The sequence below is a fragment of the Rothia sp. 88186D007BW genome (assembly GCF_053544215.1).
In genome coordinates this window covers 114398-227389 of the sequence record NZ_JBPPTR010000001.1, presented here as the reverse complement: position 1 = coordinate 227389, position 112992 = coordinate 114398, and the positions used below count along the sequence as shown (strand labels likewise).

Annotated in this window: 107 protein-coding genes, 5 tRNA genes and 1 pseudogene (2 of these 113 only partly in view); 74 read left to right on the top strand and 39 right to left on the bottom strand. The window is 57.2% G+C overall.

Features of this window, described 5'->3' with window-relative positions:
* Together ACEE09_RS01120 and ACEE09_RS01115 are read right to left on the bottom strand one after the other, a co-directional pair.
* Nucleotides 1–642, bottom strand: partial view of a metallophosphoesterase gene (locus tag ACEE09_RS01120; protein WP_449081344.1) — the 5' portion only. Its footprint begins 288 nt before the window's first position; 642 of the gene's 930 nt are visible here — the first part of the coding sequence; its start codon is at nucleotides 640–642; the stop codon falls past the left edge of the window.
* A gap of 33 nt (nucleotides 643–675) precedes the next feature.
* On the bottom strand, nucleotides 676–2805 hold the full coding sequence (locus ACEE09_RS01115; RefSeq protein WP_449081288.1) for a transglycosylase domain-containing protein: 2130 nt from the start codon (nucleotides 2803–2805) through the stop codon (nucleotides 676–678).
* Nucleotides 2806–2926: 121 nt separating this feature from the next.
* On the opposite strand from ACEE09_RS01115, the gene ACEE09_RS01110 reads away from it, so the two are divergent.
* The 3 genes from ACEE09_RS01110 (at nucleotide 2927) to ACEE09_RS01100 (ending at nucleotide 4626) form a co-directional block, all read left to right on the top strand.
* On the top strand, nucleotides 2927–3133 hold the full coding sequence (locus ACEE09_RS01110) for a hypothetical protein (RefSeq protein WP_449081287.1): 207 nt from the start codon (nucleotides 2927–2929) through the stop codon (nucleotides 3131–3133).
* An 82-nt stretch (nucleotides 3134–3215) separates the two neighbouring features.
* Nucleotides 3216–3692 carry a RidA family protein gene (locus tag ACEE09_RS01105; protein WP_449081285.1) on the top strand — a complete coding sequence of 159 codons (477 nt, stop codon included), beginning with the start codon at nucleotides 3216–3218 and terminating at the stop codon, nucleotides 3690–3692.
* Nucleotides 3685–4626, top strand: coding sequence for an NUDIX hydrolase (locus ACEE09_RS01100; RefSeq protein WP_449081283.1), 942 nt, complete (start codon nucleotides 3685–3687; stop codon nucleotides 4624–4626). Before ACEE09_RS01105 ends, ACEE09_RS01100 begins: the two co-directional genes overlap by 8 nt.
* A gap of 89 nt (nucleotides 4627–4715) precedes the next feature.
* Here the strand turns inward: ACEE09_RS01100 and ACEE09_RS01095 are convergent, their stop codons facing one another.
* Nucleotides 4716–5393, bottom strand: coding sequence for a Crp/Fnr family transcriptional regulator (locus tag ACEE09_RS01095; RefSeq protein WP_083091991.1), 678 nt, complete (start codon nucleotides 5391–5393; stop codon nucleotides 4716–4718).
* A gap of 250 nt (nucleotides 5394–5643) precedes the next feature.
* Between ACEE09_RS01095 and ACEE09_RS01090 the strand changes: the two genes are divergently transcribed.
* On the top strand, nucleotides 5644–6816 hold the full coding sequence (locus tag ACEE09_RS01090; protein WP_449081281.1) for a MarP family serine protease: 1173 nt from the start codon (nucleotides 5644–5646) through the stop codon (nucleotides 6814–6816).
* Between the two features lie 218 nt (nucleotides 6817–7034).
* Here ACEE09_RS01090 and aroQ read toward each other — a convergent pair whose 3' ends face one another.
* Both aroQ and acs read right to left on the bottom strand, forming a co-directional pair.
* A complete protein-coding gene (aroQ, locus tag ACEE09_RS01085; protein ID WP_449081279.1) occupies nucleotides 7035–7487 on the bottom strand; it encodes a type II 3-dehydroquinate dehydratase in 453 nt (150 codons plus the stop codon).
* Between the two features lie 101 nt (nucleotides 7488–7588).
* The gene (gene acs / locus ACEE09_RS01080; RefSeq protein WP_449081277.1) at nucleotides 7589–9526 is read right to left on the bottom strand and encodes an acetate--CoA ligase; all 1938 of its coding nucleotides are present in this window, start codon (nucleotides 9524–9526) and stop codon (nucleotides 7589–7591) included.
* Nucleotides 9527–9703: 177 nt separating this feature from the next.
* On the opposite strand from acs, the gene nth reads away from it, so the two are divergent.
* Together nth and ACEE09_RS01070 are read left to right on the top strand one after the other, a co-directional pair.
* Nucleotides 9704–10606, top strand: coding sequence for an endonuclease III (gene nth / locus ACEE09_RS01075; RefSeq protein WP_449081275.1), 903 nt, complete (start codon nucleotides 9704–9706; stop codon nucleotides 10604–10606).
* 265 nt (nucleotides 10607–10871) lie between these two features.
* Nucleotides 10872–11435: an NUDIX hydrolase gene (locus ACEE09_RS01070; RefSeq protein ID WP_449081343.1), complete on the top strand. Its 564-nt coding sequence runs from the start codon at nucleotides 10872–10874 to the stop codon at nucleotides 11433–11435.
* A 21-nt stretch (nucleotides 11436–11456) separates the two neighbouring features.
* Here the strand turns inward: ACEE09_RS01070 and ACEE09_RS01065 are convergent, their stop codons facing one another.
* Complete coding sequence (locus ACEE09_RS01065; protein ID WP_449081273.1) at nucleotides 11457–13226, bottom strand: bifunctional 3'-5' exonuclease/DNA polymerase; 1770 nt, start codon at nucleotides 13224–13226, stop codon at nucleotides 11457–11459.
* Between the two features lie 113 nt (nucleotides 13227–13339).
* Between ACEE09_RS01065 and ACEE09_RS01060 the strand changes: the two genes are divergently transcribed.
* The 6 genes from ACEE09_RS01060 (at nucleotide 13340) to ACEE09_RS01035 (ending at nucleotide 17183) form a co-directional block, all read left to right on the top strand.
* Nucleotides 13340–14509 carry a TadA family conjugal transfer-associated ATPase gene (locus tag ACEE09_RS01060; RefSeq protein WP_449081271.1) on the top strand — a complete coding sequence of 390 codons (1170 nt, stop codon included), beginning with the start codon at nucleotides 13340–13342 and terminating at the stop codon, nucleotides 14507–14509.
* Nucleotides 14506–15222, top strand: coding sequence for a type II secretion system F family protein (locus tag ACEE09_RS01055; protein WP_449081269.1), 717 nt, complete (start codon nucleotides 14506–14508; stop codon nucleotides 15220–15222). The genes ACEE09_RS01060 and ACEE09_RS01055 overlap by 4 nt, the downstream gene beginning before the upstream one ends.
* Entirely contained in the window at nucleotides 15222–15788 is a 567-nt protein-coding gene (locus ACEE09_RS01050) for a type II secretion system F family protein (RefSeq protein WP_449081267.1), read from the top strand. The genes ACEE09_RS01055 and ACEE09_RS01050 overlap by 1 nt, the downstream gene beginning before the upstream one ends.
* A 348-nt stretch (nucleotides 15789–16136) precedes the next feature.
* Nucleotides 16137–16391, top strand: a complete 255-nt coding sequence (locus tag ACEE09_RS01045) for a DUF4244 domain-containing protein (protein WP_449081265.1) — start codon at nucleotides 16137–16139, stop codon at nucleotides 16389–16391.
* A 40-nt stretch (nucleotides 16392–16431) separates the two neighbouring features.
* Nucleotides 16432–16812: a TadE family type IV pilus minor pilin gene (locus tag ACEE09_RS01040; protein ID WP_449081264.1), complete on the top strand. Its 381-nt coding sequence runs from the start codon at nucleotides 16432–16434 to the stop codon at nucleotides 16810–16812.
* Nucleotides 16809–17183: an Rv3654c family TadE-like protein gene (locus tag ACEE09_RS01035; RefSeq protein ID WP_449081262.1), complete on the top strand. Its 375-nt coding sequence runs from the start codon at nucleotides 16809–16811 to the stop codon at nucleotides 17181–17183. Before ACEE09_RS01040 ends, ACEE09_RS01035 begins: the two co-directional genes overlap by 4 nt.
* A 38-nt stretch (nucleotides 17184–17221) precedes the next feature.
* Here the strand turns inward: ACEE09_RS01035 and ACEE09_RS01030 are convergent, their stop codons facing one another.
* Nucleotides 17222–19846 (bottom strand): DEAD/DEAH box helicase, encoded by a 2625-nt coding sequence (locus ACEE09_RS01030; protein ID WP_449081260.1) that lies wholly within the window; start codon nucleotides 19844–19846, stop codon nucleotides 17222–17224.
* Between the two features lie 81 nt (nucleotides 19847–19927).
* Here ACEE09_RS01030 and trhO point away from each other — a divergent pair, with 81 nt between their 5' ends.
* Complete coding sequence (gene trhO / locus ACEE09_RS01025; RefSeq protein WP_449081258.1) at nucleotides 19928–20806, top strand: oxygen-dependent tRNA uridine(34) hydroxylase TrhO; 879 nt, start codon at nucleotides 19928–19930, stop codon at nucleotides 20804–20806.
* A gap of 2 nt (nucleotides 20807–20808) precedes the next feature.
* Complete coding sequence (locus tag ACEE09_RS01020) at nucleotides 20809–21342, top strand: GyrI-like domain-containing protein (protein WP_449081256.1); 534 nt, start codon at nucleotides 20809–20811, stop codon at nucleotides 21340–21342.
* A 137-nt stretch (nucleotides 21343–21479) separates the two neighbouring features.
* Here the strand turns inward: ACEE09_RS01020 and ACEE09_RS01015 are convergent, their stop codons facing one another.
* From ACEE09_RS01015 to ACEE09_RS01005, 3 genes are read right to left on the bottom strand one after another with little or no spacing between them, the layout of a single operon-like run.
* Nucleotides 21480–21620 carry a hypothetical protein gene (locus ACEE09_RS01015; RefSeq protein ID WP_449081255.1) on the bottom strand — a complete coding sequence of 47 codons (141 nt, stop codon included), beginning with the start codon at nucleotides 21618–21620 and terminating at the stop codon, nucleotides 21480–21482.
* 41 nt (nucleotides 21621–21661) lie between these two features.
* Nucleotides 21662–22105: a pyrimidine dimer DNA glycosylase/endonuclease V gene (locus ACEE09_RS01010; protein WP_449081253.1), complete on the bottom strand. Its 444-nt coding sequence runs from the start codon at nucleotides 22103–22105 to the stop codon at nucleotides 21662–21664.
* Complete coding sequence (locus tag ACEE09_RS01005; RefSeq protein ID WP_449081252.1) at nucleotides 22105–22422, bottom strand: thiamine-binding protein; 318 nt, start codon at nucleotides 22420–22422, stop codon at nucleotides 22105–22107. The genes ACEE09_RS01010 and ACEE09_RS01005 overlap by 1 nt, the downstream gene beginning before the upstream one ends.
* Nucleotides 22423–22481: 59 nt before the next feature.
* Here ACEE09_RS01005 and ACEE09_RS01000 point away from each other — a divergent pair, with 59 nt between their 5' ends.
* From ACEE09_RS01000 to proC, 6 genes are all read left to right on the top strand, one after another.
* Nucleotides 22482–24122, top strand: coding sequence for a DUF7059 domain-containing protein (locus ACEE09_RS01000; RefSeq protein ID WP_449081250.1), 1641 nt, complete (start codon nucleotides 22482–22484; stop codon nucleotides 24120–24122).
* Between the two features lie 9 nt (nucleotides 24123–24131).
* Entirely contained in the window at nucleotides 24132–24551 is a 420-nt protein-coding gene (locus ACEE09_RS00995; RefSeq protein WP_449081248.1) for a pyridoxamine 5'-phosphate oxidase family protein, read from the top strand.
* Nucleotides 24552–24684: 133 nt separating this feature from the next.
* Complete coding sequence (gene topA / locus ACEE09_RS00990) at nucleotides 24685–27510, top strand: type I DNA topoisomerase (RefSeq protein ID WP_449081246.1); 2826 nt, start codon at nucleotides 24685–24687, stop codon at nucleotides 27508–27510.
* 73 nt (nucleotides 27511–27583) lie between these two features.
* On the top strand, nucleotides 27584–28570 hold the full coding sequence (locus ACEE09_RS00985) for a Ppx/GppA phosphatase family protein (protein ID WP_449081244.1): 987 nt from the start codon (nucleotides 27584–27586) through the stop codon (nucleotides 28568–28570).
* A gap of 2 nt (nucleotides 28571–28572) precedes the next feature.
* A complete protein-coding gene (locus tag ACEE09_RS00980) occupies nucleotides 28573–29388 on the top strand; it encodes a sugar phosphate isomerase/epimerase family protein (protein ID WP_449081242.1) in 816 nt (271 codons plus the stop codon).
* 36 nt (nucleotides 29389–29424) lie between these two features.
* Nucleotides 29425–30273, top strand: coding sequence for a pyrroline-5-carboxylate reductase (gene proC, locus ACEE09_RS00975; protein WP_449081240.1), 849 nt, complete (start codon nucleotides 29425–29427; stop codon nucleotides 30271–30273).
* A 449-nt stretch (nucleotides 30274–30722) separates the two neighbouring features.
* Here proC and ACEE09_RS00970 read toward each other — a convergent pair whose 3' ends face one another.
* Both ACEE09_RS00970 and ACEE09_RS00965 read right to left on the bottom strand, forming a co-directional pair.
* Nucleotides 30723–31400: a potassium channel family protein gene (locus tag ACEE09_RS00970; protein WP_449081238.1), complete on the bottom strand. Its 678-nt coding sequence runs from the start codon at nucleotides 31398–31400 to the stop codon at nucleotides 30723–30725.
* Nucleotides 31393–32865, bottom strand: coding sequence for a TrkH family potassium uptake protein (locus ACEE09_RS00965; RefSeq protein ID WP_449081236.1), 1473 nt, complete (start codon nucleotides 32863–32865; stop codon nucleotides 31393–31395). Before ACEE09_RS00965 ends, ACEE09_RS00970 begins: the two co-directional genes overlap by 8 nt.
* A gap of 186 nt (nucleotides 32866–33051) precedes the next feature.
* Here ACEE09_RS00965 and ACEE09_RS00960 point away from each other — a divergent pair, with 186 nt between their 5' ends.
* The 11 genes from ACEE09_RS00960 (at nucleotide 33052) to ACEE09_RS00910 (ending at nucleotide 42638) form a co-directional block, all read left to right on the top strand.
* Nucleotides 33052–34203 (top strand): acetoin utilization protein AcuC, encoded by a 1152-nt coding sequence (locus tag ACEE09_RS00960; protein ID WP_449081341.1) that lies wholly within the window; start codon nucleotides 33052–33054, stop codon nucleotides 34201–34203.
* Between the two features lie 135 nt (nucleotides 34204–34338).
* Nucleotides 34339–35148, top strand: a complete 810-nt coding sequence (locus ACEE09_RS00955; protein WP_449081234.1) for an ArsR/SmtB family transcription factor — start codon at nucleotides 34339–34341, stop codon at nucleotides 35146–35148.
* A 58-nt stretch (nucleotides 35149–35206) separates the two neighbouring features.
* A complete protein-coding gene (locus tag ACEE09_RS00950; RefSeq protein ID WP_449081233.1) occupies nucleotides 35207–36364 on the top strand; it encodes a FadR/GntR family transcriptional regulator in 1158 nt (385 codons plus the stop codon).
* Nucleotides 36365–36708: 344 nt separating this feature from the next.
* Nucleotides 36709–36807: a 30S ribosomal protein bS22 gene (locus tag ACEE09_RS00945; RefSeq protein ID WP_005504750.1), complete on the top strand. Its 99-nt coding sequence runs from the start codon at nucleotides 36709–36711 to the stop codon at nucleotides 36805–36807.
* Nucleotides 36808–36966: 159 nt separating this feature from the next.
* Nucleotides 36967–37221 carry a glutaredoxin family protein gene (locus ACEE09_RS00940; protein ID WP_449081229.1) on the top strand — a complete coding sequence of 85 codons (255 nt, stop codon included), beginning with the start codon at nucleotides 36967–36969 and terminating at the stop codon, nucleotides 37219–37221.
* A gap of 57 nt (nucleotides 37222–37278) precedes the next feature.
* Nucleotides 37279–37965: a histidine phosphatase family protein gene (locus tag ACEE09_RS00935; protein ID WP_449081227.1), complete on the top strand. Its 687-nt coding sequence runs from the start codon at nucleotides 37279–37281 to the stop codon at nucleotides 37963–37965.
* 47 nt (nucleotides 37966–38012) lie between these two features.
* Nucleotides 38013–38621, top strand: coding sequence for a TlpA family protein disulfide reductase (locus ACEE09_RS00930; protein ID WP_449081225.1), 609 nt, complete (start codon nucleotides 38013–38015; stop codon nucleotides 38619–38621).
* Nucleotides 38614–39366, top strand: coding sequence for a cytochrome c biogenesis CcdA family protein (locus tag ACEE09_RS00925; protein WP_449081223.1), 753 nt, complete (start codon nucleotides 38614–38616; stop codon nucleotides 39364–39366). The genes ACEE09_RS00930 and ACEE09_RS00925 overlap by 8 nt, the downstream gene beginning before the upstream one ends.
* Before the next feature lie 63 nt (nucleotides 39367–39429).
* Nucleotides 39430–41034, top strand: a complete 1605-nt coding sequence (gene resB, locus ACEE09_RS00920) for a cytochrome c biogenesis protein ResB (RefSeq protein ID WP_449081221.1) — start codon at nucleotides 39430–39432, stop codon at nucleotides 41032–41034.
* A 76-nt stretch (nucleotides 41035–41110) separates the two neighbouring features.
* Nucleotides 41111–42196, top strand: a complete 1086-nt coding sequence (ccsB, locus tag ACEE09_RS00915) for a c-type cytochrome biogenesis protein CcsB (protein WP_449081219.1) — start codon at nucleotides 41111–41113, stop codon at nucleotides 42194–42196.
* Between the two features lie 124 nt (nucleotides 42197–42320).
* Nucleotides 42321–42638, top strand: a complete 318-nt coding sequence (locus ACEE09_RS00910; RefSeq protein WP_449081217.1) for a PadR family transcriptional regulator — start codon at nucleotides 42321–42323, stop codon at nucleotides 42636–42638.
* Between the two features lie 242 nt (nucleotides 42639–42880).
* Here ACEE09_RS00910 and ACEE09_RS00905 read toward each other — a convergent pair whose 3' ends face one another.
* The gene (locus ACEE09_RS00905) at nucleotides 42881–43282 is read right to left on the bottom strand and encodes a PLD nuclease N-terminal domain-containing protein (protein WP_449081215.1); all 402 of its coding nucleotides are present in this window, start codon (nucleotides 43280–43282) and stop codon (nucleotides 42881–42883) included.
* Nucleotides 43283–43399: 117 nt separating this feature from the next.
* On the opposite strand from ACEE09_RS00905, the gene ACEE09_RS00900 reads away from it, so the two are divergent.
* A complete protein-coding gene (locus tag ACEE09_RS00900) occupies nucleotides 43400–43681 on the top strand; it encodes a DUF4229 domain-containing protein (RefSeq protein ID WP_449081214.1) in 282 nt (93 codons plus the stop codon).
* Here ACEE09_RS00900 and ACEE09_RS00895 read toward each other — a convergent pair.
* Nucleotides 43678–44595 carry a 1,4-dihydroxy-2-naphthoate polyprenyltransferase gene (locus ACEE09_RS00895; protein WP_449081212.1) on the bottom strand — a complete coding sequence of 306 codons (918 nt, stop codon included), beginning with the start codon at nucleotides 44593–44595 and terminating at the stop codon, nucleotides 43678–43680. The genes ACEE09_RS00900 and ACEE09_RS00895 overlap by 4 nt on opposite strands.
* Before the next feature lie 90 nt (nucleotides 44596–44685).
* Complete coding sequence (locus ACEE09_RS00890) at nucleotides 44686–45951, bottom strand: AMP-binding protein (RefSeq protein WP_449081339.1); 1266 nt, start codon at nucleotides 45949–45951, stop codon at nucleotides 44686–44688.
* Between the two features lie 254 nt (nucleotides 45952–46205).
* Between ACEE09_RS00890 and ACEE09_RS00885 the strand changes: the two genes are divergently transcribed.
* The 4 genes from ACEE09_RS00885 to ACEE09_RS00870 all read left to right on the top strand — a co-directional run bounded on the left by ACEE09_RS00885 (nucleotide 46206) and on the right by ACEE09_RS00870 (nucleotide 49154).
* Nucleotides 46206–47213: a hypothetical protein gene (locus ACEE09_RS00885; RefSeq protein ID WP_449081210.1), complete on the top strand. Its 1008-nt coding sequence runs from the start codon at nucleotides 46206–46208 to the stop codon at nucleotides 47211–47213.
* Between the two features lie 8 nt (nucleotides 47214–47221).
* Nucleotides 47222–48520, top strand: coding sequence for a hypothetical protein (locus ACEE09_RS00880; protein ID WP_449081208.1), 1299 nt, complete (start codon nucleotides 47222–47224; stop codon nucleotides 48518–48520).
* A 226-nt stretch (nucleotides 48521–48746) separates the two neighbouring features.
* Nucleotides 48747–48923, top strand: a complete 177-nt coding sequence (locus ACEE09_RS00875) for a hypothetical protein (protein WP_449081206.1) — start codon at nucleotides 48747–48749, stop codon at nucleotides 48921–48923.
* A gap of 3 nt (nucleotides 48924–48926) precedes the next feature.
* Nucleotides 48927–49154, top strand: a complete 228-nt coding sequence (locus ACEE09_RS00870; RefSeq protein ID WP_449081204.1) for a hypothetical protein — start codon at nucleotides 48927–48929, stop codon at nucleotides 49152–49154.
* 75 nt (nucleotides 49155–49229) lie between these two features.
* Here ACEE09_RS00870 and ACEE09_RS00865 read toward each other — a convergent pair whose 3' ends face one another.
* Together ACEE09_RS00865 and ACEE09_RS00860 are read right to left on the bottom strand one after the other, a co-directional pair.
* Complete coding sequence (locus ACEE09_RS00865; protein WP_185174195.1) at nucleotides 49230–49487, bottom strand: Txe/YoeB family addiction module toxin; 258 nt, start codon at nucleotides 49485–49487, stop codon at nucleotides 49230–49232.
* Nucleotides 49488–49495: 8 nt separating this feature from the next.
* Nucleotides 49496–49741, bottom strand: coding sequence for a type II toxin-antitoxin system Phd/YefM family antitoxin (locus ACEE09_RS00860; protein ID WP_449081202.1), 246 nt, complete (start codon nucleotides 49739–49741; stop codon nucleotides 49496–49498).
* 226 nt (nucleotides 49742–49967) lie between these two features.
* On the opposite strand from ACEE09_RS00860, the pseudogene ACEE09_RS00855 reads away from it, so the two are divergent.
* The 3 genes and pseudogenes from ACEE09_RS00855 to ACEE09_RS00845 form a co-directional block, all read left to right on the top strand.
* Nucleotides 49968–51599 (top strand): annotated as a pseudogene (locus tag ACEE09_RS00855) (DNA methyltransferase); the annotation flags it as partial.
* Between the two features lie 64 nt (nucleotides 51600–51663).
* Nucleotides 51664–52866, top strand: coding sequence for a type IIL restriction-modification enzyme MmeI (locus ACEE09_RS00850; RefSeq protein WP_449081200.1), 1203 nt, complete (start codon nucleotides 51664–51666; stop codon nucleotides 52864–52866).
* Between the two features lies 1 nt (nucleotide 52867).
* Nucleotides 52868–53836, top strand: coding sequence for a HEPN domain-containing protein (locus tag ACEE09_RS00845; protein ID WP_449081198.1), 969 nt, complete (start codon nucleotides 52868–52870; stop codon nucleotides 53834–53836).
* A gap of 228 nt (nucleotides 53837–54064) precedes the next feature.
* On the opposite strand, the gene ACEE09_RS00840 is transcribed toward ACEE09_RS00845, so the two are convergent.
* The 3 genes from ACEE09_RS00840 to gluQRS all read right to left on the bottom strand — a co-directional run bounded on the left by ACEE09_RS00840 (nucleotide 54065) and on the right by gluQRS (nucleotide 57688).
* Entirely contained in the window at nucleotides 54065–55018 is a 954-nt protein-coding gene (locus ACEE09_RS00840; protein ID WP_449081196.1) for a 1,4-dihydroxy-2-naphthoyl-CoA synthase, read from the bottom strand.
* 130 nt (nucleotides 55019–55148) lie between these two features.
* Nucleotides 55149–56648, bottom strand: coding sequence for a sodium/proline symporter PutP (putP, locus tag ACEE09_RS00835; protein ID WP_449081195.1), 1500 nt, complete (start codon nucleotides 56646–56648; stop codon nucleotides 55149–55151).
* A 74-nt stretch (nucleotides 56649–56722) separates the two neighbouring features.
* A complete protein-coding gene (gene gluQRS / locus ACEE09_RS00830) occupies nucleotides 56723–57688 on the bottom strand; it encodes a tRNA glutamyl-Q(34) synthetase GluQRS (protein WP_449081193.1) in 966 nt (321 codons plus the stop codon).
* 203 nt (nucleotides 57689–57891) lie between these two features.
* Here gluQRS and ACEE09_RS00825 point away from each other — a divergent pair, with 203 nt between their 5' ends.
* On the top strand, nucleotides 57892–58806 hold the full coding sequence (locus ACEE09_RS00825) for an MBL fold metallo-hydrolase (protein ID WP_449081191.1): 915 nt from the start codon (nucleotides 57892–57894) through the stop codon (nucleotides 58804–58806).
* 92 nt (nucleotides 58807–58898) lie between these two features.
* Here the strand turns inward: ACEE09_RS00825 and ACEE09_RS00820 are convergent, their stop codons facing one another.
* The gene (locus ACEE09_RS00820; protein ID WP_449081189.1) at nucleotides 58899–60119 is read right to left on the bottom strand and encodes a phosphatase PAP2 family protein; all 1221 of its coding nucleotides are present in this window, start codon (nucleotides 60117–60119) and stop codon (nucleotides 58899–58901) included.
* Between the two features lie 245 nt (nucleotides 60120–60364).
* On the opposite strand from ACEE09_RS00820, the gene ACEE09_RS00815 reads away from it, so the two are divergent.
* Nucleotides 60365–61414: an o-succinylbenzoate synthase gene (locus ACEE09_RS00815; RefSeq protein WP_449081187.1), complete on the top strand. Its 1050-nt coding sequence runs from the start codon at nucleotides 60365–60367 to the stop codon at nucleotides 61412–61414.
* Nucleotides 61415–61468: 54 nt separating this feature from the next.
* On the top strand, nucleotides 61469–63199 hold the full coding sequence (menD, locus tag ACEE09_RS00810; protein ID WP_449081186.1) for a 2-succinyl-5-enolpyruvyl-6-hydroxy-3-cyclohexene-1-carboxylic-acid synthase: 1731 nt from the start codon (nucleotides 61469–61471) through the stop codon (nucleotides 63197–63199).
* A gap of 56 nt (nucleotides 63200–63255) precedes the next feature.
* On the opposite strand, the gene ACEE09_RS00805 is transcribed toward menD, so the two are convergent.
* Together ACEE09_RS00805 and ACEE09_RS00800 are read right to left on the bottom strand one after the other, a co-directional pair.
* Nucleotides 63256–64278, bottom strand: a complete 1023-nt coding sequence (locus ACEE09_RS00805; RefSeq protein ID WP_449081338.1) for a polyprenyl synthetase family protein — start codon at nucleotides 64276–64278, stop codon at nucleotides 63256–63258.
* Nucleotides 64279–64394: 116 nt separating this feature from the next.
* Nucleotides 64395–65093 carry a demethylmenaquinone methyltransferase gene (locus tag ACEE09_RS00800; RefSeq protein ID WP_449081185.1) on the bottom strand — a complete coding sequence of 233 codons (699 nt, stop codon included), beginning with the start codon at nucleotides 65091–65093 and terminating at the stop codon, nucleotides 64395–64397.
* 158 nt (nucleotides 65094–65251) lie between these two features.
* On the opposite strand from ACEE09_RS00800, the gene ACEE09_RS00795 reads away from it, so the two are divergent.
* From ACEE09_RS00795 to ACEE09_RS00785, 3 genes are all read left to right on the top strand, one after another.
* Complete coding sequence (locus ACEE09_RS00795; RefSeq protein WP_449081183.1) at nucleotides 65252–66022, top strand: ABC transporter substrate-binding protein; 771 nt, start codon at nucleotides 65252–65254, stop codon at nucleotides 66020–66022.
* A 140-nt stretch (nucleotides 66023–66162) separates the two neighbouring features.
* Nucleotides 66163–66957: an amino acid ABC transporter permease gene (locus ACEE09_RS00790; protein ID WP_449081181.1), complete on the top strand. Its 795-nt coding sequence runs from the start codon at nucleotides 66163–66165 to the stop codon at nucleotides 66955–66957.
* A 30-nt stretch (nucleotides 66958–66987) separates the two neighbouring features.
* A complete protein-coding gene (locus ACEE09_RS00785) occupies nucleotides 66988–67749 on the top strand; it encodes an amino acid ABC transporter ATP-binding protein (protein WP_449081180.1) in 762 nt (253 codons plus the stop codon).
* A gap of 84 nt (nucleotides 67750–67833) precedes the next feature.
* On the opposite strand, the gene rarD is transcribed toward ACEE09_RS00785, so the two are convergent.
* A complete protein-coding gene (gene rarD / locus ACEE09_RS00780; RefSeq protein WP_449081178.1) occupies nucleotides 67834–68802 on the bottom strand; it encodes an EamA family transporter RarD in 969 nt (322 codons plus the stop codon).
* 168 nt (nucleotides 68803–68970) lie between these two features.
* Complete coding sequence (locus tag ACEE09_RS00775) at nucleotides 68971–70365, bottom strand: DUF6882 domain-containing protein (RefSeq protein ID WP_449081176.1); 1395 nt, start codon at nucleotides 70363–70365, stop codon at nucleotides 68971–68973.
* A gap of 242 nt (nucleotides 70366–70607) precedes the next feature.
* Here ACEE09_RS00775 and ACEE09_RS00770 point away from each other — a divergent pair, with 242 nt between their 5' ends.
* Nucleotides 70608–71912, top strand: a complete 1305-nt coding sequence (locus ACEE09_RS00770; RefSeq protein WP_449081174.1) for an SseB family protein — start codon at nucleotides 70608–70610, stop codon at nucleotides 71910–71912.
* Between the two features lie 28 nt (nucleotides 71913–71940).
* Nucleotides 71941–74397, top strand: coding sequence for an MMPL family transporter (locus ACEE09_RS00765; RefSeq protein ID WP_449081172.1), 2457 nt, complete (start codon nucleotides 71941–71943; stop codon nucleotides 74395–74397).
* 125 nt (nucleotides 74398–74522) lie between these two features.
* Here ACEE09_RS00765 and ACEE09_RS00760 read toward each other — a convergent pair whose 3' ends face one another.
* Together ACEE09_RS00760 and ACEE09_RS00755 are read right to left on the bottom strand one after the other, a co-directional pair.
* Complete coding sequence (locus ACEE09_RS00760) at nucleotides 74523–76025, bottom strand: catalase (RefSeq protein ID WP_449081171.1); 1503 nt, start codon at nucleotides 76023–76025, stop codon at nucleotides 74523–74525.
* An 86-nt stretch (nucleotides 76026–76111) separates the two neighbouring features.
* A complete protein-coding gene (locus tag ACEE09_RS00755; protein ID WP_449081336.1) occupies nucleotides 76112–76660 on the bottom strand; it encodes a Fur family transcriptional regulator in 549 nt (182 codons plus the stop codon).
* 688 nt (nucleotides 76661–77348) lie between these two features.
* On the opposite strand from ACEE09_RS00755, the gene ACEE09_RS00750 reads away from it, so the two are divergent.
* Together ACEE09_RS00750 and htpX are read left to right on the top strand one after the other, a co-directional pair.
* Complete coding sequence (locus tag ACEE09_RS00750; RefSeq protein WP_449081169.1) at nucleotides 77349–80654, top strand: sigma-70 family RNA polymerase sigma factor; 3306 nt, start codon at nucleotides 77349–77351, stop codon at nucleotides 80652–80654.
* Nucleotides 80655–80786: 132 nt separating this feature from the next.
* The gene (gene htpX / locus ACEE09_RS00745; protein ID WP_449081167.1) at nucleotides 80787–81680 is read left to right on the top strand and encodes a zinc metalloprotease HtpX; all 894 of its coding nucleotides are present in this window, start codon (nucleotides 80787–80789) and stop codon (nucleotides 81678–81680) included.
* Between the two features lie 128 nt (nucleotides 81681–81808).
* Here the strand turns inward: htpX and ACEE09_RS00740 are convergent, their stop codons facing one another.
* A complete protein-coding gene (locus tag ACEE09_RS00740; protein WP_449081165.1) occupies nucleotides 81809–82300 on the bottom strand; it encodes a YajQ family cyclic di-GMP-binding protein in 492 nt (163 codons plus the stop codon).
* Between the two features lie 179 nt (nucleotides 82301–82479).
* On the opposite strand from ACEE09_RS00740, the gene ACEE09_RS00735 reads away from it, so the two are divergent.
* The 3 genes from ACEE09_RS00735 (at nucleotide 82480) to ACEE09_RS00725 (ending at nucleotide 83643) form a co-directional block, all read left to right on the top strand.
* Nucleotides 82480–82890 (top strand): hypothetical protein, encoded by a 411-nt coding sequence (locus tag ACEE09_RS00735; protein ID WP_449081164.1) that lies wholly within the window; start codon nucleotides 82480–82482, stop codon nucleotides 82888–82890.
* A gap of 167 nt (nucleotides 82891–83057) precedes the next feature.
* Nucleotides 83058–83139 (top strand) — tRNA-Tyr (locus ACEE09_RS00730).
* A gap of 123 nt (nucleotides 83140–83262) precedes the next feature.
* A complete protein-coding gene (locus ACEE09_RS00725; RefSeq protein ID WP_449081162.1) occupies nucleotides 83263–83643 on the top strand; it encodes a thioredoxin family protein in 381 nt (126 codons plus the stop codon).
* Nucleotides 83644–83713: 70 nt separating this feature from the next.
* Here the strand turns inward: ACEE09_RS00725 and ACEE09_RS00720 are convergent, their stop codons facing one another.
* Nucleotides 83714–84709 carry a DNA-3-methyladenine glycosylase family protein gene (locus ACEE09_RS00720; protein WP_449081160.1) on the bottom strand — a complete coding sequence of 332 codons (996 nt, stop codon included), beginning with the start codon at nucleotides 84707–84709 and terminating at the stop codon, nucleotides 83714–83716.
* Nucleotides 84710–84848: 139 nt separating this feature from the next.
* Here ACEE09_RS00720 and ACEE09_RS00715 point away from each other — a divergent pair, with 139 nt between their 5' ends.
* From ACEE09_RS00715 to ACEE09_RS00665, 11 genes are all read left to right on the top strand, one after another.
* Nucleotides 84849–86453 (top strand): DUF2079 domain-containing protein, encoded by a 1605-nt coding sequence (locus tag ACEE09_RS00715; protein ID WP_449081158.1) that lies wholly within the window; start codon nucleotides 84849–84851, stop codon nucleotides 86451–86453.
* A gap of 343 nt (nucleotides 86454–86796) precedes the next feature.
* On the top strand, nucleotides 86797–88764 hold the full coding sequence (locus ACEE09_RS00710) for a DEAD/DEAH box helicase (RefSeq protein WP_449081156.1): 1968 nt from the start codon (nucleotides 86797–86799) through the stop codon (nucleotides 88762–88764).
* Between the two features lie 81 nt (nucleotides 88765–88845).
* Nucleotides 88846–88917 (top strand) — tRNA-Thr (locus ACEE09_RS00705).
* 29 nt (nucleotides 88918–88946) lie between these two features.
* Nucleotides 88947–89020, top strand: a tRNA-Met gene (locus ACEE09_RS00700).
* Between the two features lies 1 nt (nucleotide 89021).
* A tRNA-Thr gene (locus ACEE09_RS00695) sits at nucleotides 89022–89093 on the top strand.
* Between the two features lie 91 nt (nucleotides 89094–89184).
* Nucleotides 89185–90453: an Nramp family divalent metal transporter gene (locus tag ACEE09_RS00690; RefSeq protein WP_449081334.1), complete on the top strand. Its 1269-nt coding sequence runs from the start codon at nucleotides 89185–89187 to the stop codon at nucleotides 90451–90453.
* Between the two features lie 132 nt (nucleotides 90454–90585).
* Entirely contained in the window at nucleotides 90586–91032 is a 447-nt protein-coding gene (locus ACEE09_RS00685; protein ID WP_449081154.1) for an FAS1-like dehydratase domain-containing protein, read from the top strand.
* 3 nt (nucleotides 91033–91035) lie between these two features.
* Nucleotides 91036–91497, top strand: coding sequence for a MaoC family dehydratase (locus ACEE09_RS00680; RefSeq protein ID WP_449081152.1), 462 nt, complete (start codon nucleotides 91036–91038; stop codon nucleotides 91495–91497).
* Between the two features lie 142 nt (nucleotides 91498–91639).
* Nucleotides 91640–92869 (top strand): MFS transporter, encoded by a 1230-nt coding sequence (locus ACEE09_RS00675; RefSeq protein WP_449081150.1) that lies wholly within the window; start codon nucleotides 91640–91642, stop codon nucleotides 92867–92869.
* A gap of 85 nt (nucleotides 92870–92954) precedes the next feature.
* On the top strand, nucleotides 92955–94046 hold the full coding sequence (locus tag ACEE09_RS00670; RefSeq protein WP_449081148.1) for a UDP-N-acetylmuramate dehydrogenase: 1092 nt from the start codon (nucleotides 92955–92957) through the stop codon (nucleotides 94044–94046).
* Nucleotides 94047–94058: 12 nt separating this feature from the next.
* Nucleotides 94059–94475 (top strand): PGPGW domain-containing protein, encoded by a 417-nt coding sequence (locus tag ACEE09_RS00665; RefSeq protein ID WP_449081147.1) that lies wholly within the window; start codon nucleotides 94059–94061, stop codon nucleotides 94473–94475.
* A gap of 13 nt (nucleotides 94476–94488) precedes the next feature.
* On the opposite strand, the gene ACEE09_RS00660 is transcribed toward ACEE09_RS00665, so the two are convergent.
* The 8 genes from ACEE09_RS00660 to ACEE09_RS00625 all read right to left on the bottom strand — a co-directional run bounded on the left by ACEE09_RS00660 (nucleotide 94489) and on the right by ACEE09_RS00625 (nucleotide 102641).
* The gene (locus ACEE09_RS00660) at nucleotides 94489–94917 is read right to left on the bottom strand and encodes a GntR family transcriptional regulator (RefSeq protein WP_449081145.1); all 429 of its coding nucleotides are present in this window, start codon (nucleotides 94915–94917) and stop codon (nucleotides 94489–94491) included.
* A gap of 9 nt (nucleotides 94918–94926) precedes the next feature.
* Complete coding sequence (asd, locus tag ACEE09_RS00655; RefSeq protein ID WP_449081143.1) at nucleotides 94927–96066, bottom strand: aspartate-semialdehyde dehydrogenase; 1140 nt, start codon at nucleotides 96064–96066, stop codon at nucleotides 94927–94929.
* A complete protein-coding gene (locus ACEE09_RS00650) occupies nucleotides 96063–96695 on the bottom strand; it encodes a dihydrofolate reductase (protein WP_449081141.1) in 633 nt (210 codons plus the stop codon). Before ACEE09_RS00650 ends, asd begins: the two co-directional genes overlap by 4 nt.
* Before the next feature lie 9 nt (nucleotides 96696–96704).
* A complete protein-coding gene (locus ACEE09_RS00645) occupies nucleotides 96705–97526 on the bottom strand; it encodes a thymidylate synthase (protein ID WP_449081139.1) in 822 nt (273 codons plus the stop codon).
* A 7-nt stretch (nucleotides 97527–97533) separates the two neighbouring features.
* Nucleotides 97534–98535, bottom strand: a complete 1002-nt coding sequence (locus tag ACEE09_RS00640) for an NUDIX hydrolase (protein ID WP_449081137.1) — start codon at nucleotides 98533–98535, stop codon at nucleotides 97534–97536.
* A gap of 138 nt (nucleotides 98536–98673) precedes the next feature.
* On the bottom strand, nucleotides 98674–100908 hold the full coding sequence (locus tag ACEE09_RS00635) for an RNA degradosome polyphosphate kinase (protein WP_449081135.1): 2235 nt from the start codon (nucleotides 100906–100908) through the stop codon (nucleotides 98674–98676).
* Nucleotides 100909–100945: 37 nt separating this feature from the next.
* Nucleotides 100946–101914, bottom strand: coding sequence for a mycothiol synthase (gene mshD / locus ACEE09_RS00630; RefSeq protein ID WP_449081133.1), 969 nt, complete (start codon nucleotides 101912–101914; stop codon nucleotides 100946–100948).
* Nucleotides 101915–101954: 40 nt separating this feature from the next.
* Nucleotides 101955–102641 (bottom strand): response regulator transcription factor, encoded by a 687-nt coding sequence (locus ACEE09_RS00625; RefSeq protein ID WP_449081131.1) that lies wholly within the window; start codon nucleotides 102639–102641, stop codon nucleotides 101955–101957.
* 147 nt (nucleotides 102642–102788) lie between these two features.
* Here ACEE09_RS00625 and ACEE09_RS00620 point away from each other — a divergent pair, with 147 nt between their 5' ends.
* The 5 genes from ACEE09_RS00620 to ACEE09_RS00600 all read left to right on the top strand — a co-directional run bounded on the left by ACEE09_RS00620 (nucleotide 102789) and on the right by ACEE09_RS00600 (nucleotide 106258).
* Nucleotides 102789–103541 (top strand): hypothetical protein, encoded by a 753-nt coding sequence (locus ACEE09_RS00620; protein WP_449081129.1) that lies wholly within the window; start codon nucleotides 102789–102791, stop codon nucleotides 103539–103541.
* A 274-nt stretch (nucleotides 103542–103815) separates the two neighbouring features.
* Nucleotides 103816–104481, top strand: a complete 666-nt coding sequence (locus ACEE09_RS00615; protein WP_449081128.1) for an FABP family protein — start codon at nucleotides 103816–103818, stop codon at nucleotides 104479–104481.
* Nucleotides 104481–105626 carry a CAF17-like 4Fe-4S cluster assembly/insertion protein YgfZ gene (gene ygfZ, locus ACEE09_RS00610; RefSeq protein ID WP_449081126.1) on the top strand — a complete coding sequence of 382 codons (1146 nt, stop codon included), beginning with the start codon at nucleotides 104481–104483 and terminating at the stop codon, nucleotides 105624–105626. The genes ACEE09_RS00615 and ygfZ overlap by 1 nt, the downstream gene beginning before the upstream one ends.
* 52 nt (nucleotides 105627–105678) lie before the next feature.
* Nucleotides 105679–105957 carry a hypothetical protein gene (locus ACEE09_RS00605; protein WP_449081124.1) on the top strand — a complete coding sequence of 93 codons (279 nt, stop codon included), beginning with the start codon at nucleotides 105679–105681 and terminating at the stop codon, nucleotides 105955–105957.
* 76 nt (nucleotides 105958–106033) lie between these two features.
* The gene (locus tag ACEE09_RS00600) at nucleotides 106034–106258 is read left to right on the top strand and encodes a hypothetical protein (protein ID WP_449081122.1); all 225 of its coding nucleotides are present in this window, start codon (nucleotides 106034–106036) and stop codon (nucleotides 106256–106258) included.
* A gap of 694 nt (nucleotides 106259–106952) precedes the next feature.
* Here the strand turns inward: ACEE09_RS00600 and ACEE09_RS00595 are convergent.
* Both ACEE09_RS00595 and ACEE09_RS00590 read right to left on the bottom strand, forming a co-directional pair.
* Nucleotides 106953–107984, bottom strand: coding sequence for a 6-phosphofructokinase (locus tag ACEE09_RS00595; RefSeq protein ID WP_449081121.1), 1032 nt, complete (start codon nucleotides 107982–107984; stop codon nucleotides 106953–106955).
* 204 nt (nucleotides 107985–108188) lie between these two features.
* Nucleotides 108189–109391: a pyridoxal phosphate-dependent aminotransferase gene (locus ACEE09_RS00590; RefSeq protein ID WP_449081119.1), complete on the bottom strand. Its 1203-nt coding sequence runs from the start codon at nucleotides 109389–109391 to the stop codon at nucleotides 108189–108191.
* Between the two features lie 236 nt (nucleotides 109392–109627).
* Here ACEE09_RS00590 and ACEE09_RS00585 point away from each other — a divergent pair.
* The 6 genes from ACEE09_RS00585 to ACEE09_RS00560 form a co-directional block, all read left to right on the top strand.
* Nucleotides 109628–109700, top strand: a tRNA-Trp gene (locus ACEE09_RS00585).
* 74 nt (nucleotides 109701–109774) lie between these two features.
* Nucleotides 109775–110038: a preprotein translocase subunit SecE gene (gene secE, locus ACEE09_RS00580; RefSeq protein ID WP_449081118.1), complete on the top strand. Its 264-nt coding sequence runs from the start codon at nucleotides 109775–109777 to the stop codon at nucleotides 110036–110038.
* Nucleotides 110039–110140: 102 nt separating this feature from the next.
* Nucleotides 110141–110887 (top strand): transcription termination/antitermination protein NusG, encoded by a 747-nt coding sequence (nusG, locus tag ACEE09_RS00575; protein ID WP_449081116.1) that lies wholly within the window; start codon nucleotides 110141–110143, stop codon nucleotides 110885–110887.
* Between the two features lie 390 nt (nucleotides 110888–111277).
* Nucleotides 111278–111709, top strand: a complete 432-nt coding sequence (gene rplK / locus ACEE09_RS00570; protein ID WP_449081114.1) for a 50S ribosomal protein L11 — start codon at nucleotides 111278–111280, stop codon at nucleotides 111707–111709.
* A gap of 141 nt (nucleotides 111710–111850) precedes the next feature.
* The gene (rplA, locus tag ACEE09_RS00565; RefSeq protein WP_449081113.1) at nucleotides 111851–112543 is read left to right on the top strand and encodes a 50S ribosomal protein L1; all 693 of its coding nucleotides are present in this window, start codon (nucleotides 111851–111853) and stop codon (nucleotides 112541–112543) included.
* Nucleotides 112544–112793: 250 nt separating this feature from the next.
* Nucleotides 112794–112992: the 5' portion of a hypothetical protein gene (locus ACEE09_RS00560; protein WP_449081112.1), read on the top strand. The gene runs 29 nt beyond the window's last position; 199 of the gene's 228 nt are visible here — the first part of the coding sequence; its start codon is at nucleotides 112794–112796; its stop codon lies off the right edge, out of view.

The following is a 112992-nucleotide window of genomic DNA, read 5'->3' as shown; positions in this document are numbered from 1 at the left end:
GCTGGGGCCCGACTGGGCATCAAAAGCGGTAGGGGAGAAGCCAGGGTGGCGGTCATATTCTAGGTGGGGGTCATCCACCCCCGAAAACTCCAGACGCAGACCCTCCACCGTCAGCGTATCGTAACGGTTGATGAGCCCTACCCAGCCGCGGGCATCAAAAGCATCGTGCATGGCCTGAGTAGGGAGGTTGGGGCGAGTCTCAGAGGTCGCCTCGTCCCCCGTGTTCTTTATCCACAGGTAGCGGGCCGGGTTCTTGGGTACAGGAGCGAAATAACAGTTAGACCCCGGCACATAGACACCTGGAAAATCCAGTAGAGGATCTAGAGCTTCTAAGAGGGCAGGAAGAGCCTGGATATGGGAAAGGTTATCCCCAGTATTAATCACCACATCAGGTTCTAGCTCAGCCAGAGAATGCATGAAAGCAGTTTTCTGCCCCTGCCCCGGAATCATGTGCATATCTGAGATATGCAGAATCTTAAAATCGGGGCTACCTGCCGGCAAAATCGGCAGGCTCTCATGGCGCACCTGAAAATTGTTGAGCTCAATAAAGTGGGCATAGGCGGCCGTGGCGGCCCCAGCCACAGCACCTGCTGCCAGAACCACTGAAAGGCTCTGTGCCAGAGTGCTAGCTGAAGCCGCCACGCCAGAAGAATTCTGAGAATTCAAGGTAAGTCCTTACTGGTTGGCACCAAGAACCGTGTCTGAGGGAGTATCAAACTTATCGGTCTTGTAGTTCTTAGCCTGAGCCTGCATGAACTTCTGCCACTGGGCACCTGCATAGGTGGCGCCGTCCACATAGTTCAAAACCTTGCCGTTAATAGATAGGCCGTTCAAGGGGCGAGAGGTGTTATCAAGGTTGCCAACCCATGAAGCGGTAGACAGGCCGCGGGTATAACCAACCGTCCAGGTCTGGGTGGAGTTGTTGGTCGTACCGGTCTTAGCCGCAGAGGCATCGGGCAAACCAATACCGCGCTGATAGCCTGAACCATCCACCAGAACCTGCTTGAGCACGTAGTTCACACCGTTGGCAACGTCCTTATCGAGCACACGTTCACAGCTGGGCTCGTAGGTTTTGATGTCCTCATCACCCTTGCTGACTGTTTCAAGGGACAGAGGCTTACAGTAGGTGCCGCCGCTAGCAAAGGTTGCGTAAGCAGAGGCCATAATGAGCGGGGTCGTACCCTGCTCCCAACCACCGAGCAGGTAGGAGGGGCGGGTCATGGAGTAGGGGTCAGCACCTGTACCGTCGGTAATACGCAGTTTGGCCCGCATCTCATCGATGGCACAAGCGTCGGTGACTGAAGCCATCTTAACGGCATAAGAGTTAATGGAGTTCTTAATGCCGTAGGCTACGGTGCCCCAGCTCTGGTTACCGCCTTCAGCGTTGGTGAAGACGTAACCATCGGCGTCCTCAGAGGTGACATAGCCGCCCTCTTGGCAGCTAGCGGGCCAGCGGAAGCTCTGGGGGTAGTTCAACGAAGTGCCATCAATGACAGCGTTGGCGCCCTTACCATCCTTGAGCCACTGGGCAAGAAGGACGGCCTTGAAGGTTGAACCGGGCTGGAAGCCAGCGGTACCACCGTGGGACACACCTACGTTGTAGTTATAGAAGTTATCGGCAAAGTTGGTTTCGTCAGGGTTGCCATAGCCAGAGTTCTGGGCCATCGCAATAATTTTGCCCGTGCCCGGTTCAACAGACACCAGGGCTGCACTGACCTCATCAGGGTTGTTCTTTGAAGGCTGGGTGGCCTCAACCTGGGCCTTGGCGTCCTTCTGGGCTGAGGGGTTCACAGTAGTGACAATTTTGTAGCCGCCACGGTAGAGGGCATTAGCACGGTCATCCTCAGTGGCGCCGTAGGTCTCATCGTTCAGGAAGTCAGTGATGGCGTAGTAGCAGAAATGTGCGAAGTCGCCAGCGGTGGAGCAGCCCATGGGGGTGGTGTGAATATCGAGAGTGATTTCTTCATTCAGGGCGTCAGAGTACTCGTCCTCGGTAATCTTGCCATCACGCAGCATGGTACCCAGCACCACGTCTCGGCGTTCCTTGGCTAGCTGAGGGTTAACGTCGGGGCGGTACATGTTCGGGGATACCACCATACCCGCCAGAATGGCCGACTGGGAGATATTGAGCTCTGAGGCAGAAATACCCCAGTAGTAGTAGGCTGCTGCCTCTACACCGTAGTTGGATCCACCCAGGTTAATGATGTTCAGGTAGCCCTCAAGGATCTGATCCTTAGAAAGGTTCTGCTCCATGGAGATAGCCAGCTTAATTTCCTTGACCTTATCAAGGTAATCCTTGTTAGCCCCCAAGGTGCTGGCCTCGGTGCCCGACTGCTCAGCAGCGTCAATGAGCAGGTTATTGACGTACTGCTGGGTCAGCGTTGAAGCGCCCTGACGAGCGTTGGGATTAATAACGTTGTTGACCATAGCGCGGGCGATACCCATAGGAGAAATCGCGCCGTGATCGTAAAAATTACGGTCTTCAGATGAAAGAATCGCATCTTTCATATGCGGGGAGATATCTTCCAAGGCAACCGCGGTACGGTTCTGCGCGTAGTAGGACGCCAGCTCTGTCTTGCCATCGTTAGCGTAGATAACGGACGGCTGGGAGAGAGGCCCATCGCTGAGAGTCGCAGGTAGAGTCTTAAACCAGTTCATGGATGCATTGACAGACGCGCCCAAGACCGTAGTGGGGGGCACCAGAATCAAGGCCGCAATAAAACCGGCAATGATGCTCAATGCAACAAATTGAACAAGGTCGCCGGGGCTGCGGCGTCTCTTTCGCACATTCTTTGAAGAAGCCATTGCATCAGTTTATCGGCTCACGGTGAAAAGCGCACCGGCCTGCATGTCACAGCCGCCCACAAAAAACCTGACAGAGCTCTCAGGGTCGTCTTTTGGGCCCCGGTAGTCTAGGCTTGGTGCTATGGAAAAATGGGAATACGCAACAGTGCCCCTGATGATTCACGCAACCAAACAGATCCTCGATAACTGGGGTGAAGACGGCTGGGAGCTGGTGACCGTGCTCCCCGGTGCTCCTGCACCTAGCAACGCCACCCCCGCCGGGAACATGGTTGCCCCCACTCAGGGCAATCCAATCGCCTACTTTAAGCGCAAGAAGGCGAGTAACTAAATACTCAGACAAGAACCGGGTTCAGACACCGTATCTGAGCCCGGTTTTTGCCCCTAAAAACCTGTCCTTGAGAAAGTGCGCCGTGTCACAGATTGAAGATCGACTCAAAGAACTGGGCTACGACCTACCCGAACTGGCAGCCCCAGTAGCTGCCTACGTACCGGCCGTCACCAGCGGCAACTATGTCTACACCTCAGGCCAGCTACCCTTTATCAAGGGTGAGCTACCGGCCACCGGTAAGGTCTCAGACTCCGGCGCCGAAGGCTTCGTAGACCCCGCAACCGCCCAGACAATGGCCAGCCTCTCAGCCCTCAACGCCCTGGCAGCTATCAAATCAGTTATTGGGGACCTTGACCGCATCACCCGCGTGGTCAAAGTGGTCGGCTTCGTCTCATCCGAGCCCTCCTTCACCGGCCAGCCCGCCGTCATTAACGGGGCCTCCCTACTCCTGGGTGAAGTCTTTGGTGAGGTCGGTGTGCACGCCCGCTCCGCCGTTGGTGTGCCGGTGCTCCCGCTAGACTCCCCGGTAGAAGTCGAAATTATCGTGGAATATGCCTAACCAACCCATGTACACCGGCGCCCTCAAACGGGTGCCGCCACCGGCGTCCGCCCCCTACGCTTCGGTAGGGGCACCGGCACCTAAAACCTACCCTATCCCTGCTAGCCAGCAAGACTCAGCTCGCACCTGGCTTACGGAGGGCCAAGGCATACCGCGCGCAGCTAAACCTGCCTCCGCAGTAGTTTTTGTGCGCGACGGAGCCTCAGGGCCTGAAACCTTTATGACCTACCGGGTGAAATCGCCGATGGGGCGGGTCGCCTTCCCCGGCGGGCTAGGCATACCCGAGGACGCCGCCCCCATCGGCTGGGCAGGCCCCAGCGGGGATCATTGGGCTAAGGCTTTTAGCCAGGAGGACCTAGGGGCAGCTAACGCCGCTGTGGTCACTGCGGTACGAGAACTCTTTGAAGAAACCGGTGTGCTACTAGCTGGTAGCGGGGAACTATCTACCATTGAGCTCACTAGCGGTAACGAGTGCATGGCCTCCCGCCTGGCCGTAGCCCAGCAGGAGAAAACCTTTGCTGACTACCTAGAACGCCGCGGCCTCAAAATCCGTGCCGACCTGCTCAAACCCCTAGCCCGCTGGCAGTCACCCGACTTCTTCCATAAACGCTACGACATTCACTATTTCACCTGCGCGGTTCCCATAGGGCAGAACCCATCCCTACTTGCCAATAAAGGAATCTGGGGGCGCTGGATGAGCGCGCGTGAGCTAGTTGCTCAACCTACCAGCCTGGAACTAGGCAAAGAAATTGGGCAGGAGGACACCATCGGGGTTCCTTTCCAAGAGCTGGTGACCCCCGGCGTCATGCACATTCTTGAACAGTTAGCGGCCTGCCCGGGGGCGGTGGCCTTCCTGGCCAAACGGCGCCAGGTTTCCCTCTACCTGCCCACAGTGAAACAGGATGCCACCGGCATCTGCTACCTGCAAATATAAAAATAAGAGACACACAAAAACCGGGTGGCCAGCATAAGCTGACCACCCGGTTGTGAAGTCTCTAAAGCAGGCAGGAGGCCCGCCCTAGCTTAGCGGGAGCGCTGACGCAGACGCTGCAGGTCGAGAATAACCACGGCGCGAGCTTCCAGACGGATCCAGCCGCGAGAAACGAACTCGGCCAGGGCCTTGTTCACGGTTTCACGGGAAGCGCCGACTAGCTGAGCCAGCTCTTCCTGAGTCAGTTCGTGGGCAACTAGCACGCCATCGGTGGCGGGGCGACCGAAACGGTCAGCCAGGTCAAGCAGGGCCTTGGCAACGCGACCGGGAACATCTGAGAAGACCAGGTCAGCCAGGTTCTCGTTGGTGCGGCGCAGGCGGCGGGCCAGAGCCTGCAGAACCTGGGCAGAAATGTTGGGGGACTTCTCCATAGCCTTACGCAAGGACTCGTGCTTGACACCTGCCAGGCGGGTCTCAGAGACAGCGGTTGCGCTGGTGGAACGGGGTGAGGGGTCAAACAGGGCCATTTCGCCGAAGATTTCGCCCGGGCCCATGATAGCTACCAGGTTTTCACGGCCGTCAGAGGCAGTACGGCCCAGCTTCATCTTGCCTGAGATGACGAAGTAGAGCTGATCACCCTGATCGCCTTCGTAGAAGAGGGTGGCACCGCGGGAAAGATCAACTTCAGTAATGTCTTCAGTTAGCGCTGCAAAAGCTTCGTCATCGAGTGAAGCAAACAGCGGAGCACGGCGTAGTACTTCAATATCCATGGTTCTCTTTTACTCCTGAATATGGTAGGTCTAAAGGGCGATTCAAGTGCGATACCCTGTATATACAGAGCGGGCAGACTTCTAAGCATAGCCTTTGCCTAGTTCATCACATCGCACTTTTATCTGTGACTTATTCAACTACTACGAGCCTACAGGATATTTAGTGCTTTCGATACCCAAAGACCGCCACACAGGGCCGCTTCTCCAAGAATTCTTCCAACCTTAGCCTTCCCTCACCGAATGGAGAGTTATGACCATACTCGACTGGGTCATTATCGCTATTATCGCCCTCTACTTTATTGCCGGCATACGGCAGGGGCTCTTCATCACCCTAGGAACCTTCTTAGGCTTCGTCCTAGGCGCCGTCGCCTCCATCTACGCCACCCCCTGGGCCATCAACCAAGTCACCGCCCAATGGCACCTGCTAGCCGGGCTAGGCACAGTGCTTGCCTGCCTAATACTAGGGCAGACCCTGGGTGCAACCCTGGGAAATGTTATCCGCAAGGCAAGCGACCGCACACCCCTGCGCGGGCTAGAGCGGCTAGCCGGTGGCCTGCTCAACATAGTGCTAGCCTCACTGGTCATCGTCACCGTGGTGCTGGTCGTCCGCCCCCTGGGCATCCCCGCCGTCACTGCCCTCACCGCAGACTCAAAGGTAGTGACCTGGATGATGCAGATGACCCCGGCGTCCGCTCAAGAAAAAGTAACCGAAATTCGGGGCCGTATCGTACAGGCCACCGGCCTACCCGAAATCTCCCAACTTCTCTACCCCGAACAGTCCGCCCCCACCGGCACCCTTGAAAGCGCACCCCTAGATAAAGCAGGCCAATCGGTGGTGCAGGTTGTCGGTGCAGCCCAAGCTTGTAATTACACCTCTGAAGGGTCAGGCTTCGTCGTAGACGGTGGCCTAACAGTCACAAACGCACACGTAGTAGCAGGCGTGAACACCCCCACCCTCATCAGCCGTGACGGGCAGGCAGTAACCGGCGACGTGATCTACTACGACCCCGAACACGACATTGCGATCATCAGCGCCCCAGACCTAGCTCTCACCCCCCTGACCCTCAACGAAGCCGAGATCGCCTCGGGCACCACCGTTGCCCTCATGGGCTACCCCGGTGGCGGCCCCTTTGCCAACCGAGCCGCAACAGTCCAAGGGCTGGGCTACACCCAGACCATCAACGCCCAAACCGGCCAAACCAACCCCTCCCGCCTGGTCTACCAGCTAGCTGCCCAGGTGCAACAGGGCAACTCCGGCGGCCCAGTACTCACCGAGGACGGACGCGTCATCGCCATGGTGTTCGCCAAGTCCACCCAGAACCAGACCGGTTACGCGGTGCCATCGTCCCAGATTCTTGAAGCACTAGCCCACGTCAGCGCAAGCTCACCCACGGTTGCCACCGGCCAGTGCCTACCCAACTAGGGTTGAGTGCTCCTGCCATTGCGGGCATAGAGGAAATACACAGCTAGCCCCACTGCCAGTAGGAGCAGCCCACCCACAAGGGAGGCAGGCGGTAGCGTCCAGACCACTAGGCAAGAACCTGCCGCACCGGCAAGCTGGAGCGCGCGGGTAGCGGCGATAGGGGCCGGTGAGAGGGCAAGATCCTGGTAGCCCAGCTGGGATATGAGCTTTTCGTGACCTTAGAGGTGACGGGCTAAGAAGGCCAGGGCCAGCTCGTAGCCCTGGGCGCCTGCACCGGCAATCACGGCGGTCGCCTGAGGTGAGACATAGGAATGGTGACGGAAGGGCTCACGCCGGTGCACATTAGACAGGTGCACCTCAACGACCGGCAATTCGGCTGCCTCTAGGGCATCGTGCAGGGCCACGGAGGTGTGGGTGTAGGCGGCCGGGTTGATGATGATACCGGCGCAGGTGGTGCGGGCAGCCTGAACCGCGTCGATCAAATCCCCTTCATGGTTGGACTGCATGAAAGTCATCTCGTAGCCCAGCTCTGCGGCTTGGGCTCGGAGAGCAGCTTCAATATCAGCTAAGGTGGTGCGCCCGTATACCTCGGGTTTGCGCACACCAAGGAGGTTGAGGTTAGGGCCGTTAATGACGGAGATACGCCGCGGCGCAGTCTGTGGTGTTGCCATAGTCTCTAGTTTTTCACACCACACGGCCCGCCACCAGCGGGCTGAGCATAGAAGAAGCAAACTGGGGCACACATGCCCCAGATGCTCTTCCCCGGTGCCTTCTAACCCTTCTTGAAGTTAGCTTCGATAGCGTCCATGACGGTGGGGTCAGCCAGGGTGGTGGTGTCTCCTACCGGGCGGTCCTCGGCGACGTCCTTGAGCAGACGCCGCATGATCTTGCCTGAGCGCGTCTTGGGTAGATCATCAACAATGAGTACCCGCTTGGGCTTGGCAATGGGGGAGATTTCCGTGCCGACATGGGCCCGAATCTGCTCGGCCAGCTCGGCTTCATTCTGCCCTGCCGCCTTGGCCTCATCGTTGAGAATGACGAAGGCCATGATGGCCTGGCCGGTGGTTTCGTCCGCTGAGCCAACGACTGCCGCTTCAGCCACGGCCGGGTGGGAGACGAGAGCGGACTCAATTTCTGGGGTGGAGAGGCGGTGGCCAGAGACGTTCATGACGTCATCCACCCGCCCCAGTACCCACAAGTCGCCGTCTGTATCGCGTTTGGCTCCGTCACCGGCGAAGTACATGCTCTCGAAGCGTGACCAGTAGGTGTCGATGAAGCGGTCGTCATCACCCCAGATGGTGCGGAGCATGGAGGGCCAGGGCTCGCGGATGGTCAGGAAGCCGGACTGCTCGTTGGCCAGGGACTCTCCCAAATCGTCCACCACGTCGATGGTGATGCCGGGGATAGGTTGCTGGGCGCTACCGGGCTTGGCCACGGTAATTCCGGGCAGCTGGGAGACCATGATGGCCCCGGTTTCGGTCTGCCACCAGGTATCAACGATGGGGCACTTGTTAGCGCCGATGACGCGGTGGAACCAGCGCCAGGCTTCGGGGTTGATGGCCTCGCCCACGGTGCCCAGCACGCGCAGGGTGGAGAGGTCGTACTGGGCGGGGATATCTTCGCCCCACTTCATCATGGCGCGGATGGCGGTGGGGGAGGTGTACATGATGGTCACCCCGTATTTTTGCACGATTTCCCAGAAGCGGCCGCGGTGCGGGGAATCTGGGGTGCCTTCGTAGATGACCTGGGTGCAGCCGTTGACCAGGGGGCTATAGGCTACGTAGGTGTGGCCGGTGACCCAGCCGACGTCGGCGGTGCACCAGTAGACGTCGGTTTCTGCTTTGAGGTCAAAGACGTTCTGGTGGGTGAAAGCACCCTGGGTCAGGTAGCCGCCGGTGGTGTGCAAGATACCTTTGGGCTTACCTGTGGTGCCGGAGGTGTAGAGAATGAAGAGGGGGTCTTCTGCGCCTTGTTGGGAGGGCTCATGGTCGGTGGACTGGCTGGCGAGGAGGTCGTGCCACCAGATATCGCGACCCGCCACCCAGTCGATGTCTTCACCATTGCGCTGAACAACCAGTACGTTTTCTACAGAGCTACCACCCTTTGCGAGGGCAGCATCCACAGCGGGTTTGAGCATGGAGGGCTTGCCACGGCGGAAGGAGCCGTCTGCGGTGATGACCAGCTTGGCTTGGCCGTCTTCGATGCGGGAGCGTAGGGCATCGGCTGAGAAACCGCCGAAGACCACAGAGTGCACCGCACCGATACGGGCACAGGCCAGCATGGCGATGACGGCTTCGGGAATCATGGGCATGTAGATAGCCACCCGGTCGCCCTTGGTCAGGCCCAGAGATTCTAGGGCGTTAGCGGCGCGGGAGACTTCGTCTTTGAGTTCTGCGTAGGTGTAGGAGGCGGTGTCGCCCGGCTCGCCCTCAAAGAGGATTGCTGGTCGCTGGCCCCTGCCGGCCTCGACGTGGCGGTCTACGGCGTTGTAGCAGGCGTTGAGTTGCCCGTCTGCGAACCACTTGGCGAAGGGCGGGTTGGACCAGTCGAGGGTTTCGGTGAAGGGCTTGTACCAGGTGAGCAGGTTTCGGGCCTGTTCGGCCCAGAATTCCTTACCTTTTTCTTGGGCTTCTTGGTAGATGCCTGGCTGGGCGTTGGCCTGGGCGGAGAATTCGGGGCTGGGGGCGAAGACGTCCTGGATCTCGGTCATGATATGCCTTCCTCTCATGTGGGGCATATGTTGATATGCGACACAAACTGGCTTTATCTCACCTTAGCGCACCCTGTAGTCTAAGTCACAAATATGGGTGTTCGTGTTAAGCGAAAAAGGACGCCGGGAGAAACCAACCAGGCCACCACCAGCAGGCACAAAGGTAGGCTTAGAGACATGCCCCTGAACGCCAAACTGCCCCTCACCCCCGATGAACTCACCCAGATTGAGATTCGCACCGTGCCTGAACCTCACGCACGAGCGTCCGCCCGTAAACGCGCCCGCGCCGCCGCCAAAGGCGAAAAAGAAAGCCAACTGGCGCTGACCCGCCGAGCCCGCAAAATCAACCGTATTCTGGGCCAAACCTACCCCTATGCGGTCGCTGAACTAGACTTCGATAACCCCTACCAGCTGCTGGTGGCTACCGTCCTATCGGCCCAAACCACTGATGTGCGTGTCAATGCCATCACCCCTGAGCTCTTTGCCCGCTACCCCGATGCTGCAGCCCTGGCCCAGGCCCGTAGTGAAGATGTGGAAGATATAGTGCGGCCCCTGGGCTTCTACCGCTCTAAGGCTAAAGCTATTGTGAACCTGGCAGCACAGTTAGTTTCTGACTACCAGGGGCAGGTGCCAGGTCAGCTCAGTGAGCTGGTCAAACTTCCCGGAGTCGGGCGAAAAACTGCTTTCGTGGTGCTCGGTAACGCCTTCGACAAGCCGGGTATCACCGTTGATACTCACTTTGGCCGTCTAGCCCGCCGCCTTGGCTTCACCAGTGAAGAAGACCCCGCCAAGGTTGAAAGTGCGGTGGCAGAACTCTTTGAACCCAAGGACTGGACGCAGCTCTCCCACCGCCTGATTTACCACGGCCGCCGTATCTGCCACTCCCAAAAACCGGCCTGCGGGGCCTGCCCGGTGGCCGATATGTGCCCGGCCTACGGCACTGGTGAAACTGACCGTGCGGCAGCAGAAAAACTCCTCAAATATGAGATGGCGCCAGGCCGCGAGCGCCTGCACCTGCGTTTTGTGCAGGGTGCTACCCGCCGCCAGTTACGGGCTGAGGGGTGGAGCCTCAATGCCTAAGGATTCAAGGCCTAGGGAAGCATGGCCGAGTGAATCAACGCCTAGTGAATCAGTACCTAGAGAATTAGCGCCTAGGGAAGATAGCGCAGGGGAGCACCCGGCTCTGGCGGCTCTGCGGGCTTTAGCTAACCGGGCTGCGGGCATCGGGCGCCCAGGCGATCTATGGCCCGTAAGGCAGGCTGACCAGGCGGGGCAGGCTGACCAGACGGGACCGGCAGGGCAAGCGGGGCAGGAGAGTGCTAAGGAGGCCGCGGTTTTGCTGCTGATGGGGGTGCTCGATGATGCCCCTGCACACAACGCCAGGTGCACCACTGTAGCTGCGGACCTTGACCTACTGGTCCTGGTGCGTTCGGGTACTCTGCGCCACCATGCCGGTCAGCCTGCCCTGCCCGGTGGGCGGATTGACCCTGAAGACTATGACCAAGCCCAAAGCAGCGGCCGGACAGTCGAGCAGGTAGCCGCCTTGCGTGAGGCGGTGGAAGAAACTGGTTTGCAGGCTGAGGGGGTGCGCCTGCTGGGCCAGCTCCCTGCCCTTGATGTACCGGTGAGTAACTACCGGGTTACCCCCGTGCTGGGCTGGTGGGAGTCACCTACCCCTGTAGAGGCTGTCGATCAGAATGAATCAACCCTGGTGGTGCGCGTACCGGTCGCTGATTTGCTGAACCCGGCTAACCGGCTGACTGTGACCGTTAGACGAGGATCACCCCAGCACCAGTCCCCGGCTTTTAGGGTCACAGGTGACCATGAGCCCTTCACCATCTGGGGTTTCACCGGGTATCTGCTCTCCCGCGTCTTTGAAGAGCTGGGCTGGGAAGAACCCTGGGATTAGAGCCGCGCCCGTCCGCCTGACTTACTTAGCTTGCGAATAATCGTCGGTAGTCACCACGGTGACAGGAAATTCCACATCGGTGGGGCCGAAGATAAGTTCGGCGGCTGCTTGTGCTGATTCGCGGACGATGTCGGCGGCGCGGGCTGATTCGCTGGTAGGCCCGTAGAGCATGATTTCGTCGTGGAGGAAGTAGACCAGGCGGGTTTGCATGCGTTTGCCAAAGCGGCGTTCGGTGCGTAGCCGTTTACGGATTTGAGCCATCCAGATCACTGCCCATTCGGCAGCTGTTCCTTGGATAACGAAGTTGCGGGTAAAACGGCTGTGGGCGCGGGCTGCTGAGCGGGCGGCGCGTTCGTCCGCTGCTGTGACCTGGTTGCGCTGGGCCTGAAACCAGGCGTGAGAGGGCGCAGGGGACGTGCGCCCCAGGTAGGTGGTCACCTGCCCACCGCGCAGGCCAATGCTGGCGGCCTGCTCGGTGAGGGCAATGGCGGCAGGGAACATCTTTTTAAGGTGGGGCATGAGCTGTCCACCTTCGCCGGTGGTGGCCCCGTACATGGCCGCCAGGAGGGCAACCTTGGCGTGGGAGCGGTCTTTGAGTGCGCTGCCGGTGCGTTCGCCAATCTGGGCGATGCCCAGGTAGAGGTCGGTGCCGCGCCCGGCAACGGCTAGGGCACGGTCCCCGCTCATAACAGCCAGGATGCGCGGCTCAATTTGGGCGGCGTCTGCCACGGTGAGCATCATGCCCTCTTCTGCGCGGATGGCCGGGCGCACGTCCTTGGGGATTTGCATGGCCCCTCCGCCGTGCCCGCCCCAGCGGCCGGTGGCGGCGGACCCTACCTCATAGGTGGGGTGGAAGCGGTTATTGGTGACCCAGGTATCGAGCCAGTTCCAGCCGTTGGCGGTGTAAAGGCGGGCCAGACGCTTGTACTCGAGCAGGGGGCGCACCAGCTGCCAGCGTTCTTCGCGCAGGTGGGGTACCGCATTGGCCCACTCAATCAGCTCCCATTTGCGGGTAGAGGCCACCGAATGCCCGGCTGCTTGCAGGGCTTTGAGCACTTCTTGGGGCGAATCGGGGTTGAGGTTTGGGGTACCCAGTTCTTGGCGGATGCGCGCTGCTAGGCGCTCCATCTTATAGGGCCGGTCGTAGCCTGCTGGGCGGGGCCCTAGGGCGTGTTCGAGGATTTTTTCGTGGATGGTGCGGTTCCAGGGCATACCGTAGTGTTTGATGTCAGCTGCGATGAGGGCCCCTTGCGATTCTGCGGCCAGCAGGAGGGAGAGCCGGGCAGGGGCCGGGCAGGCGGCGACGGCATCTAGCTGGGCGCGCAGTTCGGTGAGCAGGGCGGACGCAGCTGGCCCGGCTGTCTCATGCGTCTTGGGTGGGGCTGCACCTAGGTCATCAAAGAGGGAGGCCTGCCCTTGAATCTGGCGGCGGGCGGGCATAGCCCCGGCTGGGGGATCTGGTTCCCCGGCCAAATCTAGGGTGGGAGTGTAGGGCAAATGGTTTTGGGCGCGGGTGGCTGCCGTCAGCAAAATACGCTGGGCTAGGCGCAGATCATGGCAGGAGGCCGGTGAGACACCTGCCGCTAGTAGGGCGGGCATGATTTTGCGGGCGTCCGCCCAGGCCCAGCGGATTAGTCGGTGTGGGTTTTGGGCTTCTACTGCTCGCACAAAGTCCGGCAGTTTAGCGAAGGGAAAAGCGCGGTGGGTGCCTGGGCCGGTGCCATTGAGCGTTATGGCCTCCCAGAGGGGCCTATCGCCGGGTGAGGTCGCAGGGCCAAGCACGATATACATCTTTCTATTATGCCGTTGAAGCTACTCACAGGGCTAGACAGGGCAGGTCTTCTGTGGCATAAAGAGAGGCAGAGAAAGATACCGGGGTACGGGGTGTACCGTGAAAGGTCACCATGCCCGATACACAGATACGAGTGCGCCGCTCACGACGACACTTCTGTGAGCCACTCCCTATAGAACCGCCAGCAGAACCGCCTATAGAATCACCGCTAGAGGCAGCCCCCAGCGTTGAAGACCTACCCCTGCTTGCAAGCAACCCAGCAGAAACAGACCTGGGTCTGCTCACACCCCTCTTAGCCCACCCAGATATGACCGACATCTTCGTCAACGGCCCCCACAACATCTGGTACGAGGCAGCCGGAACCCTCCACCGGGCACCCATAACCTTCCCCGACGACGAAGCCGTCAGAGCCCTCGCCACCCGGCTGATCCTCGCAGCAGGTGGCCGCCTCGATGACGCCTACCCCGCCGCCGATGTGCAAACCCCAGAGGGAATCCGCATTCACGCCCTGCTTCCACCGCTGAGCCGTTGCGGCACCCTACTCTCTTTACGCCTACAACCAGCCCAGCGCCCGTCCTTACGGCAACTTCAAGAGCGCGGCATGATGGGCCGCCAGATAGAGCAGATGCTACGGCACCTGGTGCGCTCGCGGGCTAACCTGCTAGTGAGCGGGGGAACCGGCACCGGTAAAACAACCCTGCTCGGTGCCCTGTTGCAGGAGGCGGACGCCGGTGAGCGGCTACTACTGGTAGAAGATACCTCTGAGCTGCACCTAGATCACCCGCATGCTGTGAGCCTAGAAGCCCGGGTTGCTAACGCTGAGGGGCAGGGGGAGGTGGGGTTAGCTGAGCTGATTCGGCAGGCTCTTCGTATGCGGCCTAACCGGCTGGTGGTGGGGGAGTGCCGTGGTGCTGAGGTGATGGATATGCTCACGGCTATGAATACCGGCCACGCAGGTAGTGGCACCACGGTGCACGCTAATTCGGCCCAGGCGGTGCCTGCCCGCCTCTACGCTATGGGGGCTCTGGCGGGGGTGAGTAGCCAGGCTGTGGCCTTGCAGGCCTCTACTGCCTTGGACTATATCGTGCACCTTGACCGTGAGGCTGGCTACCGGCTCGTGCGGGGGATTTACCGGCTGGTGGGTGGGCAGGAGCTGGTTGTGCAACCGGTCTGTACGGTGGAGCCGCGCCGCCGGGGAACCTACCTGCACTGGCACCCCGGCAGTGAGGGTATGAGGAGCGCAGCCGGGCTCTCTTCCAGCGAGCAGGCAGGTCAAGTGTGAGAGCAAGGAGCCTGAAAAATTATCTACCCACAAGTGACTCTGTAGGTTTAGAAGAACTAGAACTGTGGCCTGATGCTATCTGGCGCCTAGCGGCCCTGCTCCGCGCGGGCTGCTCCCCGGCGCTGGCTTGCACCAAGGTAGCAACCTACCTGGCCAGTACAGAGAAGAAGAGCACAGCCCAGCCTAAGCCCCGCCGCTTAGCGGTTTTGGGTGCTCTGCGGACGTCCGCCCGTCAAGACCAGGGCCTTGAACTGGCCCGTGCCCAGATGGGCCAGCTCTTTGCCGCTGCCAGTGCCCGCGCCCACCGGGGCCTCTCCCTGGCAGAGGTCTACCTGCAGGTTGCCCAGCAGAATGAGGTGCGTGAGAGCGTACGCCAGGGCGCTGCCATGGTAGCCGCCTGCTGGCAGGTAGGGGAGCGCACCGGGGCCTCCCTAGCCCAGGTTTTCGAGCACCTGGCCTCCTATCTTGAGACAGAAATTGATTTACGCCAGCAGCGGGAGACAGCCCTGAGCGGGCCGCGGGCAACCGGGCGTATTCTCTCCTGGCTGCCCTTCATTGGCCTGGGGCTGGGAATCCTTATGGGCACTGACCCGGTGGGTGTCTTAGTAGGGTCTATCCCCGGTGCGGCTGTGGGGGTGCTAGGCCTGGGACTGGCCTGGTGCGGTAACCGGTGGACGGCCCACCTGATTTCTCGTGCCGAGGAGGGGCGCTGATGCTAGCTCTACTGTCTGTAAGCTGTGCTTCTTTGGCAGGGGCAATCTTCCTGCTCATTCGTAGGCGCCGTGGGGTGCCCGTATCTGGTGCAGAAGTAGCGAACGCTGGGGGCAAGAAGCTGCCGGGGGCCTCCGCTCCTGCCCTAGAGGCAGCCCTCTACCTGGATATGGCGGCAACCATGCTTTCCTCTGGGCTATCAATACCTGCTGTGCTGCACCAGTTAGGCCAGCTTGAAGAGGGTAAATACCAGGCTGAGCTGGGTGCGGTGGTGCAGGGTCTCTATGAGGGGCAGAGCTGGGAGGACGCCTGGGAGCAGCCAATACCTTCGGAGCTAGAAGGGCTCTACGAAGCGCTAGGGCTGAGCCTGAGCGCAGGGGCACCGAGCGCCCAACTAGTGAGGGTGCTGGCCCAGCGTCAGCGCCGCCATCAGCAACGCACCTACGAGAAAGCGGCCGCCCGCCTGGGCGTCAAACTGGTGGTGCCCCTGGGAGCTTGTTCGCTGCCGTCCTTTATCTGTCTTGGGGTGGTTCCTGTGCTTATTTCCCTCTTCCCAGCACTTTTCTAGGGAGAAATAGTGCCGGTAGAGGCAGGATGTTCACAGGCAGCTCTATGAGGGGAAGGTTGCGTCATCAAGGTGTCACAGTTTCACCAGCTAAGACCCTGGCAGCAGCTTTATGACCTGAAAATACGGGGAAGTGCCCGCGTTCTGTTTATCCACAACTAGCAGTGTTCTTTATACGGTCTGAGGTAGCTGGAAGGCTACAGGTATCTCGGGTGAAGACCCCGGCGTCTTTCTTCCTACTCAACCCGCCCCTTACCCCTAACTTCACCCGAGATTACACCCAAGAAACTGACACAAGAAGAAGATACCCCCCCGGCCTAGTAGCCGGGGCACTACCCCAAGGAGAACACCGTGTTACCTCATCACCTCTTGTCGCCCGAAGACGCTACCCAGCATTCCTACCCGAGAGGAGCCAGAGGCACAACCGTTCAGCCTAGCCAGACTGGTTTTGATGACCCCGAAGCCGGGGCTACGACCGCTGAATACGGCATTGTTATGCTGGCAGCCGTAGGTTTTGCTGGCCTGCTGCTTGTCATTCTCAAATCTGAAGAAGTGCGGCAGATGCTACTGGGGCTGGTGCAAACAGCCCTCTCAACCGGTGCCTAACCTGCCCCGGTCCCTCACAACAATCCAAGGTGGTGATACCGTGCACACCCAAGTCAGAGGAGAGGCAGAGAGAGGCTCAAGTACCGCCGAGTTCGCGGTCATACTCCCTGCCCTCATCTTCATACTGGCCCTGGTGCTGGGTGCTGCTGCCACCGGCATCGTACAGCTCACATTAGAAGAGGGCGCCCGCTTAGGAGCACGGGCCGCTGCTAGAGGTGAAACCGCAGAGACAGTCACCCGTATCGTCCAAGAGATAGACCCCACCGCCGCCGTTAGTCTGGAACATACTGATGATATGACGGTAGTGAGAGTCAGCAGACAAGCCCCAGGGCTAGTAGGGCAAATCAGTGGGTGGACTCTAGTAGCTGATGCCCAGGCCCTCACCGAGCAAGGTGCCACCGCAGAAGAGAAGACACCGTGAAGCCTACCCCCAGCCCTGAGAGAGGTAGCAGCACGGTAGCTGCTATAGGCATCATCTGCGTTCTTCTGGTGTTAGGAGTCACCTGTGCTGGGCTCATAGGGGTTAGCACCGCTAACCACCGGGCGGCAGGGGCCGCCGATCTAGCGGCCCTTGCCGCAGCGGACGCCGCCCGAGGCCTTACCCCCGGTGAGCCCTGCGCGGTAGCTGAGCATGTAGCCCAGGCCAACGGGGCCCAGCTCGGTGGCTGCGGCCAGCCAGCAGGCAGTAGTGGGATAGTAGATGTGCGCACCTTCGTTGATATTTCTGGCCCCTTTGCCTTCCTCGGGCAGGCTGAAGGGCTCTCACGAGCTGGGCCACCTACCCGCCCATGACAGGGCCTATGGCAGAATGAACCGGCCGCCGCCCCAGTCTAGAAAGGGTCATCAGTAAGGGGCCTACCGGTCAAAGACTCCACCACACTCACCGGCCCACCGCCCCCAGCCACAGGGTCCTGGGCGGTGGGAACCTCAGCTACTGGCCCCAACGGTTCAAGTAACCTCCTGCGCTCTTCAATAGTCAGCTCACCAGATTCCACCAGCAGGGCTGCTAGAAGCCGGGCCGCACCGGCCTTATGCAAGGGCTCATTACGGTTACCACACTTAGGTGACTGCACACAGGAGGGGCAACCCAGCTCACACTCACAGGCCAAAATCGTATCCAAGGTAGCCCGCAACCAGTGGCCCACCTGCTCAAAACCCCGCTCAGCAAAACCCGCCCCGCCAGGGTGCCCATCGTAAACAAAAATTGTGGGCTGTTCAGTATCAACGTGAAAAGCAGTCGATAAACCACCAATATCCCACCGGTCACAGGTAGCCACCAGAGGCAGCAAACCGATAGCCGCATGCTCAGCAGCATGCAAGGCACCAGGAACATCACGCTCATGAATCCCAGCAGCGTGAAGCACACTGGCAGGCATCGCCCACCAGATAGCCTTCGTTTGCAGCTCCTGCGGGGCAAGATCCAGCGGCTCATCACCCAAAACCTGCTGCCCCACCAAAGACTTCCGCTGATAACCCACCACCTGAGAGCGCACCCGCACCCGGCCATAACTCAAAGAAACCTGCCCCTGCTGCTGCGTTTCCTCAGCCCCTAAGACGGTAACCTCAGTGATATCACGCGACTGAGTGTAATAATCAGGGCTCACCGCAGAAACCACGATGACCCTATTATCCTCATCAAGCTCTTCCACCACATAGGTCTTGCCCTGGTGAGTGTAGATAGCGCCGGGGTGCCCCTGGGAGTGGGCGTGACCATCGTCCATACTGCCAATGACGCTACCTGTCTCACCATCAATAATCTGCAGGGGAGAACCGCCCCCACGCAGGTTCACAAAATCACTGGCCGATTCAGGGTGAGTCCAAAACCAGCCGGTAGCTCGCCGACGCAAATACCCCTGCTCAACCAAGCGCCCTAGCAGGGCTTCAGTCATACGCCCAAAAACCATCAGTTCCTCCGGGCGAAGGGGAATCTCAGCGGCCGCAGCGCACAGGTGCGGGCTGAGCACATAGGGGTTCTCAGGGTCAAAAACGGTCTTCTCAACCGGCCGATCAAAAATATCTTCCGGATGATGCACCAGGTAGGTATCAAGCGGGTCCTCACTGGCGATAAGCACAGCAAAGGCATCCTGCCCGGCCCTGCCAGCGCGTCCTATCTGCTGATAAAAGGACGCCCGCGTACCCGGCCACCCGCCCACCAGCACCGCATCAAGCCCCGCAATATCAATACCCAGCTCTAGGGCGTTAGTTGAGGCCACCCCCAGTATCTCCCCCCTGCGCAGGCGAGCTTCTAGCACCCGCCGTTCTTCAGGAAGATAGCCGGCCCTATAGGCAGCTACTCGCTCAGAAAGACCAGGCTCAACCTCATCAAGATACCGCCCAGCGGTCTGAGCAATCGCCTCGGCCCCCCGCCGGGACTTAATGAAAGAAATGGTGCGGGTGCGGTTAACCACCAGGTCAGTGAGCATCTCAGCGCTCTGACTGATCACCGATTTACGCACTGGTGCCCCGTTCTCCCCAGCCCCTCTTCCCTGGGCACCGGGGCGCGGGCTCACCCCGTTAGAGTGGGCTGCGAGCTTATCATTGACAGCCGCACCCTCAGTAAATTCTGGCTCCCACAAAAGCACATGGGTAGCCCCACGCGGGGCGGTACTCTCTGTCACCGCAGTAACCGCCTCAGGCCGCGAACCAATTAGCCGGGCAAAAGATTCAGCCGGTTCAGCGCTGGTGGCCGAGGCCCCTATAAAGACCGGGGTGGCCCCGTAGTAGCGGCAGATTCGCCGGAGCCTGCGCACCAGCAGAGAAACATGGGCCCCGAAAACGCCCCGGTAACTGTGGGCTTCATCCACTATCACATATGTGAGCTTGCGCAGAAAACCTGCCCAGCGGGCGTGGTTGGGCAAGATGGCGTGGTGCAGCATATCGGGGTTGGCCAGAATGAAGTTGGCGCGCTCGCGGATGAAGCGGCGGTCAGCTTGCGGGGTGTCGCCGTCGTAGCTTTCGGCAATGACCCCTGGCACCCCCAGGTTGCGTAGGGAGGCTAGTTGGTCTGCTGCCAGGGCTTTGGTGGGGGAGAGGTAGAGGGCTGTGGCTCTGCCGGAGTTGAAGCCCCTGGCTTGGGCTTCAAATTCGCCCCGGTAGATGGCGTTGAGGGCGGGGAGCTGGTAGGCCAGGGATTTTCCTGAGGCTGTGCCTGTTGCCAGAATGACGTGCCGGTTGCCAGGGGAGCTGTGTGCGGCTGTTGCCGCTTCTACTTGGTGCCGGTAGGGTTCGGGAACCCCCAGGTTTTGGTAGGCCTCTATGATGCGGGGGTGGGCCCAGGTTGGCCAGGGGGAGGTTTCTGCTGGGCGGGCCGGTAGGGTGCGCACGTGGGTTACTTGCTCAGGTAAGGACGTCAGCCCCAGCTGGTCGAGCACCAGGGCCAGTTCGCCGGGGTGAGGGGCGCGGGTGGCCGGTGCTCCTGTGGGGTGAGCGTGTGGGGGGAGAGCTTCTGTGGGCACCTATCTATTATGTCATTTGGTGGGGGAGAAGCCTCTGTGCCCCTGGTCTTGCTGGTGGGCTGTACGGTCTAAAATGGGGGTGTGTCTCAAGAAAAAATTATTCTCTATTATTGCTTTGCCCCTGTAACTGACCCTAAAGCTGTGATGCTCTGGCAGCGTGCCCTGTGCGAGAAGCTGGGGCTGACCGGCCGCATCCTGATCTCTAAGCACGGTATTAACGGTACTTTAGGTGGCGATATTAACGCCCTGAAACAGTACGGTAAGACCACCCGCCAGTACCCTGGTTTTGAAAAGCTGGAGCTTAAATGGTCAAACGGTGGGGCCAGCGATTTCCCCCGCCTTTCTGTTAAGGCCCGCGATGAGATTGTTGCTTTTGGTAGCCCTGATGAGCTGGTTGTCGATGAGAACGGTGTTGTCGGTGGCGGTGTGCACCTGAAGCCTGAGGAGGTGAACAAGCTTGTTGAAGAACGCGGTGACGAGGTTGTTTTCTTCGATGGCCGTAACGCCTTTGAAGCTAAAATCGGTAAGTTCAAGAACGCTGTTGTACCCGATGTTCGCACCACCCATGATTTCATTACAGAAATTGAGTCGGGTAAGTACGATGATCTCAAAGACAAGCCCGTTATCACTTACTGCACCGGTGGTATCCGCTGTGAAATTCTTTCTGCCTTGATGAAGAATCGGGGCTTTAAAGAGATTTACCAGATTGACGGCGGTATTGTGCGCTACGGCGAAAAATACGGCGATTCTGGTCTCTGGGAGGGCTCGCTGTATATCTTTGATAAGCGCCAGCACATGAACTTCTCACCCGATACTGTCACTATCGGCGAATGTGAGCACTGTGGTGCTAAGGCTAATACCTTCGTCAATCTTGATGTGGAGGGAAAGCGCGACCTGGTGCTCCTGTGCCCTGATTGCCAGGCTAAGGTGCAGGCTGAGCGTGAGGCAGTGACTGCCTAGGTATGAGCGAGCAGAAAACTCCGGCCTACGAAACAGCCTTGATTGAGTACGGCACTTTCATGGTTGCTGGTGTCACTGACTCTGCGACCGAAGAGAGCGACTTTGGCTCCTGGTGGGAGCGTCTGTACAGTCAGCTTGAATCGGGTGAGAGCGAGCTGGCTAGTCAGCGCCTGGCTGCGGTTGAAAAGTTGCAGAAGGTGGGTGTGGTCATGCCTGATGCGGAGGACACCGGCTTTACCTACACGGCAGGTTTTATTGTGCCAGGCGGTATTAAGGACGTTGCGGCTTTGGGTTTGACGGGGGTTATGGTCCCTGCTGCTATGTATGCAACTGTCTTGGTGCAGGGGGCTATTACCCCTGGCGTCCCTCCTGCCCATATTAGGGAGGGCTTTGATTACCTGGCTCAGACTTTTATCCCTTCGAAGGGGTTAGAACCTACCGGGGTGTGCCTTGAGGTGTATGGGCCGGGTGATGTGACCAATGAGAACTATCGTATGTATCTCTGGCAGGCAGTTACCAGCCCACAGGCCCAGTAGGTAGGGTAACCGGCAGCTTGGGTAAGAAAATACCTCCCGCAGTGCGATGTGCGGGAGGTATGTGTTTCTACTGTAGGTGCCTTTGCGGGCACCTGATGAACGGTTATCTGATGTGGTAATACCGAAGGGAAGAGTCTTTAGGAGTTTTGCTCTGTAGCTAGTTCAGCTTCGAGCTTCTCAATAATCTCTGCGATGAAGTCGGGGCCACCGTTAGCGGCCTTTTCTTTCCAGTCAGCGATGGACTTTTCCAGTTCAGCAATTTTTTCTGCATTTGCCATAAGGTAAATATAACCCAAACCTCTAGAAGAGAACAGTTTGTTTACCCTTTAACCTTTTCCCAGCTCTCAACAGGCCCGGGTACCACGGTGAAAAGCGGGTGGGGCACTTTCAAGGGTGGCTTGGCAAAATGCTGGTCATACCACTGCGGCGAACGGGCTTTTACTTTTTCTGCCAAAAAATCTAGTTCGTAATCGAGCTGATCTGATGTGACAGGCAGCGGGTCCAGCCTCTCTTGGGGTGGTAGTAGCAAGAGACTCCGGTTGAAGTTATAGCCCCGCCTATCTGCCTCATCGGCCAAGCCGTGCAGGTAGGTGCAGATGTAGGCCAGAGGGTTACTGGAGGCTTTGAATCGGTCAAGCTGGGGGTGATTAGTATAGCCCTTGGTGAGCCCTTGAAGCACTTTTTGGGCAAGCAGGGTCTCACGCCAGCAGGCCACCAGCCCCTTAGCATCGAGCAGACAGGGGTGAACTGACCAGATGCGCATTAAGGCTGGGTTTTGTTGGCGATGGCTTCTTCCAGGCGTTGAACCTTGCCGGTGATTTCTCCAGAATCGTGGCCGGGGCGAATATCGGCTTTGAGTACCAGGGCAACCCGGTTGCCGTACTTGCCCACAGCTTCGGTGGCTGCTTTGATGACGGCCATGCACTCATCCCAGTCACCTTCGATGGTGGTGAACATGGAGTCGGTCTTGTGGGGTAGCCCTGAATTACGAACAATCTGGACAGCGTCTGCTACGGCGTCGTGAACGGAACCGGAGGGGTCGCCGCCGCCGGTGGGTGCAACTGAAAAAGCGAATAACATGTCTCTACCGTACCGCGCGGTGACGCTTAAAGTGCGCATACGGTTAAATAGAGGGTGTGATGACTTCCGATTTTTCTTGTGTTCCCGGCGCACCCGTGAGCGCCGATACTGCTGCCCTGGCCCGTCTGCACGCTGCTTTGACTGAGCTGAATTACACCTATGACGGTGTTGAAAAGCTCTTGGGTTCTCGTGCTTTTGAGGCGATGACGCGGGATCAGGTGGTGCCCGGTCTCTACCGGGTGAACCAGATTTTGGGGCAAGAGCCCACTTCAGAAACGTTCACTGCGGCCCAGCGTAACCTTGCCCAGCTGGTGCGTTTCTTCTTGTTTGGTGCTGCACTAGCTGGTGAAGAACTTGAGGACGCCCTGGGGCCAGGGAGCCTAGAATTGCTCCTGAGCTTGGGGCTGGCAGAACCTGCCGAAAACGGTCTGGTGCAGGCGGCTGTGGATTTGCGCCCCCATGCGGCCGATGATGGGACCGAACTCTTTGTGGCCAGCGATATGGGTGCCCACCAGCGCCCTGGTGTGCTGCGTAGGGACCATGTGCTGGGTATTGGTCATGCGTCCTTGACCTTAGCGCAGCTAACCGAGCGTACCGCTGTGGACCGGGCCCTTGATCTGGGTACTGGCTGCGGTATCCAGGTCTTTCACCTGCTGGCCCACACTCGTCATGTGACTGCTACCGATATTTCTGAGCGGGCCTTGGCCTTTACCCGCTTTAACCTCTTGCTGAATGCCTCGGCCCTGGGTCTGGATGTTGCTCACCTTGAGGAGCGGGTGAGCCTGCGTTTGGGTTCCCTCTTGGAGCCGGTTGCCGGTGAGACCTTTGACCTGGTGGTCTCTAACCCGCCTTTCGTCATCACCCCGCGCAGTGAACAGGAGACCCCTGAAGACCAATTTACTTACCGTGATGGCGGTATGGCTGGTGACGGTATTGTCTCAACCTTGGTGCAACAGCTGCCTAGCGTTCTGGCCCCTGGTGGGCGGGCCCAGATGCTGGGTAACTGGGAAATTCCCGTTGATGGGCAGGACGGCCCCGCCGACTGGGCTGCCCGTCCGCGCGCCTGGGTGGGCGAGCAGACCGAGGCCTGGTTCATTCAGCGTGAGGTGCTGGAACCTGAACAGTACGCTGAGACCTGGTTACGCGATGCTAGTGAAAACCGCGACCCGGCCCACTTTGAAGCTGCCTACACCGCTTATCTGCGTGATTTTGCTTCTCGTGGTGTTGGCTCAATCGGCTTTGGCATGATTTGGTTGCGTCAGCCTGACCCGGCGTCCGCGGGGGAGCGTCTGCACCGTTTTGAAGAAATCACTTACCCCATTCAGCAGCCTATCGCCCCTTTTATCACTGAGGCTGTGCAGCACTATGACCAGGTCACTGCTCTGAGTGATGCCCAGCTTCTTGAGCAGCACCTGGTGGTAGCGGGGGACGTGACTGAAGAGCGTCACTTCACCCCCGGTTCTGAGCACCCTTCTGTTATTTTGCTGCGGGCCGGTGCCGGGTTGCGTCGCACTATCTTAGAAACTACTGAAACCTCAGGTTTTGTCTCTGCCTGCGATGGGGAACTGAGTGCCGGCCAAATTGTGGGGGCTTTGACTGCCCTGCTGGGCTGGGAGGGTGAGGAGCCGCAGCGGGTATTAATCAGTAATATGCGTGAACTCCTAGAGAAGAGTTTCCTGCGATTTGACCAGAAAGACTAGACTGAGGCCATGGTAGAGAACCCTATTAAAACCCTGTCTGAAGACCACTGCTGGGAGCTGCTGGGCACGCACGAGTTTGGCCGCCTAGCCCTGGCTGTAGGCGGGGAGGTAGATATCTACCCCGTCAATTTTGTGGTGCACGAGAAGAAAATCTATTTCCGCACTGCCGCCGGCCAGAAGCTCTCAGAGGTCGTCATTAGCCGTAAAGCTGCCTTTGAAATTGATGAGATTAAGGACGGCATCGCCCGCTCTGTTGTTGTGCACGGTAACGCCCAGTGGCTCACCAGCGAAGCTGATATCGGTGCTGTTGAGGCCCTGGGGCTGCGCGCCTATTTGCCGACCTATAAGACCAACTGGGTTGAGGTGGAGCCGGTGAGTATCAGCGGGCGGGAATTTGAAATCGGGGCAGAACCTGCCCACGAGCTCTAAGTCTGCGGGGCTAGGGCTCTCCTGCGCCCTTTTAGCTGCCCTTGCAGGTCACACCCGTCCAAGTGGACACGATGCCCCGTAGGTCGGCTATTGTTATGCATACATGCGAAAAACCGACCCCAAGGAGCCCTCAGTGCCCACTAAGGCAACCACCGAGCACGGCAAGTCACTGCTGATTGTGGAATCCCCCTCGAAGGTGAAAACCATCAGCGGGTACCTGGGCGATGCTTTTATCGTTGAATCCTCCATGGGGCATATTCGTGACCTTCCCCAGCCTTCTGAACTACCCGATGAACTCAAAAAGAGTCCCGTTGGTAAGTTCGCGGTCAACGTGGAAGAGGGCTTTGAGCCCTACTACGTGGTGAACTCTGATAAGAAAAAGAAGGTCACCGAGCTCAAGCGCCTACTCAAAGAGTCCGATGCCCTCTACCTGGCAACCGATGGTGACCGTGAAGGTGAAGCTATCGCCTGGCACCTCTTGCAGGTGCTCAAACCCAAGGTGCCCGTCTACCGTCTGACCTTCCCCGAAATCACCAAAGAAGCTATCCAACGCGGTTTTAAGGAACTGCGCGAGATTGATAGCAACCTGGTTGATGCCCAAGAAACCCGCCGCGTGCTTGACCGTATCTACGGTTACGAACTCTCACCGGTGCTCTGGCGCAAGGTCTCCCGCGGCCTCTCCGCAGGTCGTGTGCAGTCCGTAGCAACCCGCCTGGTCGTAGAGCGTGAACGCGAACGCATGGCCTTCCGCTCAGCCACCTACTGGGATCTGACCGGAACCTTCACCACCGGCTCTGCTGAATCTTTTACCGCCAAGCTTTCAGCGGTTGACGGGGCCCGCGTGGCTACCGGTAAGGACTTCGCTGATGACGGCGTCCTCAAGGTCAGTGCCCGTAACAAGGTTGCCCACCTGGACGAAACTGCCGCCAGCACCCTAGCTGACGCCTTGGCCTCTGCTGCTTTTGCCGTCCGCTCGGTTGACACTAAGCCTTACACCCGCCGCCCTGCTGCTCCTTTTACTACCTCAACTCTGCAGCAGGAGGCTGCCCGTAAGCTCCGCTTCTCCTCCCGCTCCACCATGCAGGTAGCCCAGCGTCTTTACGAAAACGGTTACATCACCTATATGCGAACCGACTCGGTTGCCCTGTCTGACCAGGCGACTCAGGCCGCCCGTAAGCAGGCCTCTGAGCTCTATGGCGCCGATTTTGTGCCCGCCTCCCCGCGCGTTTATAGCTCCAAGTCTAAGAACGCCCAGGAAGCTCACGAGGCAATCCGCCCCGCCGGGGATTCCTTCCGCACCCTTGCTGAGGTTAAGAGTGCCCTGAGCATTGATGAGTTCCGCCTGTATGAGCTGATTTGGAAGCGCACCGTTGCCTCCCAGATGGCTGATGCTAAGGGTTCCACTGCCTCCGTCCGCTTGGGCGCTACCGCCGCAGATGGCCGGGATGCTGAGTTCGCAGCCTCCGGTACTGTGATTACTTTCCGCGGTTTCTTGGCCGCCTATGAAGAAGGTAAGGACGCTCTACGCGGCGAAGAGGGCAAGGGCGAGGCCAAAGAAGGTAAGGGCGATAAGCGCCTGCCTAACCTGGCTGAAGGCGATTCTTTGAGCGGTAGCGATATTGAAGCTGCCCGCCACGAAACTTCACCCCCGCCCCGCTACACTGAAGCTTCCCTTGTGAAGGCCATGGACGAGCTGGGGATTGGCCGCCCCTCTACCTATGCGGCGGTTATTTCTACCATCATGGACCGTGGTTATGTCAATAACCGCTCCGGCTCCCTGGTGCCCTCATGGACCGCTTTTTCGGCCGTCCGCCTGCTTGAAGAGCATTTCGCTAAGTACGTGGATTATGAGTTCACCGCTGAGATGGAAGAAGACCTTGACCGTATTGCCCGCGGTGAAGAGGCCCGCCCCCAGTGGCTCTCTAACTTCTACTTTGGTGGGGCAGAGCAGCGGGGTCTCAAACCTATCGTTGATAACCTGGGCGATATTGACGCCCGCGCCATTAACTCGGTAGAGGTTGCCCCCGGCGTGAACCTGCGGGTGGGTAAGTTCGGCCCCTACCTTGAAACTGGTGGGGAAGTTGATACCGAGACCGGTGAAATCAAGGACCCGATTCGTGCCAACGTTCCGGCTGATTTGGCCCCTGATGAGCTGACCGAAGAGAAGGTTGCAGAGCTCCTTGAAGCCGGTAAGAACGATGGCCGTGAACTGGGTATCGACCCGGCTACCGGGCGCACCATTGTGGCTCGTGATGGCCGTTTTGGCCCTTATGTGACTGAGGTGATTCCCGAGATGAGCGAGGAAGAAATCGCCGCTTGGATGGAGGCCCAGCCCACCGAGTACTACAAGAACGGTAAGCCTAAGCCTAAGAAGAAGCCTAAGGCTGAAAAGCCCCGTACTGGCTCTCTCTTCAAGTCAATGGATTTAGCTACTGTCACCTTAGATGATGCCCTGAAGATTATGAGCCTGCCGCGGGTGGTTGGTACTGATGCTGAGGGTACGGAGATTACCGCCCAGAATGGCCGTTTTGGCCCCTACTTGAAGAAGGGTACTGACTCTCGTTCGCTGGAAACTGAGGATCAGATTTTCTCTATTACCTTAGAGCAGGCTCTAGAGATTTATTCTCAGCCTAAGCAGCGCGGACGCGGGGCGGCTAAGCCCCCGCTGGCGGAGCTTGGTGTTGACCCGGTCTCTGAAAAGAAGATTGTGGTCAAGGACGGCCGCTTTGGCCCCTATATCACCGATGGGGTCACTAATATTACGGTGCCCCGTAGTGAGACTATTGAGTCTTTGACTCATACCCGTGCGGTGGAGTTGCTGGCTGAAAAGCGGGCTAAGGGCCCGGTCAAGCGTAAGACCGCGGCGAAGAAACCGGCAGCTAAGAAGGCAACCGCTAAGAAAACTACTGCCAAGAAGACGGCTCCGAAGAAGAGTACTGCTCAGAAATCGGGTGAGTAGCCGCCTCTAGCGTGGGGGTCCTCCTTGTAGACTGGTAGGCAGGAAACTTTCTGTCACCACTCTAGGGGGACTCATGCGTCTTGGCGTGCTTGATATTGGCTCAAATACTGGCCATCTGCTTCTAATTGAAGGGCAGCTCGGTTCCCGCCCTGAGGCTTACACTGATTCTCATAAGGAACCCTTACAGCTGGTGCGCTACATCGATTCTGGCGGCAATATTACCGATGAGGGCCGGGACCGTCTGACGAACTTTGTGAAGTCTGCGGTGCTCTACGCTATCAAGCATGGTGCAGAGGACCTGCTGGCCTTTGCTACCAGTGCTATCCGTGAGTCAAAGAATGGCCCGGAGGTGCTGCAACATGTGCAGAATCAGACCGGTGTCAACCTGACCGAAATTACCGGTGATCAGGAAGCTGCTATCACCTACCACGCGGTGCGCCACTGGCAGGGTTGGGGGGCTGGGCGCATCCTTAATTTCGATATTGGTGGTGGCTCTTTCGAGTTCTCTACCGGTATGGACGCCTACCCTGACGATGCTCTTTCTGTACCCTTGGGTGCTACCCGCTTAACTGGTGACTGGTTGAGTGGCCCGGTGCCCTCACCTAAAGAAATTAAGAAGCTCCGCAAGTATGTGCGTGAGACCCTGCAGCCGGTAGCTGACCAGCTTCTTGCCTATGGTCAGCCTCATATGGTGGTGGGAACCTCTAAAACCTTCCGTTCGCTGGCTCGTATCTGTGGGGCTGCGCCCTATTCGGCAGGCCCCTTCATTAAACGTGAAATGCTGCTGGAAGACCTCAAACTCTGGACCCGCCGTCTTGAGGCTATGGACCCTGACCAGCGTGCCGGGCTGCCGGGTGTTTCAGCTGTGCGTGCTGAGCAGATGCTGGCTGGGGCTATCGCCGCAGAATCTGCCATGGAGATATTTGGTGTTGAGCGTCTGCGTGTTTCTCCCTGGGCCCTGCGTGAGGGCCTGGTGCTACGGCGCATGAACTACCTTTCCCAGCAGGGCCCTGAAGCTATGATTGACCCCCGTTCTCTCTCCGAATTTGTGCAGGACTAGCTATGAGCACCACAGAACCTAGCAAGCAGCCTTCCCGCCCACCTGTACCGGTGGCTCTTTCAACCTCCTGTCTCTTCCCTCTGGGCGTGCCTGAAACCTTCTCTACCGCAGTAGATTTGGGCTATGACAGTGTGGAAGTCATGATCACTCACTCGGCTCTCTCCCAGGAGCCTCATGACCTTCTTGACCTAATTCAGAAGTATCAGATTCCTATTTCTGCTATTCACGCTCCTACCTTGTTGTTGACCCAGCAGGTCTGGGGTAGGGCCTGGAATAAGATGCAGATGGCTGCCAAGATGACTAAGGCTGTGGGTGCGGACGTCATCGTGGCCCACCCGCCCTTCCGCTGGCAGCGGCTCTATGCTAAGAACTTTGTGGCCGGTGTGCGTGAAATATCGGAGCTTGAGCAGGTCAAGATTGCTGTGGAGAACATGTACCCCTGGTCGGTTAAGGGCCGTGCGGTAGAGATGTACGCCCCGCACTGGGACCCTTCCCGTTTTGACTATGACTGGATGACTTGGGATTTCTCCCATGCAGCTGCCGCAGGCGATGACTCCTTGGAGGCCGTCAAACGTATCGGCTCTCGCCTGGGGCATGTGCACCTGACTGATGGTTCTGGCGATAAGGTCATGGACGAGCATCTCATCCCTGGTCACGGTACTCAGCCCGTTGCTGAGACCTTGCAATACATTGCTGCCAGTGATTTTGAGGGTGTGGTCTGTGCTGAAGTCTCAACTCGTAAGGCCAAGGGGGCAGGGGCGCGTGATGACATGCTCTATGAGACCTTGCAGTTTGCCCGCACCCACCTCGCGAGATAAATATTCAACTGCCTGTCATATGTGAAGGATAAGACCATGACTACTGTTGCTTTTATTGGAACTGGCTCTATGAACGGTGCTATCGCCTCCGGGCTGCTGGCTGCTGGTGCTGACCCGGCTTCTGTGCGTGCAACTGTTGGTTCTCACGCCAGCATTGCTAGATTGCGCCAGAAACTGGGGGAGGGGGCCCAGCAGGTTACTATCCTGGCAGGTGAGGATGATGCGAAGGCTAATCTGAAAGCCGTTGAGGGCGCTGAGGTTGTCTTGTTGGGTGTTAAGCCCTATGCCATTCTTGATCTTGCCCGTGAGATTTCACCGGCTCTGGGGGAGCATACTGTGGTGGTATCGGTTGCTGCTGGTATTACCTTAGAGGCTTTGCAGCGGGCCCTGCCTGCTGGGCAGCCTGTCATTCGTTGTATGCCTAATACTCCTGCCCGGGTGGGTAAGGGTGTGTTGGCTATTTCTGCGGGGCAGAGTGTCACAGAGGAGCTTAAGGACGCTGCTATGGCGGTTCTGGGTGCTGCTGGCCAGGTGATTGAGGTTGAGGAAGAGCAGATGGGGGCGGTGACCGCTGTGTCTGGTTCTGGCCCCGCTTATGCTTTCTTGCTGGCAGAGACGATGGCCGCTGCGGGTGTGAAGCTGGGGCTTGATGAAAAGACTGCTACCGAGTTGGCTGCTGCTACTCTTGCAGGGGCCGGTTATCTCTTGGATGTTGAGGCTGACCCTGAGGCTCTCCGTAAGGCTGTGACTAGCCCTAATGGCACTACTGATCGGGCAATTACGGCCTATATTGAGGGGGGCCTTTTTAATCTGACGGAGACAGCTATGCGGGCCTGCTTGACGCGAAATGATGAAATGACAGAAGAATTCAGCTCTGAACAATAGGGCTAGAGAATATGTGACGATCAGATTGTGATAAGAGCAGGCTGTGCCACTAAAAACCTGGTGTTAGGTAGGGGTGCAGCCTGCTTTGTGTGATGGGTGAAGATTCTTGTTGGATACTCTAAAGGCCAGTCCGTAGGGAATCGGACTGGCCTTTAGCTTTCTCATTGACCGGTAGGGATCCGGCCTTATGAGAAGACTCGCAACCTGAAGGTGATGGGATTAGGGGGGAACCATCGGGGTGTCTTCAGGTTTTGAGTTACTTGAACGGGTTCGCGGACCGTTCAGTAATCACTCGCACCTTTAGAGGTAGTTATAACTATATGCGAGTTTTTGGGTTTGTGCACCTTGAAACCTGAAAAAAGACGAACTATTTCACAAGCCACCTGAATATTTTCTATGCGCAGGGTGGAATAGGGCGTAGTCAAACATCTCTTGTAGGCGAAAAAACATCAGGGTCGGGCGGCGAATCTTTCTATCAGGTCTACCTGGCCTGAGACAATCAGCAAATCCCGTGAAGACACCCGCGTATCGGGCCTTGCATAGGTGATTTCTTCACCCGGAGACTTCACCCCCACAATGGTTACCCCGTACTTAGAGCGCACATCCGATTCAGCCAAAGTGAAACCGTGAGTCTCTTTAGGCGGAAACATCTTTACGATGGCGAAGTCATCATCGAACTCGATGAAATCCAGTAGACGGCCCGAAACCAGGTGGGCTGCCCGCACTCCGGCATCTGACTCAGGGTAAACAACCTGGTGTGCTCCAATACGGGAGAGAATCTTGCCATGTGAAGGGGTGATTGCTTTAGCCCAGATTCGCTCGATACCCAGATCCACCAGATTAGCGGTGATAAGGACCGAGGCCTCAACAGAGGTGCCTACACCCACCACGGCGGACGTAAAATCCTGTGCCCCTAGCTGGCGTAAGGCGTTCATATCGGTAGCGTCAGCCTCAACCACGTGGGTGAGGTCGCCTGACCATTTCTGTACCAGCACGGGGTCTTTTTCAACCGCCAGCACTTCCTTATTCTGGCGAACTAGCTGGGCTGCGGTAGCCGAGCCAAAGCGTCCTAGGCCAATCACCAGCACGGGGGCACTATGGGCTGGGCGGAAGTCATTTCTAGCCAATGATGGGCCTTTCTTCGGGGAACTTGTAGAGGCGGCGGCGCGAGCGCATGGCTAACCCAGTGGCTACGGTGATAGTACCGATACGGCCAACGAGCATGAGCACAGAAAGAATGTAGGTACCAGAGGGCGGCAACTGGGCTGATAGGCCGGTGGAGAGGCCGCAGGTGGCATAGGCTGAGATGACCTCAAAAAGGGCCCTGTCTAAACCTACATTGCCAATGAGCATGATGGCTGTGGTGCCTACCAGTACGAACATGGCACTCATCATAATGACGGAGATGGCGATGCGCAGGACGGCGTCGGGAATGGTGCGGTTGAAAGCCACCACGAATTGGTCGCCGCGAGCTTCGGCCAAGATGGCCAGAAAGACCACGGTGATGGTGGTGATTTTGATGCCGCCAGCGGTGGAAGCTGAACCGCCACCGATAAACATGAGCACATCGGTCAGCAGCATGGTGACGGGGTGAATATCTGCCATATTGACCATGTTGAAGCCACCAGAGCGGGTCATGATGGAGGCAAAGGCGGCGTTGAGCATTTTATCGCCCACGCTCATACTGCCGACGGTGTGCTCGTTGCCCCACTCTAGGGCGCCCCAGGCCAAGGAGCCTAGGGCAAAGAGAACCAGCGTGCCGATAATGGTGAGCTTGGCGTTGAGGTTCCACTTGCTAAAGCGCAGGTTGTTGCGTAAGACCAAAATTACCGGGAACCCTAAGGAACCGACCATGACCCCTAGTGCTATGGGGAAAAGAATCCAGAGGTCGTGGCCGTAGGGGACGATGCCGTCTGTATGGGGGGTGAAGCCTGCATTATTGAAGGATGAGACTGCGTAGAAGGTGCCGTGCCAGATGGCCTGCCAGAGGGGTTCACCCAGTATGAGAAAGCGGGGAATGAGGGTGAGGGCGATGAGGGCTTCAATGGAGATGGAGGTGAAAGCTACGGTGCGTAACACGGAGCCAACTTCACCCAGGCGCCCGATGTTTAGGGATTCTTGGGCGATGATTTTGGAGCGTAGGCCCAGTTTGCGGCCCACAGCTAGCGCCAGAATGGAGGTGAGGGTGAGTGTGCCTAGTCCACCGATTTGGGAGCCTAAGAGAATCATGAGCTGACCGAAGAAGGTCCATTGTTCGGCGGTGGATACCGTGGTCAGGCCGGTGACGGTTACTGCGCTGGTTGCTGTAAATACTGCATGGTGGAAGTCCACCTGCTGCCCGTTGCGTGAAGCCCAGGGAGTGTAGAGCATGAAGGAGAAGAAAATGATGACCAGTAAGAAGGCTGCGATGGCAATGCGGGAGGACGAGGAGCCAAAAAGACGGTCTATGACATCGCGAAAGTGAGTGATGCGGGCCTGGATGGCTGCTGAGAGCTTCACGATGTGAAGTAGCTGGTGGTATTCCAGGTGCTCCTCTGTGGTTGCTGGGGGAGTTTGCTTGCGATCCTGGGCTTTGCGCACAAGTTTGCTCATCTTTTTCACCTCGCTTTCTGCTGCCGTTTCTAGCGTAGTCTGCCTGCTATGTGTGTGGGGTATAGTGCCTACAGAGTTTTATGTGTTTAATGGTAAGTGTGACCCAACTTACCAGGGGAGGTGGTGTGGGTGGCTACGATTGACCGTCTCAGACCCACCGACGTTCGGGTGCTCTGGTCCCCTATTATGGCTAACTACTATTTTGGCGACTACCACCCCATGCACCCTTCACGCTTAGACGCCACAGCATCCCTGGCCCGTGACCTCGGAATTTTTGACCTCCCCCAGGTGCAGCTGGAAGAGCCTGAAATTGCTACCTTGCAGCAGCTCATGCTGGCCCACGATTACCCCTATATTGATGCGGTGCAAAAAATCAGCGCCAACCCACAACTGACCATCGCCAGCTGCGGGCTAGGCACTGAGGACACCCCCGGCTTTAAGGGGGTGCATGAGGCCTCTGCCCGACTGGCGGGCGGAACCTATCAGGCAGTCGAAGCTATTTTGAGCGGCAAGGTTAAGCACGCGGTTAATTTTGGTGGGGGCATGCACCATGCCTTTCGTGATCATGCGAGCGGTTTTTGTATCTATAACGATTGTGCGGTGGGCATAGCTCGTCTGCTTGAGGCAGGAACCCAGAGGGTTGCCTATATTGATGTGGATGCTCACCATGGGGATGGCACGCAGAGTATTTTCTGGGATGACCCCCGGGTTATGACGGTTTCTCTGCATGAAAGCGGTATGACCCTCTTTCCTGGTACTGGGTTCGCTAATGAGGTGGGCCCTGAGGGGGAGGCTAATGGAACCTCTGTCAATATTGCGGTGCCTGAAGGCACCACTGATTCTGGCTGGTTGCGGGCCTTTGATGCTGTGGTGCCTAGCCTCTTGCGTCAGTTTCAGCCCCAGGTGGTGGTGAGCCAGCATGGGTGTGACTCGCATATGACTGATGATATGTCGCACCTGAACATCAGTATTAACGGGCAGCGTGAAATTGCCGCTCACATTTCTTTACTGGCGGAGGAGTTGTGTGAAGGTCGCTGGGTTGCCACTGGGGGAGGGGGGTATCCCATCTATGACGCTGTGCCTCGTTCGTGGAGCCACCTTATTGCGGTGGCTGCGGGCCAGCCGCTTGATATTAATATGCCCACTCCGGAATCGTGGCAGGTTTATATGCGTGAAAAATACGGTAGTCAGGTGCCCACCCTGATGGGGGACCCTGTTGATCTGTGGTGGTGTTCCTGGGAGGTTGGCTATGATCCCGGCAGTAGTGTGGACCGCAGTATTATGGCCACCCGTAAGGAAGTTTTTCCCTTGTGGGGGATTGACCCTTGGTATGACTAAGGCGGCATGTTGTGGGCTTTTTTGGGTGGCTCATGACGTTCTCAACCTGGGTGCTACCTGGAGAAAAGCAAAAATTGTCCCTATTTTTGCGGTTTAAACATGCAATTGTGGGTATATATGTGTAAAGATGTCAGTATGAAAGACGACATCTTTGCTGTTATCGCTGACCCCACCCGGCGGCACATCCTCCAAGCCCTGGCAACTGAGCGGCTAGCTGTGGGTGAGTTGGTTGAGGAGCTAAGCGTCAGCCAGCCCACCGTATCCAAGCACCTCAAGGTGCTCCGCCTTGCCGGTCTGGTTGAAACCGAGGCGGTAGGCCAAAAGCGTTTTTACTCTATTACCCCCCAGCCCCTAACCACTATCACCAATTGGGCTCGGAATCTCATCGTTTCTCCTGCCACCGATTCTGCCCCTTCAGAGGCCACCGCCCAGAAACTGGTGAAAGCTTCTACTACTGATGGGCCTCGCCCTATTACCGCCGGTATTACCTTCACCCCTCTTGCCCCTTTCACCCCCACCTTGAGCAAGGGGCTGGCAGAAGAGGACGCTGTGGGCCAGATACCGATCAAAGTGGAGTACGATGCGGCTAAGGAACAGGATGCCGTGAGCGAGCAGGTGCGCCTGCTAGCGCAGGGGCTGAGCCTGGGTGCACCAGATGAAGGCCCCCTGAACTATACGGTTTCAACCTCTGAGCGGATCCCCCAGCAAGATACCGTGACCCCCGAGCAGGGCGTCAGCGATGCCACAGCACCGAAGACTGGTGATGACGAGGGTATAGTGCATGGTATGGCTGGGTTGGAAGAAGCTCGTCAGGTGGTAGCTGAGGCTGAGGCGCGTGCAGAAGTAGCAGACGCTCAGGCTCATCAGCGAGCCGGTGCAGAAGAAAACGATGACCGTGGCCTACTGGCCAAGCTCACCCGCTGGGGCCGTCGTAGCTCTCGCTAGGTTCTTGCTCCTGCCTTACCCCATAAACCCTTAGCTTTGAAGGACACCGCACAACTGTATGGCACACCATCAGCAGCTTCTCGACTGGATCGAGAACGAACTGATTAACCAGACCCTGCGTCTGGGCGATAACCTGCCCGATGATAGGGCCCTGGCCCAACAGGTGGGCATCAGCCAGAACCATATGCGGGAAAGCCTCAAACACTGGGAAGAAATTGGGGTGCTGAAGCTCTATGAGGGGCGGAAAAAGAGCATTATCGCTCAACTGGTGCGAGAGCCAGCCGTCCTAGCTGGGCCTGCCATTAGCCTTTACCTGGCTAGCTCCCCCTCCCCTCGCCAAGACCTCCTGGCAACCTGCCTGCTCCTTGAACACCATGCCCTGGCAGGGCCCACCTACGATCAGTCAGCTTTTGAAGAACTAGATCGCATCCTTGAGGCTATGCAGAGTGCTGATACTAGCCTGAGCGACTTTCATGAGCTTGAAGCCGACTTTCATATCCAGCTAGGGCGCCTATCGGGCAACGCCCTGGCCTCAGCCCTGCTGGCGACCCTGCGTGCTGCCATGATTGAGGCCCGCTTTGAGCTGGTAAGCCAGGTGCCCCTGTGGAGTGCCACTGCCGCCCGCCTGCGCATGGAATACCGTGCTATCGTCGATGCGGCCTGCTGCGGTGATGCGGCGCTAGCCCAGACCCTGCTCAAAGCCAATCTGCACGAGCGTTTTGCTGAAGCCGGGCACCAGGTAGACCTTACTGCCCAAACCCAGGAATCTAACGACCTTAACCTCAAACCTATTGAGGTAGAAGCCCAGGAGCTCATCCCTGAGAGCTGGGATGGCCCCCTGGGGGCTGACCCTCTTGAACCGGGGCTCTTTAAAGCTCTAGCTACCATCCAGCCCATTGACGCTGCCTCCGCTACAGGTGCCGCTGCTGATACGGGCTCCGCTACTACCAGTGCTACCCGCCGTCGGCAGGGGACGGTGAGCCCAGCCGTCCGCCCAGCCTGCTCCTTGCAGAAAGCTGAAACTAAGACCACAGGTGCCGAACCCAGCCAGCTAGCGGCTGCTCCTACGATAAACCTGCCCCAGCCTGCTACGGGGGAATACGCAGAAGGTAGAACTCCTGCAGCCACCTCCCAGCACCCCACTGTGCAGCAGCTCAAAAAGCGTTTTGACCTGGTAGGTTATTTCGGTTTCCGTAAAAGCACCCCTGCCCCCTAGGGGTTGGGTACCCTGCCCTGCCTGCTGGTAAGAATCTGTGGGTGGAGCAAAAGATAAGAGGGCACCTGCCCTGAATAAGAGCTACCCGCAGGCTGACAATAAGCCTCAGAAGGTAGATAAAACGAGAAAATGCTCTCACTTGCCGGTGAACAGGGAGCGAAAATTTCTGTTTACCTGTAGGCTTGGGAGAGAGCGTTTTTCACGCCGAGGGTATTGCTATGCCCTTTATGCGTGCTTTGGAGCGTTTATACCGGTATAGCGCCCGGATAGCTACCGACCTACCACCCCTGGGTGGTTGCCATCGGCCGGGTATCGACCACTATTTAATAAGTGAGGTGAATCCAATGGGTTCAGTTATCAAGAAGCGCCGCAAGCGTATGTCTAAGAAGAAGCACCGCAAGCTTCTTCGCAAGACTCGCCACCAGCGCCGCAACAAGAAGTAAATTCTTCACCGCGAGCCCCGCACCTATCTCGGTGCGGGGCTCGCGCTGTTTTCCCCACAGCCAATAAAGGTTTCCACAGCTAATAAAGCTTTCCAGGGCCAATAAAGCACAGACGCCTACCCGTAGCCGGGCACAGCAAGAGCACGCTAGGGTGGAGCAATGGCTATACCACTGATTGAACTGCTGACCAAGCCAGGCTGCCACCTCTGCGAGGCCGCCTGCCAAACCACCGGCCAGGTAGCAGATAGCTATGGGCTAACCTATACAGAAATCAATATTGAAGAGCACCCCGAACTACTAGAACGCCACCGCAATGAAATCCCGGTGCTGCGAGTTGACGGTGAGGTCAAGGACTTCTGGCAGGTCAACGCCAAGCGCCTGGCTAAAATAATTGAGAAAAAATTAGCAGAGTGAGGGGCTGCTACAGCTCAATAGTTAGCGCTCCCTGCCCAGGTTTGAGAGACTAGAGGTATGAACACTTCTTCGGCAACTGTCACCGTACACCTGATGCGCCACGGCGAGGTGCACAACCCCGACCGTATCGTTTACGGGCGTCTACCCAACTATCACCTGTCTGAGGCTGGGCAGAAGATGGTGCGTCTCTCAGCTGAAGAGTTCAAACGCCGTGCGGACGCCGGGGCCAAGATTGTGCACCTGGTCTGCTCCCCGCTGACCCGCACCCGTGAATCTGCTGCCCCCATCGAGGAACTTCTGGGCCTGGTCGCCCAGCCTGATGAGCGCGTCATTGAGGCCGATAACTACTTTGAGGGCTTGCACGTTAATAAAGAAGAGCTGCTGACCAACCCCCGCCACTGGAAGCACCTGCTTAACCCCCTGCGTCCCTCCTGGGGTGAACCCTACCGGGAGCAGGTTACCCGTATGGCCCAGGCTATTAAGGACGCCGCCCGCACCGCCTACCAGAAAGGCGGGGATGGGGCAGAAGCAATTATTGTTTCCCACCAGCTGCCTATCTGGATGGCCCGCACCTCTGTTGAAGGTGGGGCGCTGCCGCATGATCCGCGAAGCCGCCAGTGCAACTTAGCTTCCATTACAAGTCTCACCTTCCCCAATATTTTTGCCCCCGGCAAACCCGACCTCTCTTACTGTGAGCCTGCTGCTGAGCTCTATTCAGGTGTTATCCAGTTGCCGGGGTCATAATGGCACCGACACCCAGCGCCCACCCTGATCTGAAAGACCTGCACCCCATGTCTGCCCTTCTTTCCCTCCAGCTGAGCCGTAAGCAGGCTCTGAGTATTGCCGCCCTCGGAAGCCTGGGTCTGCTCTCTGCCTGCTCATCAGGCCAGGACTCCCTAGCCACTCAGGCCGATGCGGGGGACTCTAAGGGCTACATTGCAGGGGACGGGAGCGTCACTGAATACGCCGAAGAACAGCGGGGCCAACCTGTTGATTTTGAAAATGAGCTCTTTGACGGCACCGTTATATCAGCTGCCGATTTGCGTGGCAAACCTGTTCTGCTGAATTTCTGGTATGCCGGGTGCGCCCCCTGCCGGGCTGAAGCCCCCCTGCTCAACGGACTCTACGAGACCTACGGGCAGCAGGTCGCCTTCTACGGGGCTAATGTGCGCGATGAAAAAGGCACCGCAGAAGCCTTCGAAAAGAATTTTGGGGTTCCTTACCCCTCCTTCCGCGACCTGAACGGTAAGGTGCTCCTTGCCCTGAGCAAGTACGTGCCCGCCCAGGCGGTGCCAACCACCATCGTCCTTGATACACAGGGGCGGGTAGCTGCCCGCATTCTGGGGCAAATTGATAAATCTGTGCTGGGCACCCTGCTTGAAGACCAGGTCAGTGTCTAGTTTCGGCACTATCGTTCTTGATGGTTCTCTTTGGCTGGCCCTGCCCCTTGCGGCACTGGCGGGCCTAGTCTCCTTTGCCTCCCCTTGCGTCCTGCCCCTGGTGCCCGGCTACCTGGGCTATGTGACCGGGCTATCTGGCGGTGAACTGAGTGACCGCCGCCGCAAGCTACGCATGGTGACTGGTATCAGCCTTTTCGTGCTGGGTTTCTCCCTCATTTTTGTGCTCATGTCTGTGGTGCTAGCCCAGCTAGGGGCTGCCCCCTGGTTACGTGGGCAAGGCTGGGTCAACCTGGTGCTAGGCCTGCTGGTGATGCTCATGGGCCTGGTTTTTATGGGCCGTGTACCTTTCTTCCAGCGCGATCGAAAAATTGAGGCTAAACCCCCGGCTGGCCTCTGGGGGGCACCTGTCCTGGGCATCACCTTCGGGCTGGGCTGGGCCCCCTGCATCGGCCCCACCTTCGCGGCCGTGCAAACCCTGGTCTACACCGGCGGCTCAGATAACACCAAGGCAGTGCTACTGACTGCCGCCTACTGCCTAGGCCTAGGAGTCCCCTTCCTGCTAGTAGCACTGGGCGTCGCCCGGGGTGTTAACACCATGGGCTGGGCCCGCAGAAACAGGCTCCTACTCCAACGCCTAGGCGGGGGCATGCTCATCATCATCGGCCTACTGCTCGCTACCGGCCTCTGGAACCAGATCATCTCCTGGTTTCAAGCCAGTATGCCGGTCTACGAACTCCCCATCTAACCGCACCCAGGCCCCAGGGCACCCACCTCACCGAGACACACCACCAAAGACAGCAAGGAAAATATGGCAGAGACTCAGGACGCCCCCACCCTAGGGCCGCTGGAAATGCTCCGCTGGGCATGGACACAACTGACCAAGATGAACACCGCCCTCTTCCTGCTACTCATGCTGGCAGTTGCGGCAGTACCTGGCTCTATCTTCCCCCAGCGTATCCAAGACCCCACCGCCGTAGCCAACTACATCCAAGTGCACCCCACCTGGGGCCCTATCGCCGATAAAATCCAGCTCTTTGACGTCTTCTCATCAGCCTGGTTCGCAGCTATCTACCTTCTGCTCTTCATCTCCCTGATTGGGTGCGTCATCCCCCGCGCAGCCAAGCACTATCGGGCCATGCGCTCAGCACCAGCCCGAACCCCCAAGAACTTTACCCGCCTGCCCCAGCACCGCACCCTCACCATCCCCCACAGCGCCGGGGTAGGGGAGCTGACCGCCGCTACCGCAATTAAAGACGCAGCAGACATCCTGAAACAGCGCCGCTACCGCATCGAAATCTGCGAAGAAGCCCCCGGTGTTTTCAACGTTTCTGCCGAACGCGGCTACCTGCGCGAACTCGGCAATATCCTCTTCCACCTGGCCATGATCGGTGTGCTCATCGCAGTAGCAGTAGGCTCCCTCTTTGGTTACAACGGCCAGCGCATCGTCACCGAAGACGAAACCTTCGTCAACTCCCTGGTCTCCTACGACTCTTTTAGCCCCGGCACCAACTACAACCCCGACTGGCTAGTACCCTACTCGGCCACCATGAACGAGCTAACCGTCGACTACGACCGTCAAGAAGGCTCACCCACCTACGGCTCAGACATCAACTACCAAGCCCAGTTCACCCTCACCACAGCAGACGGCCAAGAGTACAACCAGACCCTCAAAGTTAACGAACCCATCTACATTGAGGGCACCTCCATCTACCTACTCGGCAACGGCTACGCCCCGGTCATCCGCATCAGCAACGCCGATGGCTCCACCGCCTACGAAGGGCCAGTGGTAGGCCTGCCCTCTGGCCAGAGCTACCTTTCCTCCGTGGTGCTCAAAGTGCCGGACGCCCACCCCCAGCAGCTAGGTTTTGTCGGCATGTTCCTGCCCACCGGCGAACGCACCCCCGGCAAACCCCCCACCTCCATCGACTCAGACCTCCTCAACCCCATGCTGGTACTCCAAAGCTACACCGGTGACCTAGGGCTTGACCAGGGCATACCCCAAAACGTCTACGTGCTAGACATCGACAAACTCGAACCCCTCAATACCATGGCCGCAGGTAACGGCATCGTCCTGGATGCCCGCAACCCCACCGCCACCCTGCCCAAGGGCCACGGAACCATTGAATTCTTAGGCGTCAAACGCTATGCCGGTATCGAAATCAGATCAGACCCCGGCCGCCCCCTGGCCCTGGCCTCAGCAGCCCTCCTCTTTGGGGGCCTGCTCATCTCAGTCTTTGTCGCCCGCCGCCGCGTCTGGGTACGCGCCACCCAAAGCGGCAGCGGAGAAGACCGCCTACTCACCATCGAATACGGCCTACTGGCCCGCGGCGAAGACCCCCGCCTTGCCGCCGAAGCAGAAAAACTCACCGACCTCTTTGCCCAGCGGTGGGGGCTAGAATTTGATGAAGCCTAACCCACCCACCACTACCTGTACACTTGGCCGGGCACCGGCGTCCGCACCCTACCTCCACCCGTGAAGTGAGAACACCATGTCAGAAGTCAACATAGAACTCGCCCGCTGGAGCGAACTCTTCATGTACCTCGCAGCCATCACCTACATGGTGGCCTTTATCGCCTTCACCTGGGACATCGCCGCCCACTCCCGCACCACCAAACGCCTCGAAGCTGCCAACACCCCCCAACCTGACAAAGAACTCGTCAGCACCAAGACCACAAATGCCCGCACAGCCCGCATCAGCGGAACCGAACAAGGAACCGGCACCCGCGGCATGGGCTACAAAAAAGCTGCCGCCACCAAAATAGCAGGCCACGTGGCCGACTCAGAGATGCGCTACGGCACCGGCGAGCGCCGCCCCGCTGCCCGAGCTGGCGTGGCCATCCTGGCCCTGGGCTGCCTGATCCACCTAGCAGGTGTGCTCTCACGAGCCTTTGCCGCCAACCGCGTACCCTGGGGCAACATGTACGAATTCTGCACGACCGGCGCCCTACTAGTTGTTGCAGTGTACCTAGGCTTTCTCATCTTCCGTGACCTACGCTTTGTCGGCACTCTCGTCTCTGGCCTGGCACTGACCATGATGACCGCAGCCACCATCGCCTACCCCACCCCCGTAGGGCAGCTAGTGCCCGCCCTCCAGTCCTACTGGCTAGTCATTCACGTATCGATTGCCGTACTGGCCTCAGCAATCTTCACCATCACCTTCGCCATGGCCGTCCTACAACTGGTGCAAACCTCTCGGGAGCGCCACCTCATCGAAGAAACCGCTAGCCCCCTAACCCGCCTAGGCTTCATGCGTCTCATTCCCACATCGACCGCCCTGGAAAACTTCTCCTTTCGCCTCAACACCGTCGGCTTTGCCATGTGGACCTTCACCCTGGGCGCTGGCGCCATCTGGGCAGAGAAAGCATGGGGACGCTACTGGGGGTGGGACACCAAAGAAGTATGGACCTTCATCATCTGGGTGGTCTACGCAGCCTACCTGCACGCCCGCGCCACCCGCGGCTGGTCAGGCCCGCCCAGCGCCTGGCTCTCCATCACCGGCTACCTCTGCATCATCTTCAACTTCACCGTAGTCAACGTCTACTTCTCAGGCCTGCACTCCTACTCGGGTTTGTAAGCCGGTCAGTTGGGTAAGCGCCAGTGGTTCCCCAAGTGGGGAGTTAGTGGCGCTTTCTTGTGGGCGGGTAGGGGTTGAAACCTATCTAGGTATATGTTGTACTTAGATATGTGAGGAGTGTGATATGCAACCTACTATCTACCCGCCTTCCCTGATCCGGGCAACCCTACCCACCGCCGTCCTGGCCTGCCTAGAGCAGGACGACCTGCACGGCTACGGCCTGGCTACCCGCCTAGAAGAGCTGGGCTACGGACGACTACGCGGCGGATCCCTCTACCCGGCCCTCTCCAAACTCGAAGAAGCCGGGTACGTCACCACCACCTGGACAGAAGGGAAGAGCGGCCCCGCCCGCCGCCAATACCGGCTCACGGACGCAGGCGCCCGCCAACTCGCCAAGGAACGGGCCACCCTAGCCCGGCTTGCTAACGCCCTCGGGGCCTAAACCGCCGGAAGCGTTTCAACATGACTCAAGGAGGAGACATGGCAACTAACCCTTGTCGGCTCTATCTGCATTCTCTACTCATGCTCGCGATATTCGGTATATGGGGTTACGGACTTTACACGACTGATGACTACGCTAGCTTGACCTGGCGCCTACCACTCCTAGCTGTCATTGTCATCGGTGGTGCTTTTGAAACCAGAAGACACTACCGGGCCTACCGTCAGGCAAAAGCGCAGTCCAGCTCATTCTGACGCTGGGCGATCCCTATCGTCCGTAGAATCGGTAGTGTCGTCGCCCTGCTCGCCGGTCTCCTTACGGTTCTTGCGTTCCTGCCACTGGGCGTCCTTGCGCTCGCGGCGGGCGCGGGCCTCAAGGAACTTCAAAAACTCAGGGTCATCATCAGGTGCCACCGGCGGCTTAGCAGCAGGTGCCCCGAAAGATCCGTGCCGTGACCCACGGGGGCGCCCCAACCAAAACCAGAGCGCCGAACCCACCAGAGGGAAGAGCACCAGCACAGCAAGCCAGGCCCCCTTAGGTAGGGCGCGCACACGCAAACGGTCGGTCTGAGCGGCATCCAGAATCGAATAAATCCATACGCCCAGTAAAAGAGCGGCGCCGCCAATCATCAAAATAGCTCTACCCATACCCCCATTTTTCCATGAAGAGGCCCGCCATCCCCACTTTGTGCGCTCAGAGCGTGCCAGGTGCGCGGACGCCCGCCCCAGCAGGCCCCTCCCACAGCAGGTAGGTAGAATAAAGGGGTGAATTTTCTGAAATACTCCCTGCTCCGCCTGCTCATCTCAGCCGCCGCCTTCTTCGCCTCCTACTACTTTGGGGTGGGCTTCATCCTGGCTATTATCTTTGGCGCAATCATTGGTTTTGCTATCTGCTACCTGGCCTTCCCCCACCTGCACGATGCCGCAGCAGCAGACTTCAACCGCATGATTTACCGCAAGAAGAAACCCACGACAAGTCTTGAAGCGGAAAACCAGGCCCTTGAAGATGAACTAGACGAAGCTGCCCGCCGCAGCCAAGGCCTCTAATAGCCGGTAAAGACCGTAGCCCGCTCCGCAAAAATCTCCAGCGGGTGCAGGGCAACCGCCAGCGCAACCAAAAGCGAATAGGCCAAGGCAATGAGGCCAGCCTGTTTGAGCACCGGAATCAGATCACGCCCCAGGGCACCTGAGAGCACCACTAAGGCCGAATGCACGACCGGCCCCAGCAGAATAAAAGCCAGGGCATACCAGGGGTTCTGCGGTACCAACAAGGTGGTAAGAGCCAGGCCCAGGGCCATCTCTGCGGCATAGACAATACGTGAAGCACGGTTGCCCAACCGCACCGCCAAGGTTTTCTTACCGGCCTCAATGTCGGTGGGAATATCGCGCACATTATTAGCCATCAGCAGGGCACAAGAAAAGAGCCCAAGAGCAATCGCGAAGACCCAAGAGCTCAGGGTGAGCTGGTTACTCTGAGTGAACATGGTGCCCAAGGTGGCGACCAGGCCGAAGTAGATAAAGACGAAGATGTCCCCTAGACCCATGTAACCGTAGGGGTGCTTGCCACCGGTGTAGCCCCAGGCTGCCAGCACAGCCGAGGCACCAATCGCCAGGAACCACCACTGCTGAGAGAGTAAAACCAGGCCCAGCCCGCTCAGACCCGCTAAGCCGAAGCAAAGGAAAGCTGCCATCTTCACGTGGGCAGGTTTGGCCACACCTGAGCCGACCAGGCGCAGGGGCCCTACACGGACTTCGTCCGTACCTTTAATGCCGTCGGAGTAGTCGTTGGCGTAGTTAACGCCCACCTGCAAGAAGAAAGCTACCAGGAAGGCCAGTAAGGCACGGGCAGGCTTGAACTGGTGCACTTCGTAGGCTGCGGCGGAGCCAGCAATAATAGGAGCTGCCGCCAAGGGGAGTGTGCGCAGACGCGCCCCTTCAATCCACTGTGCAACTGTCGCCACTGCCTCGCTCCTTGTTAGCCTGGGTGCCTAGGTGGCGCAGATACGCCACAAATACACACCATTCTCTCACTTTTTAGCGGCCTGCGCCTGCTAGCTACCGCCTGATGTGCCCCGGCTTACCTGCTGGTCTTGCCAGGCCTTGGCCAAAAGCCTCTGAACTGCTCTGCGGTCAGGCTTGCCAGTGGGCAGGGTAGGCAGCTCAGGGAGCACCCTCACCAGCTTGGGGGCGGACGCTGCCCCCAGTGTCTCTGCCACCAGCTGGGGCAGAGCCTCCACCAGGTCGTGCGGGGGTTCGCTACTGCCAGCTACCAGGGTGATGGCGGCGGTAATAGCGGTGCCCCAGCGGCTATCTGGCACCCCGACCACGAGAGCTTCCCGCACGGCAGGGTGGGATTCCAGAGCAGTAGCAACAGCCCCCGCACTGGTCTTAACACCACCAGAAATTAGCACATCATCGGCCCGCCCCATCACTGTAAGAGCGCCAGCGGACTGGTCGAAGCTGCCCAGATCATCGGTACGGTACCAGCGGGTTCCCTGCTCATCGGTAAAGAAATGGGCGGCTGTGCGCTGCTGATCCTGGGCGTAACCGCTGGCAATAGTGGGCCCACCCAACCAGATTCTGCCAGGTGCCTCTGGGCTAGGGGGAGCATCCTGTGCGGGCTCACAGAAAACGCGGACGCCCGGCAGCGGCTTACCCTCATAAACGCAGCCCCCAGCGGTTTCAGCAGACCCATAGGTGCGCACCACAGGTAAGGCCAGGGTGCGGGCGGTGCTGATGAGGTCGGCGCTGGCCGGGGCGCCGCCTAAGAGAATGGCAGAGAAGGACCGAAGAGCCTCGAGAGTTTCATCGCCTAGGGGGCTATCAAGAGTTTCCAGAAGGTGGTGGAGCTGGGTGGGCACCAGGGAAACCAGTCGGTTCTGGGCAGAGAGCTTTTCTGCAGAACTCACAAAATCCTGGGCGGTGAAACGGCCCCTCTGACTTACCGAATCAGTGAGTACAGGAACAGTGCCAGCCAGGGCAGACCGGGCCACCACCTGAGCCCCGGCAACGTACTGCAAGGGCAGGGCAAGGAGCCACTGGGCGGCGTAGGTGTTTGTAGCGGCTTCGGTGCCGCGGGCTGAAGCCACCAAAGCTGAAGCCGATAGCACCGTCTGTTTGGGGGCGCCGGTGGAGCCGCTGGTGGCAACAACCAGGGCGGGGCCGTCCTGCCCCTGGCCAAAGAGCCGCTCAAACTGAGCCAGCATATCCTTGACCGCAGTGAGCGGTTCGTGGTGTAGCTGGGCACCAACCCGAACAGCGTCCTTGCCTGTTTCAACCCTGGCAGCAAGAGGGGATAGGGGCTTGCCTGGGGGCATCACAGTGTATTTCCTTCCACACGGCTCTCTACCCTCAACGATAATAGACTCCTCTGTCGTATGAGACCTAGGAACTGTCTTTTCACATCTGGGAGCTTTAGCCAGTATCTGTGCTGGCAGGTTCCGTAGCATGTGAAGTAGCTCCTAGCGAGCTTTGAAAAGGGTGGGAACTTGGGAGTAAATTAATGATGTACTCCTATGTCTAGATTTATAGCCGGGATACTCACCACGCACCTACTCCAACGAGGACTTCAATGTCAGATTCTTCTATGCCCACTGCCCCTGGGCAGCCCTCACCCTACGCATCCCAGCCTGCCCAAGCGGTACAGGCTCCCCAAGCAGCACAGGCTTCTCAGGCAGCTCAGGCTTATCAGTCAACCCCGGTAGCCCCTGTGCAGCAGCCCATCCAGTACCAGCAAACACCGGTTGCCCCTAACCAGGACCAAGCCCAGCCTATTTACGCCCAGTACCCACCAGTTCAACCTGCACAACCGGTTCAATCCCCACAATCTGGCCAACAACCTGCACAACCCTATGCTGCTGCCCCGGCAGTACCTCAAGCTCCGGCCCAGAAGTCCCCCTTTAGCATTGGCGCTGTGGCACAGTGGACGGTTTTCTCCCAGATCCTACATGGCCACACCATCCCTGCCCTAAACATCGCTCACTCATCTTCCCTGTTCTGGGCAGCCCATGTCGCCATTTTCGCTGGTATCGTCGGCCTCTTCTACGCTACTACCATCGCACGTATCAGCGCCGCAGCTACCAGCTTCGCCGATGACCTCCTCGATTCTATGTCAGGAGGCCTCTTCAGCTCCTCCGGCTATTCAAGCTCAGACTACTTCGGGCTAGATTTCGGCGAGTGGTTCCAGTTCTTTATATACGCAGCCCTCCTCTACGTAGCCTATTTCTTCATCCGTTCACTCTGCGTCTGGGCCGTCTGCGGAATCCGCAAACAGAGTGTCCCCTTCTCAGTAGCTGCCACCAATGTCGCCAGCGCCTACACCGGCCAGCTAGTTCTCACCGCTCTACTTTTCATCCTTGTCCTCGTACCCAGCACAGGTTTCGTCTCATTCGTTACCTTCATCGGTATCATGCTCTACGGCCTGCTGAGCTACCTCAGTGAACTGCTTCTCTACACCGCCATCAACCGTTCAGCACCCTTCGCTAAGTCTCCGCTGATGCCACACGTACTTCTCACCGGGGTATCAATGACTGCAACCTTCCTTGCCTTCACCGCCCTCACCTACATATTCGCTGTCTAAGGACCGCCATGAATAAGATCTCTTCAGCCCTGGCCAAGATAACCGGCCTCGCCCTTGCAACTATCGCCGCTGGAGCCCTCACACTCGGCAGCACCCCAACTGCTAGTGGCCCAGCTATAGAGCCAACTATCACCATCGAAACTGTTGCCTCAACCGAGCCCATCACCACAGTCTTTGGCGACTCCGTAGACTTCAACCGAGTATCTGTTGACACCGAACTAGGGCTAGCTGGCACTGTACAACAAACCTGGGCCTTCACCGTCGACACAGATCAAGCCAACGTAACCAACGGCCAGCTGCAGGACTACCTGAGCCCAGACCCCTCCGTTGGCACCATTACCAGCGCAGAGAACGCAGGGCAAACAACATACACCGTTTACCTTGAAGGTAAAGACGCCATAGAATTCAACACTAAATTAGGCAGCTATATCCCCGGCGCCTACTTTCAGTTAGAAGAACCTAACGGCTTCTACCTCTGGCCCGGTTACAACGTCCGCATGTATCTGCCCGTGACCGAGTCCAAACTGGCCGGCGGCGTCGACGGAGCCTACACCTACAACCTCAAACTACCCTTCTGGAACTCTTTTGACCCCGCAGGGCAGGCCCTGGTCGCCCAAGGTGTAATCGTCAGCGGCAACACCGTCAGCGGCACACAGAGCAACATGCAAGGCAATGACCTGACCAGTCACATCTACCTTGCAGCTGCTGGCCCTACCCTCGCCAGCCTTATCGTCATGGCGCTACTCCTACTGCTCCTACTCGCACTTGTCTTACTGTTCATCCGCCACCGTGCAGCAACAAGAGATCGCAGACGAAAAGCCAAGGCACGGCGCAAGAATGCTGCTGCCGCTGCCACTAGCTCAGGTAGTTTTGCCGCCCCTCAAACGGCAGTAGACAACAACCCTACAATTCCGCTGACCTACCCCCTGGCTAACCCTAACCCAGCTCCTGCCGCGGCGCCCTACCAGGTGACTGAAAACGTCCTGCCCGCTACACCTTCTACACCCGCAGAGCCTGCCCTGCCTACAGCGCCGATGGAGCCAGTTCAACAGGTCCAGCCAGTCCAGCCAGTTCAGCCAGTTCAACAGGTCGAGCCAGTTCAGCCAGTTCAGCAGGTCGAGCCAGCTCAGCCGGTGGAGCCTAGCTATGAGGCTGCACCGAGGCAGGCCCCTGAGAACTTGCTACCTGGTGTGGCTAGCTACCAGGCTCAGGCCTCCTACCCCCAGCCGGATGCAGCACGAAAGGCGCAGCCCTCACCCCAGGTAACCGCTTGGCAAGGTTCTTTCACCGAGCAAAATATGCAGTAGCTGAGATGACCTAAGGAAGCTCAAGGCGCCCCACTTCACCTGTGAAGTGGGGCGCCTTGAGCTGGTACATAGCGGGGTGCCTGCAATTCATGCGAGAGACAGAAGAGCTCTTGCCTCTTGCTTACCCTCTATAGCTGGTTACTAACCTTTGCCAGATAGTATGCCTACTTGGTAATGTTGTGGGTAATACGTTCTTTATTCTCAAGGTCGAGATAGGAGTCTTCCCATGCTTGAGGTAACCGGTGCAGAAATCGCGCTTCTCTTGCTGTATCTCGCTCTGCTGGTGCTCTTTTTCGTAGTGCTGCTGGGCTTTCACAAGAAAAATAAGACCGAGATCCGGGTGATTCGTAAGCGCCTGGGGCTGGGCGAGAATACTGCGGGCAAGCTGGATAAGGGAGCGTAAACCATGACTGTACTTGCTACTAATCCGCTGGTTCCTACTGCCGGTGAGGCTATTTTTTCTGTGATTGGCTTGGTCTATCTGGTGCTGATGCTGGTTTTCCTGGTCTTTCTGGTCAATGTGCTACTGACCTGGCACCGCAAAAACAAGCTACGCATCATCGAGCTGGAGTTCGAAGAACGCGCCATCGACAAGCGCAAGGCTGCCCGCCGTATAGCAGAATCAGAGGCTTAGCTTACGACACTAGCCCCAGGCCAAACAGGAGGAGGCCCCGCCCCACCTTCCGCGAAGAAGGTGGGGCGGGGCGTCCTACTCGTAGTGGTACCTTACCGCAGCAATACGCACAGAGTTGCCCACGATTTTGTAAACCAGTCGGTGTTCTTCAGTAATTCTGCGTGACCAGTAGCCGGAGAGGTTGTTGCGCAGGGCCTCAGGCTTGCCAATACCTTCGTTACCGTTGCGTTGGATATCTTTGAGTAGGGTATTGATTCTTTTGAGAACCTTGCGATCTTGCCTTTGCCACCACAGGTAATCTTCCCAGGCCTGACTGCTCCAGATAAGTTCCACGTCGCTGCCTAATCTGCGAGAAGTGCCTGGCTGGATCCCCCGCCTGCTTCAAGTTCATCAATTGAATCTAACAGCCGACGGGCATTGGCAGGTGAACGTAAGAGGTGAGCGGTTTCTTTGAGCGATTCGTATTCGGCAAGTGAAAGAATGACGGCAGGTTCGCGCCCTGCCCTGGTGATGACGACTTCTTCAAGGTCTTCTACTGCGATATCGAGTACCTGGGCGTAGTTGGCGCGCGATTCTGTGTAGGTCATAGTTTTCATCAAAACCTCCTGTACAGAAAACTGTACTCGCAGCAGGAGATGGGTGCAAGACGCTACATGCTATTTATAGTTGCGCCCCCAAAAAACCTTTACCTAACAGATGTAAAAATAAAATTATCTGGACCTAAATTTTTGAACTATCTAGGCATTAATTATGATGGAGGTAACTGTTGCCTGAATATGCCCTAGTAGGCACGCTACCTTAGAGGATGCAACTATGATCGCTACTCTTTTCGACCGTAACTTCACTCAGAACGAGCTGAGCAAATTTTCTCGTGTCTGGTCTGAAAAACTAAGGGAGGTTGAAGAATCTGGCGGCGGTGCAACTGAGAGACAGTACACCCAGCAGTTTTGGATTGGTCTACTCAAGTGCTTTGGTATATCTGATGAACGTACTCTTTTGTTCGAGCGTGAGGCTAAGCGTGCATCGACTCAGAACCGTGGATGGATCGATGTTTTCTGGCCGGGCATGTTCTTGGTGGAGCAGAAATCGGTCAATAAGCCCTTAGAGGCTGCTGCGCTTCAGGCTGATGATTATCTGAGTGGTGGGTCAATTTCTGACCATGAGTGGCCGCAGTATGTGATTTCCTGCAATTTCAAGAGCTTTGTGCTCACCAATTCTAAGACGAATGAGACCTGGTCTTTTACTCTGAATGAGCTGCCAGAGTACGTAGATCAGCTGAAATTTATCGCTGGCCAGGAAGCTATCGATAAACGCGAAGAGGAAGAAGCTACTATTCAGGCTTCTAAGATTATGGCGCGTCTGTACCAGTCTTTGGTCGGTGAGGACGCGGACGCTCCAGTGGGGAAGGACGCCCCCGAGAGCGCTGGCCAGGAAGACCCAGCTGTAGAACGGGCATCGATTTTTCTAACACGTGTTTTGTTCTTACTGTTCGGTGATGATGCAGGTCTTTGGGAGAACGACCTTTTCTACCGCTTTATTGAAGAACGGACACAGCCGGATGGATCTGATTTGGGGGTACAGATTGCAGGTCTATTTGATTATCTGAATACGCCTGAGCAACAACGAGCACGGGTGCAGAAGAATGTTCCTGATCTGGTGCAGAGGTTCCCCTACGTAAATGGTGGGCTCTTCGCTGAGCGTACCCCTGTGGAGTATTTCAACGCTGAAATGCGGGCTGCTTTGCTTGATGCTTGTCGTTTCCGGTGGACTCGTATCTCGACGGCGATTTTTGGGTCTATGTTCCAGCTGGTGAAGTCACGGGAGGCCCGCCGTGCTGCTGGTGAACATTACACCGCTGAAATAGATATTCTGAAGACTATTGGTCCTCTCTTCCTGGATGAGCTGAGGGCTGAAGCTGATCGTTTGATTGCTTCGAAGTCGACTAGTCGAGCATCCTTTGCTCGTTTCTTGGATTCTTTGACCGAGATGCGTTTTGTTGACCCGGCGTGTGGTTCGGGGAATTTCTTGCAGGTTGCTTATGCCAAACTGCGTGAGATTGAGACTGATGTTTTAGCTGAGATGAACCACCGTGAGGGCGGGGAGACCCAGCTACTGGGTACTTTGGGTACGCGGTTATCGATTGAACAGTTCCATGGGTTTGAGATTAATTGGTGGCCCTCGCGCATTGCTGAGGTAGCTATGTTTTTGACGGAGTTCCAAGCTGACCAGTACTTGGCTTCGAAGGTCGGTGATGCTCCGGTCCGTCTCCCAATTGCTACTACCGCTCAGATTGTTCATGCGGACGCACTCGCCCTAGACTGGCGGGCAGAGGTTCCGGAAACTCGGGGTAAGACCTTTATTTTCGGGAACCCGCCATTTATTGGTCAGTGGACCAAGACTAAGGATCAGACCGAGATGATGAAGCGGGTCTGGGGTAAAGACTACGATGGTTACCTGGATTTTGTGACGGCTTGGTTCAAGAAGTCCTCAGATTTCTTTACGGGCGCTGATGTGCCATCATCCTCCGAGAGAGAGAGAGAGAGAGAGAGAGAGAGAGAGAGACGGGGAATTTGCCTTCGTTTCAACCAATTCTATTTCTCAGGGGCAGGCCGTGCCTGCGCTTTTCGGCCCGCTCTTTCGAGGCGGCTGGCGTATCAAGTTTGCCTACCGCACCTTTCCATGGAACTCCGAAGCACCAGGTAAGGCCGCTGTGCACTGTGTAATTACGGGCTATATCAGAGACGAGAGCACTCGCCAGCGACTTTTTGACTATGACTGGAATACCAAGGAGACTCAGGAACTCAAGGTGAAGACCTGTGTCAATGCCTATCTGCTGGATGCCCCGAACGTGCTGGTCACTAAACGATCGAAGCCTTTGAGTCCTGAACTTCCGCCTGCTCGATTTGGGTCTAAGCCAGTTGACGGCGGCAATCTCATTATTGAAGTTGATGAGTATGAACGAGTATCTTCTGACCCAGTTGCAGCGAAGTATTTGCGTCCCTTCCGCATGGGGCGGGAGCTTGTAAGAGGTCTCGACCGTTGGTGCCTATGGTTAGAAGACTTAGATCCTGTCGATGTGGAAAAGAGTTCTGAGCTAAAGAATAGGCTTCAGGCAGTTCGGGAAATGCGAATTGCAAGTAGCAAGAGAGCTACTCAAGAACTTGCTGTAACTCCTCATCTATTTGCTGAGAACCATCAGCCTCACGAAGATTATGTGGGTATTCCACGCGTAGTTTCTAGTGGCCGTAAATACTATACTGTAGCTTATCTAAAAGCTGATGTGATTGCCGGCGATAAAGTATACACAGCTATTGATCCAGACGGTTTTCTGTTCGCTGTCATAAGTTCTTCAATGTTTATTACCTGGCAGAAAGCTGTTGGCGGGCGCCTGAAAAGCGATTTAAGTTTCTCAAATACGATTGTTTGGAATAATTTTCCCCTACCTGCAGTAAATCCTAAATTGCGTGAACAAATTATTGAAGCAGGCAGGGGCGTCCAAGTAGCTCGTGAAGCAATCTCTAATCGAGCTACCGGGACAAAATCGTTGGCAGATATATATAACCCCCTAGCGATGGATAGGGGTCTCTTATCTGCCCACAAGAAGTTAGACCGTCTGGTTTGGAGGGCATTTGGGCTATCCAATAGCTTTGTGACTGACAGAGAACTGCTTGTGATTCTATTTAAAAAATATTCAATCCTTGAAGGAGAATAAAATGAAAAACCCTTTTCAGTATGCAGCTGATTCTGCTACAGTCGCTTCCTATACACTTACTGATTTATTCGAAATTAATGATGAGCGGAGAGACGCTCTAAAAAGGGATCGACAAAAACGAGGGCGGCCGGATTCTCGTCAAATTTCTCTTTATAAATCAATTATCACCTCATCTATTGCGGCTTTAGAAGAATTTATTGAAAGTTTTATATTGGTGGGATTCCTTGAAGTGAGTAGATTGGAGGATGAGTCGTTTAGATCTAGTGAAAATCTAAAAAATTTTTTGTCCCGTAAAATTAGTAGAGAAATGCAGAACCCTACACCATCAAGAATTTCGAGTATGAGTCAGCAGTATTTAGGTTATAAAATCACTGATGACTGGAAGGCAAATCTTTATTCTTCCCAAATTCGTTATAAGGTCGTGGAGAGAAAGAAAGGTAGGAATAAGGTAGAGCTGTCGAGTCAAAGCTACACTAATGTAAGCCTGTCTGGTTCGCAGGTAGTATCGGTTCTGGATAAGTTCTGCAAGGTGAGGAATTCATTTGCACATCAAGACTCATCTGTGAATGTGTTCTCGTCTAAAGAAATACAAAAATTTGAAAATATTATCCATACCAGGGAAATTTCTGATGAGCAGAAAAATATGTTGGAGGTTATTTCTTGTTCGTCTGCGTTTTTCCTTAAGGAAAAGATCGAGCCAGGAGAAGACCCTCTGTTGAGCTGGACAGTGCATGAGCGTCACTGTATAAACTCTTTATATCTTTTCTTAAATTTGGTAACATCGTCAATAGATGGTGTTATGAATTACTTATCCGAAGAATATGGTGTGGAGTATGACCCTGTTGTATTTGAGATTGAAAAGGGTAGATGGGCAAAACATTTGGAAAAAAATGAAGTCTTTAGAAGTGAAAATATTTCTTTGAAGCTGGTTGATTATACTCCTAAGTCTCGCATTCGAGGTAATGATTAGTAATTATATCCACAATGTATAAAAATTTTTGATTCGAAATTTTTGGTTTTAGGCGTTAAATAGATTCTTATCTTTGCTGTACTGTTTATTTTAATAAGAGTGTATTGATTTTTCTGTTTTGAGATAATTTTCTCAGTTGTGGTTAGAAAAAGTAAAACCCCCATACTTTGACACAAATCCTCGATTTTTAGCTGAGTTTTATGACGAAGCATGGGGGTAATGGATTTATTAGAAGTAGTAGGGGTAGTTCTCCCAGTTGGGGTCGCGCTTCTCTAGGAAGGCGTCGCGGCCCTCGACGGCCTCGTCGGTCATGTAGGCCATGCGGGTGGCCTCGCCGGCAAAGACCTGCTGGCCGACCATGCCGTCGTCCGGAAGGTTGAAAGCGAACTTGAGCATACGAATCGCCTGCGGGGACTGGCGGGCAATGTGGGCCGCGTACTCCAGGCCCTTGGTTTCCAGCTCAGCGTGGGGGACTACGTCATTCACTGCGCCCATTTCGTACATGCGCTGAGCGTCGTACTCTTTGGCCAGGAAGAAAATTTCGCGGGCAAACTTCTGACCTACCTGGCGGGCCAGCAGGGCAGAGCCGTAGCCTGCGTCAAAGGACCCAACGGTCGCGTCGGTCTGCTTGAACTTGCCGTATTCTTCTGAGGCGATGGTCAGGTCCGCGACCACATGCAGGGAGTGGCCACCGCCTGCTGCCCAGCCGGAGACTAGGGCGATAACTACCTTGGGCATGGTGCGAATCAGGCGCTGTACTTCTAGAATGTGCAGGCGGCCAGCACGGGCTGGGTCAATTGAGTCGCGGGTCTCGCCCTCTGCGTAGCGGTAGCCGTCGCGGCCGCGGATGCGCTGGTCCCCGCCGGAGCAGAAGGCCCAGCCGCCGTCCTTGGCTGAGGGGCCGTTGCCGGTCAGCAGTACGGTACCCACGTTGGAGGTCATGCGGGCGTGGTCCAGCACCCGGTAGAGCTCATCGACGGTGTGCGGACGGAAGGCGTTGCGTACCTCGGGCCGGTCGAAGGCGATACGGACGGTCGGTAGGTCGCGCAGGATCTCACCGGCCTCGTTGCGTTCTACCTGGCGGTGGTAGGTGATGTCGGTGAGGTTTTCAAAGCCTTCGACTAGGCGCCACTGGTGGGGGTCAAAAATGTCAGAGACTTTGGCAGGAAGTTGGTTAGTCATAGCCACCAGTCTACCTAGGGCACAGCCGTGGCAGGTTGCTTTCTCTAGAGAAAAGACGCGGACGCCGCACCCCGCCTTCCTGCCTGAGGGGCAGGGGAGCGGGGTGCGGCGTCCTGATGAGAAGAAGCCGTTAGTGGGAGAGTTCCACGGCGCGGTCGAACTCTTCGTTAATTTCGATTGCTTCGAGAGAATCAGCCTTGTAGGTTGCGATTGATACCAGGTAGGCAACGAGTAGGTTGATGAGGAAGCCGGGCACAATCTCGTACATGTAGCCAGAGAGGACCTCGTTGTAGCCCCAGACGAAGATGGTGATGGTTCCTGCGATCATACCTGCTACGGCGCCGGTTGCGGTGAGCTTGCGCCAGTAGAGGGAGAGAATCACGATGGGGCCGAAGGTTGCGCCGAAACCAGCCCAGGCGAAGGAGACGAGGGAAAGCACTGAGGAATCACGGTCCCAGGCCAGTAGACCTGCAATGACAGAGATAACCAGTACGCCTGCGCGGCCTAGCCAGAGGCCCTTGGTATCTGAGAGTTCTTTGCCGCCGCTGGTGAGCTTGTAGAGGTCTTCAGCTAGAGCGGAGGAGCAGACAATGAGCTGAGAGGAGAGGGTAGACATAATAGCTGCAAGCACAGCTGCGAGCACGAACCCTGCCAGCAGGGGGTGAAGCAGAATCTGGGAGAGATCCAGGAATACAGATTCGGCGTTGGTGGCGTCGGTTAGGCTAGCTTCGGGGTGGCGGGCAAAGTAGGCGATACCGATAAGGCCAGCGCTCATGGCACCAACGAGGGTGGCGATCATCCAGGTGATGCCGATGCGGCGGCCGGCGGTGGCGTCCTGAGCGGAACGTAGGCCCATGAAGCGCACGATGATGTGGGGCTGACCGAAGTAGCCTAGGCCCCAGGCTGCGGAGGAGAGGATGCCTAGCACGGTGGTGCCTGCAAAGAGGGAGAGGGCGGTGGGGTTGACTGATTCGATGGTGGTTTCAAGTCCGGTGAAGCCGCCTACATAGACGAGGGCCATGACGGGTAGCACGATGAGGGCGGTGAGCATGAGCAGGCCCTGTACGACATCGGTGTAGGTAGCGCCGAGGAAGCCGCTGAAGAGGGTGTAGCCTACGGTGATGCCAGCAACGAGCAGCATGCCGGTGTGGTAGTTGCCACCGAAGGATGATTGGAAGAAGACGCCACCGGCGACCATGCCGGAGGAGACGTAGAAGGTGAAGAAAATGAGAATGACGAGGGCCGCGAAGATGCGGATGATGCCGCGGGGGTCACGCAGGCGGTTGTGGAAGAAGGAGGGAACGGTTACGGAGTTGCGGGAGACCTCAGTGTAGGCGCGGAGGCGGGGTGCTACGAATTTCCAGTTGAGCCAGGCGCCGATGGTGAGGCCGATAGCAATCCAGGATTCGGCGAGGCCGGTGACGTAGAGGGCCCCGGGTAGGCCCATGAGGAGCCAGCCGGACATGTCGGAGGCACCTGCTGATAGGGCTGCTGCGGTGGGGGAGAGGGAACGCCCTCCGAGCACATAGTCGTCAAGGTTCTTGTTTTTGGTTTTGGCCCAGAGGCCGATGGCGACCATGGCGGCGAAGTAGATGGCTAGGGCCACCAGTTGGTAGGTGGTGTTACTCATGATTTCCTCTTGGAATGGTGGGTGATGATGTGTGGTTTGTCTAAAAGTATCTTGATGTAGGTTACTCGAGATATTTATGGGTGTGCATCTTGCGGCTCTTGGAGGGGCACAATCCAGGGGGCCTGGCGGATGTTTTCTGGGGTGAAGACGGTGAGCATTTCGGCGGCAGTTTCGGGCAGGCGGGGGCTGTTGCCGCCTGTCTGCGTTCCGGTGAGTGGTGGTAGGGGGATGGAGGCTGCAATCATGCGCATCATTTGCTGACTGCTCACCCCGGCGGCGGTGAGCTCGGCTAGGGTGACGGCCCCATCCCGCTTGGCTAACCGTTTGCCTTCGGTGTTGAGGGCTAGCGGTACGTGGGCGTAGGTGGGTACTTGTAATCCTAGTAGCTGGGCTAGGTAGGCTTGGCGGGGTGCGGAGGGCAGCAGATCATCGCCGCGTACTATTTCGGTGACTCCCTGGTAGTTATCATCAACTACGCAGGCGAGGTTGTAGGCGTAGACCCCATCGGCTCGTACGAGTACGAAGTCGTCTACTGCATCGGTGTAGGGCCCGGCAAAGCGGTCGGTGACCGTCCATTCTTTTACCTGGGCTTTGAGGCGTAAGGACGCCGGCCGCACCTGTCTGCGCTCGGTGCGTTCTGCCTCGGTAAGGTTGCGGCAGGTGCCGGGGTAGGCGCCGGGGGCACCGTGCGGGGCGGTGGAGGCCTCCTGGATTTCTTTGCGGGTGCAGTAGCATTCGTAGACTAGCCCTGCTTGGCGGAGGTGGGCGAGGGCGTCCGCGTAGGCGCTGAGGCGGGTGGATTGGTAGAGTACCGGCCCGTCCCAGTCGATGCCTAGGGCGGTAAGGTCAGCTAGTTGGCGTTCTGCTGCCCCTTTTTTGACTCGGTCTAGATCTTCTACCCGCATCACGAAGCGGCCTCCTGCTGAGCGGGCCATCATCCAGGCTAGTAGGGCGGTGCGTAGGTTGCCTAGGTGTAGGTCCCCTGAGGGGGAGGGGGCGTAGCGGCCGCAGGGTGTGGGGCTGGCAGGGGTAGAGGTCATTTCACCAGTCTAGTGCCCGTGCTGCGGGGGTGGGGTTAGGTTGATATTGTGGGTGGCATGGCTTTGTGAAGGTGCATATTTTTATCACATAGGGTTGTTCTGACTAGCTGTAATGTTTGCAAAAAGGGTAATGTGGTGAGAAATAACTGTCTAGCTACTCGTAAACCCGGTGGGCAGTGTGTATTTCAAGTAATTTAGAGGGTATGGCTAGAACTCTTGAAATTGCCGATGGTATCTATCAGATCTCAACGGATAACTACCGTCTTAACTCCGGCCTGATTGTGGGTGCCGAGAAGGCTATGGTCATTGATACCGGTGCTGGGCCGCGTCAGGGAGCTGAGGTTCTTCGAGCGGTACGCCGGGTCACTGACCTTCCTTTGGTGGCGGTTAATACCCACGCGCACTTTGATCGCTTCATGGGTAATGCCGTCTTTGCAGCTGATGGGGTCACTGATATTTGGGCTCATCCACGGACGGCTCGTGCTATTGAAAGTTATGGGGACCGCCAGCGTCTTTATGTTGAGGTGTTAGAACCTGAGATGGCGCACCAGCAGGGCCCTAATACTGAGCTTGTGGTGCCGACCCGTCTTTTACCGGGTGATGGTACCCGCCCGGCTTTTACCCGTGTAGAGCTAGGGCAGCGTGCTGTGACGCTCATGTACCTGGGGTTGGCGCATACTGATGGCGATGTGCTGGTGGGCGTTGATGACGTGCTCTTTACCGGTGATACTGTGGAGCAGGGCTCAGACCCTGCCTTTGATGATTCTTACCCTGAACTGTGGGTGAGCACTTTGCGCACCTTGGCGGGGCTTGACCGTTACCGTATTTTTGTGCCCGGTCATGGGGCTGCGGTTGAGAGTTCCTTCATTGAGCGTATGGCTGAGACTATGGAAGAGGCTGTGCAGAAAATTGCTGATTCTGCTGTGAAGAAGGTTAAGGGGGCTACTACTGCCTCCATGTATCAGCTTCCCTATTCGGGTGGCTCTACTCGCCTGCTGCTAGATCGTCTGCTCACGCTTGAAGCTCGTGAGGCTGAGGGGCAGGGGCTTTCTACTGTCATTTTTGATGGTGATTCCCCGTCTGGTTTGACTGGCCCTATTACCTTGGGCCGGGGGTAAGTTTTTACTGGTTAGGCCCGCAGCGTATGTGGGTGCTGAGCCCGAAGTTGCCTAGCGTTTAGCTGGGCAACTTTGTGTTTAAAGGCTTTTTCTTAGTAGGCCCAGACTTTTCGGTAGGCGCTGCGTTGCTTGTTCTGAGGGCGTAGGAGGGCGACCTGGGTGCTGGTGGTGAGGGCTGCTACTGCTGCGATGAAGCAGATTGCAGCCATAAAGGCTGAACCTGGGATTGGGTTGGTGTAGGTCACCCAGTAGAGGGCTAGGGCGCAGAAGCCTGAGAAGAAACCTGAGATGGACAACAAGGGCACCAGAATAAGACCTGTCCGTTGGGTGTTGCTCATATCCAGTTCTTCTGAGCGCATGAAACGCAAAATGACGAGGCCTAGCACGCCCCAGAGGCCGGTGATGAGAATTGCGGTGACCACATCGGCTGGGCGGTGCCAGCCGTTGATGACGGTGGAATAACCGGCGGCTACCGTAAAGACCATGCTGATGAGAGCTACGGTGGGGCGGAAGCGTTTGGGTGAGGCTATGAAGAGGGCTAGGCCTGCTGCTGCGGCGAAGGTGGTGTGGCCTGAGGGGGCTGAGTTGCCCAGTGCCTCTTGGATACCCAGGTTGGGTTTGACGATGATGTAGTTTTTGAGCAGCTGAGTGGTTACATTAGCGCCGACTGCGATGGCTAGGCCAACGAGGGCTGGCACAAAGCGGTGCTTCCAGACCAGCACGAAAAGGATGCCGATAGCTGCGGTGATACCGGCTGCGGTGGGGATGGAGTCGAGCAGGGTTGAGGTCTGCTCAGTGTAGGTCATGAATCGGTAGGAGAATTCTTGGAAGGAAATCTCGTCGAGTTCCTGGCCTGTGGGTGTGGTCAGAAAGAAAACGAAGGAAGCTAATAGAAAGCAGAAGAGGGTGCCAGCTGCGAAGAAGTGCTGGATTAGGGTCCACAGTGAGGGGCGGGTCTGCCGGATGTGGGAGGGGGTGAGCATGTGTAGGCGGCCTGAGGGGGAGTCCTCACCTGAGTGCGCTGCCTGAGTGTACGGTGTAAGCCCGTAGCCTCGCTGGGCTGGGCTAGGGCGAGCTGGTGCGCCGTTGGTGCCGAAGGCCCGTTGAGTCGGCAGGAGCCGGGTGGGGCCAGTAACAAAGGCTCCTGACCCTGTTGAAGAGGGGCGGTTGGTGGGGAGTAGCTCTGTGGCATCGTCGCCGGGGTAAGCCGGTAAGGGGATTGTGCGGTCGTCATAGGCCTGGGGCGATAGCACCTTTGTGGCGTCGTCAGCTGTGCTAGAAACAGCGTTAGAATTACGCTTCTCAAAACTCACAGTTATCCCAAAGACCTTTCTACTGCCTGTAGATACATCACCGAGTCTACCCACCTGTGGCTGTTACTTCAGCCTCAGAGTGTGCGCAAAACTTTTTAGTCCAGGCCCTTTTAGAGGCTAACAGACTCAGCTCGTACTGCTATTGTGGCAAACTCACATGGGACTTTCCTGAGAGAACCCCTAATGTTGCGCGAATGCCTGTCAGGAATCGTGCAGAAGTGGGGGAGGGGTCTAGATTAGAAGATATGACAGCTCGTACCTTATCTCCCGGTTTTTCTCTGCCCCCGTTAGAGAGTGTTTTGGCTGGCGCCTGTGTGGTGGCTCTTCCTATGCGGGTGAGGTTTCGTGGGGTGACGCTGCGGGAAACTGCTCTGATTCAGGGCCCGGCAGGCTGGGGGGAGTTCGCCCCTTTTACTGAGTATGAGCCGGGGGAGGCCTCAGCCTGGTTAGCTTGCGCTCTTGAGGCGGCATGGTTGCCTTACCCGCGGCCGCTCCGTGCGCGGATTCCGCTTAATGCTACGGTCCCGGCGGTGGTTGCTGATGAGGTGGAGGCTGTGCTGGCCCGTTATGAGGGGCAGATAGGCGAGGTCAAGATTAAGGTGGCTGAGGCCGGGCTGCCGTTTGAGGAATCTTTGGCTCAAGACCTGGCCCGGGTGGCGGCTGTGCGTGCTCTTTGCCCTGGGGCCGGTGTGAAGGTGGATGCTAATGGTGGGTGGCAGGAAGACCAGGCTGTGCGTGCCTTGAGTGAGCTCGCTGACTATGACCTGCTCTACGCTGAGCAGCCTGTGCCGGGTGTTGAGGGTTTGGCTCGGGTGCGTGATCGGTTACGTGAGCATGGTAATCCTCTCCTTATTGCTGCTGATGAGGCTGTGCGTAAGGCTGATGACCCCTTGCGGGTGGCTCGCTTGGGGGCTGCTGATTTGCTGATTATTAAGGCTGCCCCTCTGGGTGGGGTGCGGCGGGCGCTGAGGGTGGTGGAGCAGGCTGGTTTGCCTGCGGTTGTTTCATCTGCTTTAGAGAGTTCGGTGGGTATTCGTACGGGGGCGGCTTTGGCTGCGGCTTTGCCTGAGCTGCCTTATGGGTGTGGTTTGGGTACGGTGTCCTTGATGGGTCAGGACGTCACCAGCGCCTCTCTTGTGGCCCGGGACGGTTACCTGCCTCTGCGGGATATTACCCCTGAGGCTTCTTTGTTAGAGCAGGTGGTGGCTAGCCCTGAGCGAACTGCCTGGTGGCACCGCCGTATTGAGGCCTGCTACCGCCTCTTAGAGCAAGAGATAGAGGGAAGTGACAGTTAGAGAGGTAGGGTCCCTTAGCCAATGTGAGGGGTGGGGAGCCCGTAAACTGGTGAGGTGACTGATGCACCTTCCACTTCTTTTGTGACCGCTATTTCTGTGCTTGATACCCTGGTGCGGGCTGGTATGCGGCATGTTCTTATTGCTCCTGGCTCCCGTTCAGCGCCCCTGGCTTATGCCCTTGCGGCTTTAGACCAGGCCGGGGTTCTTGAAGCCCATGTGCGTATTGATGAACGTAGCGCTGCCTTCACTGCCCTAGGAATAGCTAAGGCCAGTGGCCAGCCAGTCGGTCTTGTCACCACCAGCGGCACGGCTGTGGGGGAGTGCCTGCCTGCTCTCATGGAGGCCTACCATGCGGGGGTTCCCTTGGCCTTGCTCTCAGCTGATCGGCCTGCCCGGCTCCAGGGTACCGGCGCTAACCAGACCACTGATCAGCAGACTATCGCACCTGCTCACACGCGGGCGTCCTGCACTCTTGAGAATTATTCGGCTGATCCGGCTGACCCTCAAAGTGCCCAGCTCAATGCGGTGCTGGCTGCTCTGACGGGGCACTCGGCAGAGAACTGGGGGGTGCGGTCAGCTACCCCTATGGGCCCTGCCCAGATTAATCTGGCCTTTGATACCCCGCTAACCCCCAGCCCTCTAGATCAGCAGATTCTAGAGCGCTGGGCACGGTCATTGGCCGAGAACCCGCCAGCACCGGCTACTGCCTTGCCCCCAGCTGATCCCACCGCAGCTAGCTGGCTAGAGACCCCTCCCGCTAGTAGGGATACTAGGCGGACGGGCCGATCTGCTACCGCCTGTCGCACCGTGGTTGTGGCCGGTGACGGGGCCGGGCCTATCGCCCAGGCTTTTGCCCAAGAGCAGGGCCTACCCCTGCTAGCTGAACCCTCCTCTAATGCCCGTTTCTCGCCCCTGGCAGTTCCCGCCTACCGGCAGGTACTTGCTGGTCCTTTAGGCAAACAGATTGAGCGGGTCGCTATTTTCGGCCACCCCACCCTTTCCCGGCCGGTTGCCACCTTGCTAGCTAACCCCGCCGTAGAGCGTGCCCTCTACCTACCAGCCCCTGCCCCCTGGTATGAGCCTGGGGCCCTGGATATCCCCCGCATAGAATCCCTCACCGCCCTGGCAGACTTTGCCGGTACTGGCCAAGGAGCTAAAACCGAGGGCGGAGAAGACTGGGCTTTGAGCTGGTGCGAAACCGGGCAGGAACTTGCCCACCAGCTAGCCCAGGTGGTGAGTGACTATCGTGCGGGTGTCTCTACTGCCGCTGACCGGCTCGGGGCTGAATCTGCTGACCGCACCGCAGGCTACGCCCTTGCCGATACCACCTGGCGTACCTGCCTAGAGGATGACGCGGTGCTGGTTCTTGGTTCCTCTAACCTGATCCGCGACCTGGACCTCATTGCCCCACCCCTAGCTGCCTCACCCCTGGTCTTTGCCAACCGTGGCCTAGCCGGTATCGACGGCACTATAGCCACCGCATCCGGTATCTCCCTAGCCCTTAACCGCCCAGTACGCCTCCTGATGGGCGATCTGACCTTCTTGCACGATAGCGGTTCTCTCAATATCGGCCCAACCGAACGTAAACCCGACCTTGAAGTGCTGGTCTACGATGACCGTGGCGGCGGTATCTTCTCCACCCTTGAACACGGTCAGCTAGCCCAGCAGCAGAAGTTTGCTCCCGCTATCCGCCGCTTCTTCACCACCCCTCACACAGCCCAGCTTGAAGAGCTGGCAGCAGCCTGGGGCGAGAACGGTATTAAGGTAAAAGTTATCCGCCCCTAGGCTCTTTGCGCCAGGGCTGGCAGATAAGAGCTAGGGGCGGATAGCTAAGAAAAGTTCTAGGCGTCGCGGTGAACAACAGCGTGAGCGAAAGACTTAAGCGCTTCTTTAATCACTGAATCAGGCAGCGGCTCAATGGTCGCGATAGCGTCATCAGCCCACTGGTAGGCAAGCTTCCAGGCCTCTTCAGTGACCGGGTGCGCCGAGAGCGCCGCAACAGCCTCAGCCAGGGCCTCATCACTGCTCAAATCTCCCTGAATAAGCTGCTGCACATGCTGGGCTTCAAGGTCACCGGTTGCTGCTGCCCGATCGAGCAAAATAGTAGGTAAGGTAGGCACACCCTCACGCAGGTCAGTGCCAGGGGTCTTGCCCGAGGCGGCACCCGAGCTGGTCACATCAATCACGTCATCAGCCAGCTGGAAAGCCACCCCAACAAGTTCACCGTAACGGGCCAACATCTGTACGGTAGCCTCAGGGGCATCAGAAAGAATAGTGCCGTAGGAGCCAGCAGCGGCAATAAGAGAACCAGTCTTACCCTCAATCACCTTAATGTAATGGCTGAGGATATCCTCATTCTTCTCAGGGCCAGTCGTCTCAAAGAGCTGGCCCAGCACCAGACGTTCAAAAGTCTGCGCCTGGATAGCCAAGGCACGCCCACCTAACTCTGAGACCATGAGTGAGGCACGGGAGAAAATAAGGTCTCCAGTCAAAATGGCAACAGAATTACCCCAAATATTTTGGGCAGTATCTACACCGCGACGCTTGGGGGCATCGTCCATCACATCATCGTGGTAGAGAGTGGCCAGATGGGTCAGTTCAACCACAACAGCCCCGTCAATGACTCGATCATTGATACCGCCACCTGCTTCTGCGGCCAGCAAAGTCAGCAGAGGGCGCACCCGCTTACCGCCTGCTGAAAGAAGATGACGGGAGGCTACATCTGCAAGATAGTTAGTCTGAGCAACTGCGCGGTCGAGGCGTTGCTCAATTTCCGAAAGAGCCTCAAGCATCTTGGGGCCGAGTTCAGCGTCCTGCGCAATGAGCTCAAACCCCTTGGGCAGGTTGAAGTCAGCTTCGGGCATGAGCACATGAGCGCTCACAGAGGAGCTGGTGGGTTCAGTCACGGTGTCTTTCACATTTCTTCGGTGGGTGGCTGCGGCCCTGAGCCGCGGTGAGCTGCTGATGTAAGTCTACCGGGTTACTGCTCAGGCTTATAAGCACGGTGCAAAGCTACAATACCGCCGGTCAGATTCTTATACTGCACTCCCTGCCAGCCAGCTTCAGTAAAGTGGCCAGCCAGTTCCTCCTGAGTAGGCCAGCTAAGAATAGATTCAGCCAGGTACTCATAGCTTTCGGGGTTTGAAGAGATCTTACGCGCAATAGGCGGAATCAGCTTCATAATATAGTTGCGGTAGATAGCTCGAAAAGGAGCGAAAGTGGGAGTGGAGAACTCGTTAATGACGATGCGTCCGCCCGGCTTGGTCACCCGGTAGAGCTCACGCAGAGCCCGGGGGTAATCAGCTACGTTACGCAAACCGTAGCTCATAGTGACAGCATCAAATTCTTCATCTGCAAAAGGCAGATGAGTGACGTCTGCCTGCACAAACTCAATATCAGGGCGGCGGCGTCGGCCAACCGCCAGCATGCCCTCAGAGAGGTCTGCGGCGATTACCTTAACACCGGCGTCAGCGAAAGGTTCAGACGAAGTGCCAGTACCGGCTGCAACATCCAGCACCTTCTGGCCAGGGCGGGCATCGACCGCGGCCACAGTCTCTTTACGCCAGTAGATGTGTTGACCCAAAGACATGATGCCGTTCATCAGGTCGTAGCGTTCAGCTACCTGATCGAACATGGAAGAGATGTCGCTGGTCTTTTTGTTAAGGTCTGCTCGGTTCACCCTGCCTATTTTGTCATGTTTGTCATTAAAGCTCACCTTTGAGGCGCCCAAAAATTCATAATGAATAGTCATGCATAAGATTGCATTTATACGTATGCCGGGGCAGAATATAGCTCAAAGCACATCGCACCCCCACCGTCTTGATACGAGGTACACCCATGAAGAAGGCCCCCTTCGCGCTCGCCGCAGTTGCCCTGATGCTCACTGCTTGCGGTTCTTCCGGCACCGGCACCACCACCGAATCAGGTGTTTCCCTGATTTCAGAGGGTAAGCTCACCGTCTGCACTAACCCGCCCTACGCTCCTTTCGAGTATGAAGAAAACGGCAAAATTGTTGGTCTGGATGCCGACATCGCCGCAGCTATCGCAGAAGATTTGGGTGTAGAGCCCATCATGTTTACCACCAGTTTTGAGGGTATCCAGTCAGGTGTAGCTCTTTCCTCCAAGCAGTGCGATATTGCTCTTTCTGGTATCACCATTACCGATGAGCGCAAGACCGTTATGAACTTCACCGACTCCTACGTCGATGACAACCTGGCAATTCTGGTTCCTGCTGGTTCCACTATCAAGGGCGACGCTGATTTGGCTGGCCGCAACATTGGTGTTCAGCAGGCAACCAGCGGCGAGAAGTACGCCCAGGACGCTGGCGCTAACACCATCCAGTACGAAGACAGTGGCCTGCTCCTTCAGGCAGTACAGACCGGCCAGGTCGATGCCATCGTCGGTAACATCACCGTCCTTTCTGCCATGCTGACCTCTGATTCTTCCCTCACTGTGGTGCAGGAAATTGAGACCGGCGAACAGATCGCTGGTGCTGTAGCTACAGAGAATACTGCCCTGCTTGATTCTGCTAACGGCACCCTCCAGAAGATGGAAGAGGACGGTCGCCTGGCAGACCTACGCAAAAAGTACCTGGGCGTATCCCAGTAATCTAGGGCAAGGGGTATTAGCATAAACCCAAGCTCACCAATGGGGGTAGGCTAGCGTTAACGCAGCCTACCCCCACCCGTATATCTCCCCTCCTACGCCGATACGCTCCCGGGCAGCCGGGACAAGAAGGAAGACCACCCATGGCACTATCGACCCGGCAGAAACAAACCTATGCCCGCTATGCCCAGTACGCGCTGTTGGCTATTATCGCCCTCGTCGTTATCCTTGTCGCTGACTGGGGAACCTTGCGCGATAAGGTCTTCAACCCTGAGATTATTGTTCAGCAGTTCCCCAACATCATCACAGTTGCCCTGAAGAACACCCTGATTTACACGGCTCTAGGCTTCGTGGTAGGCCTAAGCGGCGGTATTCTCTTGGCCCTGATGAAGATTTCATCGGTTGCTCCCTACCGTTGGTTGGCTTCTCTCTACATTGAACTTTTCCGCGGCTTGCCTGCCCTGCTGGTTTTTATCGCTTTTGGTTACGGTATTCCCCTGGCTTTTGGTCTGCGTCTGAATAACTACGTCACTGTCATGCTGGCCCTGGGTATGGTCGCAGCAGCTTACATTGGTGAGGTGCTGCGTGCTGGCCTAGAGGCTGTGCCCAAGGGTCAGTACGAGGCTGCCCGGTCACTGGGCATGAGCCACACCCGGGCCATGGTCACTGTTATTATTCCCCAGGCCTTCCGTATCGTGCTTCCCCCGCTGACCAACGAGATTATTCTGCTGACTAAGGACTCCTCCCTGGTCTACCTGCTGGGCATGTCTGTGGCCCAGTACGAGCTGACTAAGTTCGGCCGTGAAGGGATCTCAGGTTCCGGTGCTGGCCTTACCCCGCTCGTGTTGGCAGGTGCCTGCTACCTGCTGATTACCGTCCCGCTGGGCTTCCTTGCCCGCCGCTTCGAAAAGCGTGCCAAGGCCCGCTCCCGTAAGTAACGCCCCCACCTACCCCAGGAAGAACCAGCTATGACTTCTCAGATCGCACTTGCCTCCGTCACCATCACCAACCTGCATAAGTCCTACGGTGAAGTAGAAGTACTTAAAGGTATTAACATGTCGGTAGCCCCCGGCCAGGTAGTGTGCCTGGTTGGCCCTTCCGGGTCAGGCAAATCGACCCTGCTCCGCTGTGTCAATCTGCTAGAGACCCCTAACTCCGGCAGCATTGAGGTGGCCGGGCACTCTGTTACTGACCCTGATGTAAATATTGATGCTATGCGCCGTACCGTGGGCATGGTCTTTCAGCAGTTCAACCTCTTCCCTCACCTGACCGTGCTGGAAAACTGCACGGTTGCCCAGGTGAAGGTCTTGAAGCGTTCTAAGGAAGAGGCCCAGAAGATTGCCCTGGCCCATCTTGAAAAGGTTGGCCTGGCCGATAAGGCCGCCCGCCACCCGGATCAGCTTTCAGGTGGTCAGCAGCAGCGTGTGGCTATTGCCCGTGCACTTTCGATGGACCCTTCCCTCATGCTCTTTGATGAGCCCACCAGTGCCCTGGACCCTGAGACTGTGGGCGATGTGCTCTCTATTATGCGTCAGCTCGCTGCCGAAGGTATGACCATGATTGTGGTGACCCACGAGATGGCCTTTGCCCGCGATGTAGCTGACCGCGTGGTCTTCATGGACGGCGGGGTCGTCGTCGAGGAGGGCCCCGCTGACGCTGTGATTGGCAACCCCCAGCATGAGCGTACTCAGCTTTTCCTCTCTCGCGTGCTTAACCCCACCGCCCAGTAAGGGGTCTACCTCAAACGAGAATAAAAAGCAGCACAGGCCCGCTGAAGGTGAGCCTGTGCTGCTTTTATCTGGTGTGGGTAGGGTCTAGTTGGGTTTTATCTGGGGGAGCATGCCGGTATTGGTATCGGGGGAAGGTACCACAGCGGGCGGACGCTGGCCCGGGCCCTTACGCTGGGTGAGCAACGAGTCGGTGATGAAGAAGGCTGCCGCTACCCAGACCAGCACAAAACCAGCCCAGCGGCCGGCTGAGAGGTGTTCTTGGGTGACGAAGAGGGCTAGGAGGAACTGGAGAGTAGGGCCAACATACTGCACCATACCTAGGACGGTGAGGGGGATGCGCGCGGCGGCTCCTGCAAAGAGCAGTAGGGGCACTGCTGTGATGATACCGCTTGCTGCCAGAATCCAGAAATGCGCTGGGCCTTCTGAGAGAAGAGTGAGGCGGCCGCTCTGAGCAAAGTGCCACATGAGCACTGCCGCTAGTGGGGCTAGTAGTAGGGTTTCCACGCTCAAAGATACGAGGGCTGGGATTGCCCCTACCTGTTTCTTCACCAGCCCGTAGAAGCCAAAGGTGAAGGCCATCCCCAGCCCCAGCCAGGGTACTGAGCCGTAGAAGATTACCATCACTAAGACTGCTAGTATCGCAAGGCCGATGCCGGCCCATTGAAGGGTGCGTAGGCGTTCGCCTAAGAAGATGACGCCGAGGGCTACAGAAACGATGGGGTTGATATAGTAGCCCAGGGATGCTTCCATGACGTTATTGTTGGTGGTTGCAATGATGTAGAGGAGCCAGTTACCAAAAATGAGTAGGCTGGCGACCAGTAGTAGGCCCACCTGCCGCAGGTTGCCCAGTAGGGCCTTTAGTTTTTTGAGCTGTTGGGTGAGGGAGAGCAGAAGCAGGCAGAAGATGAGTGAGAAGAGCACTCGGCCAGCCACAATCTCTAGGGGGCTGGCTGGGGCTGTCAGCATGAAGTAGAGGGGGAAGAGCCCCCAGATGAGATAGCAGGAAAAGGCGTAGAGGCCGCCGGTTACTTGCTCGTTTTTGACTGTGCTCACCGGTGTCTTCCTCGTTTTCTTTTGGTATGCCTAGGAGCGCTAGCAGCTAGGAGGCTCCTGGGGTAGGGGGCGCCTAGGGCGTTTTCTCTTTCTCAAGCTTACTCCTGAGACGGCAGTGGCTACCTAGCTGGTGCCAGGTAGCCACTGCAGGGGTGCTCTTGTGAGAATTTAGAGGCCGAAGAAACGGCTGAAGAAGCCCTTCTTCTCGTCCTTAGTCTTGGGCTTGCTTGCAGCTTCTGCACGCTCAGCTTCAAGGTCAGGGGCCTGGCCAGCCAGGCGGATATCTGAGGCAGGGCGGGCGGTCTCTTCAACCTTCTGCTGGTCAGCAGTGCCCTGCTCGACCTGTTCAGTCTCTTCCAGGGTGCGCTCTGCGGCGAGGGAACCAGCCTTGGGCTCTTCTACCTGGGCGGGTTCTTCACGCACGATGTCTTTATCAGCAATAGTGCTGGTGGTGACGCGGCCCGGGCGAGCATTTTCGGTAGGTTCGCGGTCGTAGGGCTGCTCGGCGTTGGGGTAGACCCGGTCGGTGGTGATGGTACCTTCGACTTCTTCTTCACGAGCTGCCTGCTCGGCGGCTTCCTTCTGGCGACGCTCAGCCTCAGCAGCTTGGGCGGCGGCACGCTCTTGGGCGGCAGTAATTTCAGCCTCGCGAGCTTCGAGGGCTGCCTGTTCTGCGGCGAGGGCTTCAGCCTCGGCTGCGCGGGCGGCCTCAGCGCGGGCCTCATCTTCACGAGCAGCTTCTTCAGCCTGTGTGCGGGCTGCTTCTTCGCGGGCTGCGATCTGGTCTGCGGCCTCCTGTGCGGCGACAGCTTCGATGCCCTGACGTTCAGAAGCAAGCTGCTCACGCAGGTTGCGGGCGGTCAGGCCCAGGCGGGCTAGTTCGTCCGCACCGGCTTGAGGCTCAGCAGCCTCAATACCTGAAATCTTGCCCTGATCGAACCAGAGGCGTAGGGCACCGTCCGAAGCAGTAATGACGGCGGTTGCTTCGGTGTCCCAGGCAATGTGGGCACCGCGCAGCTTGGCGTAGGAATCTACGGCGCGTAGGTGGTTTACTGCGGTGCCGGTCTGGAGGGCCTGGGCCATGACCTGGCCCATGCGGTTAACGGTGGGGGCCTCAAGCTCAAGCTGGCTGCCATCGAGCAAAATCCAAGCGCGGACGCCGGCCCCGGCGGTGACCGGGTAGTGGGCGTAGATGCCGGTGAGGGCCTTAGAAGCTAGGGTCAGCTTGCGGGCCAGGGCGGGGTCGAGGGGGAGCTCATCGGTGGTGAGCTCAGAGATGTGGTGCTTCGCTCCGCCTTCACGCGCCTGGATTGCTGCCGAAACGACGCGGTCGGGGAAGTGACCGAGCTCCTGCCAGGACCAGATCCAGGAACCGCGGTTCTCGGATTCGGTGCCTAAGAGGTAGGGGGTGAGGCTTACGGAAGCATCAGACTGGAGGGTGAATGACGGTGCAGAGAAATCCACCGTCCATTCTGCGCCGTCGCTGATTTCAGCAAGGCGGGCCTGGTACTCGGTGGAGATAAAGATTGAATCGTCAATCAGATCCTGCAGTGTAGTAGTCATACGCTCAAGGCTAGCAACTCTTGAGGGGCTCACGCACCTTTTTATCGTAATGAGCGCTTGAATTTCTGTTATATTCAGTGACCTTGAGGAAACTAGGTAAAAATCACCCAGTGCCCCGGCGGGGGTGCTGCGCCCCAGTGCGGGTAGTTTCTTGGTTTAATAGGGTAGATAACTTGCGCCCTTTGGCTCTACCCCGTGGTGAGGCCGGTAGGGTCTGCTTCATCCCAACCTTCAGGAACAGTATGTCGCTTTCTTCGCCCCGTTACTCCGAGATCGAACGCCCCGCTATGGTGCAAGATGCCCTGAATACCATCGGTAGCTGGATGCTGGGCACGGTCAAGGTTGAAGCTGGCTGGAATGAGCTGGTACTCGATATCAAGCCCCTGTCTGAAACTGTTTTTGTGCGTATTACCGAATCCCGTGATGATCAGGACCATGTAGGCAGCGTGGGCCCCATTAAGCCTGATAGCCCGGTACTGCCGGCCATTGAGCAGCTGCAACATGCTTCTTTCATAGAAGGTGAGGGAACCTGGTTTACTGCCTCAGTGGTCATTACTGCAAGTGACTGGCCTGACCCCCAGTACCAGATTGGGGCGTCCTACGACCGGGCGCATGAGCCGGTGGACTGGAACGGTGAAGGCCGTCTAAGTGCCCGTGATATTCGCTCACACTTTGAGTCTTTCCCTCGCGATGAGCAGTACATTCCTGAGTGGGCGGCTGTGCGTTTGGCAGGACGCCGGGGCACAGGTTTCGCAGAGACCGGTAAGGAAGGTCAGCTGCCAGTCGGCCCCGTTAACCCCTACCTGACGGAGGCCTTAGCGAGCTTCGCTGCTGCCAGGAGCGAGCAGTCCCTAGCTAATGTTGTTCGTACCGCCCAGGCCGGTAATCTCATCATGGATATCACTCAGAGCGCTTCTAACACTCAGGGGCCTGCTCAACTGAACTATCAGGTATTACGCCTGGCTAACGGTATGAGGGCGCTAACTGCTTACACAGGTAGCGAACCTGCCCAAAGGTATTCAGCTCAGGTGCTTAAGGAACCTAACCCCCGCCTGGTGGTAGAGCACGCCATGAAGGTTTTCTTGCAGGTAGCTCACGATGACTCTATCGACGTGCTGGTGCTAGACCCCGGTAGCGACCACGAGTGTTTTATCGAAAAAGCCCAGATTCAGTGGGTTATCGGGTCACCGCACAATATGCCCGCCCAGCGTGCACTGCTAGAAGAAAACATGCACGATCTGCTCATGGCCCTGACCGCCCCTGCCTCAGTGCTTCTGCTGGGGGTACGCCCCGATGACACGGTCGGGCACCCCGTCGTCCTTAAAACAGATGATGACGAAGAGAACATCGCCTTGGTCTTTACAACAGCAGCTGAAGTTGCGGCCCTTGACCCCAGCCTCGTTGTACGAAGTGCACCTGCCCTAGATACCCTCAAACTCTTTGCCGCTGGCAACAGTGGTGCTGTGCGTATTAATGCTCTAGCCCCGCACGCTACCTTGCCGATGGAGCAAGTACGCCAGCTCATTTCAGTAGTAGAATCACAATAAACCCCCGTCTTTTATCCAGGAGTTCCTTATGACCGGTGCCCTGCACACTCTCGGCCTTGCTGCTGCTCGCCATGCCCGCTCCACTATTGTGCTGTGGCTGGTGCTTCTGACCTTAGCCGGAGTGGGGGCCCTGACCTTAGCGCGCGGTGCCACCGCCAGCTACACCATGCCTGGAGCCTCCTTCGAGGCTGTGCGGGAAGATTTGCAAACTAAAATCCCCCACAACGGTGTATCCAATGGTTATGTGGTACTAGAGTCCGACCAGGGCTTCAACGACACCCACAAACAGGCCCTTGACCAGGCCCTGACCACTATTGACGCGCTACCTGAAGTAGCTGGCTCCATCAACCCCTTTGTCGCCGAAGAAAAGGCAACCCAGGGGGCTAGTCAACTAGAAGAGGCTCAGGCCCAGCTGGTTCAAGCCAAAGCACAAATCGATGAGGGCCAAGCTCAGCTAGAGGCCGCCAAAGCTGCCCTTCCCGAGGGGCTAAGCAACGATGAAATCGCTGCTATCGCTCCTGAAATACCAGCCCAAGAAACAGCCCTCGCTGAGGCCCGCACCACCCTGAGCGCAAACCAAGATAAGGTCAATGCTGCCCAGCGGGAACTCACCGCGGCAGGGGAGACCACCATGGTCAGCGATGACGGCACCGCAGCTATCGTCACCATCGCTTTTACCCAAGACACCAACTCCCTCCCTACTTCTGTACGCGAAGACGTCTTTAGCACCTTCGACACGCTCAAAGACACCGGCCTGACCGTCAACTACAGCTACGAACTCGACCAGGACGTCAGTGACGTCTTCGGCATCTCAGAAATTATCGGCCTGGCTGTAGCCTTCATCGTCCTACTCATCACTCTGCGCGCAGTAGTAGCTGCGGGCCTTCCCCTCGTCCTGGCTCTAATTGGTGCAGGAACCGCAGTGGCCCTGGTCTACACCAGCACCGCCTTTATCGGTATGACCGCCACCGACCCCGTCCTCGCCCTCATGCTAGGCCTAGGCGTGGGCATCGATTACGCCCTGCTGATTCTCTACCGCTTCCGCGAAGAACTACGAAACGGCGCCAGCGTGCTCGATGCTGCTGGCACCGCCAACTCCACAGCGGGACACTCCGTACTCTTTGCCGGCATGACCAACATCATCGCCCTCTCAGCCCTCTGCCTGACTGGCCTGCCCTTCCTGGCAGTCATGGGCTTAGCAGGAGCCTTCTCCGTAGCCCTGGTAGTGGCCTCATCTCTCACCTTGGTTCCAGCTGTCCTGGGTCTACTGGGCACCCGCCTACTCACCCGCACCCAGCGAAAAGAGATCACCGAACGCCACCAGGCCCGCACCCAAGAAATCCGGGTGCCCCGTAACCGCCGTGAAGCCCTCGCCGAAATCGAGACAGCCTACAAGGGCTGGGGTGGGTTCGTTACCCGCCACCCCTTCATCATGACCCTCATCGCGGTAGCCGTTCTGGTGCTGGCCATCATCCCCACCACCTCCCTTCGTCTGGGCTTACCCGATGGCTCCTACCAAGCCAGCGACTCAACCTCCTACCAGGCCTACCAAACAATCTCTGAGAAGTTCGGTGAAGGCGTCAACGGGCCCATTATCGCCGGAGTTACCCTGGCCGTCCCCCACGACGAAGCCCGTCTACGCGAGGTCGCCCTTGATGTGGCCGACCGTCTCAAAAACAACAAAATCGAAAGTGTAGCTATCGTTGCAACAAGCGACGACAAGGCCACAGCCATCTTGGCCTTCTTCCCTACAGAAGGGCCTTCAGCAGAAAGTACCCTAGCTACCGTTCACTCCATGAACGATAAGCTTGAGGCCACCGAAAAAGCTACAGCAACCCACATCGGTTTGACCGGCTCCACGGTAGCTAATATCGAGATTTCAGAGCGCATCTCAAGCTCCATCCCCCTCTACCTGGGTGTAGTTATTGTTCTCTGCCTGGTGCTCATGGCCTTTGTCTTCCGCTCCATCATCGTGCCCGTCATGGCCACCATCGGCTTCCTGCTTTCCACCTTGGCCGCCTTTGGCGCCGTTGTAGCCGTCTACCAGTGGGGCTGGCTAGCTGAGATCTTCGGTGTAACCCAACCAGGGCCCATCCTGGCCTTCCTGCCCATCTTGCTCATCGGCATCCTCTTTGGGCTATCAGTGGACTACCAAATCTTCATCGTCTCCGGCATGCGAGATGCCCACCGTAAGGGCCACACCGCAGGGGACGCAGTGGTCCTAGGCTATAAGCAAGGCGGAACAGTGGTAACTGCCTGCGGCATTATCATGGTTGCAGTCTTCGCCGGGTTCATCTTCTCCCACCTCACCGCAGTGCGCCCCATCGGCTTTGCCCTTGCACTAGGCGTAGCCATGGACGCCTTCCTCATCCGTACCACCTTCATCCCCGCCACCATGTACCTGCTCGATGAAGCAGCCTGGTGGTGGCCTTTCGGCAAGAAAGAACACGACGAAGAAGACGCCCCCCGTCATATCGCTGGATAAAACACCAGGGCAGAACCAACCCCACCAGTAACCTGCTCACCACACATAAAGCCGCCCCCAACGTCCTGAACATCAGGACGCCAGGGGCGGCTTATATCAGTAAAGGCTAGGCCCTACCGCAGACTCTAGGTGGTCTGGGGAGTGGGCTCGTCACTCTTCTCATTGTTGTGCTTGTAGGCCTCACGTACGCGGGCACCTAGCTCTTCGTGCACTGAATCCCAGTACTTGAAGGCACGCTCACGAATCTCATCTGAGACAACAGTACCGACGTGACCGGCAATGTTCTCAACCAGACGGGCCTTAGCGGCATCGTCCATCACATCAGCGTAGAGGGCGCGGGCCTGACCGAAGTCATCGTCCTCAGCGTGCAAGGTAGCAGCGGCACGAACCAGCGCGCCATCTGCCTCCCAAGAACCCTCATGGGCGCGCTCGGGGTCAGCGTGCGGGCCACCGAAGGAGTTGGGGGCATAGACGGGGGTGTCTGCGCTGTTGAAGGTGTAGCGCATAGCGCCTTCCTTGCTGTAGCTGTTGACTTCAGCGTTCTTAGCGTAGTTGACGGGCAGGTCAGCAAAGTTGGTGCCAATACGGTAGCGGTGAGCATCCGGGTAAGAGAAGATGCGGCCCAGGAGCATCTTATCCGGGGAAGCTGAGATACCGGGAACGAAGTTGGAGGGGGAGAAGGCTGCCTGCTCAATCTGGGCGAAGAAGTTCTCGGGGTTCTTGTTCAGGGTCATCTTACCGACCTTGATGAGCGGGTAGTCCCCGTGAGGCCAGACCTTGGTCAGGTCGAAGGGGTTGAAGCGGTAGGTCTTAGCGTCTTCGTAGGGCATGACCTGAACGTAGAGGGTCCAGGAGGGGAAGTCGCCGCGCTCGATGGCTTCGTAGAGGTCCTGACGGTGGTAGTCGGCGTTGTCACCGGCAATGCGGGCTGCCTCGTCACCGGTCAGGAAGTCGTTACCCTGGTCGGTGCGGAAGTGGTACTTGACCCAGAAACGCTCGCCTTCGGCGTTGATCCACTGGTAGGTGTGGGAGCCGAAGCCGTCCATGTGGCGCAAGGTTGCAGGGATACCGCGGTCACCCATGAGCCAGGTAACCTGGTGGGCTGATTCGGTGCGTAGGCTCCAGAAGTCCCACTGCATGTCGTTGTTGCGCAGGCCGTTGCCCGGCAGGCGCTTCTGCGAGCGGATAAAGTCGGGGAACTTGATAGCGTCGCGGATGAAGAAGATGGGAGTGTTGTTACCGACTAGGTCGTAGTTACCTTCGGTGGTATAGAACTTGATGGCGAAACCGCGGGGGTCGCGCCAGGTGTCGGGGGAGCCCTGTTCACCGGCAACGGTGGAGAAACGGATGAGCATGTCGGTGGATACACCGGGCTGGAAGAGGGCAGCACGGGTGTACTGGGAGACGTCTTCGGTGGTCTCGAAGACACCGAATGCACCAGTACCCTTAGCGTGGACGACGCGTTCGGGCACGCGCTCGCGGTTGAACTGGGCTAGTTTTTCTACGGTGTAGGCGTCGTGTAGGACGACGGGGCCGTCGTTGCCTACGGTCAGGGAGTCGTTGTCTGAGGCGACGGGGGCACCTTGGGCTGTGGTGGTAAATGAACCGGGCTTAATCGGGTTGTTCATTTTTCCTACTTTCCTGTGTGAGGGTTGTTTTCTGCTGGTTTCTAGGGCTAATGCTAGGTGACCGGCAGGGGTGATGACGCTCTTCCTTAGCTTGTGAGTGCCTGGTTGGCGGCTGTTTGCTGGGCGAGGGCCACTTCTTTTTCTTCGGCGTTTTGGCAGTTTGCGCAGATGCCTCGGTAGAGTACATCGGCGCTGAGCAGTGCCATGCCGTGGAAATCGTTGGGGGTTAGGCAGGGTGCAGCTCCGATGGCGCAATCCACATCTTCGACTGTGCCGCAGCGGATGCAGTAGGCGTGGTGGTGGTTGTCGCCGGTGCGGGTTTCGTAGAGTCCTGCTGATTCCGGTGGTTCGAATTTGCGGAGCATGTTGATGTCGGTGAGGTCGGTAAGGATGACGTACACCGACTGTACGGTGATACCCGGTAGTTCTTGACGGACGGCTGTGACGATGGCGTCTGCGGTCGAATGGGGGTTATCGTGTACTGCTGCTAGCACTGCTAGGCGCTGTTTGGTGACGCGGCGGCCCTTGGATCGGAGCTGGGCTGACCAGGCTTCTTGGTGAACACTGGATGGGGTGGTGGTGCTGCCGGGAATGTGGCCGCAACCGCTGACCCCGAGGACATTCCTTGTTGACATCATGTCACTATACTATCCTTATTTTGAGTCTGTCACAATAAGGTCAGGCTGGGTAAAGCTACAAGATTGGCTAGGCTAAATTCTTAGTGAGGAAGCCCAAGGCAGGCATATAGCCTCAGCCTAATGGGGGGGGCTAAAAAGTTTTTTAAAAAATTTTCGGTTTTCGCGTCATAAAACAGGCCTAGGCGACTCTTTACTTATGACAGCGCAAAACTGTCGGGTGTGCCCACCGGTTTTCATGATCGGCTTGGTGGTACATCACCCCCGAACTGCCCTGGGAAGCAGGGAAGGGAATAAGGGAATAAATTGTGCCCGTCAATCGTGGGGATTCGACGAGCGCAAGGGCACCTTACATCGGAACTAGGGAAAGCAATCCGATGCTTAAGGAGCTAGCGCTGTGATGTGTTAGGGGTGCAGGGTCGCCGCTGCTGGATTTTATCGAGCGGCTCTGCACATCACCCATCCAGCTGCAACCATTGCACAGGGCCGTTCGCGGGCCCTGCGCTGTAGGAAAGGCTTACATTGCTTTGCCACTAGGGGCAACTTGGCCCGACTCTTTTGTTGTGTAAGGAGTCGGGCTGCTGTTGTCCTTTCCACAAATTACTGCACGCTTCGCTCAATCCCGATAGACTAATACAATGCCCCACCACTCTAGCTAGGGGCGACTCGCATAAACTCAGGGATTTTCATGCATTCACACAACACCGCGCAACCAGCTACTGGCGGCCCCACTGACGAGCTCCTGCTCTCGGACGTCCGCGAAGGCAAGCTCGATTCGTTCGGCATTCTGTATGAACGTTACGTGTCTATGGCTCGTGCCATCGCTTACCAGCACACCTCTAATAACACTCTCTCAGAAGATATCGTTTCAGAGGCTTTTGTGCGTGTGCTTCAGGCTCTTAAAAACGGTAAGGGCCCCCGAACTTTTATGGGTGGTTACCTGGCAACTACCTTGGCCCACCTGGCAGCTGAAAACGGGCTTATTGCTCAAAAAGAGATTCCCAGTGAAAAAGAGCACCTGGAATCAATGGGTTCACTGGATGATTCGGTCTTGAAATTACACGCATCAGATGAGCTGGTGAGTGCTTTCACTGGTCTGCCTGAGCGCTGGCAGACGGTGCTTTGGATGACTGAGGTTGAAGATAAAAAGCCTCGTGAAGTCGCTCAGACCATGAATCTTTCTGCTAACGCTGTTTCGGCTCTGGCGACTCGCGCCCGAGAGAGTCTGCGCGAAGGCTTTTTGCGGGCCCACCAGAATGCCCCTAAGACTGATGAGTGCGCACATTATTCACCTCACCTGAGCTCTATGGTGCGCGGATCTCTGACCAAAAAACGTAGTGAAGCTCTTCGTCTGCACCTGTCGGTCTGCCCCTATTGCACCTCTGAGTATCTGACCCTGGCCGGTATCAATAAGTCTATGCGCGTGTGGGTATTCCCCGTGCTGGCTGGCTTGACGCCCCTTGTCACTGATGGTTCAAAGATTTTGTTGCCCTTCCTTGCCGGTGGTGTGACAAGTGGCCTTGCTGCCGGTGTTAGCACCCAGGGCGGCCTCTTCTCGGGTGCGGGGGGCGGACGCTGGGCCTCCAGTAGTCAGGCTATGATTGGTGCTGCCGCTGTGGTGACTGCGCTTGGCGCGGTTGCTGGTGGTATGGCTCTCGTCAATAATTCATCGACAGGTTCGGCGGTTATTAGTGCCGACTCCCAATTACAGACCCCTAAAGCTGAGGCAAGTGAAGAAGAAGCTGGGCTTACCGATAGCCTGGTGAACGAGCCTCAGAAGGTTTCGGGCGGTATGCCTGCTGAAACTTTGCGTTCTTCTGTGGCTGTTGATGGGCCTTCTTCAGAGCAGGGGAGTAACAACCCTAATCACGATGTCTCATCAAACTCTTTAGCGCAGGCTGTGGGCCCGGAAAATGCTGTCCCGCAGCTCGCTGACGCTGACCAGAGTGGTGTCACCGTCCCCCTAGACACGAGCGTAGAGGCTGCTCCCACCGCGTCGGGCACTGAGGCATCCCTCGTATCGCAGGGCGAGGACGCGGCGTCCTCCGCAGAACCTCTTGCTGTGCCGGTTCCTGTTGCTATCTCTATCCCAGATTTATCAGCTGACTCTCTTGCCCCTGATTCACCTGCCAATTCTGCCTTGCCTGCTGCTCCTATAAGCCCTACAATCCCGGTAGATTCATTATTTCCAGTATCCCCTGCTGACCCGGTCGTACCCGTGGAGCCTGAAGCTCCTGCAGAGCCAGAAGTTCCTGTAGAGCCGGTTAATCCTGTTGTTCCCGTTGAGCCTGAAGCTCCTGCGGAACCGGAAACTCCGGTTGCTCCTGTGGAGCCAGAAGCTCCTGTTGTTCCCGTTGAGCCTGAAGCTCCTGCGGAACCGGTTGACCCTGCCGCGCCTGTGGAACCGGCAACCCCTGCTGACCCGGTCGTACCCGTTGAGCCTGAAGCTCCTGCAGAGCCGGTTGAGCCGGAAACCCCGATTGCTCCTGTTGTTCCGGTTGACCCGGCTACACCCGTAGAGCCTGAAGCTCCTGCAGAGCCGGTTGACCCTGTAGCGCCTGTGGAGCCCGAAGCTCCTGTAGAGCCGGTCGAGCCAGAAGTTCCTGTAGAGCCGGTTAATCCTGTTGTTCCCGTTGAGCCGGAAACTCCTGTAGAGCCGGTTGATCCTGTTGTTCCCGTTGAGCCTGAAGCTCCTGCGGAACCGGTTGACCCTGCCGCGCCTGTGGAACCGGCAACCCCGATTGAGCCAGTTGACCCGGCTGCGCCCGTGGAACCAGAAACCCCGATTGCTCCTGTCGAGCCTGAAGCTCCGGTTGCACCCGTGGAACCGGCAACCCCGATTGAGCCAGTTGACCCGGCTACACCTGTGGAGCCTGAAGCTCCTACGGAACCGGAAACTCCGGTTGCTCCTGTGGGGCCCGAAGCTCCTGTCGAGCCGGTCGAGCCTGTTACTCCTGTGGAGCCTGAAGCTCCTGTAGAGCCGGTTGAGCCTGTTGTTCCCGTTGAGCCGGAAACTCCTGTGGAGCCTGAAGCTCCGGTTTCACCCGTGGAACCGGAAACCCCGGTTGAGCCTGTTGACCCGGCTACACCCGTGGAGCCCGAGACTCCTGCGGAACCGGTCGAGCCTGTTACTCCTGTTGAGCCTGAAGCTCCTGTAGAGCCGGTTGCTCCTGTTGACCCGGCTGCGCCCGTGGAACCGGCAACCCCGATTGAGCCAGTTGACCCGGCTACACCTGTGGAGCCTGAAGCTCCTGTTGTTCCGGTTGAGCCAGAAGTTCCTGTAGAGCCGGTTAGCCCTGCGGAGCCGGTTGCACCCGTGGAACCAGAAACCCCGGTTAATCCTGCTACGCCCGTGGAGCCTGAAGCTCCTGTAGAGCCGGTTGAGCCGGAAACCCCGATTGCTCCTGCTGACCCGGTTGACCCTGCCGCGCCCGTGGAACCGGAAGCCCCGGTTGTTCCTGTTGACCCTGCCGCGCCCGTGGGACCGGAAACTCCTGCTGACCCGGTCGTACCCGTTGAGCCTGAAGCTCCTGCGGAACCGGTTGATCCTGCTGCACCCGTGGAACCGGAAACCCCGATTGCTCCTGTTGACCCGGCTACGCCCGAGGAGCCTGAAGCTCCGGTTGACCCTGCCGCGCCTGTGGAGCCGGAAACCCCGGTTGACCCTGCCGAAGGCGCTACCCCGGATAATGTGGTCGTGTATGGAACCCCAGAGACTCCCTCTGACCCAACTGGACCAGATGTGCGCTCCTGGGTCGGTACTGATGATTACTACCAGTTCATGGCAACCGTGCCGTGGGATAAAATCGGTCGCCCTGGCCATGGAAACCATAGATGCTGGGTTACCTTCCTCGACAGTGATGCAACAGGTGCTACCCGTGCCTCCGGTTTTCTAACCTATCTGCCGCAGCGCATCATCAAGTCGCCTTACGCGAAGTCCCTTATCGAAGCGCACTTTGAAATAGGTAAGGTCCAAAGAGTGATCTGTTTCTAATCAGTGATGCCTACCGGCCTTACCCGCGCCGGTAGGCATCTGCTGTATTAGGCTACCCAGCTATATGCCAGCGTCCTTACACCTTGGTCACCTAAAATCAACAAGAAGAATTCGCACTGAAAGGAATCGTCCATGCACAGTCATAACAATGGGCTCAAAACGGTCTTGCTGCTTGGGTCAATGGTTGGTTTTCTTCTCCTTATTGGGGCGGGGCTTGCCTACTTCACCCGCAGCTCCATTTTCATCCTGATTTTTGGTTTGATTGGTGTGGGCACAGTAGCGTACACCTACTGGAATTCCGATAAGCTCGCTATTCGTTCTATGAGGGCCTACCCCGTCACCCGGGAGCAGGTTCCGGGGCTTTACGCTATTGTTGAGGAGCTTTCTGCTCAGGCTAATCAGCCCATGCCCAGGCTCTATGTAGCTCCGACTATGACCCCCAATGCTTTCGCAACTGGCCGTAACCCTCAGAACGCTGCGGTCTGTTGTACTGAGGGTATTTTGCAGCTGCTTGATGAGCGTGAGATGCGCGGTGTGATTGGCCATGAGCTCATGCATGTTTATAACCGTGATATTCTCACCGGTTCTATTGCGGCTGCTATCGCCTCTGTTATCGGCACTATCGCCCAGTTCGCTACTTTTGGTGCTATGTTCGGTGGTAATCGTGACGAGAATCGGGGTGGGGGCCTCATCTTTACCCTGCTCATTGCTTTCCTTGCGCCTCTTGCTTCAGCGGTCATGCAGATGGCTATTAGTCGTACCCGTGAGTATGATGCTGATGAGGACGGTGCCCGTCTCACCGGTGACCCTTTGGCGTTGGCGTCCGCCTTGCACAAGCTAGAAAATGGGGTCTCTCGTTACCCTATGAACCCTGAGAATCGGCAGACTGCCGGGGCTGCGTCGATGATGATTGCTAACCCTTTTCGTGGTGGCGGGTCGATGAAGAATCTGATGGCTACTCACCCGCCTATGGCTGATCGTATTGCCCGGTTGGAAAATATGGCTCGGCAGAGCGGCCAGCTATAAAGTTTAGGTCACAATGACCGAAAGTTGACCGTACAAATTTGTGCAGGTAAAAGAAGTGCTCCCCACAGAATCAACCTGTGGGGAGCATCTTTTATTGATTGGGCGGACGCCTGCAACCGGCTAACTGCCTAACGGTAGTTGACGAACTGTAGGTCAACCTCAAGGTCAGCGCCTTTGAGCAGGGCGATAACGTCCTGCAGGTCATCGCGAGACTTGGAGGTAACGCGCAGCTCATCACCCTGGATGGTGGCCTTGACGGACTTGGGGCCTTCTTCGCGAATGAGCTTGGAGATTTTTTTGGCCTGGTCCTGGGCGATGCCTTCCTTGATGGAGGACTCGATGCGGTACTCCTTACCTGAGGCGTAGGGGTCCCCTGAATCCAGGGATTTGAGGGAGATGCCGCGCTTGACCAGCTTTGACTGGAAAACGTCGAGCACTGCCAGCGCGCGCTCTTCAGAGTTGGCCTTGATGAGGATTTTCTCGCCGGAGAAATCGATGTCGGCGTCGACACCGCGGAAGTCGTAGCGCTGGGCTACTTCCTTTTGAGCCTGGTTGAGGGCGTTGGATACTTCTTGCTTGTCGACTTTTGAGACAACGTCGAATGATGAATCGCTTGCCACGGGTGGTTACCTCTTCTACGTGTAGATATGTGACTCTTGCCCTGAGCCCCGGGGTGGGGGAGTGGGCCTTATCTACAACGGTACCTTGTTTTATAGGGGCTATGCAGGTTATCGCAATCGTTATGAAACTGTGACTCCTTTCTCAGCTAAAGTTCATTTTGGTTTGGAAGGATGAAGGTATGGCTGAGAAGAAATCAGCTGCCCACGCTGCAGTCGGCCTACAGCCCGACTCAGGAACCACTCCGGCAGCGCAACAGGTACTAGCTGTAACTGACGAGACCATGCAACGAGCCTATGAGGCTCTTCTTGCAGATTTAGCGACGGACGGTTTTGTGGCCGCCAGCGCTGAACATACAGAGGGTGATGATTCACCCCAGGCTCACCACATCCGAGATTTTGCTGGTGAGCTGGGCCAGAACCTGCGTGATGCAGGACTGGTCGCTAGATTTGAGGGCGTGAAAGAAAACCTTGCCCGCGAAATCCGCGGAGGCATGTGCACCCCTCAACAGGCCTACGCATATCTAGAAAATCTTGAAATATCACTTCTGTTAGAGCAAGAAGCTCTAGCGGTAAGTTCTCCTTCTACATAATCTAAGCTACGGCCGACGTCCTTAAACTCAGGGCGTCGGCCCCATGCTTTAACCAGACCTTTAAGTGGTCTTAGCAACAAAAGCTGTTCTCAAGTTGGCAAGCTGTAGGAAAGTGTGTAAAGTATTCTACTGTTCGCTCAAACGAACACATTCAAGAAATTGAATACGGCAGATTACCCGAGCGGCCAAAGGGGGCTGACTGTAAATCAGCTGGCATTGCCTACGGGGGTTCAAATCCCTCATCTGCCACAGCGAAAATCCCGCCTCACACGAGGCGGGATTTTTTTGTGCCCACCAAGAGGTCTCTTCATTATCAGAGAAACCCGCCACAGTCTTTAGACAAGCCCCACCAAAACCGGTAGCGTGTTCCCCATGGCAACCATTGAAATTACTCAGGAAAACCTGACCCAGAAGGTAGAGAACTCAGATATTCTCTTCCTCGACTTCTGGGCAGACTGGTGCGGCCCCTGCAAACAGTTTGGCCCCATCTTTGAAGCTGCTTCTGAAAAGTACCCCGATATTACGTTCGGCAAGGTAGACACCGAGGATCAGCAGCAGCTAGCCGCCGCAGCAGGCATCACCTCTATCCCCACCGTTATGGGCTTCCGCGAGGGCGTCCTGGTCTTCTCCCAGCCTGGTGCACTCAACGCCCAGCAGTTCGACCAGATTATCGACGCTGTGAAGAACCTAGACATGGCAGAGGTCCACAAGCAGGTTGCTGAGGCAGAAACCGCCCAGCCCGAACAGGACTAACCCCTACCAAACTTCCCTATATAGTCGCCCTTCCCCTACCGGGAAGGGCGACTACGCTTTGAGAAGGCTTCTAAAAAGAGCGCATATCCTGCGGAGCATAGCGAGGGCCCCGGCGGGGCTCACTCATACCTGCGGCCTTAATAAGAGCCACAACCCGCTGCCGGTGCCCAGCAAAAGGCGCCAATAGCTGCACCATACGGGCATCATCACCACGTGCACCATCAAAAGCGTAAGTGACGTGGTGAGCAAGATGGTAGTCGCCCACACTAATAGCATCGGGGTGCCCACAGTAACGTTGCAAGGTTTCTGCGATAGTCCAAGGCCCGATACCGGGAACCGAATACAGAGCCTGAGCAAGTTCACTGACCTGATGGTCAGCAGCAAACCGTTCAAAAGATTCAGCACGGCGGGCATAATTCACCATGGCCTGGGAACGGGAACGATCAAAACCTGCCCGGTGATAAGCCCAATCAGGAACCTGAGCAAAAACGGACGCCGGCGGAAAAATCACCAGCCCCGGCGGCTGATCAGAGTAACCCGTATCAGGAGCAGGCTCCCCATACCGGCGCAGTAAAGCCCGCATACCTCCCATAGCCTCAATACCGGTAACCCTCTGCTCAGTAACAGCCAACAGAATATTCTGCGACAGCAAACCCACAGCAGGTAGCCTCAACCCCGGGGCCTCAGCACGAGCCTGGGCAAGCCGGCCGGGTAGTCTCTCCCAAGCCGCTGACCTATAGAAACTACTCCACCGGTCCTGCTCACCGAGCCAACCGGGCACACGGGCAGCAAAAGACTCTACGGCAAGCACCGGTGCCGCACCGCCTACTGCTTGACCTGCCCAGAGCGTCACCTCAACTGGGGCGCGCAGGTCGGTGGGGTACGTCCTGGCAAAACGAAGGATAAGACCCACCCCAGCTTCTCGGGCTGTCGCCCAAAAAACGGGGCCACAAGGCCCAGGAACCTGGCGGAAGAGGGGGTCACAGGTGCCTCGTTGCACGGTGGCAAAAGTCTGGCCCAGATGCAGTCGGTGGGTTGGCTCCAGAACAAAATGCGCTTGCAACATGCTCACCATAGTCTCATATCTGCCCTACCTTCTGGCAGAAACACTGTATCTTCGGGGCAGAAATACTGTGGGCTGTTTATACTCGTACAAGAGCCACGGTAGCCCCGTGGCAGACCCCTACCGTAGATGAAGAAGGCGCATGAGCTCCCCCCTACTGCCTGCAGAATCCCACCTGATCAGGGCGCGTATCAGCGCAGCAACCCTCGCTGTACTTGTCTTTGCCCTGTATAGTCTCTACTCCTGGTTGCAGTGGCGGCACTACGTGGTGCCCTCCTGGGATTTGGGGATTTTCTCGCAGCTAGCCAAGGCCTACGCCTCAGGCCAGGCGCCGATTGTGCCCATTAAGGGGGAAGGATTCAACCTCTTAGGCGATCACTTCCACCCTGTTACCGTGCTACTGGCCCCCTTCTATTGGCTCTGGCCTTCCCCAGCCACACTGCTTTATGTGCAAAACGGGCTGGTGGCGCTCTCTGTGTATCTGCTGGTGCGTTTTGCCCAGCGGGTTCTGGCCCTGTGGGCGGCCCTGGCTCTTGGCCTTGCCTATGCCCTGAGCTTTGGCATCCAGCAGGCGGTATCTGTACAGTTTCATGAGGTTGCTTTTGCCCTGCCCTTACTCGTGATGAGCCTGGGCTACCTGGCCTTGAGCCGCCTGACGGGCACCCCCGCGCCCCTCTTGCGCCGCTCGGTTTATTGGGCAGCCCCTCTCGTCTTTGTCAAAGAGGACATTGGTATCACGGTTCTGGTCATCGGCTTGGTGATTCTGGCCCGCACCGGCTGGGTCTCAACGGCCACCAAGATTGCCTTCCCCTCGGCGTCCGCCCAGGTGCCCTCCGGTTGTGAGCGGGTTCGCGCCCTCTTGCGCTCCTGGGTGAGAACTCCCGCTGTGGCTGAAGCTAGCCTGCTCATGCTCTGGGGCCTGATGTGGCCTCTGCTTGCCGTTGGCCTTATTCTGCCTTATTTCAATACCGGGGGAGTCTTTGACTACTCCGATAAACTCGACATCGCCGCAGCCATTGGGGACCCCCTCGGCGCCTTCGCCCAGCTTTTTTACCCCTGGCAAAAAGCCACCACTGTGGGGCTGCTCTTGCTCACAGGCGTCCTGGCCTGGACGGCTAGCCCCCTTGCCTTGATTGCTGCCCCCACCCTGATGTGGCGTTTTCTCTCGCCCCAAGAGGGCTACTGGGAACCCACCTGGCATTACAACCTGGTGCTCATGCCCATGATCTTCGCTGCCTTACTCGATGTTCTGGCTCGGGCTCGTGCCCGCACCCGCCTACCTGCCCACCAACAGAAAAAGGCCCCCGGTGGGCACACAATTCACAGGGTAAGGGCCGCACTGCGTCACCGGGCCCCGGCGGTTCTACCTGCGCTGGCTCTTATCGTCAGTGTGTGCCTGCTGCCGAACCAGCCGCTCGCCCAGCTCAGTAACCCTAGCTTCGTCACTGCTGAACTTTCCGCCTCAGACCAGATGAAGGCTGAGGCTGTGGCCGCTATCCCACCGGGGGCCACTGTGGCTGCTGACCTATCTGTGCTCACCTACCTGGTGCCGAATCATACCGCTTATTGGATTGGCCACTCTGGGGAGCCTGGCCCCGACTACGTGCTGATTGATTTGCGTGGTAACGCCTGGGGCGGTAACCCACCAGCTAGTGCCGTAGACTACGCCACCGGCCGCTACGGGAGTGCCACCTATGTGCACTACCGCACCATTGGCACCATCGACATTGCTGTGCGCACCCACTAGCTGTACCCTCTATCACCACCGGGGTTCAAAACGGCCAAACTAGGGTAGAGTTGAAAACGTAAGACTCGGGAACCCCCGACCATTTCTCTTCAGCGCCCACGCCCGCTACTGGCAGACAACCACAGGGCCACGCGCGTTCAACGAACATACTTAGGCTAAGCAGACCGTTGAACCTTCGACTAGAGAACCTGATGTGTAATCAGCTCGCCCAAGCGCGCAACCCCTTTTGATAGCCAGCGCCCACGAACCGAAGACCTCTAATTTTTTGAGGCCCCTCGCGAGCATTCCACGGGGACACCCCGTACAGCACCTCCACTTATTGAGAGTGCTGAAACCCCACTCGATGAGGACAACATTGACTGAAAACACTGCTGTTAACGCAGAGACCACAACCGAGGCCATCTTCCAGGAACCTGTTGTAGATACCCCCACCCAGAAGGTAGAAAAGGACGAGGACGGTGGCGTCCGCTTCACCGACCTAGGCCTGGACGCTCGCGTCCTAGCTGCCCTTGAACGGGTCGGCTACGAGAAGCCCTCACCCATCCAGGCTGAAACTATTCCCCTGCTGCTTGAAGGCCGCGACGTCGTTGGCCTGGCTCAGACCGGTACCGGTAAGACCGCAGCCTTTGCCCTGCCTGCCCTGTCGACCATGGCAGAACTGGCTGACATTAATGGTGTCTCCAAGGACACCCAGGTACTGGTGCTGGCTCCCACTCGTGAGCTGGCTCTGCAGGTAGCTGAGGCTTTCTCCTCCTATGCTGCCGATATGCCTGACTTCACTGTGCTACCTGTCTACGGTGGCTCACCCTATGGCCCCCAGTTAGCTGGTCTTAAGCGCGGTGCTCAGGTCGTTGTCGGTACCCCCGGCCGCGTCATTGACCACCTGAAAAAGGGCTCCTTGGACCTTTCTAACCTGCAGTACCTGGTTCTTGATGAAGCAGACGAAATGCTGCGCATGGGCTTTGCTGAAGATGTAGAGCAGATTCTGGCTGATACCCCTGATTCCAAGCAGGTCGCCCTGTTCTCAGCAACCATGCCTAAGACCATCCGCAAGATCGCTGAGCAGTACCTTAACAACCCTGCTGAGGTTCGCGTTAAGTCAAAGACCACCACTAGCGCTAACATTCGTCAGCGTTACATGCAGGTTATGCACTCTCATAAGCTTGAGGCTATGACCCGTGTGCTTGAGGTCGAAGACTACGACGGCATTATTGCCTTCGTGCGCACCAAGAAGGAAACCGAAGAGGTTGCCGATAAGCTCAAGGCCCGCGGCTACCAGGCTGCTGCTATCAACGGTGATATCCCCCAGAACCAGCGTGAGCGTACCGTTGAAGCCCTGCGTGCTGGCCGCATTGACATCCTGGTTGCAACTGACGTTGCCGCCCGTGGCCTTGACGTTGAGCGTATCTCCCTGGTGGTCAACTTCGATATTCCTCACGATACTGAGTCCTACGTGCACCGTATTGGCCGTACCGGCCGTGCAGGCCGCGCAGGTGAGGCTATCCTCTTTATGACCCCGCGTGAGAAGTACATGCTGCGTCAGATTGAGAAGGCTACCCGCCAGCAGGTTGAGCAGATGCACATGCCCACTGTTGAGGATGTGAACAGCAACCGCAAGCAGAAGTTCGCCCAGCAGATTACTAACACCATCGAAACTGAAGATCTCAGCTTCTTCCGTGAACTCATCGATGCTTACGCTAACGAACACGATATTGAAGGCGAAGAGATCGCGGCAGCTTTGGCTGTTATCGCCCAGCAGGGTCGCCCCTTCTTAGCCGAAGAAATGCCTGAGCCTAAGAGTAAAAAGCGCGACCGTGACCGTGACCGCGACTTTGACCGTGATGACAAGCCCCGTGGCGGTCGCCGTCATGCTGAAGAAGGCATGGTTGACTACAAGCTCAACGTGGGCCGCTCTTCACATGTCTCACCGGCAGCTATTGTTGGTGCCCTCACTAACGAAGGCGGCATTAAGGGTAAGCAGGTTGGCGCCATTGATATCCGTCAGCACTTCACCATTGTTTCTCTGCCTGAAGCTGAGCTGCCCGGTGACTTCTTTGACCGCCTGCGCGATACTCAGGTAGCTGGTGAGTTCATCAACATCAAGCGTGACCGTGGCCCTAAGGGTGGCGGGGGCGGACGCCGGTTCGACCGTGATGACCGTGGCTTTGGTAAGAAGGACTTTGGCGGTAAGAAGTTCAACCGTGATGACCGTGATCGTGGTTTTGGCGACCGTGGTTTTGGCGGTAAGAAGAAGTTTGACCGTGATGATCGTGGTTTTGGCGGCAAGAAGAAGGGCCGCAAGAAGTTCTAGGGCCTGTGCTATAGAACACCCATTAAAAGCAGGTTCTAGATTTGCGTCTACTGAATGTTGTACCGTAAGCTAGTATCTGTTGCCCCGATAGCTCAGTGGTAGAGCGCCATCTTGGTAAGATGGAGGTCCCGGGATCGATTCCCGGTCGGGGCTCTTGTATGAGCCCAAACAAGTTCATACATGGCGGTGTAGCTCAGCTGGTTAGAGCGCACGACTCATAATCGTGAGGTCGACGGATCGAGCCCGTCCACCGCTACGCCCCGATAGCTCAGTGGTAGAGCGCCATCTTGGTAAGATGGAGGTCCCGGGATCGATTCCCGGTCGGGGCTCAGTTAACCTGTCAAGCTATGCGCTTGGCAGGTTTTTTGTTTAAGTAAGGAGGAGCCGTTGAGCCGTTCAGACGTCGAGAAGTACCCCAGCATATTGGTGAACCCTCATGAGCCCGTAGACCCAGTGAAGAACTATAAAATCATTGGGCCCGGTCTAGTCGTTGCAGCTACCGGTATCGGCGCTGCTGACCTGGTAGCAACACTCGTAGCGGGTTCACGCTATGGGTATGCCCTGCTGTGGGCCGTCTTCGTAGGTGTAATTCTCAAGATTATTCTGGTCGAAGGAGCTGGGCGATACACCCTGGCTACCGGGCGGTCCATCTTTGAGGGCTGGAAGTCCCTGGGCAAATGGACCAGCGTCTACTTCGCCCCCTACATCATGATTTGGGGCTTCGTATATGGGGCTACCGCCATGAGCGCCTCAGCCATGCCCCTAGCCGTCCTTTTCCCCTTCCTAGACCTGAAAATCTGGGCCATCATCATGGGCCTGCTAGGTTTTGGCTTTGTCTGGTTGGGTAAGTATGAGGCCGTCGAAAAAATTACCGCAGTTCTAGTGGGGCTCATGTTCCTGCTGATTGTAGGTCTGGCTATTTACACCCTGCCCAACCTTCCTGAGCTTTTCAAGGGTCTTATTCCCCTGATTCCTGAAGGTGGCCTTCTCTACACCCTGGCTCTGGCCGGTGGCGTCGGCGGCACTATCACCCTAGCTGCCTACGGTTACTGGTTGCGCGAAAAGGGCTGGGCAACCCCCCGTTTCATGCGTGTGATGCAGATTGATAACGCAGTAGCCTACGTGCTCTCAGGCATCTTCGTCATTGCTACCTTGATCCTGGGCGCTGAGATTCTCTACTCTGTGGGTGCAACCGTCTCCGCGGGCGACAAGGGCCTCTTGGACTTGGCTGATATTTTGAAGGACCGCTACGGTACCATCATCGGTAACCTTTTCTTGGTGGGTTTCTGGGCTGCCTCCTTCTCCTCCGTTATCGGAGTCTGGTCTGGCGTCTCCCTCATGTTCGCAGATTTCTGGGGTATTTCCCGCGGTAAAGAATCGGGCCACCCCGATACACGTACTGGCGGTAAGTACTTTAAGTTCTACCTGCTGTGGCTGACCTTCCCGCCCATGACTCTTCTCCTGCTTGACCGCCCCATCTTCTTGATTCTGTTCTACGGGGTGCTGGGAGCCTTGTTCATGCCCTTCTTGGCTGTGACCCTACTTGCCTTGCTCAATACCCGCCGTGTGCCTGATAACTGGCGCAATGGGATTACCACCAATATTTTGCTGGTAATTACTACTGTGCTTTTTGGTGCTCTGGGTATTGTTCAGGTCTGGAATGCTATTGCTAAGGTTCTTCCTGGGTAGCCTCTTGCCTTAGAGCTGGGGTGGGTGTCGTCTAAGACGGCATCCACCCCTTTTTTTGTCTAGCAAACAGAGGTGCGATGCAATAGGGCACCTAATTTTTAGGTAGGCAAGGTGGGCACGTAGAGTGGTGCTATGGCTATTAATGAAGAGATTGTGGGCCGCACCTACCCGGCCACAGAACCCTATAGCGTGGGGCGAGAGAAAATTCGTGAGTTTGCTGCCGCGGTGAAGGCAACCAACCCCCTGCATTTTGAGGTTCAGGCGGCCCAGAGCGCAGGCTACCGTGACTTGATTGCCCCGCCTACTTTTGCGATTATTCTGGCACAGAAAGCGGACGCTGCCCTGATCAGCGACCCTGAGGCAGGCATCGACTTCTCCCGCGTGGTTCATGCTGACCAGCGCTTTACCCACCACCGCCCCATCGTGGCAGGGGACCAGCTACTGACTGAAGTACACGTCGATAGTGTGCGAGTCATGGGCGCTGGAGCCATGCTCACTACTCGCGAGGAAATTACCACTGTAGAGGGCGAAAAAGTCGCCACCTGCATCTCATCACTGCTGGTTCGGGCGGAGGACTAACCCATGACTCTTTCTTTTGATTCCCTTGAAAAGGGCACCGAGATTGGTGCCCGCCAGATTCCTGTGACCCGCGCTGACCTGGTGGCTTATGCGGGTGCGTCCGGCGATTTTAACCCTATCCACTGGAACGAACGCTTTGCCACTGCTGTTGGCCTGCCCGGCGTCATCGCTCACGGCATGTTCACCATGGGCGCTGCTGTGCAGCTGGTGACCGACTGGGTGGGGGATGCTGGCGCGATTGTGGACTACCAGACCCGGTTCTCTAAGCCCGTCCCGGTCCCTGATGCCCAGGACGCTGCCTCCCCAGCTACCGGCGGGAATATCATCTCTGTCGCCGGTAAGGTGGGTGCCCTGGATACGGACGCCCGCACCGCCCGCATTGACCTCACCGTCACAGCCCCCGACACTGAGGGTAAAGAACAGAAAGTGCTCATGAAAGCACAGGCTGTAGTAAAGCTGACCTAGCAGCCACCACATTCTTCTACAGATATGGCATCTTCTCGCTTGTGAGTAGATGCCTTATCTTGTGTGGCCACTAGAATAGAGACCGGATCACACATACCAAGTGATAACCAAACTAAGCACGAGAGAAGCGACCCTACACCTTATGGCACAGACCCCTCGCACCCAGCTTTCCGACCGGCAGATTAAGACCTGGTACCGGGCCGTGCTGGGGCTCTTCTTTGCTAGTGGCCTTGTAATTTCAGCCTTGCTGACCCGTCTGCCCGATGTCGCAAGTGGGCTGGGTCTAAGCGCCGGGCCCATGGGTCTGCTCCTGCTGGGCATGACCTTAGGGTCCTTCTGCGCGGTCAGCTTTTCTGGGGCTATGGTGGCCCGTTATGGGGCGAGAAGCTGTATCGCCGCAGCCTATAGCATCGCTGTCATCGGCATGGTCCTCATTGGTGTGGGTGTTCAGCTAGCTAATCTTCCTTTGACAGTAGTGGGCCTTATCCTACAAGGTATCGGCAGCGCTCTATCTAATGTTGCCGCTAACGTACTGGGGGTAGCTAATGAGCGGGCCCTTGGCCGTTATATCACCCCCATCATGCACGGATTTTTCTCTATCGGAACTGTCGCCGGTGCGGCCGTCAGTACCCTTGACACCCGCCTGGGAGTGCCTTTCCTTATCCACATGGGGTATTTTGCGCTGGTAGTTGCCGCCCTCGTGGCGATTTCTCTCAAGTTCTGCCACAGTGAGAACTACGGGCAGGACGATACCCAAGCCATCGCCGTCGTCGGCTCCTACCGGGTGCGTGATGCCTGGCGCGATAAGCGCACTATCCTCATTGGCCTTTTTGTGCTGGGCATGGCCCTGGCCGAAGGCTCCGCCAATGACTGGGTAGCCATGGCCCTCACCCAAGACTACGGCACCAGCGAGACCGTCGGCTCCTTGGGCTACTTCACCTTTGTTGTAGCCATGACAATAGGACGCTTTGGAGGCACCTCCCTCCTTAACCGCTTTGGCCGAGTACCGGTACTCCGGGCAACCTGCACTCTCGTCATTATTGGCCTGACCCTCTTCATCTTTGCCCCCACCCTACCCTTGGGCTTTATTGGCCTGCTGATCTGGGGTCTGGGCGCTTCCTTGGGCTTCCCCACCGGCATATCAGCAGCTTCAGATGACCCCTCCAAGGCCGCGGTGCGTATGTCTGTGGTCGCCACAATTGCCTATGTAGCTTTCTTAGGCGGCCCGCCCTTACTGGGCTTTTTGGGAGAACAATTTGGTATTCGCCATGGGCTCCTTGCGGTCCTAATTTTCGTGGTAACTTCTTTGGCGCTCACCAGCCAACTGGAATCTAAGCGAGCTACCCAGGTGATTCATAGCGAAAAGCTCTAGAGGAGCTTGCTAGAGGCACCGGGGCTGCTTCCCTGGTGGGGGTGCTGACAGACGGTAGCCGGGCGGAGCCGGTAGAATGGGCACCGTGACTGACAAGCTTTTAAGTGAACTGACTACTGCCGCTGTGGGCGGCCCCGCCCGTCTCTTTATTGAGGCTAAGAGCGAGCAGGAAATTATTGACGCCGTAACCGCCGCTGATAAGGCAGGGGATACCCTGCTGGTGGTCGGTGGGGGCTCTAACCTGCTGGTAGCTGATGACGGCTTCGATGGGGTAGTGGTGCACGTAGCGTCCACTGGTATTGAGACCCTGAGCGACTCTGCCTGCAGTGGCACCACCTTGCGCGTGCAAGCAGGCCACAGCTGGGATGACTTTGTGGCCTATACGGTGGAGCACGAGCTTTCCGGCGTGGAGGCCCTCTCCGGCATCCCTGGCACCGTAGGAGCTACCCCTGTTCAGAACGTGGGCGCTTACGGCTCTGAGGTTGCTCACACTATTGCTTCGGTGCGCACCTGGGACCGTGAAACCGGCGGCTATAAGACCTTCACTAACGCTGATCTGAAGTTTGCCTACCGGGACTCAGTGCTCAAACAGACGACTGTGAACGGCTCACCGCGCTATGTGGTACTGACCGTAGATTTCCAGTTACCCCACGGGCCCTTGTCTGCCCCCGTCCGCTACGCTGAGCTGGCCCGTCAACTGGGCGTTGAGGCGGGGGAGCGCGCTGATTCTCACCAGGTGCGTGAGACTGTGTTGCGCCTGCGCGGGGGCAAGGGCATGGTCCTTGACGCCACCGACCGCGACACCTACTCCACCGGTTCTTTCTTCACCAACCCCATCGTGGGGCAGGACGTCGCCGCCCAGCTACCTGAGGACGCCCCCCGCTACCCGGCAACCACCCCCACCGGTGAACCGCTGGAGGGCATGGTCAAACTCTCTGCTGCCTGGCTGATTCAGCAGGCCGGTTTCGATAAGGGCTTCGGCCTTGCCGGTGAGGCCCTTGACCTTGCCGGGGGCCGGGCATCACTATCTACCAAGCACACCCTGGCGATTACTAACCGTGGTGGTGCCTCAACCTCCGACATTGCGGCTATCGCCCGCGCTGTGCGCAGCGGGGTTGAGCAGAGTTTTGGGGTGCGCCTGGTACCTGAGCCTGTGGTCGTCGGCTTTACTCTCTAACGCAGGGGCACAATGAGCCTAGAGAAAGAAATTGAGAGTGGGCAAGGCGGGCTCCTACACCAGCGCATGGATCGCTTCCGTGCCTTTATGGGGCGCCACGCCGCCCTACTCATGCTTTACCGCCTACTGGTGATTGGGCTGGGCTTTCTGTGCATTCTTGCTGGCCTTATCATGCTGGTGACGCCGGGGCCCGGCTGGCTCTTTATCTTTATGGGTATGAGCCTGTGGGGCACAGAATTTCATTGGGCCCACCGTCTAAATGTGTGGGCACGGGCCAAGGTGCTGAACATCTGGAGGCAGATGAAAGCTCGGCGCCGCCAGGCCCAGCGTCGCCGGAATGCTGCCCGCTGGGCTCGCCGCCCCCACAGTAGCCATTACTGCCCCACGGGCTGCCACTATAGAGAAAAAACACCTTACAATTCTCCATAAGGGGCTACCCAAACTACTGGCTCTCTAACCCCAGCATCCGGTCAAGAATCTCGTGAATCTTCTGATCCTCAAAGCCTAGCTTGCGCATGGCTGTAATATACTTCTCGGTCAGGGTCTGGGCCTTATGAGCGGTGGAATCAAGAGCCGTAATAAAAGACCCGGCCCGCCCGTGCGTCTCAATGGCCCCGGCAGCCTCTAGCTCCTTATAGGCCTTAGCAACCGTATTGACCGCTAAACCTGTTTCAGCGGCTAATGCCCGCATGGGTGGCAGCCTGTCCCCGGCAGCCAGCACCCCAGAGGCGCGTGCCGCAATAATAGCCCGGCGCAGCTGGGAGTAGGGTGGGACGTCCGATTCCTTATCAACCCTAAAATTTAAAGAACGAATGCCCCCGCATAGCTCCTCATGGGAGTCATGAATCGGGGGCATCTCGTGTTTGGTCATAGCACCAGTCTAAAGGGTGCCGGTCGCAATCTTGAGCATACGGCGCACAGGTTCTGCAGCGCCCCACAGAAGCTGGTCACCAACAGTAAATGCAGAGATGTACTGGGGGCCCATATTGAGTTTGCGGATGCGGCCCACCGGAATATCTAGGGTGCCGGATGCCGCAACGGGAGTCAGGCCCTCAACGGTGGCGTCCTTGGTGTTGGGGATAACCTTTGACCACTGGTTATCTTCATCAATAATCTTCTCGATTTCCTCAACAGTCAGGTCTTCCTTGAGCTTCAAGGTTAGAGCCTGGGAGTGAGAGCGCATGGTGGCAATACGCACGCACAGGCCATCAAGAACCACACGGTCATCGCCTTCAAGGCCCAGAATCTTGTTGGACTCAGCCTCAGCCTTCCACTCTTCGCGGGACTGGCCATTCCCCAAATCAGAGTCAATCCAGGGAATCAGCGAACCGGCCAGGGGCACACCAAACTGGGTGGTATCAAGATCACCAGAGCGCTGCAGTTCTAGCACCTTGCGGTCAATCTCAAGAATGGCGGAGGCAGGGTCATCTAGCTCAGATGCTACATGCCCCTTGATGTCGCCAAACTGCTTGAGCACCTCGCGCATATGGCGGGCACCGCCACCAGAGGCAGCCTGGTAGGTCATAGAAGTACCCCACTCCACCAGGCCCTGCTTCCACAGACCACCTAGACCCATGAGCAGGCAGGAGACAGTGCAGTTACCGCCCACAAAGTCCTTAACACCTGACTCCAGGCCGCGGTCAATAACGTCGCGGTTAATGGGGTCAAGCACGATCAGGGCGTCATCGTTCATGCGTAGGGTAGAGGCAGCGTCAATCCAGATGCCCTTCCAGCCGCGCTCGCGTAGCTGGCTGTGCACAGCCTTGGTGTAGTCGCCACCCTGGGCGGTCACAATGACAGGGAGCTTGGCCAGCTCATCGATGTCATGGGCGTCCTTAAGGGTGGACTCCTCAAGGGCACCGTCAAAGGTAGGGGCCGCAGAACCGGCCTGGGAGGTGGAGAAGAAGACGGGGGTTATACCCGCGAAGTCACCTTCTTCAAGCATGCGCTTCATGAGCACGGAGCCAACCATGCCACGGTAACCAACAAAGCCTACAGAATCACCAGATGTAAAAGTCATGGTTTTAGTCTATCTTTTACCGGCTCCCGGCGCAGAGTCTGGAACCGCATGGCGAGAGGTAGCTTCTGCCCTGTACCAGTAAGAGCATAGCCCTTCTCAGAGCGGACGGGCGCGCCCTCAGTCACCAGCGCCCAACCCTCACCCAGCTCAGGGGCGTAGGTATCACCGGGAACCTCAACCTCAAAGAGGGTACGCTCCACCAGGCTCACCTGCCCCCCAGCAACACCGGGCAGATTGGTACGCCCTAGAGCCTCAGCGTAGAGGGAGCCACCACCAATAAGCCAGTAGGTGCTAGCCTCCGGGGCCAGATGCTGAGCCTGGCTCAAAGCCTCATCGAGGGAAGAAACCCACACGGCACCGTCCTTATGTTCAACTTCGGTGACCGACCGGGAAATAACAAGGTTGAGTCGCCCCGGTAAGGGGCGAAAGCGGGGAGGGAAAGACTCCCAGGTTACCCGCCCCATCATGACCGGGGTACCCAAGGTAGTCTGCTTGAAATGGTTCAAATCTTCAGGGGCATACCAGGGCATATCACCATCGCGGCCAATCACCCCATTGCTGGCCTGCGCCCATATCGCTCCAAGCTGGGGCAGCTGCTGCTGTGAAACCGAGAGGTTTTCTTGACTCATACCCACACCCTAGACCGCAATCGGGGCTTTAATGAGAGGGTGGTGGCGGTAATCTACCAGCTCAAAATCCTCGAACTCATAATCAAAAATTGAGGACTTCTTATTCTTAATGCGCAGGCTCGGGTAAGGGTAAGGCTCACGCGAGAGCTGCTCGGTCACCTGCTCATAATGGTTGGAATAGATATGGCAGTCACCGCCGGTCCAAATAAACTCACCGGGTACCATACCCACCTCCTGAGCAATCAGGTGGGTCAGCAAAGCGTAGGAGGCAATATTGAAAGGTACCCCCAAGAACATGTCTGCACTGCGCTGGTAAAGCTGGCAAGAAAGCTCCTGGCGGCCGTCCTTACGAGTTTTAACGTAGAACTGGAAGAGGGCATGGCAAGGAGGCAAGGCCATATTATCGACCTCAGCTGGGTTCCAGGCTGAGACAATATGGCGGCGGGAATCAGGGTTCTTCTTCAAAGAATCAATGACCTGAGCGATCTGATCGATGGTGCCACCGTCACCAGCAGGCCAGGAGCGCCACTGCACCCCGTAGACCGGGCCCAGTTCGCCGTCCTCATCTGCCCACTCATCCCAGATAGTCACGCCCCGCTCTTGTAGCCAGCGCACGTTCGATTCACCGCGCAAAAACCAGAGCAGCTCAATAACCACCGACCTAAAATGCACCTTCTTAGTGGTAATCAGCGGGAAGCTCTCCGTAAGATCAAAGCGCATCTGACGGCCAAAGACACTCTTGGTACCAGTGCCGGTGCGGTCAGCTTTCTCATCGCCGGTAGCCATAATCTCGCCCAGCAGGTCTTCGTAAGGGGTAGGGGTAACAGTCATATCTTCTTTAATCGTCAAAGGGCTTAATCTGTTCGAGTGAAACAACGGTCTTGGGGTGAGCTACAGAAACCTGGAGCACCCACATTTCCCCGGGCTTAAGGTAGGGGTCGCTGGTGGGCAAATGAGGGCGCAGCTGCTTATTCAGGTGCTCACCCAGTACCTCAAGCACGGTAGGGAGCACCGGGCGGTGAGTGCAGAGAACCACCGGCTTATCACGCTTCTCAAAGAGAGATTCAACGACCTTACGCGCATGCTTGGGAGCCCGGGCGTGGTGCGCCTCCGTCAGTGCCCGCTTCTCTTTGATAGAAATACCCGAGGCCTTGGAATAAGGGTAGACCGTCTGCATACAACGCACCCAGGGGGAAGAAATGATGCGTTCGGGCTGCCATGCCTCTAAAAGCCGCCCCACTGCCAGGGCCTGACGCTTACCGGTAGCAGCAAGAGTACGCTCACCTTCGGCACCGGCCCAGCTAGCGCGGGGTTTTGCCTTAGCATGGCGCACAATAATGACGGGGCGGGTGCACAGGTTCTGCCCGTGTTCTAAGGCCAGCAGGGCATCTAGGGGTTCTTTATCAGTGACGTTGGTGAGCATGGTGCGGGCCTGCTTGGGGCTGACCCAGCGTAGCTCATCCACTTCCCCTTCATCGGCTACCGCTTTTTGCCCGGCAGGTGCTTGGACAGCCCAGTAGTAGACTTCTTTCGCTTTGCCTTTCACCTCGTAGGAGGTCACTGCCAGCGGGGCACCCAGAGTGACCTTGAGCCCTACTTCTTCGCGAATTTCACGGACGGCGGTTTCTGGCAGGGTCTCGCCGGGGTCTTGTTTACCTTTGGGCCAGGACCAGTCGTCATAGTGGGGGCGGTGAATAATGAGCACCTGCACCTGGTCTTGGTGCCTGCGCCAGATAATAGCACCAGCGGCGTTGATAGCTGCCCGGGTGCGGGGGCCACGGCTGAGCGAGAGAGCACCGTTGTGGCTGTGGGCGGCGTAGAAAGTTTCGGTGTGCGGCATGTGGAAAGCTCCGTGGGGGGTGGGGCAGGCGTTCAGAATGTCCTTGAGTTAACCGAAGGGTAACTCAAGGACATTCTATGCCCATTCGTTCTAGGCGCGTAAATACCAAACAGGAGGGTCTAGGAGCTGGTAGGCTACCTAGGCCCGTTTGTTGCGCTTCTGCTCGCGGCTAGCTAGGTAATAGGCTTGCACATCGCGTAGGGGCGCACCGTCAGCGTCCAGGTGGTGCCGCTCCCACCGGCCATCAGAGGCTAGGTGCCAGTTACTGGTTTTGGGGGAGAGGTAGTCATTGAACATGGTGAGCAGATATTTGATGTGGGCTTCTGCCTTCACCTGCACCAGGGCTTCGACACGGCGGTCTAGGTTGCGGTGCATCATATCAGCTGAACCGATGTAGACCTTGGGGTAGCCCCCATTTTCGAAGGTGAAAACACGGGAGTGTTCAAGGAAGCGGCCCAAGATTGAGCGCACCTTAATGTTCTCAGAAAGGCCCGGCACACCGGGGCGTAGGGCGCAGATACCGCGCACTACCACATTGACTTCCACCCCGGCCTGGGAGGCCCGGTAGAGGGAGTCGATGATAGCTTCATCCACCATTGAGTTGCATTTGATCTGAATTTTGGCGGCTTTCCCTGCCCGCTTGTGCTCAATTTCTTTATTGATGTTGTCGATGAGCCCTGAGCGCAGGGAGCGGGGGGCAACAAGAAGCTGCTTGTAGGTGGTCTTGGGGGCGTAACCGGAGAGCTGGTTGAAGAGGCGGGAGACGTCCTCACCAATCTGCGGGTCGCAGGTAATAATGCCGAGGTCTTCGTAGAAGCGGGCGGTGGAGGGGTGGTAGTTACCGGTACCGATGTGGCAGTAGCGGCGCAGCCCCTCTGCCTCTTTACGGACGACCAGGGAGAGTTTGCAGTGGGTCTTGAGACCAACGATGCCGTAGACCACATGCACACCGGCGCGTTCGAGTTTGCGGGCCCAGTGGATGTTGGCTTCTTCGTCGAAGCGGGCCTTAATCTCGACCAGGGCCAGAACCTGTTTACCAGCTTCAGCAGCTTCAATGAGGGCATCAACGATAGGTGAATCGCCGGAGGTACGGTAGAGGGTCTGCTTGATAGCTAGGACGGCTGGGTCGGCTGCTGCCTGCTCTAGTAGGGCCTGCACACTGGTGGCGAAGGAATCGTAGGGGTGGTGTAGCAGGACGTCGTGGTAGCGGGTTGCTGTGAAAACATCTGCTGCCTTTGAGGTCTCGTTGGCGTTGAGCCAGCGGGAGGTGTGGGCGATGTGCTTGGGGTATTTCAGGGCTGGCCGGTTGGTTTTGGCGATGTCAGAGAGGCCTCGAAGATCAAGGGGGGCGGGGAGCTTGTAGACTTCGTGTTCATCAATACGGAGCCGGGAGACGAGCAGCTCAAGGATTTCGGGGTTGATGGTGTCTTCAACTTCTAGTCGCACCGGGGGGCCAAAGCGGCGGCGTAGTAGCTCGGTTTCCAGGGCTTTGAGGAGGTTTTCGGCGTCGTCCTCTTCAACTTCTAGGTCTTCGTTACGGGTGATGCGGAAGGCGTGGTGTTCAACGACTTCCATGCCGGGGAAGAGTGCCTCTAGGTGTTCGGCGATGATGACTTCAAGGGGGATGAAGCGTACTTCCCCTGAGGAGGCTTTGACGGAGCGGGCGCCGTCTACTGCTACCATGCGCTCGATGGCTTCGGGTACTTTGACGCGGGCGAAGAGTTCTTTGTCGGTCTGGGGGTTGCGCACAATCACGGCCAGGTTTAGCGATAGGCCAGAGATGTAGGGGAAGGGGTGAGCTGGGTCAACTGCTAGGGGAGTGAGCACGGGGAAGAGTTGGGAGCGGAAGAAACGGGAGAGTCGCTCTTGCTCTACGGAGGTGAGGTCTTCCCAGCCGACAATGCGGATATTTTCTTTTTCCAGTTCGGGGTAGACCTGTTCGTGGAAGACACGGTACTGGCGCTCTTGTAGGGCGTGGGCGACTTCAGCTATTTTTTCCATCTGCTCTTCGGGGGCGAGTCCTGCTGCTGAGGGAACAGCGATACCGGTGGCAATACGGCGCTTGAGGCCAGCTACACGCACCATGAAGAATTCGTCTAGGTTACTGGTGACGATGGAGAGGAAGTTTAGACGCTCGAGTAGGTAGAGGTTTGGGTCTTCAGCGAGTTCGAGCACGCGGGTGTTGAAGTCTAGCCAGCTGATTTCGCGGTCGAGAAAGCGGTCTGCGCTGAAGTCGCCCTCAAGGTTGGGTTGTTTGATTTTTTTGCCGATGTCAATGCGGTCTACGCGGGTTTCTGGGCGTTCAATTTTCTTGATGTGGCCGTGACCGTGGACGTGGTGGTGGGTTGGGGTCCCAGCAGGGAGGTTAATCAAGGGGGTTGCCTTTCAATGCAAGGGGGCGGGGTGAAGATTAAGGGTGGGTAGGGGCAAATTGTCGGTCGATGGTGAGGGGGGTAAACCCAAGGGAGCGGTAGAGGTCTACAGCAGTGGTATTGTCGGCATCAACATAGAGCACAATACGGTCAAGTGGGGTGCCCTCTTGGGTGGTGGCTTCAGCTAGGTAGGCCATGCCGGCTAGAGTGAGGGCTTTACCTAGGCCTCGGCCCTGCCAGGTGGGTGAGATGCCGAGGGCATAGATTTCACCTTCGGGGTGTTGGCCTTGTGCTGTGGGGATTTTGGTCCAGTGGAAGCCTGCTAGTTGCCCCTTGCCCTCCTGAGCCAGGAAGAAGCCTTCGGGGCGGAACCAGTCAGAATCGGTGCGTACCTTAAGGTCATCGAGGGTTAGCCGCCCCTGTTCGGGGTGGTGGGCAAAAGCTTGGGCATTGACCTGTACCCAGGCTTCAGCCTGGTCCGGGGTGTAAGTACTCAGAGTCAAGCCAGGGGGGAGGGGGCGGTTCTGGGCTGCTGCGCGGACGCCTGCCCGCACCTGCTCGGTCAGGGCCAGACCCAGCTTGTAGAGTTCGCGGGTGGGGTGCAACCCTAGCTTATTGGCCAGGTGTGTAGCTGCCTGCACAGCAGGGCTAAACTCATCAGAGCCCCCGTGCACCCAGGCCCGGAGCGGCTCATCGCCGGTAGCCTCAACAGCAGCACGAATCAGGGCGGAACCGATACCCCGGTTGCGGGCAGCAGGGGTAACTGCAGCCTCAAGTACCCACAGCTCACCTTCACGCACTAGGGCAGCGAACCCTACCGGCTCAGTACCTAGCCGGGCCTCAAAAAGCTGTATGCTGGCGTCCGCACCTTGGGCTGCTTTACGCAGTTCAACAAAAGTCTGCTCAGAAAAAGGGGCTGCGCCGTCCTGCTGGTGGGTTCGCTCAGCTAACTGCTCAAAATCAGCTATTAGAGCAGCTGAAACCTTAGGCGAAATAATCTTACACACCACGCGCGCCTCCTGAAGACATCACAGCTACTATACAAGCCTACCGGGAATCAGAGCGGGCTGAATTGAAGCTATACCCAACATTGCGCACAGTTGTAATCAACTGTTCATGATCAGGGCCCAATTTCGACCGCAGACGGCGAATATGCACATCAACGGTGCGAGTGCCACCGTAGTAGTCATAGCCCCACACCTCAGAGAGCAACTGGGCGCGCGTAAAGACCCGGCCCGGGTGCTGCACCAAAAACTTCAGTAACTCAAACTCTTTATAGGTCAGGTTCAAGGGTGCCCCTTGCAGACGGGCAGAATAGGAGGCCTCATCTACCATGACAGCCCCGGCCCGAATCACTGTGTTCTCTGGTTCTGAGTCCTCAGCTACTTGGGAGGCTAAAAGCCGCAATCGAGCCTCAAGCTCAGCTGGGCCTACCGACTCAAGCGCAATGTCATCCACCATCCAATGCGGCGCAACGGCGGCCATGCCGCCCTCTGTCAGCACCATCAATAGCGGTGTGGCACAACCAGAACTTTTCAACAGCTGGGCACAATTACGGGCCGCAACTAACTGCTCACGAGCATCAACCAAAACCACATCAGGGCCCAGGGCCTGCACCATGGAAGCAGACGCACTCAAAGGCAAGGCTGATAGCTGGTGAGCCAATAACCCCAGCGACTGAGTGACATCGGAGCCATCGGTCGCAGAATCACTCAATACGACAATATGCAGCACGCTCACACACTCCTAGAACAGGTCAACTCAAGCACCAGTATAAAACGCAGGGCACAGACGTTGATAAAAAGACTCATAATACGGGAAGATAAGAAGGATGCCGCCGCCCGCACCCGGGCACCCCACACAGCGAGATGAAACCCAAGAGTGACTACTAAAGACCCCACCCAGAACAGAGCTATCCGCACCTTCGTTCCTGAGCTTACCAAGCTCCGACGCGCCCAACGTAAAGCCGTCTATGAAGGCCCCCTGGGGCGAATCGGGGCCACACCCCGTTCCCGCTACGCCCTGGTAGCTCTTTCTGCACTCATCACCCTCATTGCGTTGGTCATCACCGCAGCTATCTCACCTGATGCAGCTGCCTTGGCTGGGCTGGGGGCCGTACTCTTGATTGCCGGTGGCTGGCCTGCCTCTACCGGTATTGCAGAGTTGCGGGGGCGCCGCCGTATTACCTCTCACTCTGTCATTGTTCTGCTTTCTGGGGTGGCCTCCCTGCTCTATTCTTGGCTGAACCCTGGCCATGCTCCTCTGGCTTTTCTGCCTGCTATTGCAGCGGTGGGGGTAGTTGCCAGCTTTATGGTGGAACTTGCCCGTGGTGAGGGAGCTGTGGGGCGGCTGGAGTCTGTGATTAGTTGCGTTTCGGGTGTGCTTGCCTCGGTGTCTGTTGCAGGTTGGGTTGGTTTAGCAATTGTGGCCAGGGATCTTGAGACTACCTACCCCGTTGTCACCATTGGTCTGGGTGTTGGCTTGCTACTGACCTTGATTGGTATCCGTGTTGTATCAGCAGGCCCCACCGAGGGGCCTCGTCGTGGCGCTATTACTCTGGGTGTAACGCCTGTGGCGCTGATTGGTGTTATCGCCTATGTGTGTGCGACTTTCCTCACTCGCGTGGTAGTGTAGCGGTATGAGTATTCTTGCACTTGAAATTTTCTTTCTTGTCCTTCTGGGCCTGGCAGGTCTGGCGATCTTCACCTGCATCGGTTTCGTGCTCACCGGTCTCTTCCGCGGCCAGAAGTAAGCAACCCACAGGCTTATAGCACCGGCCCCGCGCATTGTTGCGCGAGGGCCGGTTTTCTTTATATTTCGGGCACCTAAGGTAAGTCGTCAGAGGGGTGCCCTCACTGCTCATACCTGCCCCTCTCCTCAGGTTGGCTTGCCGACTACAATGGTGTGTATGGCTATTGAAATTCCTACCAACCTCACCCCCGAACTTGTGCCCTTCTCCTGGCTGCTGGGCACCTGGGAGGGCATTGGCTCCCTCTGGTACGAGGGCTCAGAGTCAACCCCTTTCGGGCAGATTATTACCTTCAGCCAAGATGGCCTACCCTTCATCGAATACCGCGCCGAGAGCTTCCTGCTCGATGACCAGGGCCAAAAGCTGCGCCCCCTTACTGTAGAAACTGGCTTCTGGCAGATTGACCGCACCCAGGTAGACGGCGATGTGGGCCCTGGCTTGGTGCCTGCTGACATAGTTCCTGTCCACCAGGACGCTGAGTCGGTGGAGTCCCTGCGGAATGAGGACGGCGGCTTCAACCTGCTTGCTACTATCGCCCACCCCGGCGGCCTGACTGAAAACTATGTGGGCATGATTAAGGGCCCGGTGGTGCGCATGCAGACCGGCAATATGCTCAAGGATGACATCACCAAGGACTACGCCGGTTCTGTGCGTCTCTGGGGCTTGGTCAACGGCAACCTGATGTGGGACTGGGAGACCGCTAACCCTGAAACCCGAAAGCTGGAGAAGCACGCCTCTGCTGAGCTGCGTAAGACTTCCTCTATGAGTGGTGACGATTTGGGGACCACGATGTTCGGTGGCGAAGATTTTGCAGGTGACCAGTAGTGACCGGCTATCGTAGCCCCCTCTTATCTCGCCCGGGTGCTTTTGCGGCTTCTGGGGCAGATAAGGGGGTTGCAGCCCACTACGGTGACCCTGTAGCTGAGCAGCGGGCACTAGCCCGCCGTGCCCAGTTCACGCTGGTGGATCACTCCAACCTGGGGGTGGTGACGGTTGTGGGTGAAGACCGCCTGAGCTGGCTGACCACCCTCTCTAGCCAGGTGCTCACGCAACTGGGGGAGGGTGATTCCACTGAGCTTCTTCTGCTGACCCCTCAGGGGCGTATCGAATTTGCTGCCTTTGCCGTTGAGAAGGACGGCGCAGTTTGGCTGATAACCGAAGGTGAGCAGGCAGCGCCCCTGGTTAACTATCTGAACCGTATGAAGTTTATGCTGCGCGTTGAGATTACTGACCGCACCGAAACTCACGCTGTGCTGGGTTCCACTCTGGACCCGCGTGAGGCTGAGGGTGCCAGCGCCCTGCTTGCAGGCGGTATTATCTGGGCTGACCCCTGGGGGGCCGGTATCGCCACCGGTGGCTACACTTACGCGTCCGTTGGGGAAGAGCAGCACCCGGGCTCTGCCTACCACCGTTACCTGACCATTGTGCCAGCCCACCGCTTACTTGATGCGGTGGAGGGCGCTAAACTGGCAGGTTCCTGGGCTGCTGAGGCCCTGCGCATTGAGGCCTGGCGGCCGCGCGTGGGTGTGGACTCTGATGAGAAAACCATCCCCCATGAACTAGATTTGCTGCGCACCGCTGTGCATTTGGAGAAGGGCTGCTACAAGGGCCAGGAGACTGTGGCCCGCGTGCATAACCTGGGTCACCCTCCCCGCCGCCTGACTTTCCTCGACCTGGACGGCTCCGAGCATACCCTGCCCGCTGCCGGTTCTGCCGTGCTGGCCGGTGAGAAGAAGGTGGGTACTGTGACATCGGTGGCCCTGCACCATGAGGCTGGGCCTATTGCCCTGGCTCTGCTCAAACGGTCGGTTGACCCGGCCGCCACCCTGCGCGTGGTAGATGGGGGAGATACGGACGCCGAGGGCAACCCCGCAACTAGCCAGTACGCCGCCGCCCAGACCATCATTGTTGCTCCGGACGCTGGCCAGGTGGCCGGGCGCCGGAACATGGGGGATTTTTTGCGTAGTTAGGGCCCCGAAAAATAGGAGCCTCTGAAAGTGTATAAGAGTCTGCACAGTCTAGGTGCAGGATACTTGGGCAGGAGGGTTCTGTCCTGAGTCTGCCCGGTTCACCGTTGATGTCGCTAGTATTATCACCGCTGGTAGCCGCCGCGATTTTTACTTCACCTCCACTACCATCGATACCGCCACCTACCCAACCGCTGAGCTTCGTGTGACAGAAACCGTTGACCTAGGTATTCCAGTAGCTGATGAAACCGTAATGGTGGAACCAAGCTTCGGTGGTAGGTGGGACTGGTTGGGTTCTGCTACCCAAATATTTTCTCAGGCTCTTTACATGTAACGTTTATCATGTAAAAATTCTTCTTACAGGCTTAGTGCTGATATAACGAAAATTTTTTTCAATTCAGGGAGTCGTGATGTTTAATCGGGTTTGTGGTTTTCTAGTATCTCTAGTAATTGCTATTTCGTTCGGCCTAATGGCCCCAGCAAATGCTGTTACTTCTCCTGGAGATTCGTATGATAGCGAGATGCTGGCAGAGAAGCTTTTAGAATACGCTGTGCTTGATTCATTTGGCAATATTGAATATTTCGATGTTGACAGAGCGCGGGTGGATGGCGTGAATGAAGTCGTTTTACTATAAGCCATTTCGTATAATCAGGGAGTATCAACTCGTCTCGGAGGGGGAGCTTTTCCTGCTCTTGCCGGACATAATCTTCAAATCGGCTTTCCAGTTCATGGGAATTGGTGTGGGCCAGGGGTGAGTGGCCCTGATGATCCGATTGATTTGCTCGACACGCGATGTCGCACTCATGACCTGTGTTATGCAGCGAACGGTTATTTCAATAAAGCCTGTGACCGTCACTTAGTTGCTTTGATTACAGTCGACTTACAGCTGAATAAGTACTCAGGCTGGGTGAAGGCTAAAGCAATTGCTATTAGGCAAGTTTTTGTTCCTAATCCGTTTTTCTAGAAAGGGTAGTGGAGATGATATCTTATGTGGTTGGTAATCGCTGGGGGGTATTTTCTTCCCCACGCTGGAAAAAATTTAATCTGCTTGCTGCCCCTATGTTTCTGGCTGGTGCCCTTGCCTTTATCTATGGAGGGCTTGCTACCAGCTATAGCTGGGCTCTTGCACCCCTGCTGGGTCTTCTTGGCCTTGGGCTAAGTCTCTTGGCCCGCACATGGGGCTGGGCAGTGGCCTTCTTCCTGCTCATCCTAACCCTCCCAGTAGTTATTGCCCTACAGGGCGTATAAGGCGCACAAAACTGATGACACTAAAGAAGTGGTTCTCCTCCCCCGACGGGGAGGAGAACCACTTCTTATACCTCTAGGGCCTAGCGTCCGAAGAGAACCTTAGCTTCTTCGTAGCGGTGCACCGGCACGGTTTTTAGGCCGTTCAGGGCCTCAGCGAAGTCAACGCGCTTGATTTCGGTGCCCTGCAGAGCGACCATCTTGCCCCATTCTTTATCGTGAATCATATCGACCACCTGAATACCCAGGCGGGTGGAGAGCACTCGGTCAAAGCCGGTGGGGGCGCCGCCGCGCTGGATATGGCCTAGGGTGGTGTTGCGGGTTTCGATACCGGTGATGCGCTCAATCTCCTGGGCAACCCAGTCGCCGATACCGCCTAGGCGGGGGCGGCCGTCCTTCTCCTGGCCCTTACCTGCCATCACATCGTCAAAGCCCTCCGGGATAAAACCCTCGGCCACTACCACCAGGGGCGAGCGGCCGCGGTCGTGAACTTCTTTGACCCAGCCTGAGACTTCCTCCATGGAGACCTTAACCTCTGGAATCAGAATAGCGTGGGCGCCACCGGACATGCCGGAGTGCAGGGCTATCCAGCCCACATGGCGGCCCATGACTTCAGCGACCATGGCGCGGTGGTGGGACTCCCCGGTAGTGCGTAGGCGGTCTAGGGCATCGGTTGCGATAGAGACCGCGGTGTCGAAGCCGAAAGTGTAGTCAGTGGCCTGGAGGTCATTGTCGATGGTCTTGGGTACGCCGACCACGGGCAGACCTGCGTCCGCCAGGCGCTTAGCGCCTGCTAGGGTGCCCTCACCGCCGATGGCGACAATGGCGTCGATGCCGTTGCGTTCCATCATGATTTCAATGTTTTCGGCACCGCCTTTAGGCCCATCAAAGGGGTTGGTGCGGGAGGTACCTAGAATGGTGCCCCCGGTGCGGGCTAGGCCGCGAACCTTGGTGCGGGGCAGATCCATGAAGTCGCCGTCAACGACGCCGCGCCAGCCGTCACGGAAGCCGATGAACTCGTCGCCGTAGGTCTTGACGCCATTGAGCACAGCGCCCCGAATCACAGCGTTCAGGCCGGGGCAGTCGCCGCCGGAGGTAAGCAGACCAATCTTCATGGAGAAACTCCTTGTGTTATTCCTGGTGAGGAATGAGGGTAATGACCCAGTTGGATTTCTGCCCGTTTGGGCCGTCCAAAGCCTGGGTCTTTGTTGGTTTCTATTGTAGTAAAGAGGGGTTGTGTTGGGTAGTGGGGCGCACATAAAGAACGCTCCCACGTAGTAGCTACGAGGGAGCGTCCTGCTGTTTCTATAAGCTGAAAACTATTTGGCGGTGGCTAGCAGTTTCTGCATGCGGGCAAGGCCCTCAGCCAAATCATCATCGCCCAGAGCGTAGGAGAGACGCAGGTAGCCAGAGGGGCCAAAGGCCTCACCGGGTACAACCGCTACTTCGGCCTCTTCGAGGATAATTTCGGCAAGTTCAGCAGAAGTCTGCGGAGTCTTACCTGCAATGGTTTTACCGAGTAGGCCGGTGACGTCGGGGTAGGCGTAGAAGGCACCCTTGGGGGTGGGGCAGTGCACACCTTCAATAGCGTTGAGCCCTTCCACGATAATCTTGCGCCGGCGGTCGAAGGCCTGGTGCATCTGCTTGACAGCGTCTAGGGGGCCAGAGACGGCTTTAAGGGCGGCCATCTGGGCCATATTGTTGACGTTAGAGGTCATGTGGGACTGCAGGTTGGTTGCTGCCTTGGTGATGTCTGCGGGGGCGATCATCCAGCCTACGCGCCAGCCGGTCATGGCGTAGGTTTTGGCAACACCGTTGAGAATAACGGTGTTTTCCGCCAGAGCCGGTACAGCCTTGACGATGGAGGTGAAGGGAACCCCGTCGTAGGTCAGGTGCTCGTAGATTTCGTCAGTGAGCACGATGACGCCCTTTTCAAGGGCCCATTCACCGATTGCCTTGGTTTCTTCGGGGGTGTAGACAGCACCGGTGGGGTTAGAAGGGGACACAAAAATGAGGGCCTTGGTGGCAGGGGTGTAGGCTGCCTCTAGCGTCTCGGGGGTGACCTTGTATTCCTGGTCGGCTCCGGCGAAAACCTCGATGGGGTTACCGCCTGCAAGGCGGATGGCTTCGGGGTAGGTGGTCCAGTAGGGGGCGGGTAGGAGCACATCGTCGCCCTCATCAATGACGGTGGCAAAGGCCTGGTAGACGGCCTGCTTGCCGCCGTTGGTTACGATGACCTGGGAGGCGTCAACGTCGATTCCTGAGTCGCGCTTGGTTTTCTGGGCGATGGCTTCGCGTAGGGCCGGAAGGCCTGCTGCCGGGGTATAGCGGAAGTTGGTGGGATCTTCTAGGGCCTTGTGGGCGGCTTCTACGATGTAGTCGGGGGTGGGGAAATCGGGTTCACCTGCACCAAAGCCGATGACTGGGCGTCCTTGTGCCTTAAGGGCCTTAGCTTTAGCGTCAACAACGAGGGTGGCTGAGGGGGCGATAGCGCCAATACGGCGGGATACGCGGGCAGTCATGGGGAGGTTCTCGCTTCCGTCCTGTTGGCAGGACCGTTCAGTTGGGGCAAAGGGGTGCGGACGCCGGTGCGCCCTTTAGTTACCTATCCTATAAATGATAAGGCGGGAGGGGCGAGCGCGCATCAAATTGCCAAAGTAAAAAATATGTTCTACAGTAGGTAACGTTGTTCGCAACCGAACAGCTTTAGGTTTGTGCCTGTAAGGGGTTCAGACCTCCTTGAAGGGGTAACCTTCAAAGGGCGGTGGCTCAATTGGTAGAGCAGCGGTCTCCAAAACCGCAGGTTGCAGGTTCGAGTCCTGTCCGCCCTGCTTCAAGCCTCACAGGTTTATTTGTCAATCGAACATTCATGTTCATGATGAGTCTAGAAAGGGGCGGGCCTATTATGGCTAAATCAATCGCCGCCAGGACCGCCGATTCTGAAGAAGTAGGCGCACAGCAGAAGCTAGGCTTCTTTGGTCGTATTTTCCAGTTCTTACGCGAAGTTATCGCAGAACTCAAAAAAGTCACTACCCCCACCGGTAAAGAACTGGTGCAGTATGTGATTATTGTTCTTTTCTTCGTTGCTTTTATGATGCTCTTCATCTCGGGCCTAGATTACGTTTTCGGTCAGGGAGCCTTCTGGATTTTTGGTAACGGTATCAACTAGAAGTAACGAAGCTAGGACGATAGCGACCTAACCCGTAGAATCTTTTGTGTATGTAAGGCTTATGTGCCTTCAAGTAAACCCCATTGACGAAAGCAGGAAAGCGTGACCGAGCAGGAACAGCATCCCGAAACTGAAGAGGTTGTAGAACCTGCAGAGCAGGCAATCGAAGAGGGCCATGAGGCTGTTGAAGTAGCGGCCGCTGAGGTTGCTGAAGAAGTCACCGAAGCTGAAGAGGCCGGTGAGCCCGCTGTTGACCCGCTCGAAGAGTTCAAGGCTAAGCTGCGCCGCCAGGAGGGTGAATGGTTCGTTATCCACACCTACGCTGGCTACGAAAACAAGGTTAAGACCAACCTCGAATCCCGTGCCCAGACCCTGAACGCTGAAGATGACATCTTCGAGGTTCAGGTTCCCATGGAAGAGGTCATGGAAGTTAAGAACACCACCAAGAAGCTGGTACGCCGCGTGCGCGTGCCCGGCTACGCTCTGGTGCGTATGAATCTGACCGACGAGAGCTGGGGCGTTGTGCGCCACACCCCCGGTGTGACCGGCTTTGTTGGGCAGGACGCCTACAACCCGGTTCCCCTGCGCCTGGATGAGGTTGTCGACATGCTAGCTCCTGTCTTTGAGGCTGAGCAGGCAGAAGCAGGTGCCGCACCCAAGGTTGCCCCCGCTGTTGAAACCGGTTTTGAGATTGGTGAGGCCGTCACCGTTAAGGAAGGCCCCTTCGAGGGCATGCCTGCCACCATCTCAGAAATCAACGCCGCAGCTTCTTCAATGGTTGTGCTGATTTCCGTCTTTGAACGTGAAACCCCTGTAACCCTGAACTTCTCTCAGGTCACCAAGATGTAGAACCAGCTAGTCTGGTTGAGGGCCGCCCCGCTTCATGTGGGGCGGCCTTTTTGTGTGTCTCCATGGAAACCAGGGGTGGGTGCCTAGATTTATCCGCATTTGTTCTGGTTTACCCGCAACTAGTTGCGGGTAAACCAGAACAAATGCGGGGAATTGAGCTGGGGCGCAAGCGAGCTGACCCCGCACCTGCCCATCCTGTGAGCAAACACCCAGCTGCTGACGTCCGCCCCGCAATAGCTTTAAGGCTCAGACCGTACTAAGATAGAAAACTGTATGTGCGCACCCACGCCGGTGCGTCCCTACAGGGTGCAGCCGCCGCCATGGCAGCACCACCGCCCGGTGCATACTCCTGTGCTCCGGCCCACCAGCTAAGAAAAGGACCAAACACAAATGGCTCCCAAGAAGAAGGTCACCGGCCTCATCAAGCTGCAGATCCAGGCAGGCGCCGCTAACCCCGCGCCCCCCGTTGGCCCCGCACTCGGTGCGCAAGGCGTCAACATCATGGAATTCTGCAAGGCTTACAACGCAGCCACTGAATCCCAGCGCGGCAACATCATCCCCGTAGAAATCACCGTCTACGAGGACCGCTCCTTCACCTTCATCACCAAGACCCCTCCTGCAGCACAGCTCATCAAGAAGGCAGCTGGCGTTGCTAAGGGTTCTGGCGTTCCCCACACCAACAAGGTCGGCTCACTGACCCTGGACCAGGTCAAGGAAATCGCGCAGACCAAGATGGAAGACCTCAACGCTAACGACATCGACGCCGCAGCGAAGATCATCGCCGGCACCGCCCGCTCCATGGGCATCACCGTCGAAGGCTAAGACCCTTCCACCCCGCCTACCGCGGGGAACCGAGGTTCACACCTCACCTAAGACAATTGTTAGAGTCTCCCACGTCTGGGAGGCATGTGGCAGAGCCGAGCGCGGCTCATCAAAGACCACACCTGCAAAGGAGAAAAGCAGATGGCAAAGCGCAGCAAGGCGTACCAGGCAGCTGTAGCCAAGATTGAAGCGGACAAGCTCTACGCACCCGCCGAGGCTATTGCAGTAGCAAAGGAAATCGCAGCAGACAAGCCCCACTCAACCGTTGAGGTCGCACTGCGACTGGGCGTTGACCCCCGCAAGGCAGACCAGATGGTACGCGGTACAGTCAACCTGCCCAACGGCACCGGTAAGACCGCCCGCGTTGTAGTAATCGCAGCAGGCGAAAAGGCTGAAGCAGCAGAAGCAGCTGGCGCTGACTTCGTTGGCTCAGACGACCTGATCGCAAAGATCGCTGGCGGCTGGGTAGACTTCGACGCAGCAGTTGCAACCCCCGACATGATGGGCAAGGTTGGCCGTCTGGGTAAGGTTCTGGGTCCCCGTAACCTCATGCCCAACCCCAAGACCGGTACCGTCACCATGGACGTTGCTAAGGCTGTTGCAGACATCAAGGGCGGTAAGATTGACTTCCGCGTTGACCGCAACTCAAACCTGCACTTCATCATCGGTAAGGCTTCCTTCACCGAGCAGCAGCTGACCGAGAACTTCGAAGCAGCTCTTGAAGAGGTTAACCGTCTCAAGCCCTCATCTTCTAAGGGCCGCTACATCTCCAAGGCAACTATCGCCACCACCTTCGGTCCTGGCGTTCCCGTTGACCCCTCAACCGTAGCCTAAGTTTTCTTAGACTTCCCCGGTTAGATGTAGCCCCCAGGGCTAAATCAGCAGGCTCACCGCGTCTCATACGCGGGGAGCCTGCCTTTTTCAGTTTAAAGAAAAGTACCTAAGTACTCTCTTTGTTCCAGATGCGTATTATCTCTGGTCTTTCCGGTGCTCCCGCTATAGGATAATTGCTAACCACTCTCATTAAGGAGTTTGGTTTCTTGGAGAAAAGAAGTAAAGATGTTCTTTTTAATTGGTGAAATACATGAATAAACGGGTACAGAATAAATGGTGGATACCAGCCTCGATTGCTGGGCTTGGCGTCGTATCACTCATAGTTGCTGGCCTGGAATATAGAAACTGGGAAGAGTCAGGCGAGCCTTATCATCAAGCATCTTCGTGGATTATTGCTTGGCACGGTCTCTCACTGTTGGTTATCGTCATCAGTATTCTTGTGCTGATTT

What these genes read in the sequence shown, in the direction of transcription:
- ACEE09_RS00645 (WP_449081139.1), bottom strand. Translation starts at nt 97,526, where the DNA reads ATGACTGTTACCCCTACCCCTTACGAAGACCTGCTGGGCGAGATTATG.
- htpX (WP_449081167.1), top strand. Translation starts at nt 80,787, where the DNA reads ATGCACAGTCATAACAATGGGCTCAAAACGGTCTTGCTGCTTGGGTCA.
- ACEE09_RS01090 (WP_449081281.1), top strand. Translation starts at nt 5,644, where the DNA reads ATGACCATACTCGACTGGGTCATTATCGCTATTATCGCCCTCTACTTT.
- ACEE09_RS01060 (WP_449081271.1), top strand. Translation starts at nt 13,340, where the DNA reads ATGCCCGATACACAGATACGAGTGCGCCGCTCACGACGACACTTCTGT.
- ACEE09_RS00960 (WP_449081341.1), top strand. Translation starts at nt 33,052, where the DNA reads ATGGCTAACTACTATTTTGGCGACTACCACCCCATGCACCCTTCACGC.
- ACEE09_RS00845 (WP_449081198.1), top strand. Translation starts at nt 52,868, where the DNA reads ATGAAAAACCCTTTTCAGTATGCAGCTGATTCTGCTACAGTCGCTTCC.
- ACEE09_RS00725 (WP_449081162.1), top strand. Translation starts at nt 83,263, where the DNA reads ATGGCAACCATTGAAATTACTCAGGAAAACCTGACCCAGAAGGTAGAG.
- aroQ (WP_449081279.1), bottom strand. Translation starts at nt 7,487, where the DNA reads ATGGCAACACCACAGACTGCGCCGCGGCGTATCTCCGTCATTAACGGC.
- ACEE09_RS00675 (WP_449081150.1), top strand. Translation starts at nt 91,640, where the DNA reads ATGGCACAGACCCCTCGCACCCAGCTTTCCGACCGGCAGATTAAGACC.
- ACEE09_RS00660 (WP_449081145.1), bottom strand. Translation starts at nt 94,917, where the DNA reads ATGACCAAACACGAGATGCCCCCGATTCATGACTCCCATGAGGAGCTA.
- ACEE09_RS00875 (WP_449081206.1), top strand. Translation starts at nt 48,747, where the DNA reads ATGCTTGAGGTAACCGGTGCAGAAATCGCGCTTCTCTTGCTGTATCTC.
- ACEE09_RS01065 (WP_449081273.1), bottom strand. Translation starts at nt 13,226, where the DNA reads ATGTATATCGTGCTTGGCCCTGCGACCTCACCCGGCGATAGGCCCCTC.
- ACEE09_RS00815 (WP_449081187.1), top strand. Translation starts at nt 60,365, where the DNA reads ATGACAGCTCGTACCTTATCTCCCGGTTTTTCTCTGCCCCCGTTAGAG.
- ACEE09_RS01050 (WP_449081267.1), top strand. Translation starts at nt 15,222, where the DNA reads ATGCTAGCTCTACTGTCTGTAAGCTGTGCTTCTTTGGCAGGGGCAATC.
- ACEE09_RS00710 (WP_449081156.1), top strand. Translation starts at nt 86,797, where the DNA reads ATGAGGACAACATTGACTGAAAACACTGCTGTTAACGCAGAGACCACA.
- ACEE09_RS00905 (WP_449081215.1), bottom strand. Translation starts at nt 43,282, where the DNA reads ATGGGTAGAGCTATTTTGATGATTGGCGGCGCCGCTCTTTTACTGGGC.
- ACEE09_RS01115 (WP_449081288.1), bottom strand. Translation starts at nt 2,805, where the DNA reads ATGGCTTCTTCAAAGAATGTGCGAAAGAGACGCCGCAGCCCCGGCGAC.
- ACEE09_RS00950 (WP_449081233.1), top strand. Translation starts at nt 35,207, where the DNA reads ATGGCACACCATCAGCAGCTTCTCGACTGGATCGAGAACGAACTGATT.
- ACEE09_RS00890 (WP_449081339.1), bottom strand. Translation starts at nt 45,951, where the DNA reads ATGCCCCCAGGCAAGCCCCTATCCCCTCTTGCTGCCAGGGTTGAAACA.
- ACEE09_RS00600 (WP_449081122.1), top strand. Translation starts at nt 106,034, where the DNA reads ATGTTTAATCGGGTTTGTGGTTTTCTAGTATCTCTAGTAATTGCTATT.
- ACEE09_RS00615 (WP_449081128.1), top strand. Translation starts at nt 103,816, where the DNA reads ATGGCTATTGAAATTCCTACCAACCTCACCCCCGAACTTGTGCCCTTC.
- ACEE09_RS00850 (WP_449081200.1), top strand. Translation starts at nt 51,664, where the DNA reads ATGTGCCATCATCCTCCGAGAGAGAGAGAGAGAGAGAGAGAGAGAGAG.
- ACEE09_RS01005 (WP_449081252.1), bottom strand. Translation starts at nt 22,422, where the DNA reads ATGTTATTCGCTTTTTCAGTTGCACCCACCGGCGGCGGCGACCCCTCC.
- ACEE09_RS00840 (WP_449081196.1), bottom strand. Translation starts at nt 55,018, where the DNA reads ATGACTAACCAACTTCCTGCCAAAGTCTCTGACATTTTTGACCCCCAC.
- ACEE09_RS01100 (WP_449081283.1), top strand. Translation starts at nt 3,685, where the DNA reads ATGCCTAACCAACCCATGTACACCGGCGCCCTCAAACGGGTGCCGCCA.
- acs (WP_449081277.1), bottom strand. Translation starts at nt 9,526, where the DNA reads ATGACCGAGATCCAGGACGTCTTCGCCCCCAGCCCCGAATTCTCCGCC.
- putP (WP_449081195.1), bottom strand. Translation starts at nt 56,648, where the DNA reads ATGAGTAACACCACCTACCAACTGGTGGCCCTAGCCATCTACTTCGCC.
- ACEE09_RS00935 (WP_449081227.1), top strand. Translation starts at nt 37,279, where the DNA reads ATGAACACTTCTTCGGCAACTGTCACCGTACACCTGATGCGCCACGGC.
- ACEE09_RS00870 (WP_449081204.1), top strand. Translation starts at nt 48,927, where the DNA reads ATGACTGTACTTGCTACTAATCCGCTGGTTCCTACTGCCGGTGAGGCT.
- ACEE09_RS00685 (WP_449081154.1), top strand. Translation starts at nt 90,586, where the DNA reads ATGGCTATTAATGAAGAGATTGTGGGCCGCACCTACCCGGCCACAGAA.
- ACEE09_RS01015 (WP_449081255.1), bottom strand. Translation starts at nt 21,620, where the DNA reads ATGGCAAATGCAGAAAAAATTGCTGAACTGGAAAAGTCCATCGCTGAC.
- ACEE09_RS01070 (WP_449081343.1), top strand. Translation starts at nt 10,872, where the DNA reads ATGGGGGTGCTCGATGATGCCCCTGCACACAACGCCAGGTGCACCACT.
- ACEE09_RS00770 (WP_449081174.1), top strand. Translation starts at nt 70,608, where the DNA reads ATGTCGCTTTCTTCGCCCCGTTACTCCGAGATCGAACGCCCCGCTATG.
- ACEE09_RS00880 (WP_449081208.1), top strand. Translation starts at nt 47,222, where the DNA reads ATGAATAAGATCTCTTCAGCCCTGGCCAAGATAACCGGCCTCGCCCTT.
- ACEE09_RS00760 (WP_449081171.1), bottom strand. Translation starts at nt 76,025, where the DNA reads ATGAACAACCCGATTAAGCCCGGTTCATTTACCACCACAGCCCAAGGT.
- ACEE09_RS00640 (WP_449081137.1), bottom strand. Translation starts at nt 98,535, where the DNA reads ATGCCGCACACCGAAACTTTCTACGCCGCCCACAGCCACAACGGTGCT.
- rplK (WP_449081114.1), top strand. Translation starts at nt 111,278, where the DNA reads ATGGCTCCCAAGAAGAAGGTCACCGGCCTCATCAAGCTGCAGATCCAG.
- ACEE09_RS00750 (WP_449081169.1), top strand. Translation starts at nt 77,349, where the DNA reads ATGCATTCACACAACACCGCGCAACCAGCTACTGGCGGCCCCACTGAC.
- ACEE09_RS00980 (WP_449081242.1), top strand. Translation starts at nt 28,573, where the DNA reads ATGAGCACCACAGAACCTAGCAAGCAGCCTTCCCGCCCACCTGTACCG.
- ACEE09_RS00885 (WP_449081210.1), top strand. Translation starts at nt 46,206, where the DNA reads ATGTCAGATTCTTCTATGCCCACTGCCCCTGGGCAGCCCTCACCCTAC.
- ACEE09_RS00930 (WP_449081225.1), top strand. Translation starts at nt 38,013, where the DNA reads ATGTCTGCCCTTCTTTCCCTCCAGCTGAGCCGTAAGCAGGCTCTGAGT.
- ACEE09_RS00680 (WP_449081152.1), top strand. Translation starts at nt 91,036, where the DNA reads ATGACTCTTTCTTTTGATTCCCTTGAAAAGGGCACCGAGATTGGTGCC.
- ACEE09_RS00790 (WP_449081181.1), top strand. Translation starts at nt 66,163, where the DNA reads ATGGCACTATCGACCCGGCAGAAACAAACCTATGCCCGCTATGCCCAG.
- rplA (WP_449081113.1), top strand. Translation starts at nt 111,851, where the DNA reads ATGGCAAAGCGCAGCAAGGCGTACCAGGCAGCTGTAGCCAAGATTGAA.
- gluQRS (WP_449081193.1), bottom strand. Translation starts at nt 57,688, where the DNA reads ATGACCTCTACCCCTGCCAGCCCCACACCCTGCGGCCGCTACGCCCCC.
- ACEE09_RS01110 (WP_449081287.1), top strand. Translation starts at nt 2,927, where the DNA reads ATGGAAAAATGGGAATACGCAACAGTGCCCCTGATGATTCACGCAACC.
- ACEE09_RS00595 (WP_449081121.1), bottom strand. Translation starts at nt 107,984, where the DNA reads ATGAAGATTGGTCTGCTTACCTCCGGCGGCGACTGCCCCGGCCTGAAC.
- ACEE09_RS00650 (WP_449081141.1), bottom strand. Translation starts at nt 96,695, where the DNA reads ATGAGTCAAGAAAACCTCTCGGTTTCACAGCAGCAGCTGCCCCAGCTT.
- ACEE09_RS00735 (WP_449081164.1), top strand. Translation starts at nt 82,480, where the DNA reads ATGGCTGAGAAGAAATCAGCTGCCCACGCTGCAGTCGGCCTACAGCCC.
- secE (WP_449081118.1), top strand. Translation starts at nt 109,775, where the DNA reads ATGGCTAAATCAATCGCCGCCAGGACCGCCGATTCTGAAGAAGTAGGC.
- ACEE09_RS00785 (WP_449081180.1), top strand. Translation starts at nt 66,988, where the DNA reads ATGACTTCTCAGATCGCACTTGCCTCCGTCACCATCACCAACCTGCAT.
- ACEE09_RS01020 (WP_449081256.1), top strand. Translation starts at nt 20,809, where the DNA reads ATGAGCGAGCAGAAAACTCCGGCCTACGAAACAGCCTTGATTGAGTAC.
- ACEE09_RS00665 (WP_449081147.1), top strand. Translation starts at nt 94,059, where the DNA reads ATGAGCCTAGAGAAAGAAATTGAGAGTGGGCAAGGCGGGCTCCTACAC.
- ACEE09_RS00765 (WP_449081172.1), top strand. Translation starts at nt 71,941, where the DNA reads ATGACCGGTGCCCTGCACACTCTCGGCCTTGCTGCTGCTCGCCATGCC.
- ACEE09_RS00940 (WP_449081229.1), top strand. Translation starts at nt 36,967, where the DNA reads ATGGCTATACCACTGATTGAACTGCTGACCAAGCCAGGCTGCCACCTC.
- ACEE09_RS01000 (WP_449081250.1), top strand. Translation starts at nt 22,482, where the DNA reads ATGACTTCCGATTTTTCTTGTGTTCCCGGCGCACCCGTGAGCGCCGAT.
- ccsB (WP_449081219.1), top strand. Translation starts at nt 41,111, where the DNA reads ATGTCAGAAGTCAACATAGAACTCGCCCGCTGGAGCGAACTCTTCATG.
- ACEE09_RS00945 (WP_005504750.1), top strand. Translation starts at nt 36,709, where the DNA reads ATGGGTTCAGTTATCAAGAAGCGCCGCAAGCGTATGTCTAAGAAGAAG.
- ACEE09_RS00955 (WP_449081234.1), top strand. Translation starts at nt 34,339, where the DNA reads ATGAAAGACGACATCTTTGCTGTTATCGCTGACCCCACCCGGCGGCAC.
- ACEE09_RS00720 (WP_449081160.1), bottom strand. Translation starts at nt 84,709, where the DNA reads ATGTTGCAAGCGCATTTTGTTCTGGAGCCAACCCACCGACTGCATCTG.
- ACEE09_RS00755 (WP_449081336.1), bottom strand. Translation starts at nt 76,660, where the DNA reads ATGTCAACAAGGAATGTCCTCGGGGTCAGCGGTTGCGGCCACATTCCC.
- ACEE09_RS01095 (WP_083091991.1), bottom strand. Translation starts at nt 5,393, where the DNA reads ATGGATATTGAAGTACTACGCCGTGCTCCGCTGTTTGCTTCACTCGAT.
- ACEE09_RS00795 (WP_449081183.1), top strand. Translation starts at nt 65,252, where the DNA reads ATGAAGAAGGCCCCCTTCGCGCTCGCCGCAGTTGCCCTGATGCTCACT.
- ACEE09_RS01010 (WP_449081253.1), bottom strand. Translation starts at nt 22,105, where the DNA reads ATGCGCATCTGGTCAGTTCACCCCTGTCTGCTCGATGCTAAGGGGCTG.
- nth (WP_449081275.1), top strand. Translation starts at nt 9,704, where the DNA reads ATGCCCCTGAACGCCAAACTGCCCCTCACCCCCGATGAACTCACCCAG.
- ACEE09_RS00910 (WP_449081217.1), top strand. Translation starts at nt 42,321, where the DNA reads ATGCAACCTACTATCTACCCGCCTTCCCTGATCCGGGCAACCCTACCC.
- ACEE09_RS00805 (WP_449081338.1), bottom strand. Translation starts at nt 64,278, where the DNA reads ATGCCCGAAGCTGACTTCAACCTGCCCAAGGGGTTTGAGCTCATTGCG.
- ACEE09_RS00590 (WP_449081119.1), bottom strand. Translation starts at nt 109,391, where the DNA reads ATGACTGCCCGCGTATCCCGCCGTATTGGCGCTATCGCCCCCTCAGCC.
- ACEE09_RS00825 (WP_449081191.1), top strand. Translation starts at nt 57,892, where the DNA reads ATGGCTAGAACTCTTGAAATTGCCGATGGTATCTATCAGATCTCAACG.
- ACEE09_RS00995 (WP_449081248.1), top strand. Translation starts at nt 24,132, where the DNA reads ATGGTAGAGAACCCTATTAAAACCCTGTCTGAAGACCACTGCTGGGAG.
- proC (WP_449081240.1), top strand. Translation starts at nt 29,425, where the DNA reads ATGACTACTGTTGCTTTTATTGGAACTGGCTCTATGAACGGTGCTATC.
- resB (WP_449081221.1), top strand. Translation starts at nt 39,430, where the DNA reads ATGGCAGAGACTCAGGACGCCCCCACCCTAGGGCCGCTGGAAATGCTC.
- ACEE09_RS00985 (WP_449081244.1), top strand. Translation starts at nt 27,584, where the DNA reads ATGCGTCTTGGCGTGCTTGATATTGGCTCAAATACTGGCCATCTGCTT.
- asd (WP_449081143.1), bottom strand. Translation starts at nt 96,066, where the DNA reads ATGACTTTTACATCTGGTGATTCTGTAGGCTTTGTTGGTTACCGTGGC.
- ACEE09_RS00715 (WP_449081158.1), top strand. Translation starts at nt 84,849, where the DNA reads ATGAGCTCCCCCCTACTGCCTGCAGAATCCCACCTGATCAGGGCGCGT.
- ACEE09_RS00860 (WP_449081202.1), bottom strand. Translation starts at nt 49,741, where the DNA reads ATGACCTACACAGAATCGCGCGCCAACTACGCCCAGGTACTCGATATC.
- ACEE09_RS00775 (WP_449081176.1), bottom strand. Translation starts at nt 70,365, where the DNA reads ATGACTACTACACTGCAGGATCTGATTGACGATTCAATCTTTATCTCC.
- ACEE09_RS00965 (WP_449081236.1), bottom strand. Translation starts at nt 32,865, where the DNA reads ATGAGCAAACTTGTGCGCAAAGCCCAGGATCGCAAGCAAACTCCCCCA.